This is a genomic window from Neobacillus sp. NPDC097160 (genome assembly GCF_044762155.1).
Classification (GTDB): Bacteria; Bacillota; Bacilli; order Bacillales; family Cytobacillaceae; genus Neobacillus.
In genome coordinates this window covers 1-115,343 of sequence record NZ_JBIWDU010000017.1, presented here as the reverse complement: position 1 = coordinate 115,343, position 115,343 = coordinate 1, and the positions used below count along the sequence as shown (strand labels likewise).

Here is a 115,343-nt window from a genome sequence, read left to right as displayed (position 1 = left end):
AAGCAGCGCATAACGGCTTTATTGACCAATTCGGCCGAAACCTAAGTACTATGGCAAAAGCAGGACTGATTGACCCTGTCATTGGACGTGATGAGGAAATTAAACGAGTAATTGAAATTCTGAACAGAAGAAACAAAAACAATCCTGTCTTAATTGGTGAACCAGGTGTCGGCAAAACAGCCATTGCTGAAGGACTTGCTGCGAAAATTGCTAGTGGGGATGTACCAGGTAAACTACGTAATAAAGAGGTATACTTGCTCGATGTCGCTTCCCTTGTTGCCAATACCGGCGTTCGCGGACAATTCGAGGAACGAATGAAGCACTTAATCTCAGAATTGCAGGACCGAAAAAATATTATTCTTTTTATCGATGAAATTCATTTGCTTGTTGGTGCAGGTTCTGCTGAAGGCTCTATGGATGCAGGAAACATTTTAAAACCTGCCCTCGCACGTGGTGAATTACAGGTTGTCGGTGCGACAACATTAAAGGAATACCGTCAAATAGAAAAGGATTCCGCGTTAGAACGCCGCTTTCAACCTGTACATGTCCTTGAACCGACATCAGAGGCAGCGATTGATATCTTAAAAGGAATTCAAAAGAAATATGAGGATTACCATGAGGTCACCTATTCGGAGGAAGCAATTAAAGCCTGTGTTCACTTATCACAGCGTTATATTCAAGACCGCTTCTTACCAGATAAAGCAATCGACTTGCTCGATGAGGCTGGTTCCAAATTAAATCTTTTTTCCGAGTATAAGAGTAATGAACAAATTGAGGCACGCCTAAAAGAAATTTTAGCTGATAAAGAAAAGGCTCTAAAAAATGAACAATATGAAAAGGCTGCGATTCTGAGGGATGAGGAAGCGCAACTTGAAGAGGTACTAAATAAAGATTTTAGTTCAGAAAGGCCTATTGTTACCGTCTCCCATATTCAAGAAATCATCGAAAAAAGAACGGGCATCCCAGTCGGAAAACTGCAGCAGGACGAACAGCTTAAAATGAAAGCATTAGAAGAAAACCTAAAATCTAAGGTCATTGGTCAGGAAAAAGCAGTGAAAAAAGTGGCAAAAGCGATCAGAAGAAGCCGTGCGGGGTTAAAATCTAAACATCGGCCAATCGGTTCCTTCCTCTTTGTTGGCCCAACTGGGGTTGGTAAAACGGAGCTAACCAAGACCCTTGCCGAAGAATTATTTGGTTCAAAAGATTCTATGATTCGTCTCGATATGAGCGAATATATGGAGAAACACAGTGTATCAAAACTGATTGGTTCACCTCCCGGCTATATTGGTCATGATGAGGCTGGGCAGCTAACAGAAAAAGTGCGCAGAAATCCTTATAGCATCATTTTATTGGATGAAATTGAAAAGGCACATCCAGACGTTCAGCATATGTTCCTGCAAATTCTCGAAGATGGCCGTCTCACTGACAGCCAAGGGAGAATTGTCAGCTTTAAGGACACTGTCATTATTATGACTAGCAATGCCGGTACCCGAAACAAAACAGTTCACGTTGGTTTTGGCACAAATGAAGTCATCGAGGAAGGAAGAATTCTTGACTCACTTGGCAGCTTCTTTAAACCGGAATTCCTAAATCGTTTTGATAATATTATTGAATTTAATCCGTTAGACCAAAAACATATATTGTCGATTGTCGATTTAATGCTGAGCGAATTACAAGAAACATTAAAAGAGCAAAGCATTGAATTAACTGTCACCAATGAGACAAAAGAAAAATTAGCTGTGCTCGGATATCACCCTGCTTTTGGAGCACGTCCACTCCGCAGAGTCATTCAGGAACAGCTGGAGGATAGGATTGCTGATTTTATTTTAGAGGAGCCAGATGCAAAAACATTAGCAGCCGTTGTTGAAAACGGGGAATTGAAGGTTGTGAATGATGGTGTAATTGTCTCATAATACAAAAGCGAAGCCTGTTTTTAAAACGGCTTCGCCTTATTTGTTGTTATAATTTTTGATCATCCACAGAATTTAACCAGTTCTCAATAACTCCAACTACCGACTCAACACAGCCATCTTCAAATGGTGAAATTAAATTGGCAGCCTCGACAAGTTTGGTGAATGACTTACTTCCGCCAAGCTTACAAAGCTTGACATAATCTGCCCATGCCTCTTCTTGGTTCTCTCTTGACCGCTTCCAGAATTGGAAGGCACAAATCTGCGCGAGAGTATAATCAATATAATAAAACGGTGAATTAAAAATATGACCTTGGCGCTGCCAGAAGCCGCCGTTTTCTAAATACTCATTGCCATCATAGTCTTTATGAGGCAAATATTTTTTCTCAATTTCGCGCCACTGCTGCTTACGCTCTTTTGGTGATGCCTCTGGATTTTCATATACCCAGTGTTGGAATTCATCAACTGAAACTCCATATGGCAAGAATAAAAGGGCATCGCTTAAGTGTGAAAATTTATATTTGTCCGTATCTTCCTTAAAGAACAAATCCATCCACGGCCATGTGAAAAATTCCATACTCATCGAGTGAATTTCACATGCCTCGTAGGTTGGCCAGTTATATTCCGGAATCTCGGAGTCACGGCTAGAATATACTTGGAAGGCATGGCCTGCCTCATGCGTCAGAACATCGATATCACCTGATGTTCCATTGAAATTAGAAAAAATAAATGGTGCTTTGTAATTCTCAATAAATGTACAGTATCCGCCTCCGGCTTTTCCCTTCTTCGCTACAAGATCCATTAGCTTGTTATCTTGCATAAAGCGGAAAAACGTTCCTGTTTCTTCCGAAAGATCCTCATACATTTTTTGGCCGTTTTCGATAATCCATTCCGGACTGCCCTTAGGTGCAGCATTTCCCGTCTGGAATTTGAACCCTTCATCATAATACTTTAGGTTGTCGAGCCCGATTCTTTTCTGTTGACGCGCTTTTAGTTTAGTTGCAATCGGAACAATAAAGTCCTTTACCTGTCCGCGGAAATTTGCCACCATTTCTGCGTTATAATCCGTTCTCATCATACGATAATATCCTAGCTCGACAAAGTTTTTATATCCCAGTTGTTTGGCAATCTCTGTTCTTACTTTAACTAGATCATCATAAATACGGTCAAGTTCCTCCTCATGCTCCGCTAGAAAGCCAAATTTGGCCTCATTTGCTCTTTTTCTCATGTCCCTGTCAGTCGATTCTGTGAACGGCTCTAATTGGGCAAGTGTTCGCTCTTCACCTTCAAAATCGATTATGGCTGAAGCTAGCAGCTTTGTATATTCCGTCGATAAGCGATTTTCCTTTTGCAGTAAAGGAACAATCACCGGCTTAAATGTTTTAAGCTGTCCCTCCGCAAGGGCGAATAGCTGCCTTCCCCACTTCTCTTCGAGCTGATTACGGAATTTTGAATCAACAAGTGCCTGATAGTACTTGGTCACCAACCCTTCAACCTCAGGCTGGATTTCATCCATAAAATCCTGTTCTTGTTTATAAAACTCATCGTTCGTATCAATGGAATGGCGGATATAACAAAGATTGAACATTGTACCAAGATCATTTCTCAGATGGTTAATCTCATTCATTGCCTTGCTTTGCACTTCAACAGATGGAGCACTTTTAAATTGTTCAAGCACTAAGTTAAATTTTGCGGTTACATCCGCTAAATTCGGACGTACGTATGTATAACTTTCAAAATTCATATAAAATCCCCCCATTTTAACTTTTCCAACTATATTATTTCGACACTATTCATTAATATTCCTTTTAAAAAAAAATACGACCAATGGCCGTATTAAAATTTACCTGCAGGCAATCCTAATTTTTTCAGAAGATCAATTGCTTCCGTTTTTTCAGTATCAGTAAGGCTCGACATAAGGCTATCGATTTGCTTCGCATGCTCAGGAAAAATGTCTTGAATAAACTTTTTCCCTTCATCCGTAATTTGTGCATATGTCACACGTCGATCTTTCGGGCAGGCAATTCTTCTCAACATTCCCTTTTGTTCAAGTTTGTCAACGACATAAGTAATGCTGCCACTAGCAAGCAAGATTTTTCCGCCTATTTGCTGCATTGGCTGATCACCTTTATGATAGAGGAGCTCTAACACAGCAAATTCTGTTGGATTTAAACCATTTGCTTGAATGACTTTATTTACATGTTCATTAATTGCTTTATAAGCTCTTGAAAGGACTATAAATAACTTTAAAGATTTAGCGACTGAATTATTTTCCATAAAAAACTCATCCTTTTAGGTTTTGATATGATGTGTCTAAGTTAGAGGCTGCACATCTTAAAATTATCTCGATTTCAAAATTATTATAAGAAACTTTTCATTTTCTGTCAATTTTCTCTTTAACAGCCTGAATATTACGGTAAACAAATGAAACATCTGCTATAATTATAACGCTTAATATTTATAGATTAAACTGGGGTACTTACATGAAAATTCGTAAAGGTAATTTTTATCTCTATTTTGTTGTAGTTATACTACCCGTAATTATTTTAGGCTCATACTATTTTTATGGTATTTTAAAAGAAAATGACATTGAAAGGAAAAAAGATGCTCTATGGGTTGCGTCGATCTATCAAAAGAATTGGGATCAATTCATAAGTGAAACGAAAACTAGCTTAGATATTCTTTCCCTTTCAGCTAAGGAAAACTTAGACTTTCCTAAGAAAATGGAACCATTACTTATGCAAGTAAACCAACACGATCCGCGGTACGGAGGGCTTTACTTGCTTGACGCAAAGGGAAACCTTTTAACGGGTTCTGCTCCATTACGGAATGAGGCAGATTTCCCCAAACTTTCTTTCATACAAGAGGTTATCAAAACAAAGGATACAATTATCTCTGATCATGAAGAAATCCTTAAAAATAACCAAAGAATTATTGGGCTTGCTACACCTGTTCTCGATGAAAATCGCGAATTAAAGGCCATTCTTATTGCAGATTTGCGTATTGACTATATGAGAAACTTGATGAAAGTCCTTACTCCTGATACCAAGCTATTTGTTGTAAATGGTGGGAAGAATGCCATTCTTGAGATGAATGTAACCACCAATGAAATGGGAGATGATACTCAATGGGTTACTTCACCAATGGATCGCGTTCCATGGAGTATAAAAGTAAAGATTGCAGAACGTAATAATAAAGAAATTAGTAAAGCATTGGGGCAAGTTTTGTTTATCATTCTTGTTATCACACATATCCTTTACTTACTTATTGAATATTTGTTATTAAGAAGGGATACGCATAAAGAAAGAAAACAAAATGAACTACAGAAGCTCGAATTGGTGGGGACGTTGGCGGCGAGTACAGCACATGAAATTCGAAACCCGTTGACCGGTGTAAAAGGATTACTGCAGCTTCTAAGTGAAAAGTATACAGACCCGGAGGATCGTTATTATTTCAATGTTATTAACTCCGAACTAAAACGTATTAATGAAATTGTCAGTGAGTTTTTAATCCTTGGAAAACCGACAGCACAAATGGCAGATAACATTAATATAGCAGGGACACTTCAAGAACTGAAACCGCTAATTATCTCAGAGGGAAATTCGCACAATGTAGAATGTACCTGGCAGCTTCCTCGTGAACCGGTCATCGTTAAATGTGTAAAAGACGAATTGAAACAAGTGATCTTAAATATCACAAAAAATGCCTTTGAATCATTCGATAAACCAGGAATTTTAGAAATTAAGCTGCATTCACATGAAGATACTTTTTGCAAGCTTGAAATCAGCGATAATGGTAAAGGGATACCGAAAGATGAGTTAGAAAAGATATTTCGACCTTTTTATACGTCAAAAGAATCTGGGACAGGTCTAGGTCTGGTTATTTGTAAGCGAATCATTAATTCATTTGGCGGCAGCATCGAAATAGATAGCAAAGAGAAGATTGGAACCACCGTTACCATCGTATTGCCAATAAGTAAATAAAACGAGACCATCACACTAGGTCTCGTTTTATTTTATTTTCACAATCGCTTCTTTTTGAATGATCCTTCTCCTAATATTAGTTAAAAGCTGAATCAATCTCACGTTTCTGTCTTCGGGCGCGATTTTTTTATGAAACACTGAGTATAGTGTAATGTCTCTTAGCTTAAGAAAAAGTGGCAAATGTTCCTGCCAATTCTCTGGCAAGCTATTGTATTCTTCATAACCCATTCTAAAGTGTGTAAGAAAATGCTGGCCAAACTCGGCCTTCTCATCCTCACTCGCACTATCAAACCCATAAAAGATTGAATAGTACAAGGGAATGGCTATATCGGATGCGAACCAATGGTAACTGCAATCATCAAAGTCAAACACATTAACAAACTCGCCATCATAAAAAAAGTTCCCCGAATGAATATCAGAATGGATTAGTCCAAAATTATCACGGTTTTGCGGAAGCTCCATTAATTCCTTCATTAACTCACCCGTATGTTGAATAATCTCCGGCTCATAAGGAAAATATTTTTCAACTTCAAGCAGTTCTTCCTCGTGCCAAAAGGGACGTAATTTCTTTCCATTTTTCGGTTGATAATCCTTCGTAACTGCATGTATTTTCCCGATTTCTTTACCCCAAGCCTGAAACAATTGGGCATTGAATTGCTCTGAGTTCAGTTTAACAGGTCCACCTTTTACCTTTGAATACAGGCAGGCGTAAAAAAAAGACCCGTCAGAAGCCATTGTACATTCAATTAATTGCCCACTTAAAGACTTGTAGACATTTGGACAATTCACATAGTTTTGATGTAAGTAATTCATCCAATCAAGCTCTGCTTCAATTTCAGCCTTATTTCGATGGGAACTATGTGTAATCCTTAAGACCATTGGCTTTCCACCATGGTAAACTTCGAAGACGTAATTCTCAAAATCCCCCAGTTTTTTAACGTTTCCCTCTAATTGGAAACATGACAAAAAGCCATTTAAGACCTTTTGGGTAAATAAAACTTCAACTGAATTTTCCATATATCCCCCTATAACCATCTATTTTCTCCCATTATAATTTAAATGTTTCGAAAATAGAAATAAATATTTCTTATTTTGTTCATTCAGTAGTAAGATAAGATAGAAAAATATTAAGTTAAAAAAGAAGGGATACAATGAATCAACAAGCAGTTTTACCTACGAAGGTTCCAAAAGCATCAGAATCCACTATGTTTAAAATTCTTTTTATCATCGGGCTTTGCCATTTATTGAATGATGCCATTCAAGCTGTTGTACCAGCTATGTTCCCCATTTTAGAAAAATCAATGGGTTTAAGCTTTACCCAGCTTGGAATCATTGCATTCTCATTAAATATGGTCTCATCTGTTATGCAGCCAGTAGTAGGGATGTTAACTGACAAAAAGCCAATGCCCTATGCCCTGCCAATTGGTCTCACATTTACATTATTCGGCATCCTTGGATTGGGGTTTGCACCTAGTTTTGCGATGATTGTTTTGTCTGTCCTTTTTATCGGCCTGGGTTCGGCAGTTTTTCATCCCGAAGGCTCACGGGTGGCTTATATGGCTGCAGGGAAGAGAAGGGGGCTTGCACAATCTATTTATCAAGTGGGGGGGAATACTGGTCAAGCGTTAGCCCCAGTCATTACCGCATTAATATTAGTTCCACTTGGACAAATTGGCGCATCCTGGTTTACACTTGTTGCTGCGCTTGCGGTCATTTTGCTCATTTATATTGCCAATTGGTATAATCAGAGATTAATAACTTTTCCTAATCCAGTAAAGAAAAAGAGCACTAATGTAAGTAAGAAGCAAGGTTTATCCAAAGAAGTAAAAAATACATTAGCCTTGATTCTGCTATTAATCTTTGCAAGAACTTGGTATTCTTCCGGTATCACCAATTTCTACACATTTTATGCGATTAAAGAATATTCCCTTACGATTAAAGAATCGCAAATCTTTTTATTCGCATTTTTAGTTTCTGGAGCCATTGGTACCTTCTTTGGCGGGCCGCTGTCAGACCGATTTGGAAAGAAAAACATTATCTCCTTTTCCATGTTATCGACTGTGCCTTTTTCTATTCTCATACCTTATGTATCGCCAACCGTGGCCTTTATCTTCCTTATTCTTACCGGATTTATTTTAATGACTAGTTTTTCCGTTACTGTCGTGTATGCACAAGAATTAGTCCCAGGGAAAATTGGCACGATGTCGGGTTTGACAGTTGGCCTTGCGTTTGGAATGGGGGCAATCGGTTCAGTCGGGCTGGGATCCATTGCAGACTGGATTGGCCTACAATCAATGATCACCTGGCTTGGGTTATTGCCTCTACTGGGTTTAATTGCTTTCCTCCTCCCATCAGATCAAAAGGTTTGGGAATGGAATCAAATAAAATAAGGATGGGCTCGCGCCCATCCTTATTTTATTTCCTTAATTTTTCGGTATAATTCCGCCTTCTCCTCACCTGTCAGCATTCTTTCTGCCATTGGGAATAACACGTTTTCTTCCTTGGAGAAATGCTCGGTCAAAATAAAATAGGCATTTTGAATTAATTCCGCTAATTTTTTCTTTTCATCTGTTGATGTCTGACCAGCTTCTGCCTTCGCTAGAAAGGCACCGATATTTGCTTTTGCTTGATCATGCTCATATTCCATCACCGCAATCGGTCCGGAAGTTGTCCCAATATAGACACCCATCATCGGAAAAAGGACACCCTCTTCTCCTTCTGAATGCGGATCTAACGCTGCCTTAAATTCTTTAACTTTTACTATTAATTCTCCAAAATTATGATCTGCATCTGTTTCTTGATCAATTTTCTGCGTTAATCCGTATAATCCTTCTAGTTGATCCAATAACGGCGGGTGTTCACTTTTTAATTGTTTAAGTCCTTCGCTTAATTCAGCTTGGGGCATTCCCCCAAAATCACTCATGCAGCCACTCATAATCCTTCACCTCTATCGTTTTCTTTTGTCTCAAGTATAAAAGTAACCATTTATTTATGTAGTGATTGATGTCACATTAATAAGCAAATGTAAAAGTGATGCGATGTTTTTGACATTTTTATGAAAACGCTTTAATTTTTTTGAAAAGTTTTACCAATTATCACACAAAAAATGTTGAAAGGCTCATATAATATAGTTAGAACTTATAAGGGAGGTCAAAAATAGATGAAAACCCCAAATTACCATGACTTTTATCAAAAGGCATTAATACCGATTGGATTAAATGACCGAATGTCCCTGCAGGAATCTGAAAGCTTCTACTCTGATTCACCTTCCACTCATTGGCTGATTGCCGTTGAAGGGGTACAGCTCCCACAGCCAAACATATACTATAATTGGAAAGTGAGTATATACCCTGCTGATGGTGAAGGTGATTTCAATTGGAGAAAGCCTTATTATTGTTCAGCAACTTTGAGGTTAATGGATGATGCAATAGCACTTGCTACTACATTAGTTGCATTAAGTAAAAAAGATGAACTTTCCTCAGCAGCCCTATTAGAGAAAATAAGCTAAACCCCTAAATATTTATCTTCTGCTTCACCTTCTTTTTACCCTTACTTGTGAAAAAACCTACATATAGTGATAAAAGCGTATGGCTTCTTGATTCTCAAAGTAGACATTTTGCTTTCTTATCCAAAAAAATGCTGCTTGCACAAATGGCAAACAGCACTTTTTAAATTTTAGGAATTAAGCAAGTCGGAACACAATCCCATGTCCGCCTTTAGGGTATTCCCATTTAATGTTCTGGTATGGGCAACCAATTCGGCAGCTGCCGCATTCATGACAGCCTTCGTAACCTACCTGCATGCGTGTCCCTTCCCACTTATAAACCTCAGCCGGGCAAAATACTGTACAAATTTTATCGGGACATTGAGTCATGCAAACATCATGGTCAAGGATGGTCAAATGGGATTTGGTATCACACTTAAATCTGAGGAGGTACTGTTTTTCCTCGATATTCTTCGTTGACATTATTTCACCGCCTTCCAAGCACGATAAATATCTTGCAATACTCGAAGCGTTCCTTTTTCAGCTGTTACACTCTTCATGATTTGTTTTTGCTTTTCACGTTTTGGCGTGCCATCAACTGTGAAGAATTTACTCATTGCCTTGTTCATCATTGGTACATACTCATTAAAGTATTGAGGATACTTTTCAAATGTATGTGCCGCATCTTTGTATTTCTCTAAGTCCTTGATGATAAAGCTATCATAAAGCTTCTCTCGGTAAATATTTAAGTTGGCCTCTGTAAAGCCTCCTCTGGCTTTTGCCTCAAGTATCGATTCTGCTGCTAATAGCCCTGAATGCATCGCCATGTTCGAACCTTCACGATGGATTGCATTAACAAGCTGTGCAGCATCCCCTACAACGATAACGCCATTACCAGCCACTCTTGGCACGGAACGGTAACCGCCTTCCGGTATAAGGTGGGCAAGATATTCTGCTGATTCCCCGCCAGCTATCAATGGTTTGACCATTGGATGATTTTTCAGGTAGTCTAGCAGTTCATATGGCTTTAATTTTGCTTTAATCATACTTGAGAGGGTTGTTCCTACCCCGATATTTAAGCTGTCTTTATTCGTATAAAGAAAAGCTGTCCCAAGGTTCCCCTTTGTGGAATCTCCGAAAATTTCGATTGTACAACCTTGGTTGTCCTCTAAGTTAAAGCGATCATTGATCTTTTCTTTTGGCAGATTAATAACTTCCATTACCGTTAAAGCTACTTCATCTGGACGAAATTCTTTATGAAAGCCTAATTGTTTAGAAAGCAGCGAGTTAACTCCGTCAGCAAGCACGACAACATCCGCATAGACCTCACCATCAGGACGGTCTGTACGAACACCAACAACCTTTCCGTTTTCAACAATACACTCTGTAACAACTGTTTCGTTTATTAGCAGGGCTCCTGCTTCGACAGCCTTATTCGCAAACCATTGGTCGAACTGGGCTCGTAATACCGTAAAATTATTATATGGTTCTACAGCCCATTCAAGACCTTTATAGCCGAAGGAAACGACAGATTCTTTATCCATCATCCAAAAGCGCTGCTCAATTACCGGTCTCTCCAGCGGTGCTTCTTTCCAAAACTCAGGAATCAGCTCTTCCATTTGCTTGCGGTACAAGACACCACCCATTACGTTCTTAGCCCCAGGGTATTCCCCTCTTTCAATAAGCAAAACATTAAGCCCATTCTTTGCACAAGTAAGGGCACAAGATGTGCCTGCAGGGCCTGCCCCAACAACGATCACGTCAAATTTTTCAGGCATAGCTTATTTCACCGCCTTTTTCGGTTCTTAGCTGCTTAAATTGCTCGATTAGTTTAGGGACGATTTCCATTGCGTCTCCGACAATTCCATATGTTGCAACATCAAAAATTGGCGCATTCGGGTCCTTGTTAATGGCGATGATGAACTCGGAATTTTTCATGCCGACTACATGCTGAATCGCTCCTGATATGCCAATGGCAAAATAGATTTTAGGTGTAACAGTTTCCCCGGTTTGACCAACTTGCTGCTCATGAGGGAGCCAGCCTGCTTCAACGACATCACGGGTACCGCCGACACTGGCACCAATTGTTTCGGCTAGTTCATGAATGAGCTGGAAATTTTGCAAGTCCCCTAATCCTTTACCTCCACAAACAATCACATGGGCATCGGCCAAATTGGCCTTTTTTGTTACGTCATTCACAATTTGCAGCACTTTTGTGCGCATATCTTCTTCTTTTAGATCTATTTTCTCTGCAAAGATTTTTCCAAGTCTGCCGCTGTCAGGCTCTAATGCTTTCATGACCTTTGGTCTGACTGTTGCCATTTGCGGGCGATGTTTCTTACAGAGGATTGTCGCCATGATATTGCCGCCAAATGCCGGCCTGCTGGCCTCTAGCAATCTATTATCTACATCAACATCGAGCATTGTTGTATCTGCGGTTAATCCAGTGCTTAAATCTGTCGCAACAGCACTTGCTAAGTCCTTCCCATTTGGTGTTGCGCCGTATAGAATGATTTCCGGCTTATATTTTTGAGCCAGCAGCATCACTCCCTGCATATAGGACTCTGTCCGGTAATGATTCAAGACAGGATGATCAATAACATACACTTCATCAGCACCATAAGAAATGACTTGTGCCGCTAATGATTTAATCCCGTTTCCTAATAAAAATCCTGCTAACGGAACTTGTAATTTATCAGCAAGCTTTCTACCGGCGCCAAGCAACTCCAGTGAAACGCCTTCGATTTTAGTATCATTTTGTTCGATGAATACCCAGACTCCACGATAATCGTCTAGATTCATGAAAACCCCTCCCTGCACAAAGATAATCTTTATTATTTAGACGACTGTAATGTTAACAGGTCCTTTTTCTCCATCAAGACTTCCATGAGTTTACTAACTTGCTCATCAGCAGACCCCTCAAGTCTTTTACCACCTTCAGGTCTAGGAGGTGTAAACATTTTACCAACAATTGTTGGCGAACCTTTTAATCCAAGCTGAGTACGTTCTACATTTTCAAGATCACTTACCGCCCAGATAATGGGTTCATATCTGGCTGCTTTAATCATGTTCGGCATTGGTGAATATTCGATATCATTAATTTCCTTTTCAACAGTTAACAAGCATGGCAATTCCGCCTGAATTAATTCATAACCGCTTGTTAACTTCCGTTTAATTAATACCGTTTTTTCCTTTTGATTAACTTCCGTTACTTCTATTACATTTGTAACAGGTGGAATATCCATTCTTCTTGCGATACCTGGTCCAACCTGCCCTGTATCTCCATCGATGGCATGTTTTCCACAGATCACCATATCTACAGGGAGATCCTTGCTGATTCTTTCTAGTGCTTTAGATAGGGCATAGCTAGTTGCAAGTGTGTCAGCACCCGCGAAGGCACGATCAGAAATTAAATAGCCTCTATCTGCACCTATTTCAATACTCTTTTTAATAACAGCAGTTGCTTGCGGTGGTCCCATTGATAGTACCGAAATCGTACCACCCGTTTTTTCCTTAATTTTAACGGCCTCTTGCACAGCATGGGCATCGTAAGGATTCAAAATGGCTGGAGCACTTCGGCGGTCGAGTGTGTTTGTTTTTGGATTAATTTTAATAATTTTTGTATCAGGTACTTGTTTGACACATACGACAATGTGCATGTAGGACTTTCCCTCCTCCATATAATCTAAGTTTGATGAAAGCGTTTGCTCTTTTTGGTTATATAAAATGCTTTTATTAACGATATATGAATCGCAACACAAGCATAGTACCAAACAATGATTGTTTTCATTTTTTTCTTACTTGCTTTAACTAAAACAATGAATCATTGGACATACATACAGACTAAGACGTTCTATGAAGCGGTTTCTACAAAACTATTGGAGTTGAAGTAATAACTAGTTGTGGTAAGATATGTAGTTAATCATGATGTGAGTTTTCAATAAAATTAGTACTAATATAACTATATGAAATATTGAGATATAAACAATGATAAAAATCACAGCTTATGTCAAAAAATGTAGATAATGATGATAGGATTTTGAGGATTAATTGTGGGCCCCCTCAAGGGGAAAGCGGATCGTTTAATTCAATAGAGAATGGTGTACGAAATACACAGGGAAGGCCTTCTTATCACTTTATTTTTAATTCAATAACGAATACATAAATCGAAGGCCTTCATTATAGCAACCTTAACAGGGCTATTCATCCTTTCTACGTGTCAGGTATTAAACCAGAACTTTGGGCCAAATCATAATCATTTGTTTAAAGGCAAATTTCACTTCTTCATTTGGCCTTGAAGTTTGCCCAATGGTCCTTTGGTACATATTAATTAATTCATCTAGTTCTTGGCTGTATTTAATCGTTTCATCACTCGTAAAACCCAGTCTATTAGCGCTATTGATCATTAGTTCTCGTTTGACCTTTATCTCTTCAATCATTTCAAATTGTTTATTACTATACTTGTACAATGTTATCCTCCTACCCGTTTCTACATACTGTAATCTGCCAAAAAAGTAGACTACTTGAAGAATTATGACAACTATTTTATTAAAAGTAAACACTTTCGCAAAAGTAGACAAAACATTCTATTTCTTTTGTTTTTCGACAAATTCCACAGGGTCATTCTTGTAATTACGACAAAATTAATTTAAGAAAAAAACTGGCTAGCAGAATCTGCCAGCCAGTTTTTTTCTTATCATTTCACTTCTTCTTTTTCATAAATTGGTACCCAGCCTTCGGTTGTAACAAAGATTCTTACGGCGACAACTTTTCGGTCATCTTCAAGAGTAAAGTAGTGTCTTGTATTTTCAGGAACTGATATCAAATCACCTGGATTTAAATGTACGTCGAAAAACTCTCCATCTTTACCTTGGATGACAAATACACCGTGGCCGCTCACAATAAATCGGACTTCATCATCTGTGTGATGGTGCTCATTTTTAAAGTTTGTAAGCAGAACGTCAAGATTCGGTGTATGATCGGATAAAGAGATGACATCTTGGGCTTGATAGCCTCGTCTAGCAGAAATATCGGTAATTTCTTCAGCAAAAGTAGTTAAAATTTCTGCCTTTTCCTCATCGCTCAAAAGATATTTTTCAACCAGCGACGCAGGTAGCTTACGAATATCCCAATTTTCATAAATAACCTCCTCTGCTGCAAGGAAGTTCGCTACTGCCTCTTGTTCGTGAATTTGCTCATCTTTGTTTTGGAATGTAATATAAGCCATTGTAAATCTCTCCTTATAAATTAAGTATTAAACTACGTTAAATAGTTGATATGGTTTATGTTCTAATAAACGTAGCTGGTAGCGGAATAGAAATTCTGAAGCTTCAAGAATTTTCTTTGCTTCAAAAGCGTTCCTTCCCCATACGGTAATCCCATGGTTTCTAATCAAAACAGCACCGGTATCTCCTAAAACATGTTCAGAGAATTTACTCGCAAGTGTCGGAATATGAGCAAAGTTGCGAATAATCGGGATTTTTAAGACAGCATCCTCTTCCCACTTATCAAAGGCTTTAATTAGTTCCTGCCCCTTAAATGTTACCTCACCATTGTCTCCATAAACTTCAGAGATGACGTTATTATCAATTGTATGGACATGGAGGCTGCAGCCTGCATTCGTCTTGCGGTAAATTTCAACATGAAGAAGTGTTTCGGCTGAAGGCTTTAAATAGGTTTCGCAGGCAGCATGGCCAAATTCGTCTACAAGTAAAAAGTCTTCGTCCGTTCGCTTTCGCTTATCCTTGCCACTAGCTGTTACTAGAAATTGAAGCGGTTGGTCACTCACTTTAATTGCAAGGTTTCCGCTTGTTCCCATAAACCAGTCGCGCTCTGCCAGCTCATCCTTAACATCTGCTAATTCAGTCCATCTTTCGGTTAACATGTTGGCTCACCCACCTCAATTCTTTTATTAATTTCTTCGATACAATCAAAGAAGGTATGAAAACCTTGATGGTTAATACCCCATTCCACACATTTTTCCTCAAGCAAATCCCTTGCCAGCACAAAGTCAGCATGCTTCGCGGCCTCAAGATCGGTTACAGAATCTCCAATTACTATTTTGAAGCTGTCTTCACCGTAGTTTAGTTGACGAATAATGCTCGGCTTACAGCAGCCGCAATCATTTTCACATAAAGCGTCACATTGATTGGGCCAAAGAATCTTGATGGTCTCACCCGAAAAATCTGATTCATTACAATAGATTCCTGCAAACGGTGCATACTCCGCTAATATCGGCTGAACAAAAAAGTCAATACCGCCACTAACAATATAGAGTGGAATCCCTTTTACACGTGCAAATTCAACAAACTCTTTGAACCCTGGTCGGATTTTGGCATTCTCAATTGCAAACGATGTAATTTCTTCCTTCAAATCACTTGGTAATAAAGAAAATAGTTTGCCTACTCCCTCATTGATAGAAATTTGGCGGGAAAGAATTTGATCCTTGAGCTGTATCCACTCTGGAGGGGCAAATTTTTTCATAATGGCGATGATATTATCACTTTCTGTCACGGTCCCATCAAAATCACAGAAAATCACTGGTTTAGTCATTTAGACGCTCACCTCGGCATTTCCCCAGAGCTGTAAGGCCTGTTTAAGTTCAGGGTACTGTTCCGCACCTTCCACCAGCAACTTCCCATTGAGATTCGTTTCAATCGCCTGTCTAAAGGCAATACCCCCGCCGCGTGCACCACCCGGATGTCCATGTACCCCGCCGCCGGCATTGATGACAGAATCAACGCCAAAATCACCAATTAATAATGGTACAAGACCAGGGTGTATTCCCGCTGATGGAACAGGAAAAGCTTTTTTATAAACATCTTCTATCGTTAGTTCTTCAGCTATGGAAAGGGCTGCATGTTTCTCTAGTGCTACTGTTCCATATGGTGATGGGAATAAGGACAAGTCTGCCCCGGCATAACGGAGAAGCTTACCAAGTAACAAAGAATGTGAAAAGCCGAATTCAGGTGATGAGGTTAATGCACCACTGACCGCAGGGTGGGCCATGAGCGGCAAGTCAATTTCTCCATCTTCCCTTAGCTCCTGCAATACATCTAACCCATACGAAAATACATTAAACAGCAGGAGGTCTGCCCCGAGTTCTGCTGCCTTTCTTGCTTTATCACGAAGCTTAGATGTCCGTCCAGTAAGGTTTACTGCGTATAATGTCCGGTGTCCAGTCTGTTCCTGTACCTCCTGCAAAACGGCTTTTCCAGCAGTAATTCTTTTTTCAAATGGTGTTAATTCATTTTCAAATAGAATTTCATCATCCTTCACAAGATCAACACCACCAAGAGCTTGCTCTTTTAGCTGTTCCGATAAGAAATGAATGTCTTTACCCAGCACTCCTTTAAAAATGCTCATTAACAGCGGCCGGTCGTAAACATTTAATTTGTTGCGAAGCCCTTCAATCCCATACCTTGGACCTGGGAACAAGCTCTTTAATTTATCATCAAACTGCAAATCTAGTATTTTTATTTTCCCATCCAAAGAAAGCTTTCCAAAAACCGTCGTTAAGATAGCCGGCAGGTCATTAGAAAAATTAACGGTTGGATAGGCAATCCTAATAAGTGATTGATCCTCATTTGCAGACGGTAACCCCTCGATGGAAACGACTCTGCCTTTATGCTTGCGCAATTGACTTTGCTCTAATTCAGGCAAGTTCGTCCATGATCCAACAGTTAATCCAAGTGCAATTTCCTCGGCTTTTTTTTCTGGATTCTTTTCATCATGTAGTAGATATGTCGCAATTAATTCAGACATTTCATTCATCTTCCTTTCAAAAAACATAAAAAACCTCTTCAAAAAAGAAGAGGTTAGCATAACAAACTAACATCTTCTCATCTTTCAACATAATGCTGCAAGAATTAGCACCGTGCTTAAAACACAAGTTTTAAGTCGGTTGCCGGGCTTCATCGGGCTTTTCCCTCCGCCTGCTCTTGATAAGAAAACGATTCGTATTTATTCACTTTTTAAGTTATTTAAGTTTTTTAACTTTATTTGAGATTATCCCAAGAAAAAAATAAAATGTCAACTTATTTTTTAAATATTTCTAAACAACTTATTCTTCTGACAGCTTCCGTTAACCGCTCCTCAGATGACAATAGACCTACTCGGACATAGCCCTCGCCAAACTCTCCAAAGCCATTCCCCGGTGCAACCATTATATGTGCTTGATCCAGAAGAATATTGGCAAATTCCTCAGATGTAATCCCATCCGGCACCTTTAACCAGGCAAAAAATGAACCCTTCGGTGCCGTGACATTCCATCCCAGCGACCGAAGACCATCGATTAATACATTTCGTCTCCGTTCATAAAGCTGGTTTAACTCTTTAACACAATCCTGCGGGCCGGTTAATGCTTCGGCCGCTGCCTCTTGTACCGCCCCAAATAAACTTACATACAGATGATCCTGAAGTAATTCAATAGCAGTAATGACACTTTCATTTCCTACGGCAAATCCGACACGCCAGCCTGCCATATTATAAGTTTTCGATAACGTATATATTTCAATCCCAACTTCTTTTGCTCCTTCAACCTGCAGGAAGCTCAATGGTTTTTCACCATCAAACCCGATTGCGCCATAGGCAAAATCATGAACGACACAAATATTGTTCACACTTGCCAGCTTTATTGTTTCCGCAAAAAATTCTGAAGTGGCCGTAGCTCCTGTCGGATTGTTTGGATAATTGAGGAACATTAATTTTGCCTTTGAAAGAATATCAGCAGAAAGTTCATTAAAATCCGGCAAAAAATGATTTTGCTCTCTTAATGGCATTGTTACCATTTCCGCGTTTGCCAGTGCGACTCCAGACAAATAATCAGGGTAACCCGGGTCGGGTACGAGAATGGTGTCACCTGGATTTAACAAGCACTGGGGTATTTCTACTAGTCCTGCTTTGCCGCCAAATAAAATGGCTACTTCTTTATCCGGATCAATTGTTACCCCGTATTCTTTAAAATAAAAATCCGCCGCAGCTTGTTTTAAATATCGATGTCCTTGAAACGGAGAATACTTGTGATTCAGAGGATTTGCAGCCGCTTCTTGAAGCTTAGCAACAATATGTGATGGGGTCGGCTGATCAGGGTTACCTTGACCTAAATTAATCACATCATGTCCCTCGGCAATATATTCCCCAACCTTCTTCACAAGCCCTGCAAAAAACTGTTTTGGCAGACTATTTAAAAGTTCTGATGATGGAAATTGCTTCATCTATTTCACCTGCTTTATTAGTTTTCAAAATTCATTTGAAATTCTAGTGATAAATGTTATAACTTTTATATCAGCTTGTAAAGATAAAATTCCGAAATTTCTTAAGAGGTGAAGATTTGTGAAATTAAAAATTACTTGTCTACAAATGGATATCTCCTTTGGTGACCCTTTAAAAAACTATCAATCTGCTGAAAGGTTAATTGAAAAAGCAATGAATGAGCACCCTGATATCATTGTCCTTCCAGAACTGTGGACAACAGGCTATGACTTAACACGACTTGATGAGATTGCCGACAAAGATGCCAAGCAAACGATTGAATTTCTCCAAAATGCGGCAAAGAAATTTCATGTTCATTTTGTAGGAGGCTCTGTGGCAAACCGTGAAGAAAACGGGGTAATGAACACACTGCTTATTGTTACAAAAGATGGCCAGCTTGCTCATCGCTATAGTAAACTACATCTTTTTAAACTAATGGATGAGCATCTCTATCTGCAAGCCGGTGCTGAAAAAGGATTATTTCAGATTGAAGATCAGTCGTTTGCAGGTGTTATTTGTTATGATATCCGTTTTCCTGAGTGGATTCGTGCACATACTTCAGAAGGAGCGGAAGCATTATTCGTTGTTGCCGAATGGCCTTTACTACGCTTGGAGCATTGGCGTGCTCTTTTAATCGCGAGGGCAATTGAAAATCAATGTTATGTGATTGCCTGCAACCGATCTGGTAGCGATCCGAATAATCAATTTGCCGGACATTCGATGGTAATTGATCCTTGGGGAGAAGTGATTGCAGAGGCTGGGGAAAAGGAAGAAATCTTATCCACCGAGATTGATGTGGCGCTAGTAAAGGAAATCCGTAAGAAGATTCCAGTTTTTGAAGATAGAAAACCACGGTTTTATAAATAATTTTCAAAATATATTGACACTATATTTATGAAACTGTTATTATTTTTACCATATTGAATAGCTTTACTCTTATCACGAGCTGGCTGAGGGATTTGGCCCTTTGAAGCCCAGCAACCGACCGGATCTCCATTTTTTTAAATGGGGCGCAGTTAACGCGTGGGGTTATTTTCCCAATATGGCACGGTGCTAATTCCAACAGAAGGATAATCTTTCTGAGAGATAAGAGGTGTGATAGACAATGTCTTCTAGCCTCTTTCAGATGAGAAAGAGGCTTTTTTAGTGCCTTATTGCACTTTTAAAGCCTCCATAACAAGGAGGAATTTATTATGAGTCAACTTAAGCAAACGTCATACGAGCCATTAACTGAACCTGCCGCCATCGAATTGGCATTAAGTCTACCTATTTTCACTGAAAATGCAGAACTATCCTGCAGGGAGATTGGTGATGGTAATTTAAATCTAGTTTTTCATATAGTCGATGTGAAGGGTGGAAAAGGCGTTATCATTAAACAAGCTCTTCCTTATGCCAAAGTCGTTGGCGAAAGCTGGCCGTTAACTTTAAAAAGGGCCAAAATTGAAGCAGATGCCTTAAAGACTTTTGGGCAGCTTGCACCAGATTACGTTCCCAAGGTTTATTTTACAGATGACGTGCTAGCCGTCACTGTAATGGAGGATCTTTCCCATCTTTTAATTGCTAGAACGGGATTTATTAACGGGGAAACATACCCGCTAATCTCTAAACATTTGGGCGAATATCTCGCCAAAACACTATTCTATACGTCAGATTATGGCTTAGGCCCCGCTGCAAAAAAAGCGCAGGTGCAAAAGTTTATCAATCCGGAGCTTTGCAAAATTACCGAGGATTTAATTTTTACTGATCCCTATTTTGATGCGGACACAAACGAATTTGAGGATAGCTTACGGACTGACGTCGAAGCTCTTTGGCAAGACGCGGAACTGAAGTTTCATGTAAATGTGTTGAAAAGAAGCTTTTTAACACAGGCAGAAGTTCTCCTCCACGGTGACCTGCATACCGGAAGCATTTTTGCAGGCAATTCAGATACAAAGGTCATTGATCCAGAGTTCGCTTTCTATGGCCCTGCCGGTTTTGATATTGGCCAAGTATTTGCGAATCTTCTCTTCGAGGTTATTGCGAACGATTCAAAACGTGATCACTTTATTCGTCATATTGAAACAGTATGGAGTGTCTTTAAAGACGAGTTTTCACGTCTCTGGAATACAGAAAATAAAGAGCTTTCTGCTAAAACTGATACATTCTTAGGCTATAATTTATCAAAGTTTTTTGAGGATTCCATTGGATTTGCCGGCTGCGAATTAATCAGAAGAACGATTGGACTCGCACATGTTGCAGATTTAGATAGTATTGAAGATGAACAAATTAGATTAGCAGCCAAACGGACGACATTAGAACTAGGGAAAATCCTAATTAAACAACGAAAAGAAATCACCGACGTCCCCTCTTTCATTGAAAAAGTCCATGGTGTATTGTAATCCCAATAAAAGCAATCCGGATCCATTCGGATTGCTTTTTTATTCAGGTTTAGACTACATAATGAAAAAACACTTCCGGAAAAGGACGAAAGTGTTTTTAAACCATTGGGTTATTGTTGTTATGATTAGTTGGCAAATAAATATAAAAAATCGTCCCCTTCCCTTCCTCACTTTCAATGTTGATCGTTCCTTTATGTTCATCGATGATTCTATAGCTTACCATCAACCCAAGTCCCGTTCCCCGGTCTTTTGTCGTGTAAAACGGTTCACCAAGCTTTTTTATCTTTTCTTCAGAAATCCCCATTCCTTCGTCCTTGATTTTTATCTGAATTTGCTGGTTTTCCATTTTCTTGATGGTAATCGTAATATTCCCTCCACCTGGCATTACCTCGATAGCATTCTTTATTAAATTAATAAAGACCTTTTTCAATTGATTGGGTTCACAAAATACAAGCGGAAGCCCGGCATCATATTCTGTTACAAATTGAACGTTATAAAGAACCGCCTGCGCTGTAAGCAGGTCAACCGTTTCCTTCATAATTTGAATTATATCCTTTTCCTGAAAGCTAATTGCCTGCGGTTTTGCAAGGATTAGAATTTCATTAATAATTGAATCAATTCGTTGTAATTCTGTGGTAATAATTTGATAATACATCGAATGCTCTTTTGTAATACTGCCTTCAAGTAATTGAATGAACCCTTTCAAAGCTGTCATAGGATTTCGTATTTCATGAGCAATTCCTGCCGCAAGTTCACCAATTACATTTAATGTATCAGATTTCCGCAGCTGTTCTTGCATGACTACTTTTTCTGTTACATCCTTAAATACTGTAAAATTTACGCCCCCGACAATATCCCCTTTGGAAGAGAATTCAAAATATCTCTTTTTACCATCCTCCATTTCAAAGATGATTGAGGATGCGGTTTTTCCTTTATGAAGAAGCTGATCAATATGCTTCAAAATTTCTTGTTTTTTCCCCTCCAGCGGGGTATTTGGTTCATATACCCGGTTTCCAATTAATTTTTTCTTTGGTAAACCAATCATTTTTTCAGCGGCAGCATTTACATCAACAATCCGATGTTCATGATCCCAGAGAATAAGTCCGTCTATGGAATCTTCAAAAATCTGTCTGTATTTTTGTTCGCTTTTCTGCAAATCCGTTCCCTTCGTCTGTTCTATATTTTTATCATAAGGTAAAGGATATTCCTGATTGAACTGCTTCTCCAACTTATAGCACCCCGCGAACTTCTTTAATCAAGCAATCATATAGAATCATATATTCTACATAATACGCTAAAATTCCTTTTCTGCCGACCTACAAATTTTTCATTTATCACGAAGATGAATCAAAGTCAAACAGCAAAAAAACGCAAAGCACCAAAAGTACTTTGCGTTTTCAATTTTTTTATAACATTGAATTTTCATGTTTAGCCATTAGGCGCTGCCACCTTTTTTCTACTTCTGCTTCAAACTCTTCTAAAATTGGTTTATTATCCTCTTTTAGCAGATGTTTAGTTTTGCCCATATATTTTAACCATTCGGAAAGCGGAATGCGTTTATTCTTATCTTCCGGATTATACGTAATCGTGGTAACTCCTTGCTCTACTTCATATAGCGGGAAGAAGCAAGAATCTACTGCAGCTTCGACAATTTTCGTACCGAAACGGTCATCAGATTTCCAGTTTAATGGACATGTGATAAGAATTTTACCGTAAACCGTTCCCACATTTTGTGCGTACCATTGTGCCTTTGCACCTTTTTTCACTAAGTCTTGCGGAAATGCCTCTGATCCCGTAAACACATAAGGAATATTGGTGGCAGCCATAATTTGCGCTGTATCTTTATGATGAAACGCTTTTCCTTGCTGCTTCTTCCCTACTCCAGATGTGCTAGTCATATGACCCATTGGGGTAGAATAAGACATTTGTGAGCCCGTATTCATATAGCCTTCATTATCATACTCAAGCATAATCAGCTTATGTCCACGAAGCGCTGTACCAATGGCCGACCCCATGCCAATATCCATACCACCATCACCAGTGATCATCACAAAGGTTGCATCGTCGGAAATGTTAATTTCACCACGGCTTTTTAATTCCATAAACGCTTCCAGCGTACCTGATAATGTCGCAGCTCCATTTTGGAACAAGTTGTGCATCATCGTCTGCTTATGTGAGGTGCTCGGATAGCCAGTGGTGGTTACATAAGCACAGCCTGTTTGGAATAGGGTAACAATATCCCCCTCAATTCCTTTAAAGAATAGCTCTATACCTGCAAAAATTCCACATCCTGGACATGCCCCGTGGCCAGACGCAATCCGTTTTGGTTTTCCCGTCAAAGCACGAAGCGGAGGTATTTTCACCTTTAATTTATTCGTTTCTTCATCCATTTTCACATCAATTAAACCTGATTTATATACATCACCATGCTGCGGTAAAATGACAGGTTTAAGGATTTTTTCCGGGTTGCCAGGAATATGTCCATAGTAATCAAACGGCTTTTCAGCATAACCCTTTTCCATTGTGTCGATTGCCGTATCAAAGAACTTCTCGGCATCAGTAGCATAGAAATCTTTACCGCCAAGACCAAATACCCGACTTAACACGATTGTTTTGTTATTCTTGTCATCTTGAAGTGCCGATTTTACTTCATGTGTTAAGTTTGGCCCATTTGCACCGTAGGAATCTGCACGTTCACCAACCAATAATGATTTCACATTTTTAAGGGCCTCGCGTATTTCCTTTGCAGGGAAAGGACGGATGATATTTGGACTAATGACACCCGCCTTTATTCCTTTTTCACGAAGCTGATCAACTACATCCTTCGCTGATTCTGCAGCTGAGTTTAATAGGAAGAGAGCCACATCAGCATCTTCCATTTTATATAAATCGAGCACAGGATATTCTCTTCCTGAAAGTTTCGCATATTCTGCAGAAACTTCTTTAAATACTTCACCAGCATTGTAGATTGCTTCTGATTGCTGGAAATGATTGTTGATGAAATCATCACCGCTCATATGTGCACCGATGGTTACTGGCTTGCTCAAATCCCTCACAAAGTTGTAATCTGTCGGACATTCACCAACAAATTGCTGCACCACTTTGCGGTCTTTGAAGTATTCAACTCTGCGTTTTTGGTGGGAAGTAAAGAATCCATCATAAGCAACAATTACTGGCAATCGAACTTTTGAGTGTTCAGCAATTTTTAACGCCATAATATTCATATCATAAACGGCTTGTGGTGTTTTTGCAGTTAAAATAACCCAGCCAGTATTCAATGCATAATAAAGGTCAGAGTGATCTCCACGAATATCAAGTGGTCCGCTGACTGCACGAGTAACTAAATTCATAACCATTGGAAATCTAGTTCCTGACTGTACTGGCATCTGTTCAAGCATATATAAGAATCCATTTGCACTTGTAGCATTGAACACACGTGCCCCTGTAGCAGCAGCGCCATAGCAAATACCAGCTGACCCGTGCTCACCGTCTGCAGGTATCAACTTAATATCATGTTCACCGCGTGTCTTCATTTGATCTAAAAATTGGGCTACTTCTGTTGACGGTGTAATTGGGAAATAACCCATAATATGATAATTTATTTGAGCAGCTGCAGTTGCAGCCATTTCATTTCCTGATTCAAAGGTTGAAATTTGTTCTGCTGTACCTTGTGTCGTTAATTTATCTTCTAACATTGCCATTAAAGAATCCCTCCTGCTACATAAGGAAAGTTTTGTTTTACACGGTTTTCGTCAGCATATCCAAGCATTTCACGAAGATCGCCAAGGGCATCAGTTGGACAGGTTTCCACACATTTTAAGCAGCCTTTACAATATTGATAGTCAATTCCTTTAAGGAACATTTGTTTTCTGCCGCGCTTATCTTCTCCCTCTTCCCAAACAAAACAAAAATCAGGACATACATTATCACAAGCTGCGCAGTGAATACATTTTTCTTGTTGGAACTCAGGAAGAAATCCTTGGCGTGAACCGCTTAAATCTTTAAAAATACTATTTGCTTGCGAAACCATGACACCGCCAATTTCCTGGGTCATGTAGCCAAGCTGTGGAAGTGGACGTGTGAAGGCCTTCCCTTCAGCACCTTCTGTCACTTCATACGTTTTAAATTGAACTTCATTGTATCCGCGGTCAAACGTACGGATATTTGGTTCAACAAGATGAGGAAATTTCTTTGTAAATGTCTTGCGAATCACATCTCTCATTGATTCCGGATCAAGAAAATCACAAATACGATATAAAGCACCGAGCATCGCTGTATTTACTTTTGTTTTTTCCTCAACCGCAATGGCAAGGGCATCCACAATGGCAAGTGTACCGTATTCTAACTGTAAATCCTTTTTAACATCATCAAAATCTCTTGTAGTATTAACTAAAACGATGCCATCAGCATTTAAACCGCTGACAACATTAACAGTTCGGTATAACGCTTCATGGAAAACACCCACGATATGTGGTTGTTCAATTGGACTATGATCCCTGATTTCTACATCTGGATCACAAAAACGAATGAAGCTTTTTACTGGAGAACCTTTCTTCTCAGATCCATATGATGAAAAATTGGATCCTCTTAAACCAAGACTTAATACACCAGCTTCCGCTAACATTTTTCCAGCTAAGTTAGCTCCTAAGCCTCCGATTGATTCAAGCCGAATTTCAAAAAATCCCAGTTCATTTTTTTTCGGTAAAATAGACATAATGCCCCTCCCCATTTTAGAAAAGCGGAAGCACCTAGATAAGAAGCTTCTGCTTGACAATTTCGTTCATAAATTTCACACGAAAAAGACATAAAAATGTAACTTCCCCAAAGTTATTGTAGGACACTTACATTTTTTTAGCTGTGACAAAAGTTAAACATATGCCGGTATTTTTTATAACACATTACTTTTTTGTAAAGTAACTGTTAATATAACTGACTTTTTCGGGTTATCCAATTATATAACAGAGTGATGATTGTTATGTAACAGGGTTCATTTTATTGAGAAATCTTGTAAGTCCAATTATGTTGCTTGCTCGACAAACAGTTTGTCCGCTATCTTTTTGGTCTAAAATAAGATATAATTATTCTTTGTTTTATAATTGAAAAGGAGCTACTTTATGAATGTCATTTGTTCAACTTTGAATGCAAAGTTTATCCATACAAACCTTGCGATTCGCTATTTAAAGGCCTATGCCGCTCCGGAATTTAACATACAAATTAAAGAGTACACAATTAAGGATCCAGTTATGAACATCGTTTCAGAGCTTTATCAGGCAAAACCAGCGGTGATTGGATTTAGTTGTTATATTTGGAACATCGAAGAAACCCTAAAAGTGGTGAATATGCTTAAAAAAGTTGATCCGTCGATCATTATTGTCTTAGGTGGACCTGAAGTAACCTATGATACGATGGTTTGGATGGAAGAACATCCCGATGTCGATTATATTGTCATCGGCGAGGGTGAATTAACCTTTAAGCAATTATTAACTGAAATCGAAACAGACAATAACTATCGAAATGTCCATGGAATTGCCTATAGGGATCCGGATGGCCATGTTATCATGACACCGCAAATGAATAAACTAGATCTTAAAGAGCTTCCATCACCATATCGCTTCCCCGAGGATATTCCGACTTTAGGCAAGCGCGTAACCTATATTGAAACAAGCAGGGGCTGCCCATTTAGCTGCCAGTTTTGCCTTTCTTCTATTGAAGTAGGGGTTCGTTATTTTGATAGGGAAAAAATCAAAGCCGATATCCGCTATTTAATGGAAAATGGGGCAAAAACCATTAAGTTCGTTGACCGCACCTTTAATATCAGCCGAAGCTATGCCATGGAAATGTTCCGCTTTCTAATTGATGAGCATCTTCCCGGCACCGTGTTTCAATTTGAAATTACTGCTGACATCATGCGTCCGGAGGTAATTGAATTTTTAAACCAAGAGGCTCCAAAAGGACTTTTTCGCTTTGAAATTGGCGTTCAGTCCACAAATGACTTTACAAATGAGCTCGTCATGCGGAAGCAAAATTTTGCAAAGCTGACCAGAACCGTAACAATGGTAAAAGAAGGCGGCAAGATTGACCAGCATCTCGACTTAATTGCTGGACTTCCGGAGGAGGATTATTCATCTTTTCGCAAAACCTTCAACGATGTATTTGAGATGAGACCGGAAGAATTGCAACTAGGATTTTTGAAAATGCTGCGGGGTACAGGGGTACGCCTGCGTGCTGCTGACCAACAATATGTATATATGGATCATTCCCCCTACGAAATCCTAAGTAATAATGTTCTTTCTTTCGACGATATTGTCAGAATCAAACAAGTTGAGGATGTACTAGAAAAGTATTGGAATGACCATAGAATGGATTACACTGTAGAATACTTGGTAACAAATGTCTTCCCTTCACCATTTGATTTCTTCCAGGAGTTTGGATCATATTGGGACGAGCGGGGATGGTCAAGAATTGGGCACCAGCTTGAAGATTTATTCCGTCGATTGTTCTCCTTTCTTGAACAAAAATCTGTCGAAAATCTTGATGTGATTGAAGGACTTATGAAGTATGATTACCTTAAAAATCATAAATACAAGCCTAGGAAACCTTGGTGGGAAACAGGTTTTGACAAGACTAAGCGAACACAATTGTATAAACAAATCATTGAGAACCCAGACCTATTAGGCCAAGAGTTCAACGAGCTAAAACTTGATGAAAAGGAATTATTTAAGCATACGATGCTAGAAGAGCTTTCCTTTGATTTATCAAAGTTTTTAATAACAGGAGAGATTAAAAGCCATCCAGCTTGCCTATTGGGCTACTTTGATCCATTAAATAATCGGACTCTCATTTTCCCTTTTACAGTAAAGAAATAAGCCGGACTTTCCGGCTTATTTTTTTTTACCTAATTTGTATTTCTTTAATCCCTCTTTCGTTTCATACAGCTTTGATCCATTCACATCACCGTACTCAATACTGAATTCTTCAGTCGGAATGCGAGGAGGCATTTTACGGCGGTCTTTCACTTAACTTCTTCCCTTTTTCCCTAATTTTGAATTGCGGTTGGCAAACCTAATGGCATTGTTATTATCAGTAAACTCCGCAGAAAATTCACTTTCTTGAACATTTTTGTGAGGTGTCTTCGTATATTTTTCCACTGCATCAAATTCAGCTTTTCGCTTTGCCATGACGTTTTCCTCCTAAAAAAATTATCCGTACTTCCATAGTTTTAAACAAATTGATTATAATCAAACATTCCTTTTTTTTCATAAATAAAATTTCCTTTCAAGAAGAAAATAAGGAAAAACAGGAGTGAGCAGAATGAAACAGTCAAAAAATAAAGAGGTTGCTGAGCAATTAACGATAAACGAAACAATGCCGCATCAAATAAATGCTCCAAGCTTTGAAGGTACCGGCATCAAAATGGAGGCGCCTTTTGTTAACAAACATGGTGTTACAATTGGTGACAGTATGTATGCTTCCGAAAATTCTCCTTTAGAGAATTGGTCAAAGAATACAGACCCTGAGGTAATGGCTGGTGACGAATGGGTCCATCCTACAAATGATATTGGCTGGAACACCACAGAAAATCGTGAGCTGCTTGAAAGTAAAAGAAAACCTCAAGCCGTCCCGTTTATGCATCCTACAAAAGATGTTGGTAAAGGGACAGATTAAAAAGAAAAGCGGAAGACTCTAATCTTGATTCAAATACCAGTTTGGCAAAACATTACCACTTATGAAAACGGTACAGAGATAAATAATACATTTACAGAGGTTTAGAATCTCTGTAAGAAAAAAGGAGTTGACCAAAATGGCAAATAGCAGCAATAAATTATTAGTACCTGGGATTGAGCAGTATTTAGATCAGGTAAAATACGAAATAGCTCAAGAATTCGGTGTTCAATTAGGTTCAGATACAGTTTCCAGAGCAAACGGGTCAGTAGGTGGCGAGATTACAAAAAGACTTGTACAACAAGCACAAGCCCAAATGTCTGGACAGTTTACCAAACAATAATTAAATAAATATGGAAAAAAGTCCGGTTTTTAGCCGGACTTTTACTCATTTTTATGATTTTTTTGATTCCAATGATTTTGCTGATTAGAATCATTCTCCTGCTGTTTCTGATTCCACTTGTTTTGTTGGTTACCATTCCCTTGTTGTTGACCTTGATTTTTGAATTGCCCTTGGTTTTGGTTCCCTTGATTTTGGTTCCCATGGTTTTGGTTCCCTTGATTCTGGTTCCCATGGTTTTGGTTCCCTTGATTCTGGTTCCCATGGTTTTGGTTCCCTTGGTTTTGGTTCCCTTGATTCTGGTTCCCATGGTTTTGGTTCCCTTGATTTTGGTTCCCTTGGTTTTGTTTCCATTGGTCTTCATCAGCTTTTTTCAATTGACCCGGAGGAATAGAATTCCCTTCCCAACCTTTCGTTCCACCTTCCGGTTTGCTTTCAGTTAATCCATTATTTTGAACATCATCACCCTGTTTTTTTTGTTGACCAGGCGAAACCGCCTTATTAGTTTCCGATGATATGGCTTTTTGTTCCTGTTTCTTCTCGATAGTATTCTGCTTTTCCTTTTGAGAGGACTGATTTTTATTTTCCTGGTATTTTCCTGTAGAAATCCCATGTTCACGTGCTTTTTCGCGTTCTTTTTCCGTGCCTATTAATACTATCAAATCTAATTTCTGATTATCTGCCGCTTCTTTAATACTATTCATTTTCTTTTGCAGTTCTTTTTCTGCTTTTTTCTCTGGCTTTTCAGTCCGCACTGTAGTTATAATGACATGTTCGTTATTTGTAAGTAAACCGGCTTTCTTCATTTCAACTAGAATGGACTTTGTCAATTCAGAGACATCTTTTTTCTTCCAATCATTTAGTTCTGACACGATTTTCTTTCCTTCTTTATTGAAACCAGTTAACTCTACAACCTGCATTTTTTTATTTACCCCAAACTCGATACTTGGATTCGCATCAATAGACATATAGGCATAAGCATTATTAGTTTGATTGAGTGGAATAAATGAGCTAAGAAAAAAGAATAGGACTGCTATAGCGGCCCAGACCGATTTATACTTAAAAATATTTTTTACAGAAGCCCACGGTTTTATGTAATTGACGCTTTCAATCGGGGAAAAGTGAATTTCTTCACCCATTGTATATGGGTGGTCTTGTCTTCTTGCCCGTAGAAACTCACCTTCGGGGGTTAAAAGCGTTAAATGAGCATCATCTATTTCCATTATTATTCCTTTTTTCATGGTTCTAGCACCCCCTTTATATAATCCTTCATATACACATAATCACTTGATAATATAAGTGCAATCGCTATAATATATTTTCGGTTCCGTTCAATCGTCTTTCTGCTGACTTTCACCATTTTTTCTAATTGCTTAATGGGAAGCCGCTTTTTTTCAAATAATAGTTCTTTTAATTCATGGTTTTCGACTAACATTTTCGCTATCAAAATAGCGCTTTTCCGAGCATCAGCATGCTTAGGAGAATTTTCAACCAAGTCGCTAAAGCTTAAATCAAAGGTTGTTAATAAATTCTGAAAATGAAGAATCTCATCCCTTCTTAATTGTTCGTCATTCTTTTTATGGTACTCATCAAGGGAAAGTTCATTTACAATAACCATTCCTGCTGATTCTTCTTCTTGACTGGCATTGGTTATATCAATACTGATATGTTGATTTTTAGTCTGTTTGCGAATATAGTCAATAACTCTTCTTTTAATGATTACTTCTGAAAAACTTAGTAGAGAGCTTCCACGCTCTGAAGAGTATTTTTCTATTGCTTCATTAAATGCGATTAGGCCAATGCTAAATTCATCATCAGTTTCATATATATACCGCCTGCATACAGAAGATACTGTTTTTGCAATAAACGGCTTATAAGCATCAATTAGTTCATCAATCAAGAAGCGATCACCATGTTGAATTAACAGGACAGTTTCTTCTAACGTTCTTTTTTTCTTGTTGGTCATAAACAATAAACCTAGCATTTGCTCACCTCTATTCGACCAATTATAACATATGACTGTTACTTTGGACTTTATCGGTTAAGCAATTTTTACAGCCGCATTTACTACAAAGGTACGTTTCCACTGAAATCATTTGTGGGGGTTTAAAAATATTTTTTACAAAAAAAAATGCTTCAACCCAGTAAATCCTGATTTGAAGCATTAAGATAATTATTTCGTGTGAAGTTTTGCAGCTAATAAATATTTAATAAAAAACCCAATTAACAGCCCCGGAATTAAAAACAACATTGGTAAAAAAACAGGACCTGGGTGGATTTGGAAAATCGTCACTTTTGGCGATACCATTAAACCAACTGTGACAAAGTACGCACAAAAAACAAAAGGCAAAAAGGAATATTTTTCATCTGCCGGCATGGCAGAGCGATAACCATCCCACATAGAAAACAAATAGACACATGGATAAAACATAAGCCATTGATAGTCTATGACCGCCTCAGCCTTTTCGATTTCGCCTAAGAAACTGTACATGATCGCCTGGTTAAAGCGGCTATTAACATTCATAACAAATTCTAAAACAACAAACAATACTCCTTTGATATAATGGCCCATTAACAATTGACTGAAACCAGGAAAAGCAATATTCCATAATACGGCTTCCAATTTGCTCATTTTTTTCATAGTACAATCCCGCTTCTTTTTGGCAATTTTAGAATAACAAACTTCTCAGTTAGCTTATCCATTCTAAGGTTAAAATAACGGGGAATCACAAAACATTCAAAACCTTAATCTTTCTAAAAAGTAATAAAAAAAAACAGCAGGATTATTCCCGCTGCAAATTTTCTATTCGTGTTGATCCATTGGATTGTACAGTTTGACATTTGGATTTTTTTCTTGGAACCATCTTAGAGCAAAGTCGTTTTCAAATAAAAATACCAAATGGTCATAACGATCTTTTACCAATAGGCTTCGGGAACTTGAAAGGTTTTCATCAACCGTATCGTTTTCAACCCACCTGGCAATTTTGGACCCCATACGTTCCATTAAAACCTCAGCATTATACTCATTTCTCATCCGATGCTCAAATACTTCAAACTGAAGCTGTCCAACAGCTCCTAATAAATACTCATCCATCCTAACTGTTTTAAAGAGCTGGATTGCTCCTTCTTGAACAAGCTGCTGAATACCTTTATAAAAGGATTTTTGCTTCATAACGTTCTTAGCTGAAACCTTAACATATAATTCTGGAGTAAACTGCGGCAATCTCTCATATTGGAAATCATCCTTGCCAGTTGTAATCGTATCGCCAATTTGGTATGTGCCTGTGTCATATAAACCAATAATATCGCCACTAACAGCTTCATCCACTGTATTTCGTTCTTCAGCCATGAAGGAAGTTGATTGGGAAAGCTTTAATTGCTTTCCTAAGCGCGGAATATTAACGGTCATCCCACGTTCAAACTTTCCGGAACATACTCGCACAAAGGCTATCCGGTCACGGTGTGCAGGATTCATATTGGCTTGAATTTTAAAAACAAATCCTGAAAACTGTTCTCCTAATGGATCAATTTCTCCAATCGAAGAATTACGCGCCTTCGGTGGGGGAGCAAATTTTAGATAGGACTCAAGAAATGTTTGGACACCAAAGTTTGTTAATGCACTTCCAAAGAATACAGGTGTCAAGGTGCCTGCTGCCACTTTTTCAGCTGAAAATGAATTGCCCGCTTCATTTAGCAACATGATTTCATCAAGTGTTTGGTCATACAGTCCTGACGATTTCAATGGATGGTCTCCTGCAATTTCCCCATCATCATTTAATGGGATAAACCGCTGATCATCACCTACACGAAATTGTTCAACTCGATTGTTAAAACGGTCATATATGCCGAGGAATTCTTTTCCCATTCCAATCGGCCAGTTCATCGGATACGATTCGATTCCGAGAACTTCTTCTAGTTCAGCCAGCAACTCAAGGGGCGCTTTCCCTTGGCGATCTAGCTTATTCATAAACGTAAAGATTGGAATACCACGCATACGGCATACTTTAAATAATTTTAGTGTTTGTTCCTCAATCCCTTTTGCCGAATCGACAATCATCACCGCACTGTCTACAGCCATTAAAGTTCTGTACGTATCTTCACTGAAATCCTGGTGTCCTGGTGTATCCAAAATATTGACGCGAATTCCATTATAATCAAATTGCATTACACTGGATGTGACTGAAATTCCACGTTGCTTTTCAATTTCCATCCAGTCACTTGTGGCAAATTTCCCTGTTTTTTTTGCTTTAACAGTACCGGCATCACGAATGGCTCCACCGAATAATAATAATTTTTCCGTTAGTGTTGTTTTTCCGGCATCCGGGTGGGAAATAATCGCAAATGTCCGGCGTGACAATACTTCATCTCTAAAATTGTTACCCATCTTGTCTTCCTCTCTTCTAACAATCAAAAAAATTTTTTTCCATAACTTCAATCTTATCTCGCAAACGTTCAGTTTGCAATATTTCAATTGGTTGACATTGATTTTTTCTTTAATCTCCTATGGTAAAATAATATAATAAGGGTGTACATAAATGAGATACCCTAGGAGGATATATGGAAATTAATAAAATTGATCAACAAACATTAGCATTGTTGCATAAAGCGTTCGAAATTGTCCTCGAGCAAAACAACGTCACCTATAATAAAATTGGCATTGCTGAAGATGGTGAGCAGCTATTATTTTTGTATGAAGGAAAAGACGAAAAAGTTCATGTTTTTAATTGGAGTAAAACATCAAGCATTGGGGTTAGCATTGGTGTCCTTGCACAAAGTGTCCTAATGCCGATTATCCCGCATCTTCGTTTATTATCATAGAATTCCAAAACACACTTTCCAAATTCCGGTAGTGTGTTTTTATATTCCTAATACACGTTTTCCTTTCCTTCCACTGATTCCCATATCCATTTTTCTGGGATTTCCCTTATAATAAGGAAGACTCTGTTAAAGGAGATGAAGCAAATGAATCAAAGTAAAAAAATAGTTTCAAAGTTTATTCCGCTATTCACAGCGCTATTATTAGTCATGGCAGGTTTAGTTTGGTATTTCCAAACTTCAAATAATGAGGTTACCATCCCATTCTCTTCTGTCGAGAAAACCATTCAAAGTCAAAATGGAGCAACAGTTACTCTTATAGAACGGGCGGACGGAAGCCTTTATATAAAAGCAGGAAAGTCAGAATTCGTTTCCCATGTACCACCAAATAGTCAAATGATTGATAAACTTGTGGAAAAATATAATATCGACTATTCATATTCTACTAGCAGCCGTTATGGAAAATGGATTATGGGCGGGATTATTCTACTCCTTGCGGGAGCCGCATTTGCCTTGCAAAAAACAAAAGGAGGCTTTGGCCTTCATAACTCAATGAAAAATAGCGTCGCAAAATCACGCCCCCTCCCTTCAATAAGCTTGGAAGATGTAGGTGGACTTGGTGAGGAAATGAAAGAAGAAATAATGCAAACTCTCTCTACCTTAAAAGAACCGGAGCGAGCTATTAAGTTAGGAATTAAACCACCTAAAGGGATTTTATTATACGGACCTCCGGGAACTGGTAAAACCTTATTAGCTCAAGCAATCGCTCGTGAATTAAATGCCGCTTTCTTCTCTGCGAGTGGCTCAGCTTTTAATGAATTGTTTGTAGGTGTTGGTGCCAGCCGTGTCCGTTCCTTGTTCCAAACGGCTAGAAAACAAGGTCCTGCCGTCATTTTCATCGATGAGGTTGATGCACTAGCCGGTAAACGAAAAGCACATGGCGGCGAGGAAGCAGAAAAAACATTAACGGAACTTCTTGTTCAGCTTGATGGCGGTCATTCCAATGATGGAATTTTGTTTATTGCTGCAACAAATAGAAAGGACATGCTTGACGAAGCCTTTCTAAGACCGGGAAGAATTGACTTCTCCTTTCAAATACCACTTCCAGATACAAAGGGAAGGAGAGAAATTATTAACATTCATACAAAAGGCAAGTCTTTTGCAAAGGATGTTTTTGCTTCGTTAGATGACTTGGCTGAGAGCACATCTGGTTTTTCAGGTGCAGAGCTGCAGTCCCTTTTTGAAACAGCGAGCAGACGTGCGGTTAGAAATGGCCAGGATATGGTTCAAAAGCAAGACCTTGATTATGCCCTTGACCGGACCATTTTAGGAAGCACCTCTCGTTCCCTAAAAGATCTTGACACAAAACGGAGGGTTGCCATTCATGAAGCCGGCCATGCGATTGTTGCCTCGTTAACGAAGCCTGGTTCGGTTAGAAAAGCTACCATCATCCCTCGCGGAGAGGCTCTAGGCTACGTAGCACCCATTCCAAAAGAGCTGCATTTGTCGACAACCTCTGACCTGCTTGACCGTGTTGCTATGGTGTTAGCCGGCGGAGTTGCCGAAAGAATGTTTCTTGGTGAACACAGCATCGGTGTTAGCGGAGACGTTGAGCAGGCGAAACAAATTATCGAACAAATGGTGGATACAGGAATGCTTCAAGACGGATTCACCCTCACATTTAACAAACAAGCGAAAGAGGCGAAAATGCAGGAACTGTTCGCAAAAGGCCTAGAAAAAGCAGAAACCTTAATTCAGGGCCATCAACATCAGTATCAGCAATTAGTAGCTGATTTATTAAAGAAAGAAACATTGGAAGGTTCAGAAGTGGAAAAGATTGTTTGGGGGTCATCAAACATCACTGAAAACCTGGTTCTTGCATAAACACAGCAAAAACCCGCGGGATAAACAAGCGGGTTTTTGTGATTATTAATTATATAACTGTCAACTCTTTTCAAATTACCATCTAAAGCAAGCTGCTCCAACAATTATTAGAAGGATAAACAACACTACAATTAGCGCGAAGCCGCCGCCAAATCCAACCCCTCCGTAACCACAGCCACAGCCACCATAGCCGTAGCCACCAAAACCACCATATCCAAACATTATATGTCCTCCTCTTTTATATTAATAGAATCCGCAACCCCAAGAAGCTCCGATAATGATTAACAAAATAAACAAAACGACTAGTAGGGCAAATCCGCCGCCATAGCCACCTGCTACACCAGACATTTACATTACCTCCTTTTTGAATTCCATATATCCTATTCACCTAGATAAAAATGTGCGATAGACACATATCCATATAAGTAAGTTTTGAAAAAAAAGAATAAGCCCATTCTTTAGCAAATGTGCTGCTTTGACCCATATGTATGTTTGTCCTGTATAATTGTCACTAATGGTAATAAAAGCAAGTCGTACCCTTTACATGCATTGTCCTTCTAAAGAAATGATTCACACTTATTTAGAAAAATAATTAGGGTCCGTCCATCAAACTAGTATACTGCAGACCCTAATTCCTTTATTATCAACATTTTGGTTCAATAATGGGCAGCTCCCGATTAACTAATTTGGGGGATAACGGCTGAATCGTACAAAAGCATTTCAAGTCTACAATCATGCAGTTATCAGTTTTTAACAGCGAATACACATCATCACATAATTCTACCGGGCAGCCATCCATGTCTACTGGCATAAGGAGTGATAGCGTTGCGCAACAATGTCTTGGGTCAAGATTTTCTAACCTAAATACTTGTGTTGTGAAAAATTCTCCATACCTCGTTACCCCAAAAGTTTCAAATGGACATTTCCCATTTGAAAGGATAAATGGGATTGTGTCAAAGCCAATTTTTTCAAAAATGAAACGAAATCCTTCAAATGAAAGTTTTTGCTGCTCCTCAAGAAGTTGTTCCATTTCTTCACAAATACACTCGCCACATCGACTCTTTTCCATCCACCTACCTCCTTCCATTTGCTGAATATCTATCCCCTATTTTAAATTATTCTATTCTAACCTGATGGTATAGGCTCCTCTCTCCATGAAAACAGGTATTTATCCAAAAGGGCATTTAACGGGGATAAACCAAGTAACCCCCATATAGGACAAATGTTATGATGTTTATTTCTTCCAACAAATTTTCGCATAAAAAAGACAGCCCCTAAAAAGGAACTGCCCAAAAAATTTATAAGAAAACCAAATAAATGATTAATGCTAATACGATACGATATATTGCAAAGGGTAAAAGCTTTATTTTATTTATCAGCTTTAAGAAAAAGCGAATGGACAGTAAGGCAAATATAAAGGCACTAATAAACCCTGCAATAAATATCGGCAGCGCATCCATCGTCATATATTCCCAGTTTTTCAATAGGGAAAGAAAGCTTGCCCCCGCCATAATCGGTACAGCCATGATAAAAGTAAAGTCAGCTGCAGCTCGATGGCTCATACCCATCAGTACCCCGCCCGATATAGTTGAACCAGACCGAGAGAACCCTGGCCAAAGTGAGAAGCATTGAAAAAGACCAACCACTAATGCTTGTCCATAAGAAATTTGATCCACTGTTTCTACTTTGGGATTCTTTGGCCCAATGACATCGGCAAGAATCATTAACACAGCGCCAATCACCAAGCCAATCAGAACGGTTGCTGTGGAAAATAAGTGGTCGTCAATATAATCATTAAAGAGAACCCCAAGGACACCAGCTGGAATTAACCCAACAATAACTTGTGTTAATTTAAGCCGGCCGCCATTGCCACCTTTATGCTTATTGAAGTGTCCTAAACTTAACAAATCGATAAAACGGTCTTTAAAGGTGACGACAACGGCGAGAATTGAACCAAGCTGAATGACCACTTTAAACGTGTTGGCTCCATGCTCAGTTAAAAACCTTTCAGATTTAAGCCACATATCATCAACTATTATCATATGTCCAGTTGAAGAAACCGGTGCGAACTCTGTTAACCCTTCTACTAATCCTAAAATAATTGCTTTAATCATCATAAGTAAATCCATGTAGTCATATCTCCTAACTTTATTTGCCGCAGATTATTTTTCCCAAACACAAAAAAATGTGACAAATTAATAATGCCACATTTACAACCATTAATAAAGCATTTCAACATCGAACTAGTCGATTATTCCCATCCTAATCGCCTTAACCGCGACTTCTGTTCTATTCTGTGCGTTAAGTCTCTTCATAATATTTGATATGTAATCTCGTACTGTAAATTCACTTAAATAAAGCTTTAACGCCGCCTCCGCAGTTGAAGCACCATCCGCTAAAAGCTTAATAATTTCCGTTTCCCTCGGTGATAAAGAAATCGAATCACCATCTTGAAAATTCTGCTTTTTAATATCTGCCTCAATAAACTTTGATAGCAATTCCCCAGAGCTTTGCCCAAATTTCATCAATGCCGGAAATAAGCTTGTATCCACTGTAAACTGTTTGCCTGGGCCTTGATCTAAAACAACACCTCCTATAATTTTCCCCTCCACCGGGACATAAATAGGAACAATAATTAGTGAAGTAAGTTCAAATTTTTTCACATACTTTTCTGGAAGGTCATGTTCTGCAAAAGGTATATAAATCGGCTGGAAATTTTTCATTTCATGCCCTTGCGATTTTAACTTCACAAGGCTTTCATTCAGCACTGGTATATTGGTAATCTTTTCTGCAATGGCTTTAATCTCTTCTGTGTTTAAATGATGACCAAACAAGCCAACCCCTATACTTTCCTTATTGGTAAACTTAAAAAGGGCGCACCGTTCAAAGGGGAGAAAATAGCCAAACCCAAAGCAGATATTCTCAACCGACTCCTTAAAATTCTGCGATCGGATAATCCACTCATTAAATAAGATTACAGCATCCTTCCAGATACTATAATTCTCTTTTTCCGATTGAAAAAGCATTACTTCACTAATTTTTGAAAATAAATAATGGACAGAAGGATGTAGTTTAGAAGAGTACGTAATCTTTGATTTTAAAACCTTATGGGCGGCGTTTTCTAACAAATTCAGATGAAAGATAAGTGCTTCCGGTTCGGGGCGCCGCTGAAAATGGGCAAACCAATCCTCCTGAATTTCATTTAACATCCGATATATATCACCATGACCTTGATTGACAGACCGCAAAAACCTTACTAAAAATTCACTTATAAATTCAAACACCGCAATCGATTTCTTATTCGTATTATTAAGAGATTGAAGCATGAGGCTCCATTCATGTAAAAGATCATCTTGATAATGGCTTAACATTTTAACAGCATCATGTAAAAGATTATCTAAATGGTGGTTTAATGACTTTGACATTTTGCACACACCTTCCCTGAAAATCTAGGCTGTTATTCTCTTGTATTATAACAGTTTACTTTCTATATGATAATTCAGCTAAACTTCTCAAAATTCCTGCTTATATTATTCCTTTTTAAATATTTTGTCGTCTCATGTTCTTCCTCATTTAGTTGTAGGAAAAACTTCCTACAAATGTAGGGATTTCTAAACTTACTAATTTATCATAAAATTGTGACGAATGGTGTAAGCATTTACAACTTTTTGAAAATGCTTCAGCTATTTAAAAAAATAAAAGGAGGAAGGAAAATGAATTTAGCAGCAGAAACCGTAATCATTGGAGGGCAAACAGTCAAGAAGAAGTTAGTTTTTGCACTTTTAGGCGGATTTGTATTTTTAGGATCACTTCTAGGGACTTTTGGACTAACAGGCATGGCCGCAGCAGTACCACTAGTGGGTGGATTCCAAGTCAGCTTTGATGAAATGACAGGTACAGGATTTAAACTTTACGGAAGCCTTGCTGATAGTGCGATGAAACAAAACAATCCAGTCGCTGTTAACGAAATTGAAAATGCTACAATTACTAATTTGACAATTAAAAAAGCTATTCCTTTTTTAGGGATTAATGCTGTCATCACTTCCAATAAACCAGTTACCATTACTGGACTTCAACAGAAAGCCACAATGGTACAGGGTGATGCTTCTTTTAATGAGCTAACAATGGCTGAAAAATATGTTGGGGATAGAGATCTTAGTGATCCTAAGGTACTAGCTGGAGCAGCGGCAGAACATTTTACTCAGACTGCAAATTCCATTACCATCAAGAACGGTGTCCTGGATACAGTGTATCTTTTCCAAAAAACAGTAACTCTTAATGGAATGAAAGTTTCATTTGAACCTATTAATGCTCCTAAATAACCTATACATCACAGGATTAACAGGTAAGGGATGATATAAATGAGCTCTATTAATTCAAAACGGAAAAGATTTAAGAATTGGAGAGCAAGGCGCCCTTTTTGGGGGGCGACCTTGTCTATTTTATCAGGAATCATCATATTAATTGTGCCTGCCCAGCTATATGAAATTGCGGCTGCACCAGGGAGTATGATTGTTGTTGGCCTTTTATTGGGGGGCCTTACATTATTAATGGGTGTCCTGGCATATTTCATGCCTAAGCTTTCTACTCTGCTTGGTATAGTGGGTATTTTTGCATCTGTTTTATCAATTATGGGGGCCTTAGGCGGTTTCCTGATCGGTACAATCCTTGGAATTGTTGGGGGTTCAATGTTGATTGCATGGAGCCCTAAAATAGCCGCTGTAGATTCCCAAGAAGTTTCAAATAAAAATCAATTTGCAGAAAAAGAAATAGCATCAAGCAAAGAAACATTACCTCAATAAAGTCCGAAGCCGTTTGGTAGAGTAGGGACGAATAAACAGTTATCAATCAGGCAATTATTATAGTTACAGAAAAACGGTGATAGATTTGAAGCAAAGAAGAAAACCTTATAGAGTTATTATTATATTAATTATTGCAATTAGTGGATTTTTTATTCCTACAATGAATAGTTTTGCGGTTGAATCTACAATAATAGGATTTATTATTGAAGCAAATCAATTAGAAGGTACCATCAATGGAGTAAATCTAACCAATAAAGAAACAATCAATTAGATTGTCCAATGCTCGAACTAAAATTTGAAAATGCTTCGGTTAAAGGATTAATGATTAAAAAGTTAGTTAAAACCCCAAATGGTATTATGACAAATATTATTACTTCCGGTGATACGGTTCTTTTCAAAAATTTGTCCCTATATGTTACAAATCCGGGGGAAATCGAAACCTACACACCTGCTAACGGTAATATTGGTTTAAAGAATGTTAAACTACTTGCACACGCTGTGACAAGTGATAGCTCGATTCTTCCAAAATATAATTTAAGTTTTGAAAATGGAGGAGAAAACGAATTAGAACCAAAGAGTGAGCAAGAGCTAATACAGATTAATGCATATCTTGAAAATTTACTGAAATCACATGCTAAGTAAAATCAAAAAAACCACAATCTTTAATTTTGATAAAAGATTGTGGTTTAGCTTTTATTAAGGTTACTTATGTTAATCAATGCTGTTATTGCCCCTTATTAACCAATTTTGGTTACTGAGTTTTTACTAGTTCTTTAAAACTGTTCTTTCCTCGGTCTACGAGGTTTAAATGAGCATTTCGTGCTTTCTTCACATATTCCTTACGAACCGCTAGCCAAGCATTTCTACGATCACGCGAATAGGCTACACTTGATTCTGCATTTTTTTCAAAATTATCTTCTAACTGATCAACGATATGGAAAATTGATCGTATTGGTGTAAGCGCCAATTTCTCTAATTGTCCAGAAACTTCTTTCAGTTGATTTTTAAGCTCATCACGGTCGTTTGAATGAATGTCTTCTGCTATTATTTCATCTTTACCGGCATTAATTTGATGCACCAATTCACTAACCATATCCTTATTTGTCTTTTTGGTCTGCTCATACAATTTCGCAATGGAATTTCTATATTGCTTGTTGAACTTGATGACTTCCTTTACTGCATTAATATAGGCATCCTCTCTGTTTTCCCGAAGCTGCTCTCTCCGTTCGCGTGATTGCTCATATTGGTCCCAAAACGTAGATACAAATGAACCTACGGCTATCGATTCCTCTGCTGTTGGTATCATTTTTTCATCAGCAGCTAAAACCGTTTCACTTTTCTTCTGAGCCATTGTCTTTCCTCCTCCTACTATTATTTACTTTCTCTATTGGATCCTTCTTTTGAAAAGAAGGAATATAGAGCTCAAGGAAACTGGAATACATCTTAAAAAATTGATCAAGGATTGATTGATATGTTTCTAGTTGATTGGCGTAGCCTTTTAAGTATGTAACACCAGCTTTTGTAATAGAATATCTTCTTTTTGCCGGCCCGCTTCCTGTTGTATCCCATTCTGATGAAACCAGTTCGTCCTTTTCCAACTGTCTTAGCATCCTGTATAAGTTCCCTTGATCAAGGGTCTTAAACCCGAATGTCTCAAGCTTTTGGCTAAGTTCATACCCATGTAGCGATACCCTGCTTAGAAGCAATAAAATAAATGGCAGCACAAAATTTTTTGATGGATTGACTGATTGATTATCTTGGTTTACCATATCTTCATCACCTCACCTACATGTATTTTACACCTATAGGTAATAATTTGCAATATGTAAAATAAATATATAGTAATTCAGTATTTAAATGTTTACAATTTAGTGAACTTGGTTATAAACTTAATAAAAATGGAAGGGTGGTGTAAAATGGAAAAAACTAAAATCAGCAAATTAGGAGTACCTTACCTGCATTTAGGAAAAGGGGAACCACTGATGCTAATCCATGGCTTAGGTGAAGTCAAAGAGGGATGGAAAAACCAATTTGAATTAGCCGATCAATATGAGTTGATTATTCCTGATTTACGCGGGCACGGGGAGTGTACAAAAACGGATAATATATCTATTCAAACCTTTGCCACTGATTTGATCGGTTTGTTAAAAGAGTTAAAAATTGAAAACGCTCACATTCTTGGACTGTCAATGGGCGGAGCCGTTGCACAGGAAATCTACCGTCAGGCTCCCGACCACTGTCGTTCACTCTTGTTAATTAGTACATTCCACTTTTTCCCGAAGAAGCTTAAGGATTTGTTATTTAAGAATCGAAAAGCAAAGTTTGAGGCTGTTTCAGAAGCAGGAAAACAAACAGAATTCCTCGCACATATGGCACTTTACTCCTGGAATAAAGATATGATGGAGGTATTTAGTCACTTTTTTCGTCCAAAACATCAAATTTTCCTTGAATCCTTGAAGATGTGTCTTGAAGTCAATAATCGAACCCTATTACCAACGATCAATGTTCCTACCCTTATTATTGGTGGTCAGTATGACTCTGTTTTACCCGTCTGGATTCAGGCATGCATGCACAAGCTGATTCCACACTCAGAATTTATTATTATGAGGAATACCGGTCATCTCGCCAAACTGGAAGCCAAGGACCGGTTTAACCAACTATTAAGAAGGTTCCTCAATCAGCAAAAAACTGCAGCATAAAATGTATGATTAACGGGAAGAAACGGGCCCTCACTCATCTATCTTCCCGTTAATAATGTATTCGTATTCCTTATAATTATACAAGTCCTTTTTGTTGTTCAATTGAACGTGTTAAAAGCCATTTGTCCCAAATTTCTGCAAACACGCCAGTTAATGCTAGTGATACATGGCCACCGTCATAAACTTCATAGGTCTTATCCTCACTAGAAACTAAGTCCATCACTGGAAGACTTTGTTGCTCTAACACTAGGGTATCACGGGAACAAGAGAAGACGAATAGCGGGCATGTAATATTCTTTAAATCTATTCTCTTACCGCCAATCACCAATTCGCCTTTAAGGAGTTTGTTATCTTTATAGAGATCATTAAACATCTGCTTGAATGCAGCCCCTGCAAACGATGCAGTGTCTTTTGTCCATTTGTCCATGCGTCGCCATTTTTCTACATATTCCTCGTCATGCGCACGAGTAATGAGATTGATTTTAGGACTTCCATAAACTGGTGATAGCATTCTAAACATCAAATAAAGAAATTCTGAAGGAATGGTTTCATGTGCATCAGCAAATTGATCAAAACTAAGATCCCCTTTTTGAAGACCTTCCAGCCACTTATCCGGTACGATCCCAATACTGAAATCAATAGGAACTGCAGCAAGCGTTAAATTCTTAATTGGCAGGTCTGTTATTGAAGCCACGATTGCTGCAACTGTTCCGCCCAAACAATATCCGGCAAGAGATATTTCTTTTGCTCCCGAATGTCTTAGTGCACGTTTAATACCCTTTTCCAAATAATCAAGAATATAATTGTCAAGTGTAATATTACTATCTTCAAGGCCAGGTGAGCCCCAATCCAAGAGATAGACATCATAACCACGTTCTGTAAGACCCCCGACAACGCTGTTCCCTTCACCAATATCAAGGATATACACCTTATTCAATAGAGAGTAGACTAGAAATATTGGAACTGCATGCTTTTTTACTTTCGCAGGGTGGTACCATAATGTTGTTTTATTTTTCTTCCAAACACATTCTCTAGGTGTAGGTATTATATCTAGCTTCGATTCAGTCATAATTTTATAAAGTTGATTCAAGCGTTTGGTTTCTTTTTCTATGTTCAAGCTTGAAAAAAGGTTCGCTCCTAAAACCTTAGTGCTCATGACCATCGCTCCCTTCCATGTTATTTAGGTGTGTTAGAACCAGTGAGCACTAATTCTTTATCTTGCACTTTTTTTGATTCTTTCTTCTGCTGTTCCTTCTCTTTTCCAATAAGATTTTTCAAGGCAGAAAGTTCAGCTTTAATATTATGAATTTCTGACATCTCCTGGGATACTTTTTGAAATTCATTCTTCATTTGCATGACAATAGTAACGACCTCTTCGAACATTCTTACGTTATCTTTCGAAATCGAGCTGACACTTTCTTGTAAATTCCAAATTTGTTCTTCTAAAATATCTATTTTTTCTTCCGCCTGAATGGATAGCTTTGCAGCATTAGCGACATCCTTCTTAGTTGGTATATTCATTAATGCCGCAATAAACTCTTGGTTTTTTCTTACCTGTTCCAAATAACGCGAATAGGTATTTAATCCTAAATTCGCTGTACGAACAAATTCTTTATTGTCTGTAAGATTGTATAACAGTCCATTTAATTGTTTTTCCCACATTCCACTTAACTGCCTGAATCCAAACAATGGATCAAATGATTGTTCATTTGACATGATGCAGCGCTCCTCGAATTTATGATTTTGTAAGTTCCTCGTTTTTTTCCAAGTATTTATTTAATGGGAACATTAACGTTTTAATTTGTCTTGCAAAAAGATTAACAAAGCCCTTCTGATTTTCATAAATTAAGTTCCCCGCTTGTTTAACCGTTTTTATATACTGCTGCCTGCCTTTTTTCCGAAGGATAATATATTGGTCAATCATCTCAAGATATTTATCCATAGACAGATTGCTTGCAATCTTTTGACACGGTGTGGCCAGAATTGTCAATGTCTTTTCTTGAATTTGATCAATCTGCTCATTTATCTCTTCATAAGACTTAAGCGGGAAAAAGTGCTGCAGACTGGTGGTGGACATTAAAAATTCCTCTCTAGCCGTTTTTTCCCATGCAGAAAATTCCTGGTAAAATTGTGCAGCTAGTTCAACCATATTTCCTTGATTCCGCTGAACACTTTCTGCAAAAAGATTTGCCTCTTTTAAGAAAACTTCATCTCGAAAATCGGCGCGCTTCTCCCATTCGTCCAGTTCACCAAACGCATGGCGCCAAAGAATATCTAAACTTGAAAGTTGTTCTTCATTTTCTTTTTCAGCGATTTTCTCAGCTTCTGATTTTGCCTCAAGCACTGGTTCTTCTACCTTATTTTCCACTGTTTCATTTGCCGGTGTTGCTTCAATTACCTGCTGTGCTTCAAGCTCTGGTACATTTTTGTGAGTGTTGGTTTCTTTCAAGTCTTTTTTTTCATTTTCCTTTTTCCCAGCCATCTTTCTCGCATCCTTTTAAAATTTTTTTTGCTATTCCAAGACCTCGTATTAAATAAATGGGTGATTTTCTATGAAGTAGTTCTGAAGATAATAGGACAAAAGTTTGTGTGCTTTCTGGAGGTGTGTTTCATACTTGAGCTTTTTCTTGCTCCTTGCGTAACATTCTTCTTAATAATTTTCCGACAGACGACTTAGGCAACTCATCAAGTATTTCAATTTCTTTTGGCACCTTATATGGCGCAAGATTTACCTTTGCAAACTCAATTAATTTTTCCGGTGTTACAGCTTCACCCGGTTTTACCTTAACAAATGCCTTTACTGTTTCTCCGCGGTATGTGTCAGGAACCCCAATAACAATGGCTTCCTCCACCGCTTCATGCTGATACAACACTTCTTCAATCTCGCGAGGGTAAACATTGTAGCCGCTGGCAATGATAATATCCTTCTTACGATCCAAGATAAAAAAGTATCCATCTTCATCCATTTTTGCGATATCACCGGTAAAAAGCCAGCCGTCTTTCAACACCATTTCTGTATCTCCAGGACGTTTCCAGTATCCTTTCATTACTTGCGGCCCTCGGAGGATCAACTCTCCAGCTGCTCCCACAGGCACATCTACAAAGCCTTCGGGGGTTTCTTCCACAATTCTTGCCTCCGTTCCCGGTAATGGAATCCCAACACTACCTAATTTACGCGGCAGAAATGGAGGGGTGGAAATCGCAGAAGGAGCTGTTTCTGAAAGTCCGTACCCGTCTGACAATCTAGTTCCTACTCTTTTTTCAAACGATTTAACCTGTTCAATAGGAAGCGGTGCGCCACCGCTGTTCAAATAATAAATATCGCCAATGCTGCTTTCTTCTAAATGCGGATGACTATTCAATGCGAATATCATTGTTGGTACCGCTGTCATTTGGAATGGTTTCTCCCGTTTAACTAGCTCTAACACTTCATTAACATCGAATCGAGGCAAAATGAGCTGGTTACAGCCAATTCTAATTGCCGAAAGTGCATTACAGGAGAGTCCATAAACATGAAACATTGGCAGGACACTAACAATTTTAAAGTTCTCCGGTTTCTCATCAACTGCATTATAGGTAAAATCGCATACCTGAATAATGTTGGCCAATAGATTATGATGGGTAAGCATAACCCCTTTGGATACTCCTGTTGTTCCGCCAGTGTATTGTAAAATTGCTACATCTTCATGGATGTCTATTGGAATTTCAGGAATGACATTATCATGGGTCAAAAAGTCTTCAAAATAGATATCTCCATCTGCAAGCGGAATTCTCTTTCCTCCAAACCCAACGACAATGAGCTTTTTCAGTGATGTTTTTGGCTGCACTTGTATTACTCTGGGATAAAGGGCTTCAAATACAACCATGTATTCTGCTCCGGAATCGTTCAGGACATATTCAATTTCTCTTTCCACATACATTGGATTCACTTGAACGGCAATACCACCCAATCGAAATGCAGCAAATAAACTTAAAATATAGTGCGGGCAGTTAGGGAGCATGATTGCGATCCGATCTCCCTTTTTCAGTCCTACTCGATATAATGAAGCAGAAAACCACTCAGATATCATTCTAGTTTCTTTATAGCTCCATGATTTTCCAAAAAATGATAATGCAGGCTTGTCATTATGAATATTTGCCGCCTGCTTTAAAAGGTCAAATAATGAATCGTACTCAATTGATACATCCTTACTAATTCTAGGATCATAAAACTTTAACCATGGCTTTTTTTGGTAAACCACATTTTTCCCCTCCTTATTTTCCCTTCCAATTCAATAAATAAAGTGAAACTAGAGTCGTTCACACTAGTAAACTTGGAAGAAGTTGTAACCACTTAAATTATTGTTTTAAAAAAGATTTTTGTAAATGCGCCAATTTCGACATACTTCATCAATTTTCATAATATTAAGTTTAAGAAGAGGAATATTACGTCAAGCAATAACAAAATACAACAAAATTCGATGAATTTTGACAAGTATCCCTGGTTTGTTCACAAAAGATTCGATTATTCCACTATCCTTTTAACAGGTAAATAGTTATAGCAAAAAAAGAATATTACTATAAATCAGTAGCTTACTGTGTTTACTATTTTGTATCAGTCCCAAAGAATTGTGACTGATTTTTAAAAGTTTGCAGCGAACTTACTTACCCTAATAAGCCTGGCGATAAATTTCAGCTAGTTCACTAATAAATGGCTGTTTTGGATTTGCAATCGTATCCTGATCGTCAAAGGCATGTTCAGCAAGTTCGTCTACTTTGCTCATAAATTCTTCTTTATTAACACCGTTTGCTTCGATACTCATCGGAATATCCACTTCCCCGGCAAGGGCAATAATTGCCGTAATTAAGCTGTCAATCCCTTCTTCAATTGAACTTGCAGGGAGTCCAAGCATTTTAGCAATTTCCGCATAGCGTACATCCGCAATAAAATGTTCGTATTTAGGATATGTCATGAATTTATTAGGTTTTGCCGCATTATAACGGATTACGTGCGGTAAAAGGATGGCATTTGCTCGTCCATGTGGGATAGCAAACTCTGCACCTAGTACATGGGCAAGGCTATGATTGATTCCTAAGAATGAGTTGGCAAAGGCCATTCCTGCAATAGTTGAAGCATTGTGCATTTTTTCGCGTGCCCGTTCATCGCTGCCGTCCCTGTAAGCCCTTGGTAAATACTCAAAGACAAGCTGGATGGCTTTTAATGCCAATCCGTCTGTATAATCATTAGCCAAAACCGAAACATACGCCTCAATCGCATGTGTCAGTACATCCATTCCAGTGTCTGCAGTAACATGTTTAGGAACAGTCATGACAAACTGCGGGTCAACAATCGCAACATCCGGTGTCAACTGAAAATCTGCCAGCGGGTATTTCATATTAGTCTTTTTATCTGTTATAACGGAAAAGGCAGTTACCTCCGAACCAGTTCCGGATGTGGTTGGAATCGCAACAAATTTTGCTTTTCCACGAAGCGCCGGAAATTTCACTACTCTCTTAGATGGATCAAAGAATTTTTGCGTTAAGCTATGGAAATCGGTATCAGGATGTTCGTAGAATAGCCACATTGCCTTTGCTGCGTCCATGACGGAACCACCGCCAAGGGCAATGATGCAATCCGGCTGGAACTTTCTCATTCTTTCTGCGCCCTTCATGACAGTTTCAATACTAGGTTCGGGTTCAATATCTGAAAAAGCTTCACACTGAATATGACTGCCATTCTTCTTAAGATAATAGAGAACTTTGTCGACATAGGCATTTTTTATTGAGCTTCCGCTTGTGACAATAAATGCTTTCGAGATGCCTGGAATCTGTGCTAGCATTTGGATGGAATTTTGCTCGAAGAAAATTTGTGATGGCACTTTAAACCATTGGGTCATCTTTCTCCTTTTTGCCACTTTTTTGATATTAATTAAATTTGCTGCACCGACATTCTGTGACACAGAGTTCCCTCCGTAAGTCCCACATCCAATTGTTAAGGACGGTAATGATGTGTTATAAATATCCCCGATTGCCCCATGGGTTGATGGTGTATTGACAATAATTCGGCCGGCTTTCATTCGTAGTGCGAATAGATCAACTAAATTTTGGTCAGCTGTATGAACCGCTGCCGAATGGCCAAGGCCGCCGTATTCAAGTGTTTCCTCAGCAATTTGCAAGCCTTCTGCAAAACTATTAACCTTATAGCAGGCTAAAAGCGGGCTTAGTTTTTCACAGGAGAGCGGATATTTCGGGCCTACTCCCTCTAGCTCAGCAATAAGGATTTTGGTATTTACAGGAACATTGACACCAGCCATTTTTGCAATCAAATGGGCCGGCAAACCAACAATCATAGGATTAAGTGCAGCGTGTTTAGGATCGATCGCAATCCGCTCAACCATTTGTCTTTCTTCTTCATTTAGGAAATAACAGTTGTTTGCAATTAATTCCTGCCTTACTTCGTCATAAATTTCTTTGTCGATTATAAGAGCCTGTTCCGAAGCGCAAATCATGCCGTTGTCAAATGTTTTTGATAAGATAAGGTCATTGACAGCTCGTTTGATATCGGCTGTCCTTTCTATATAGCAAGGAACATTTCCAGCTCCGACACCAAGTGCTGGTTTTCCTGAACTGTAGGCAGCTGTTACAAGGTTAGGCCCTCCTGTTGCAAGGATGAGGGAAATCTTCGGATGTTTCATCAATGTTTGAAATGCTTCATGGGAAGGTATTTCAATCCACTGGATGCAATTCTCGGGAGCACCGGCTTTGACAGCAGCTTTCCTTAGTAGCTCAGCTGCGATTGTGCAACATTTTTGAGCATAACGAGGAAAAGCAAAGATAATTGGATTTCTTGTTTTAAGTGAAATTAACGATTTAAAGATTACAGTTGAAGTTGGATTTGTAATTGGGATAATTCCAGCAATTACACCTACTGGCTCGGCCATCTCAACCATACCTTCATTCTCATTTTCACTTATTACTCCAACTGTTTTTATATCCCTAATGTTGTTATAGATACTCTCTGTCGCAAACATATTTTTGAAAACCTTATCCTCATAAACTCCTCTTTTTGTTTCATCTATTGCTAGTTTTGCTAAGTATTTATGATTTTCAAGTGCTGTTAGGGCCATCTGCTTGACAATTTCATCAACCATTTCCTGATTGAAACAGCGAAATTCTCCTAGTGCCTTTGCAGCGTTATTGGCTAATGTATCAATCATCGCCGGAACTAAATGCTTTTCTTGTACCATATTTTCTTTTACAGCCATACATAATCCCCTCCAGAATCAATCATCTTTCGCATGTTTATACGAATTAGGCTTCGTCCAGCAGTGACATATTTTTAAATTCACTCCTTTATTTCTATACTGGCTAAAATATACCATGTTGGTTCGGACAAAAATTGTCGAATTTTGCGTAGAAATGAATGAATACCCATTCATTATTTATTTATTCACAAAATGTTCAAAATTATAATGCACCGCTGTATAAGAAAAGCGCAAGCGCCCTGGTCAGCGGCGTATGGCCTCCTCGAAAAAGCTAATGGAGCGCTCCAACTTCCTATCTATTAAAAAAAGCGATAAACCTTTATTGAAAAGGTTTATCGCTTTTATAGGACTATCAACCAGTATTCCGTAACCCGGCAGAAATGCCGCTAATGGTTAGGAGGACTTCCGTTAAGAGTTCATCATTTGGCTCGTCCTGTTTTCGTAACTCTTGAATAAGGTTCACCTGTAAAAAGTTTAACGGATCCACGTATGGATTTCGTCTGTAAACTGAGTCTTTTATGTTTGGAGTGTGATCAAGCAATTCTTTATCGCCGGTAATTTTAAGAAGAATTGTTTTTGTTTTCTCATACTCTTCAAGAATATTGGCAAAGATCCTTTCGGCAATTGTTTTATCTTCAACAAGCAATAAATATTCTTTTGCCGTCGTAATATCTGCCTTCATCAATGCCATGTTTAGGTTATCAATGGTTGATTGAAAGAATGGCCACTTTTGATACATTTCCTGCAGCAGCTTAAGATTTTGCTCGCTTTTTGCTGCAAAGCTGTCTAAACCGGTACCGGCAGCATACCATGCAGGAAGAAGCTGGCGGCTTTGTGTCCAAGCAAACACCCATGGAATCGCCCTTAAGTCCTCAAATCTCCCTTTATTCTTGCGACTCATCGGTCTTGATCCGATATTCAAATCTCCTAGCTCTTTTAATGGCGTGGCTTCATTAAAGTAGGTAAGGAAATCAGGATCACCAAATACAAGTGATTGATATTTTGCTAAGGCAGCACTAGAGATATCCTCAATCGATTCCTCCCAAACTTGTTCACGTAAAGGCCCTTGTTCCTCATCTTTGGAAACATGTGCTGCCGCAAGAATCAAGGTAGAGGTCGCCTGTTCTAAACTTCGATAGGCAATATCCTCAAGCAGGTATCGTGAAGACAAAACTTCACCTTGTTCGGTAATTTTAACACCATCCCCGATTGTTTCCGCCGGTTGTGAAAGAATGCTTTTATTTAACGGACCGCCGCCGCGCCCTAATGATCCCCCGCGGCCATGGAAAAATTTAAGGCCTATCTGATACCTTTTGGCCATTTCATGAATTTCAATCTGCGCTTTATACAGCTTCCAGTTGGCCGTTAACGTCCCGCCATCTTTACTGCCATCTGAGTAACCAAGCATAATTTCCTGCTGGTTCCCCATGATTTGCAAATGATTACGGTAAACTGGCATGTTGAAAAGAGTTTCCATAATGGCTGGACCTGCTGTTAAATCATCGATTGTTTCCAGTAATGGTGCCACATGTAAATGACTTTCTAACATTCCATCTGCATGAAGTCGGTAAATTCCGGCTTCTTTTGCTAAAACAAGAACCTCTAACAAGTCGCTAGGTGATTTCGTCATGCTGACAAGATAAACAGAAATCGACCTTTTTCCAAATCCCTCATGTGCATCTTTAATCATTTGGAACACTTTAATCATTTCCTGTGTTTCCGTTGAATAATCTTCATTAAGTAAAAGAAGCGGGCGCGGATCAATGAGAATAGTTTGTAATATTTTTATCTTTTCCTCTTCAGAGAGGGCTGCATAATTTTCAGCAATGCGGACTTTGCGCAGGATTTCTGTCATTGCTGCCTCATGCTCACCGCTATGGTTACGGATATCCAGTGTGGCTAAATGGAAGCCAAACAGCTGGACTTGACGGATTAGTTTTTGAATAATTTTTAATTCGTGTGCCGTTGGGTGATGCTGTTTTAAGCTATTGTTAATCATGAACAAATCGGCTAATAATTCATCAGCTGATTGATAACCTAAGTCAGATTTGCCGACTTGCCGTATTCTTTCAATGATAAGGGCAAAGACACGACGGTATACTTCAGTTTTTATTGGCCATTTTTTTTCTTCTGTTAAAAATATTTCCTCTTTTTCCTTAAGGAATGACAGAAGCTCGTCACTGACCTCAACCCTTGTCGTGGAATGACTGTATCGTTTCATTAAATCAACTAAAACATTTTTATATTTTTTTAAGACAAGCCTTCGCTGTCTCTCTAATGTCTCCCAAGTTACATCATGGGTAACATTTGGATTTCCATCACGGTCACCGCCAATCCATGAACCGAAGCGAAGGAAGTTTGGAACCTCCCAAGAAGTATTTGGATAGTTTTTTTCAAGACACTCTGCTACCTCCTGATGAATTTCAGGTAACACCTCAAAAAGGGTTTGATCAAAATAGTACAATCCATTGCGCACTTCATCCAACACGGTCGGCTTATGTTCGCGCAGTTCATCCGTTTGCCACAAAATAGCAACCTCATTAAACAAGCTGTCTTCTAGCTTTTTTTGTTCTCTATTCGACAGTAATGGATGATCAAGCTGCTTTAATAAAACGGCAATTCGCTGCTGTATTTCAAGAATGGAACGTTTTGTCGCCTCAGTCGGATGAGCGGTGATGACTAATTCAAGAGACAATGTTTGTAGGACGTTTTGAATGACATCGTCTGTAATATCATTTTCTTTAAGTTTTAGAATGGCACTCTCAATGGAACCAGGTTGAACGATCGTGTCATCTTCAAGCTGATATTGTCTCCGCCTCCGAATTCGGTGGTTCTGCTCTGCTGCATTGATCAAATGGAAGTACATTGAAAACGCCCGTATGACTTGTTTCCGCATTGGCGAGCTTAAGCCGGCAATTTCTTCTTTTAAGGCAGTATATATCTCTTGGTCAAAGTGAGTCCTTAGTGTTTTGCACGTAAGTCTTATTTTTTCCACTTTTTCAAAAAGTTCCTCACCACCATGATTAACAAGGATCTCTCCTAGCATTTTACCAAGTAATTTTACATCGCGACGCAATGGAAGACTGCTGTCATTTAACTTCAAATCTGTTGCCATAATGATCACCTTCCCTTAATTCAAAAAATTCACTAAATTTTTTATATATAAATATAACATTCTTTATGGAACATGTTCAATATCTAATTTAAATTTACTTTATCACTTTAGACCAAAAATGGACAAATAAAAAACCATCCTGCTCCTATTTGAAGCAGGATGACATCGTTATTCCTTCCTATCGAAAACCAATACATACGTTTTCCGGTCATCATCACCGTTTGAAACGACAACAGAAATAATCGTTTTCTGATCGTCTTCCAACTGAATTATTTTACTGGTGCTGCCTTCTATTAATATTGTGGAGCTGTTATAACTCGCTGTTGGTTCAATGGTAATCGTCTTTGTATCATTCGAAACTGCCACATGGTAAGTATACTCACTAGCAGAAAAGGTACTGTCCCAAGTCCCACCAGAAACCGTTAGTGCGGAAAGTGTTGCCTTGCTCGTCTTTTGAACTTCACTGGAATTTTGCATCTGAGAGGCCGTTTGAACTGAATTCGTTCTAGTATTCTGTGCTGGAATAGCTGTATTAACTGCAGCCGGTTCAGCTCGTTCTACATGGATTGTATAGCTCTTTTTCATTCCGTTCTCCGCCGTAACGTTAATAAGGATGTCTGACTTACCGGTTGGAATTTTTACTAAAACCCCCTCCGCTTTCGCTAACACCCCATTCACTTCAACCGTTGCTTTTTGATCAACAGCACTTGGTAATACTGTTAGAGCAGACGTATCATTTTTAACCGGGACAGTATATTCTGTAATGGCAGAAGAAAATGCCGGTGATAGTTGTCCAGTTGAGAGTTTAATATTTTGCAGAAGATTATTAGCATTTTGCTTTCTTGTTATGGAAAGGGTGTAGGTATTTATTGAATGGCTGCTATCCTTAACAGAAATAAGAAATACGTTCTTACCAGTTTGAAGTGATAGTGGATTAGGGTTTGCATTTTTCACAGACGCACCATTTATCGTGATCAAAGAATCCGGATTACCACTTTCAACAAGCAGGTTAATAGATTGAACGTTATTTTCCACCGTTGCAGCATATTCATTTACATCTGCTAAAAAATCCTTATCTAACTTGATCCCTTCAATTTCTAATTTTGAAAGTAGGTTTGATGTTTCTTGCCCTACTGCGGTGGCAGTGCTTTCTGCATATGCAGTTGGTATGTACCACCCTGTTTGCATTCCGAGCATTGTGACAATAAGAATGGCGTTTAGTCCTTTTTTAGGTACCTTTGTGAACATAGCAAATACTCCTCATTTCTTTTTAGGCTAGTGGATTTGGGACTAAAAATACCATTCAATGCTTAAGATAAGCTTAATTTAAAGAGCTGCAACCTATAGTTTATTATGGTTTGCAGCTTGGTCTTTTTATTTTCTATTAAATTGCTCCAGTTTCGAAGAGATGGCAACAGCCACTTCTTCATCCCTTATTTGGATCGCCTTTTTAAAAAGTGAATTTGCTAACGACCCCATCGGCCCTGTTGCATTAATTTCGAGAAACCCTGTAACCCGTGTTTTATTTCTATTTAATGCTTTTGCTTCAAAATATCCTTCACCAATATACTTTTCGTTCTTCCTTTTTAATTCAAAGCATACCTTATTTGGCTCATTCCACTCCTTAATATCAATGACAAGAGTGACCTTTTTTTTCATGACGACAAGGTCGCTTTTAAATTCCCAACTGATTTGCCTGTCATTTATTTTTTCATGTTGAATATACCCTGGAACAAGTGGTGCCCAATTATTTTCGTCTCTGATAAAGTCCCAAATTACCTCAATCGGGATATCTAATTCTACATGTTGTAATTCACTTGGCATTGTTGTATCCCTCTTTCATTGTCAAAGTAAAAGACCTTCAAGGTGTGAAGGTCTTTTTTTAAATATATGATAAAAATTTGTTTATAGAATAAACATATCATCTTCATAATTTAAATTAACTATTGAAAAAAGTGACAGTGCATTTTAAGATATGTAGATAGGTTTTAATATTCAGAAAAATCAACAGGATAATTGGGGGTACACCGGGTTGAAACTCTTTCAGTATGTATTATTCTTTTTGGGGTTAACCTTTTTTGGCTTAGGTAATGCCATCGCCGTTAAGGTTAAATATGTTGGATTGCATCCTTGGGAAGTCCTAAATGTGGCACTCTATCAGCATTTTGGATTAACCATTGGTACATGGGGAGTGATTTGCGGGCTCTTCTTAATCATCATTTCCTTGTTTGTTGCCCGAAGCTATATAAGCATAGGAACCATCTTAAATGCCCTGTGTATTGGACCGATCATGGACTTTTTTCTTTGGGTAGATATTCTTCCAAAGGCTACCAATACATGGCTGGATTATCTTATTCTCCTTTCTGGGGTAGTGATTACTGGCATTGGCGGCGGAATGTATGTAGCAGCAGGAATTGGTGCCGGCCCGAGGGATGGTTTTATGCTTTCTATCTCTGATAAAACTAGGTTGTCGGTAAGCCAAGCGCGGATGATCGTTGAAAGTTTCGTCTTAGTGATTGGGTTCTTATTAGGGGGCCCTGTGTTTATCGCCACATTCCTTTATACCTTTATACAAAGTCCGGTTTTCCAACGCTCATTAAAACTATTTAAGGTGTTAGTGGAAACTATCAAAAAGAAAAAAAGCCCGGCTCCTGGAGGAATCGCCTTATGAGTCAAAAACCAAGCCCCTGTTTAAATGAGGGGCTCCTTAGATCACTTCCACTCTATCAGTGCAATATTCTTGATAATAATTTTGAACGTAGCTTGACAGATTCCCTTCGTAAATTAATTCTAGCGATGCCGACTCCTTAATATCATGTGGAGTTACAAGGGAAAGCGGCTTTTGCTTTTTTATTGGGATCCCTGACTCTTCAAGAAGAGCTGCAACAAAGTGGGAGCAAAAGAAGGCATTCTTTCGATCGATCTCCATGTTTAGCATCACTGCAATTAAACCAATCAGATTGTATCTGTAATCATCCTTATGCTCTTCCATTTCCTTAATTTTAGCGATGATCTTTTGAAATTGTTTTTCGGTGATGGTAACGCAATAAATGGCGCAATCGGCATTCCTAAAAAAACCACCCCGAATGTTCTCCTGTACAAACCCCGCCATGAAAGGATTCCTTGGATTTCTCCTGCCGAAACTATAAACCTTGTTAAAATGGTCATCTATCACAATAGAAGCATGGTTGTGGGGTTTCTTCGTATAAAGCTTGATTATTTTTGTAAAAATGGTGCCCGTGTCAGTTAAAAGGACATAGATCTTCCTGTTCATAACAAAAAACCTCCTGCGAAAATTCATTTTCAATTGGGAGGATAAAGTAAATTTCATACTTAAGCTGATTTCCTCTATAAAATAGTCTAAACGGCTGCCAATGGAAAGGAAACAATCTCAAGTTTTATATTCAGCTAAGACCTGAGGCTTAGATATTATTGCTTAATTTGATTGGTTAACTTAGAAACCCTATTTTCCCCTGATTAGAAATAAACTGTTAATCTAATTATAGTTGAGATTTAATAAGATTGGGAGTGTATCTAAGACAATATTTAGTATTTTTTTCCTAAAAAAAACAGGAGATGCCTAAGGCTCCCCTGTAATCAGACCACGTTTTTAGTTTTTAGTTATTTTTTACGGAATGCGAGAACAAGTGCAATAAGTGAGAGTAATGCAGCTGCACCTGATAAAATAAGTGGCAGTGAAACCGATGTTTCATTCTCTTTCTCAACCTCAGTTGGTTGAGCCTTATCCGTTTTTTCAGCATGTTCTGTCGTTGCTGTGTCATGATGATCGGTCGATGTCGCCGTCACAATATCGGTAATGGAATGCGGAGAATCAGAACCTTCATCACCTGTCCACTCGACAACACTTCCATCTTTGTAATATTGAAAAGCATCCCACGCTGCCTTTGTTGCCTTATCAGGGTTTTTTGCGACAAATACAAATTGTTGAAATTGGCCTGCTTGGATCCCATCACCAGTTGCTTCAAATGTGAAGGTTTTTACTTTTCCACTTGCATCTTTTTCACTAGAATAAGTCCACCCAGGAACAGGTTGATAGGACATAACCTCGACGCCTTCTGGTGCCTTTATTGTAACTTTAGTTGTGGCAACATCTTTTTCAACCGGAACCTTTAATGTATAGGTTTCCCATGCACCTGTTGCTGATGTTTTCGGAACAACTGTTACATGTGCGCTCGCGATACTTGAAAAGAAAAATAAACTGATTACTGCCGGAATAAATATTTTTGAAATCTTACCCATCATTTTTTTCATATAAATTCTCCTTGAATGTTTTTTTATTGGCTGCCAACCAAAACGTTAAAATCCGTATCGATACTTTCTAACGATTTCGTCAACACATGGACATGAACGTTCCAGTCGCCAACCATGATAAAATGCAAACCTTTTACTTCGTACTTGCCTTCAGCGACTTTTTTCAAATTGACCGTTTCTTTTCCCATATCCATGTCAAGCATGGTAAAGGTCAGGTGTAATTGTTCAATATCTTTGATTGGCTTCCCTTGACGGTCTTTTAACACAACCTCAAATAAATTTTCCCCAATGATATTGGGCGTCACTCTTAACGTAACCTGTTCACCCTGGTTCACTTTTTTTGTTTCCTTAAATGGCCCAGGTGATTGCATGGCAGTTGGCAAATTGGTTAAAACAACGGAAAGAATAAGGATTACTACTCCAATGGAAAGCTCGCCCCATAGTGAAGCGATCAGTCCTTTCTCCCTATGTCGTTTTCCTTTAATAAAATTTATTGCCGCAAGGATGAGCATGAACAGGAACAAAATTACTTTACAAACTAACACCTTTCCGTAGTTCGTTTGAACAAGAGAAGAAAGGTTTGGAATATATAATAGACTGCCAAACACACCCGTAAAGGTTAAAAGAATGACAAGGATGATCCCCCATTTAGAGAATCGTTTTATCATTTGTAGATATTCTTGCTTCGTTTCTTCGTTTTTACGCCAAGGTAACAGCGCTACAAATCCGATTAAACTTCCTATCCAAATCGATGCAGCCAGTAAATGGAGAAAGTCCATTGATATCGTTACTAATTGGTTGGTTTGGGCCGCGGCATGACTTGTTAGTGCCTTTGTCAGCAACAAAGTAATGCCTAAGCTGAAGCAGGCCCATAGGATGACCTTTTTAGTGCTTTCAGCCATTCCGATAAAAGAAGTTATGAGAGCAAGCGTTACCAGGATTGCTGCTTGGTAGATCCATGCTTGACCAAATGCCGTATTCGTTAAAACATTTTCAAATAATTGAAAGCTGAACACTTCACTCCAAGGGAGTCCAGATTCAATCGTTGTTTGCAATGGCAGGCTTAACAGAATGCTAATGAATATAAGTCCAAAACTTGCACTTAACAGTCTAAAGAACAACTTATTTACGGAACCATTTTGCCTATATCCTTTGGGCAAAATAACCATGTAAAAAAAGAGAAGCCCGACATAGCATGCGTTACTGATATATTGCAGCCAGCGGATGATGATAAGATCCGCTTTTGGGGTGTAGCCCTTTGTTTCTTTTTGAAAAACAGCTGAACCTTGATCTTCAGCACCAATTTGAAAGGGGATGACTCCTTCAACAGGATGACCGTCGCTTGAAACAACCTTCCATTTTATTCGATACGTACCATCCCGAAGGTTCTGTTTCAATCCGCTCCTTAGGATTGAAGGTTGTTTAGGATCAATACGTCCATTTTTCTTATCGACACGCTTCCCGTCCGAATCGAAAACTTTAATCGAATTAAAGGCCGGCTGGATGGTTTCATCAAATTGAATCATTATTGCTTTTGGCGCTTGTTCAAGAACCTCATTTTCTAAAGGCGTCGATTTTTTTATGTATGCGTGGGCAGAAAAAATAGACGGAAATAAAAATAGAAACAGGGAAACGATAACCATGAACATGCTGAATTTTATTTTCACTTTCAATCTACCACTCCCCTCAAGGATAAAATTGTTTATTTTTTACTCGAACAACATCCGGCACCGTTCATTCTTTTTGGAATTTCATCTATTGCCTCTTCAAAGCGCATCACAACTCCGCCAAATCCTTTTTGAAATTGTTCCGCTTGTTTTAAAGATTCAAATGTTAATACTTGTGGCTGACAACAATTCAAGTTGAAATCAGTGTCCATTAGGTAATAAGCCATTTTTGCACTAATGGTAGAATTCTGTAGGAAATCACGGCAAATAATTTGTGAAACATCCTTTTCGATGTCCTTGTACCTTAATAATCCACAATGCGGACAGCATAATTGCTCTACATTTAAATCATTGGTAATGATTTGAACGGGATGACGGCTATTTAATTCCTTTAAGCAGTAATTACAGGTATTTGCAGACGTCTTTGAAATTGGTGCTAAGGAAATGCCCCCTGAAGTTTTGATAATTACTCTTTCTACTAATAATGGTTTAATATCCCTATACACCGTCATTTCGGATACTTGTAAACGTCTGCTAATTTCAGCAATCGATAAAGCCCCCTCTTCTTTCAACCATTTTAACAACTGTTGCCTCCGCTCAATCGGTAACATTTTCATCCCCCCTTCATCATGAAAGCGGCTACCCATGGCTTTTAGTTTAATGGATGTAAACACTATTAACAATATAAATATATGAATAATTTGTGAATAATTGTTGAACTTTCACACTTTGAAACACAAAACTAACAACATTATTATCATGCCCCCTTACGAAGTTTATAGAATCAAAAAGGGCCACTATTTAGGAAATAGTGACCCTCATTGATTTTATAAAGCTAGACGGAGGAAGCCAGTCCCTGTTACACACCAGCAACCTTCGTGAATACGAATCATTCAAGGTTCGAATCCCTTTTTATTTTTGAACTTTATCCAATGCCCTTTGCGCTTCTTTTTGGGCTTCCTGTAATGCCTTTTCAGCGGAGATACCTTCTATTTCAACCTTATCCGCTGCCTTTACGAGGGCATCATAGATTTTTCCCCCGGTAGGATCGACAAATGGAGGTGTAGCCACTTGTGCCTGCTGAAGCGGCACTGCGATTTGCGGATTTTTTTCGGCGAACTCTTTATAAGCAGACACATCGACAGCAGATTTTCTTACCGGAATATACCCAGAGCTAATGGACCAATCAGCAGTATTTTCGGCATTTGTGAAAAACTTCAGCCATTTAAATGCAGCTTTTTTTTGTTTATCCGAAGCTAGTGCCGGAATCGCACCCATATGAGCGCCTGCGTGCGGTGCAGCTTGTTTTCCTTCCCAGCCAGGCTGTGGATATGCGGCAAGAATCGAAAAGTCCAAATCTCCTTGGTCACCACTTGAACCGGTATACCCTGCAGCACGTCCCTGCATTACATCATCAATCGTTTTATACCAATACTCCCAGCCCTGACCATCGTGATGAATTGCCATTGATTTATCTTCGTGAATTCCTTTTTCAAAAAATCCCCAAGCGTGCACCCATTCAGGAGAATCGATGACCACTTTTTTCCCATCCTCATTTAAATATTTCCCCCCATTGCTGAGAGCAGCATCAATCATATTGTCAGGACCCCACATCGGCTCCCATCCATACACTTCAGTATTGCTTCCATTTTTCTTTGTTAACTGTTTTGCAGCTTCCGAAAGCGATTCCCACGTTTTTAGCTGTTCGGGAGCGATTCCGGCTTTTTCAAACATATCCTTCCGGTAATAAAGCACTTGAGTTGTTCCGTAAAGCGGCAGGGCATACTGCTCCCCATTAATCGTTCCCTGCTGATAAAAGGCATCAATAAAATCTCCGGGATTAAAGTCCCCATCCTCTTTTATGTATGTTGTTAGAGGTGCAAGAGCCCCTTTTTTTGCAAATGCATTCATTGGGTCGTTCTTCAGAAGAACGGCGGCCGGTACTTTTTTAGCGGCGATTGCTGCCTGCAGCTTTTGAAGTGTTTCATCATAGGAGCCTTGGGCAACACCAATAACCTTTACTTCATTCTGACTTTTATTAAATTCTTTTATTCTATTTTCAACACCTTTTCCCAGCTTCCCGCCAAGACCATACCAAAACTCAATTTCCACCGGACCATTTGCAGATGACTTCGCAGAAGAACAGCCGGTAATCAATGATACTAGTAAAATAACAATTGCACTAATTGAAAAAAGCCTTTTAATAAACACGTATTTTCCTCCCTTATTATCCTTTTAATCCTTGGTCACTAATTCCAGAGATGATCCATTTCTGCACAAACACAAACAAAATTAATAACGGCAGCACGGCGAATGCACTAGCAGCCATAATGAGCGGCCATTGAATGCCATAGGCCCCTTCTTGAATAAAAAATTGTCGTAGCCCCGTTGTAATCAAATATTTACTTTCGCTCGTTGTAATTAACGTTGGCCAAAGATAACTATTATAATTCTGGACAAAGCTGATCAACGCAAACGTAATGAAGGAGGCTTTTGTTGTCGGAAAAATAATCTTCCAAATAATCGTCCAGTGCCTTGCACCATCGACCTTTGCGGCCTCGACTAATTCTCTTGGAACCTGCATGAACGCTTGTCTAAACAGAAATATCCCAAAAACACTTACAGCATTAGATAAAATCAAACCTGAATACGTATCTAACAAGTGAAAATCGGCTAAAATAACGTAGCTCGGTACATACGTCGCGGCAGTTGGCAGCATATATGTTATCAGAATGATGGAAAATAGCAGGTTTCTACCTTTAAATTTTAAATGTGTAAAAGCATAAGCGATAAGTGCCGAATTAATTACTTGAATGAAGACAATAGCGCTTGCCGTAAAAACACTGTTAAAAATATACTGGTCAAACGGAGCTATCGCCCATGCTTCTGAAAAATGATGCCACATAGGCTTTTCCGGCCACAATGTCGGTGGAAATTGCCAGATTTCATCCTTCGTCTTAAGCGCACTGATCACCATCCACAAGAACGGGAAAACCATCATTATGCTAATAAAGATCAAACAAACATGCTTCACCACAAATAAAGGTGTTTTTTTCAAAATTTGGTCCCCCTTTCTTATTGGTAATGAACCCAACGCTTTGATAACCTAAATTGAATGAACGAAAATGCCGCTGTAATGATTACTAACAGAATGGCCGTCGCAGTTGCTTTACCCATATTAAACTCTTCAAATGCTGTCTGATAGTAGAAATAAAGCAACGTCCTTGTACTTCCTGCCGGGCCTCCTTGAGTTAATACCTGAATTTGGTCATAGGCCTGAAGTGCATCGATCGAGGTAATCACAACCAAAAACAGCGTTGTTGGCGAGATAAATGGAATCGTAATATGTAAAAATTGACGCCATTTGCTTGCCCCGTCTAATGAAGCTGCTTCATATAGACTGATTGGTACTTTTTTCAAGGCATTCAAGTAAAAGATCATCGACCAGCCAACACCCTTCCAAATGCTGACAATGATTACCGCAGGCATTGCCCAGGTCGAGCTTGAGGTCCATTCAAGTGGTGGCAGCTGCAACAGGTTTAACACCCAATTTGCCAAACCGACTTTGGGCTCATAAATCCAAGACCATACAATGGAAACGGCAACGGTTGGTGTTACCCATGGTGAAAAAATCAATGTCCGATAAATTCCCATTCCCTTCCCATTTCCACTTACAAATAACGCAAGCAGGAGTCCCCCTACAACGCAGGGAATGACCACTCCCATGGAAAAAACAACCGTATTTAATAGGACAATGTAAAATGCCGGATCAGTTAAAAGATCGATATAATTACTAAAACCCACGTAACCATATTCAGGACTGACATAATCCCAATCGGTAAAACTAATAAGCAGTGACCTACCCATTGGATAAATCCAAAATATGATAAGCGGAATTATGGCTGGTAGAATAAAGAGTAAAGGAGTTAATGAAAGCTTACCTCTAGATCTCTTTAATTCTAGTAAACTTTTATTCGTCTTTAGTTTTGCAGCAGGTGCACTCACTATACCACCCCCCTCTTTTCATTTTATGAATACATACTTACTTTATGAATTCAAATTTTGAATGCATTTTTATCTTACCAGTGGTTTCCTTTTATGTAAACAAAAAAAGGTAAAAAAATTGTCATATTTTCTGTTTTCTTGCCAAAGGACAAATAAAAACTAAAAAACCGCTTGGGGTTCCCAAACGGTTACTTAATGATTACTATTGTGACCAGACCTCTTTCAAAACTTCTCTGAACAGTTTATCCAACATAGGCGTGATATCTTCTTTCGAAACCTTCAAGGTCTTAGTATATTCCTCCAACCGAGTTATTTCTTTTTCCAAAAATTCATTAATAGCATTAACCTTTGGTTCGAGGTTTAACTCATCTCCTCTAATTTTCCTCTCTAGCAAGGTAAGGATTTCTTGCTTAAGTTGTCCCTCTTCGAGGAGTTCTTCGACCAAAATTTGAAATTCAATTGGGGAAACGGTATTATGCCTTTCAATCCACATACAGGCTAAAATTGGACGCAGGACATAAAAGTATTTCTTAATTTTCACTTGATCCCGATGAAGGTAATCACGAAAGTTCCCCTTCGCCATATTTAAATAGTGATACAGTGCCGATTGCGGTAAAAATACTTTCTCTTGAATGTCCTTCATTTTGTCTACTAAGGAATAAGCTTGATAATAAACAATTCCAGAATGCAACCATTCCATTAGAGGGGGATTTGACTTCTTAAAAAGCCTTAAGGCTTTGCGCAATTCCCAGCCATTTATATCAAGGAGTTCATCAATCGGAAGCTCAATGACATCTCGTTTTTGCTCAATCGACAAATACCAATCTTTTTTATGGACATATATAAATCGAACATCATAATCACTGTCCCTTGAAGGAAAGCCCCACGCCCTGCTCCCGGACTCTACTGCATAACAAACTTTCACCTCGTATTGCTGTTCAATTCGTTTAATTTCTTCGAGAATTTTTTCTTTCACTTGAACCACTCCTTAAACAATCATCATACCTAAGTTCATACCCCAAAGACAATATGTATTGAGCTGCAGCTGAAACGGCCAAGAATCCCCAGTCCAATGGATTGGGGATTCTTTTAGTAAAAGTAGGTTCGATAGTAATAAAGTTACGAAATCTTCTTTAATTCCTCTGTGAGTTGAAGGAATAATTCCTTGTTCCCATCCTGTAATGTTTGGTCGATTTCCTTGCGGATTTTCTCCCGCTTAAATTCAAGCAGAACATTGTTTAGGAACATCTCAGCAACTGCAGCATCTGTATACTCTTCAGAATGTTGTGGTGAATTTAGTAATTTCTTTTCCATGGAAATCAACCCCTTAAGCTTTTTTCCATTATACAAGTAGTTTTCTAAAAATTCAAACACTTTATTTTATTTTTTTAAAAAATTTTTTGATTCTTTTTGGTGTCAGGCACCATATAAAGACACCGTCCACCCATGACGGACATACCCTTACAAACTTACTGTTAATGAATCTGGCTTTCGAATAGTGTGTTTCTTTGGTTGAATTTCGTGATTACCTTGAGTAGGAAGCCATTGGCAATGAGCAGGGCTGCACCAATTAAAAGGAGTATTAATGGACTCAGGAAAAACAGGCCGCTCGCTTGACTGATAATGAGGCCAACAACTGGTAATACCATAAGCCCGCCAAATTGCTGTGCTTCCTGAAAAGACTTTACCCTCGCTGAAACGAGCACATTCAGGATGATATTAAATATCACCAAAGCTGGAATCACCCACAACATTAAAATGAGCCATGTCGAATTTAAAAACAAAATTTCTTTAAAATATGGATAGGTAATAATATTAACAATAATGGCGTTAAGTAAAAATGCCGCAAAGGATATGAGCAAGGATGGAATGAAAGAAGCGATTACCTTTCCTATAAATAATTCGCTCACAGAGATTGGGGCGAACAATAAGGTTTCAAGTGTGTTTCTTTCCTTTTCCCCTGCAAAGCTATTGGAGGCTGTTACCATCGAATTAATAATTGCGACCATTAAGAAAAAGGGAATCATCATAAAGTTTAAAAAGAAATAAACAGATTGGTATCCCAATGTCGGGAGAGCTGCAAGAGTGTTTCGCATGTGGTCATTGGGAAAACTCTTAATGAAATCATTAATTGGTTTTTCTAGATCCTTCGAGGAATCGCCAATTAACTCAGTGTAGATACCAATATAGGCAAAGACTGACGGGAAAATAATACAAAGCAAAAAAGGCAGAATGATCATCGGAACCCAAATCTTTTTAGATGAAAAGGTTGCCTTCAGATCCTTCCTAGCAATGGCCGCTATGATTTGTTTATTCATGGTCCTCACCTCTAATTTTAAAGTAAAGGGCTTCTAGACTCCTGTTCGTAATTTCGCAGGAGTGGATCCAAGACTCTAGAAGAATCCCCTGCAGCAGCGGAGTAATCTTATTTTTAGAAGGTAAAGTGAATTCAAGCTGTGTTGGACTTTTCCTTATGTATTGGAATCCCGCGTATCTGCTAGTGTCAACCGGTTTTAGTCCTGTTTCGACCAAAAGCTTTATCTCTGCTAAATACCTCTCCTCCAGTTCGTTTCTAGTACCCTTATCAATAATCCGCCCTTCCTGTAAAAACAAGAAAGAATCACAAATAGTTTCAAGCTGGTGGAGGACATGGGAACAAATGACAATCGTTACCTTTTCTTCTTCATTTACCTTCTTTAATAAATGGATCACATCATTGATCCCTTCCGGGTCTAATCCATTTGTCGGTTCATCAAGGAATAAAAGCTGAGGTTTATGTAGGAGAGCCTTCGCTAAGGTAATTCTTTTTTTCATCCCTGTCGAATACGTGCCAACCAATTGATCCTTTTTATCCACCATGTCAAATTGCTCAAGCAAATGGGTGATACGCTTCGGATCGTAGGCATTATAAATCTTAGAAAAAAAGACAAGATTGTCCCATGCACTCATGTCATGGTAAAGGGCAGCACTCTCTGTCACAATCCCTGACCTTCGTCTAATTTCATCACCTTGCGTTTTAGGGTCATAATTCACAACCTTCATCGTGCCGCTTGTAGCATTAATGACCCCATTAAGCAAACGGATCATCGTTGTCTTCCCTGCTCCATTTGGCCCTAACAGACCATTAATACTCCCCTCCTCAATCGTAAAAGAAACATCCTTCAGAATCGAACGACCATTAAACAGTTTGCCCACTTGAAAAACCTCAATAATATTCAAACCATCACTCCCTTATAAACGGTGTCAGGCACCGTAAAAAGACATTTATCTCAATTTGTCCGCCTGCAGTGGACAGTGCGCCAAAAATTAACAATTTTATTTTATTTTAGCAGATTTGTATATGTATTTTGTACTAATTATTCAAAAAATTTAAATTCACTCCTTTTTCCTATAGCTTTTGCCTCTATATTTTTTGGTGTAAGCTTTGAAAATTGGGGAACATTAATTTTAACCATTTTAATGTTGAATTTGGAGGAGGATGTATGGAACAAGCCGTATTTACTGGCTACCAGCCGATCAATAATATAAATATTTATTATGAATTTTATCCACGCCAAACATCGGAAAAAACGTTTGTTTTATTGCATGGTTTTCTTTCTTCTACGTTCACCTTTCGTCATTTAATTTCGCTTTTGAAAAAAGAGTATCAAGTGTTATCAATTGATCTTCCTCCATTTGGAAAAAGTGCGAAATGTCACCAATATGTGTATTCCTATAAGAACCTCGCACAAACTGTCATCAAACTAACAGAATCTTTAGGGTTAAAAAATATGACCTTTATTGGTCATTCGATGGGTGGACAAATTGTACTCAATATCCTGCACATGATGCCAGAAATAGCAGACAAAGCCATCCTGCTATGCAGCTCAGCTTATTTGAAACGTTCCAAATTACCATTAATAATAACCAGTTACATTCCGTATTTCCATATGTTTGTAAAATACTGGTTTGCAAGAACTGGTGTGAAGAAAAATCTTCAGGATGCGCTTTACAATCACTCCATCATAAATGATGAAATGATTAACGGGTACCTTCAGCCCTTTTTACAAGATGAAATTTTCATTGCTCTGACAAGAATGATTCGTGACCGTGAGGGAGATCTTCCTACAGAAGCACTTAAACAAATCAAAACCCCCTGCTTATTAATTTGGGGGGATCACGATAAGTCAATTCCGCTGAAATTTGGAGAACAACTTAATAAAGATTTAACTAACTCTGAACTGATTGTTTTAAAAGAAACCGGCCATGCGCTCCCAGAAGAAAGACCATTTGAGGTATATGAATCAATCAAACGTTTTGTATAGTATAGGGGCGAATCTCCGTAAAATTGATTGCGTGGAACGCTGTAATGTTTTTTTTTGAAATTCCAAACGGCAGCCAATTAGAAATGGATTCGGCTGCCGCATAAAATTTATTTTTTTCTTGGGACAAGATAAATGTAGGAAAGGACAGCACCACCGCTGGCACATAAAATCACAATTCCCATTGGTATTGCAGTTTGCTCTCCCCCCATCCCAACAAGCGGTGCTACCAGTGCACCCATGGATAGCGATAAAACCCCTAAAAGAGCTGAGGCACTGCCTGCATTTTTCCCTTGATTTTGCATCGCAAGTGAAAATCCAGATGTATTCACCACACCAACACTTGAAACAACAAAAAATAGTGGCACCAAAATAAGAAATAAACTTGCATGAAAATACAACAAAGCCAGTACCACGATTCCTCCGATTAAGGATAAACCCAATCCAATAACAAAAAGCTTAGACTCGTGAACCCTTCCAGCCAGCCTGCCTGTTGTTTGACTGGTAATCATGATCCCAATACCATTGATGGCAAAAATCAGACTAAATATTTGCGGGGAACCCCCATATATATTTTGCACAACAAAAGGAGAGCCGGATATATAGGCAAACATGGCAGCAAATACAAGTCCCTGAGCAAGAGCGTAGCCGAAGAAGCTGCGATCCTTAATAAGATTTCGGAAGGTAATGAATGTATTTTTTATGCCTCCTGCTGATCTTCTTTCATTCTGAAGGGTCTCCGGTAAACCGAAGAATACGACAAAAAACATAACTAATCCCACTAAACTTAAGACCACAAACACGCCTTGCCAAGGAACCATCTTTAGGAGTTGTGCACCGAGTACAGGGGCCAAAATCGGGGCAACTCCATTAACTAGTGCAAGCAACGCGAAGAATTTTGTTAATTCTGGGCCGGAATATAAATCGCGGACGATTGCCCTTGAGATGACAATCCCCGCAGACCCTGCTAACCCCTGAACGAACCGTAATCCAATTAATGTCCAGATCGACGGACTGAAAACGCACAATAGTGAAACAACAAAATAGGTCATCAAACCAATAAGAAGCGGAAGGCGGCGGCCGCGAACATCACTGATTGGTCCGGCCAATAACTGCCCAGAAGATAAACCAAGCAAGAAAAAAGTTAGACTCAGCTGAACAAGTGACTGACTTGCATGAAAATCTTTTGCCAGCTCGGGAAGCGCCGGCAAATACATATCAATGGACAACGGGCCAAACCCTGCTAACGTACCCAACACAGCTGCCATCCATAGCCTTTTTGAGCGAGAGATTCCCTCACTATTAATAACGTTATTTAAAGGTTCTCCCATTTAGTGAATCAATTCCTTTCAAGTCTTTCTAAATAGCCGAACAGGATTGGGGTCCATTACATCTTCATCCCACCAAAAAATAATATTACATTTTTCAGAAAAATAAAACCATTAAGTGCTGCAGAAATAAAATAAGGTGTTTTTACGGTGCATGACACCGTAAAAACACCTTATTTAAACCATCCTTTTTCTTTTGATTGAGTAATGGCCTCGATGCGGTTTTTTACTTCAAGCTTATCTAAGATAACGGAAATATAATTACGGACAGTCCCTGTCTTTATGCTGAGCTCTTCGGCGATTTCCTTCGTGTTTTTTCCATCCGCAACTAGCTCAAGCACTTCTTTTTCCCTGTCGGTTAGTGGATTTTCTTCACCGTACACATCGTCCATTAATTCCGGTGCATAAATCCGTCTGCCACCCATCACATTTCGGATCGAACTCGCCAATTCTTCACTTGGGCTATCCTTTAACAGGTAGCCGCTCACACCAGCCTTTAACGCACGTTGAAAATAACCTGTTCTGGCGAAGGTCGTTAAAATAATAACTTTACAGCCAAGACCTTTAAGCTCTTCCGCCGCCTCAAGGCCGCTTTTTCCTGGCATTTCAATATCCATAATGCAGACATCAGGCTGAAATTTCTTAACTAGCGCAACAGCTTCTGCTCCATTTGAAGCCTTTCCGACCACTTCCATATCATCTTCCAAATTTAGCAGTGAACCAAAGGCACCTAAAAGCATTTGCTGGTCTTCAGCAATAACGATTCTAATCATTTTCGCTCCCCTTCTCCAATGGTTTGACATCATTCGGTACTCTAATAATTAAAGTTGTTCCACCCTTTGTCAATACCTCTAGACTGCCATTAATAAATTCCAGCCGTTCTTTCATGCCAATCAATCCATGACCCTCAGTTAACATATCCGGTGCAACCTTAAAAACACCGTCATCACGAATTGTCATAACCGTTTCCTTCCACAATTGCTCGACAGAAATGCAACAAGATTTAGCCTCACTGTGTTTCACCACATTGTTTACGGCCTCTTTCAAACACATACTTAAAATATTCTCAGTTAACAGCGAAACATTTGCCAAGGTGAAGTCTCCTTCACTTACAAAATTAATTTGAGCCGCCTTAATCATTTGTTTAACCCGGATAATTTCATCCTTCAAGCGAATTCCGCGCATCGAGGATACCATTTTTCTAACTTCACTTAACGCTGTTCGTGCGGTTTGCTGAACATCTTTCAACTCATTTCTGGCCTGCTCAGGATCCTTCACAATTAATTTCCGTGCTAAGTCTGACTTCAAACCAATCAATGAAAGCTTTTGTCCAAGTGTATCATGAAGGTCACGAGCAATTCTATTCCGTTCCTCTATTTTGACTAGCTCAGAAATCCTTTTGTTTGCGTCCTCAAGTTTCTCTTCCAACTGTCCCCGCTCCTTGCGATTATGAATGCTGAACGGAAGAAGGATGACACTGATCCAAATGATGATAACAAAGGGCAGCTGTGTTAAAAATAATTTTTCATGAATGACGATGTTATAGTTAATCGAAGCAGAAGTACTGATCAAATGAATAAAATACAGGGTAAAAAAGGGAATACGGTCTTTAATATTACCGATAAAATAGGCTAAGAAGAAGGCGAAATAAACATAGCTGTATAGACTGGACGCTGTGATCGATATTCCAATTAGGATTAAAGTCCAAAGATACACTGGCCAGCCCTTTGAAATAAATGCAATCCGGTAGAGAATAAAGAACACAAAGGTAAGTAAAATCCCGACAACTATTTCAATAGTGGATTGGGATTGAAAAATAAAATAGAAAGGTAATATGCAAAGAATGGTCCATATATATGGTGCAATACCATTATTCTTTTGGAATGTCATATACCTTTTAATCATGGGCGAAACCTCGTTTTCAATTGAAATACTTTACACTACTTTCTTATCTAAATGTACCTTCGTTTTTTTCAATTACAATCCCTATTTTACCTAAAATTCTTACATCTTACAAAACCTTTCGTCACAACGATTATAAAGATGTTAAATATAATTTTTTTAAAGAAAACCGATTACTACTATTGCTTGTTGATATATGTATTTTACATATATAGGGTATAAAAGGGTTGCTGTCACTATATATTTAATTAATCAGAATATTATAAATGTTTACACATCGCAAATATTGGCAACATATAATTAAAAAAACCCTGGGAGGAATTAAAATTGGGAGAACTTTTTAAATTGAGCTCCGGTATTCCTTATTTGCGATTTGGCGTTGGAGAACCATTAGTATTTATTCATGGTCTTGGAGAAATAAAAGAGGGCTGGTCAAACCAGTTTGAATTTGCTGATCAGTATGATTTAATCATTCCAGATTTACGGGGACATGGTGAGTACCAATCACCCGGTGAAATTTCAATTAAAAACTTTGCCTATGACGTCATTACGCTTTTAAAAGGGCTTGGAATTGAAAGCGCACACATTTGTGGCTTGTCGATGGGTGGAATGGTAGCACAAGAAATTTATCGCCAGGCCCCGGAAATATGCCGGTCATTGATGCTTGTAAGTACATTTCATTATGCTCCAAAACAACTTGGCAAACTATTTTTAAAACTTCGCCAGACACGTGCTGAAAATAAATCCCCTGATGCACTACGAGAAACGGCGGCAAAGGTTTGCCTCTATTCTTGGACAAAAGAAAACTTTGAAGATTTTTATCAATTTTATAAGCCAAATAGCGAATTCTATTTCAAGTCAATGGAAGCCTGTCTTAAAGTGAATAACCTTCGTTTACTTCCTATGATTAAAGTGCCAACTTTAATTATTGGCGGTCAATACGACTCTGTTATTCCTGTATGGGTTCAATTTTTGATGCATAAACAAATTCCTCATTCGGAGTTTGTCATCTTTAGGAATACAGGCCACATTGCAAAGCTTGAGGCTAAAGATGCCTTTAACAACGTACTCCGCAACTTTTTAAATAAGCACAAAATAGCAAGCTAAAGGGGAAGGATGCACCCTCCCCCCCTCATTGCCCATACTTATTATCTATTTACTTGTCCTGAACATTATTACATAATCACGTTATAGCGGATTTGAACGGCTAGAAGCCCATTGGTCCACAATTTTTGCGAACAAACCGGAAAGAGCTAAACTAACATGCCCAGCTTCCACCGAGATATAGGTTTTATCCTCACTTGAGACTAAATCCATAATTGGTTTACTCTGCTCTTCTAAAATCAAATTGTCTCTAGACCCAGAAACAACAAATAAATTTGCGGTAATATTTTTTAAGTCAGCTTTTTTATTTCCAACCATTAATTCGCCTTTAACCAGCTTGTTTTCTTTAAAAAGGTCATAGGCTAATTGTCTATAGGCCTCACCGGCAAATGGAACCTGATCAAGTGTCCATTTATTCATTCTGCGCCATTTATCCACGTACCGTTGGTCATGTGCGCGGCTTAGTAGCATCGTATAATTTGTAAAGTAAATCGGCGCTCCAATTGCCCTGAACATGCCATCCACTAATTGAGGCGATACAATCCCGTAAGTATCAATAAAACGTTCGATATTTATATCACCATTTCGCATGCCTTCTGCCCACTGATCCGGGCCGATAAATGGTTTGAAATCAATTGGAACCGTGGCAACAATCAAATTCTTTATCGGTTCTTCCGCAATCGCTGCGTAGATAGACGCAATCGTACCTCCTAAGCAATAACCAATAAGAGTGGTTTCTTCCGCACCAGAATGGCGAATCGCCCTCTTTACAGCGGTCTTCAAATATTTTTCAATATACGTATCGAGACCCATTTTTTTATCTTCATAGCCCGGTGAACCCCAATCTAATAAATACACCTCGTAGCCCATATTGGTAAGGCCCTCAATGACACTTGCTTTAGGGGCAATATCTAAGATATATGGTTTATTAAATAGGGAATACACGAAAAATAAGGGGATTCCGTATTTTTTCTGTTTTGCCGGATAATGCCATAAGGTCGATTTATTTTTCCGCCATACTTCATTTCTTGGTGTATGGCCAACTTTCGGCTCCGGTTCACTTAAAACCTTAAATAGGTGGGACCATCGCTTCATTTCTTTCTCAACATCCAGTTCTGGAATTAACCCCTTTAAAGGTGATTCTGTCGCCAAGGTGTTAACACTCCCTCCCATTAATTTCCTGAACCTGCTCCAGTTAATACCGGTTCCGCTGCCTTGTCTCCTTTAAGAAGATCTTTTATCGTCTCAAATTCCTGTTTAAAATCATTTAGTTTTAAAAGTTCAAATTTCATATCTTGAAGTTCTGCATGTAAGTCCTTTGTATCCGCCAGGTCTTTTTTTGTTTTCACTAACTCAGTTTTTAATTGCTTTGTTAGTTTGATAATTTCCTTGGATACTTCAATAACACTTTCAATTTCTTTACTTTGAGACTTTACAGAATCCTGCAGCTCCCAAATTTGCTCCTCAAGCGCTTCCATTTTTTCTTCTGCTTGAAGAGTTAAGTTGGCTACATTCGTCACATCATTTTTTGTTGGCAAATTTAACATACTTGCCAGTGCCTCTTGATTTTTTTTAAACGTTTCAAGAGAGCGTGAATGGAGTTCCGTCCCTAAATGAGACAATTTTACAAATTCTTTATTATTTGTCCAAAGATAGATAAAATCATTGATCTGTTTCTCCCACAATAAACCAAACTTATGAAGGGATTCATATGGATCATAAGGTTTATTACCTGACATCTACATTCACCTCGTTAGCCTTTTGTTATTTTTTTCAATATCCACCATATCAAATTCATGATTAAATAATGCTCTTAATTCCAGTAATTCCTTTTCAAGTGAATTAATTTTTTTATCACGTATTTCCCTTACTTCACTTTTTCAAAAAAGTGAACAATTCTTCCCACGATTCATGAACCATTTTAAGCTGGAGTTGATTCCCTTTCAGCATTTTGTTGATCAGATAAACAGTGTCATCCAGAAAATCTATCTTTTCTTCGCAATCTACGAGTCTGATAGAAAGGGCAGCTATTTCATCCTTATTCGCAAGCTCAAGAAGTTTTAACCACTTGGTTGTAAATCTTCTGTGAATCCTTACCCTTTTCAGATGTGTCTCCATCGCCCTTCCAAAAGCAATCGTAAAGGTTCGGGAATTGGTGTGGGCATGGATTCTTTTATTCAATTCTGCTTCAATTTTTTTGTATGTTAAAACTGAATCATGGAGTTTAGGATCCATTACTATTCCTCTTAACTAACCGGTTGGTATGTTTTACCTAAACATAATAAAATCGAGGATTTAAGTCAATCCCTTTATTGAGTTAAAGATGAATATTTATTGAACTCTAGCCAGATCTTTCGTAAATAGCTCTTTTTATTTTCAACGCAACCCTAGTATTTGGTTCTTCCAAAGTATCTATCATCATATAATCTACTATTATCTGAAAAAAAATCAGCGGGATTTAGTAGCAGAAGACATACAAAAACCAATAGAATTACCAATCCAGCCATATGCTAACATGCTGCAGCTTCAAGCCTGCCTGGCCCATGATACCTCAAGTGAAATTGACCAAATTACCGCTCCGACTTTAGTCATTCACGGAAATGAAGATAAATTAGTACCGTACCAAAATGGAGTTACATTAGCAGAAACCATTCCCGGAGCAGAATTTTTAACCATTCAGGGTCCCGGCCACATCTATGTAACGGAAGCAAATGATTTAGTGAATAAAAGAGTACTAGAGTTTTTAAAAAATAAATGAGTAATAGAAAATGCCCGATCAATAGTTAAATGATCGGGCTTCTTTATTTTTGAAATAAAATAAAAACTGAAAATCTTGGTTAACTAAAATTTCGACAAATAATTAGTATTCCTTAATAGAAAAATCAATCGTTTTATATGCGACGAAAAAGGTTGCCAATGAGTAAATGGCCTCATATAAACCGAATATGAAAATTGAACTTCCAAAAATGAATAAATTAAAAAACAGGACATATTGTCCAATCGAAAAAGGGGAACGTTTACTAAACAAGATAGCCAATACCTCTGTCCCATCCAAACATCCGCCATACCGAATCGTGATACCGACACCTAAACCTAAACTGAAACCGCCAAGGATAATCACTAAAATGGGGTTATGAGTAAGAACAGGAATCGGTTCAAGCAGGTATGTTCCTGCTGACAGAACAAGGATGGCGAAAAGGCTGAGCATGAGAAACCTTCTTCCTAGATAAGAATAAGCAATGATAAAAAAGGGTGTATTCAATAGTAAAAGAAACAAACCTACTTCCTCCCGGGTGATATATGAAAGAATAATGCTTATTCCAATGATGCCCCCGTCAATCACATAATTTTTCACTAAAAATAATTGCAATGAAATTGCGACAAGCGATGCACCAAAAAAAATAAAACAACTCCGCTTATAAAAAGACATATTTTCCGCCCTACTATTGTTTATGTAAAACCTAACCCTTGTCCAATTCATAAAACTCCCCTTTTACTTAAAATACAATCCCTAAGTATGATTAAATATATTCACACAACCCAGAAAAATACTCTACCGCACCACCCGAAACATAAAAAGATAAAAAAACCACTAGAAACAAAACCAAGTTTGTCACTAGCGGTAGGTTAACAATGGTGACAGGCACCCTTTACACTATGCCTGCGATGTTATTGGATGTTTAAATTCAGCTGGCAGTGTGATGTTTGTTTGGTTCTTGATAAAGAGGGGATTATTCGTTTGGTATGGCTGTTCAGTTAACATTACTTCTTTATCATCGGGATGAAAGTGGAATATCGTTTTATTAATATTTGCTCCGGCGATTTTGCTCAAAATACTATAAACATTTACATCCTCCATACAAACCACATCATAAAGGTGTAGAATATCGTCTTCTATTTGGAAGATGACTAGTGCCTTTTCCTGTTCAAGATAATAGAGGTCATGACTGAAAACCATCATACAATAAAACATCAAAAGCTCCTCACTGCTTGTCGTCCCAAAGGTCCTAGAGCCTGAGACCCTATCAGCTGCTAAGGAAAAGATGAAGGCTAAATCCTCAGAATTGCCGCCGTCTAATTTTTTTATTACGGGTGGATTTGGTGGGAACTTATGGCTGTAGTCCATGGCAAACTGCACTTCCTCCACCCTCTGAAAACCAAATTTCGGATAAAAATCCAATACTGATTGATTGGCAAACAAATAAATAAGGTCAACATGTTTGAAATCCTCTAAGACCCTATCCATCAGCAGTCTCGAAAGCCCTTTATTTCGATAATCAGGATGCGTCATCACCGTACCAATTTGAACGGCCTGTTTTAACTCACCATTGATCACCAAGTTTAAGAGGTTAACAGAAACATTTGCTACTACTTTACCATTGTCTATGTATGAATATGGTTGATATTTTTCAGTCCAATATCCGTGCTGATACCAGGTTTCAAACTCTATACCAAACGTGTTTAATGCAAGTTCATTAAAGCTGTTCCTTAATTGTTCATGATCTTTATAGTCTTTAATAAAGGTTAAATTCCCCATGTAAAACCATCCCCCTAAAAACACAACTTTATTCTAGTTCAGGTTAATTTTAATAAGGACGAGCCATTATTGACCCGCCCCCTCCTATTATTGTTTTAACATATTAAATACTTGCTCAACGTCTTTATCACCGCGGCCTGAGAGGTTCACAATTAACACATCATCCCCTGCCAAATCCTTTGCCAGCTTAATAGCATGTGCAACAGCATGGGAACTTTCCAATGCCGGGATGATCCCCTCCATTTTACTCAGCAATTGGAATGCCTCCAACGCCTCTTGGCCTGTGACTGTTACATACTCAGCCCTGCCGCTGGTTTTCAAATAGCTATGCTCTGGTCCCACACCAGGATAGTCCAGGCCGGCAGCGATTGAGTAGGTTGGCTTCGGTTCCCCTTTTTCATCTAGCAGCGTTAAACATTTAAAACCATGGATGACGGCGGGGACACCTTCAGTTAATGTTGGTGCTTCCGCTGGTTCAGCTCCGATTAAGCGGACATTAGGTTCATCAATATAATGGGCAAACGCTCCAATCGCATTACTGCCGCCGCCTGCACAGGCAATCACAGCTGTTGGTAGTTTCCCTTCTTTTTCTAGGATCTGACGCTTCGATTCTTCACTAATAATCGCCTGGAAATGTTTGACCATTGTAGGGTATGGATGCGGCCCCACCGCTGAACCTAGTAAATAAAAGGTATTATTATAGTTTTGCACCAGGTCGCCCAAGGCTTCATCGACGGCATCCTTTAAGCGGCCTTGGCCTTTTTCAACAGGAACGACTTTGGCTCCTAATAATTCCATGCGAAAAACGTTTAGTGCTTGACGCTCGGTGTCTAGTTTACCCATGTAAATTATACATTCCATCCCGAACATGGCGCATGCTGTAGCGGTCGCAACACCGTGCTGTCCGGCCCCCGTTTCCGCAATAATCCGCTTCACACCCATCCGTTTTGCTAATAAAATTTGTCCAATCGCATTATTAATTTTATGTGCACCTGTATGGTTTAAATCTTCACGTTTAAGATATATTTTTGCACCGCCAATTTGCTTAGTTAAATTTTCAGCAAATGTTAGCGGATTTTCCCGCCCAATATATTCTTTTAAATAATATTTATATTCTTCAATGAATTCCGGGTCATCCTTGTACTTTAAAAACTGTTCCTCAAGCTCATTCATCACTTGTTGCAAATCCTCTGGGATAAAACTACCGCCAAACTCTCCAAAATAACCTTTGCTCTCTACACTCACTTTTTCCATCCTCGACTCGTCTCCTTCTAAACTATCATTTTGGATCAGTTAACCGATAACAATTAACTGAATATTTCACGAATTATCTTATCATACCGTTCCCTTTCTGCCAACATTTCAGCAACGATCCAAGGCTAAAAAAATTGAGGCACCATATGATCTGTGCCTCAAGACAAAATATTATTTTCCGCTATTCATACCGAAGCGAATCAATTGGGTCAAGCTTGGCGGCTTTGTTGGCCGGAAGTAAGCCGAACAAAACCCCAATAACCATCGAAAATAAAACGCCGCCTAACACCACTTGCCATGAGATCAAGGACGGCCAGCCTGCAAAAAAGCTTACCACTGTGGCTGTTCCCCAGCCGAGAAAAATCCCCAGAATACCGCCAATTAAGGTCAATGTCATAGATTCTATGAGAAATTGCGTCAATACCTGGCCGCGGGTTGCTCCAAGTGCCATGCGGATACCAATTTCTCTTGTTCTTTCTGTTACCGATACAAGCATGATATTCATGACCCCAATACCACCAACAAATAAAGAGATTCCGGCAATGCTCCCGATAATCAAGGTCATGATTTTTGTAATCTGCCCGATTCCTTGGGCGATTTCTTCCATATTGATAACCTGATAGGATTTATCCGTATTATGCATATTATTGAGAAGCTTAGCAGCCTTTTTACCAGCGGCCTGAAGTTGTTCAGCAGAAGCTGCTTGAAGCGTAACCTGGGTAAAATCGCTGCTGCCGTAAAAATTTTTCCATGTTTGAAACGGAAGATAAACCTCCATTGAACCAAATGAAAGCAGACCTGACGGCTTTTCCAAAACTCCGATAATTTCGATTGGCTGGTTTGCAACCATCAAAACTTTACCGACAGGGCTTTCCTGTTTAAATAATTCTTCTTTCAATTTATCGCTAATGAGTCCAACACGTCTGCCGCCAAGAAAATCAGCAGAAGAGAAGCTTCTTCCTTTTGCAACCTTTAACTCATTCAATTGTAAGTAGGCCCGATTAATACCAGTTGACGAGACATCAGCAGTTTCTTTTTGAAACCTGGCTGCCGATAATTTCGTGCTTGAAGCAACAACTCTCTTAATTTCCGGTATTTGTTCGAGGGCACGTATATCCTCTTGCTTAAACGGAGCCTGCATAAAAACATTAGGGTTAGCTCGCATTTCCTCATCAGAAGGCTGATAAAACATTTCAATCGTATTCCCCGGTCCGGTAATTTGTGATTTCAACATCGCTTCTCCACCCTGTCCGATGGCCACAACGATAATGACTGCACCGACCCCAATGATAATCCCAAGCATCGTCAGAATACTGCGCATCTTATGTGCTTTAAGGGAGCTTAATGCCATGGCGAGGTTTTCCATAAAACTCATAACGATCGCCCCCTATCCATTACAGAAGGGGACTGAATCATTCCATCCCTAACCATAATCGTCCTGTTTGCATATTCCGCCACTTCAGACTCGTGGGTAACAACGATAACCGTTACCCCCTCCATATTTAGTTCTCTAAATTGTTCCATGATATCCTTGCTAGTTTTCGTATCAAGTGCTCCTGTCGGTTCATCCGCTAAAATAAGCTTAGGCCTATTCACAATGGATCTTGCAATGGCTACCCGCTGCTTTTGTCCTCCAGATAAGGCATTAGGAAGGTGGTCCATCCGATCTGACAGTCCTACTTTTACTAATGCCTCTTCAGCTCGAGCCTGGCGCTCTTTTTTGGATATACCAGCATAGATCATTGGAAGTTCAACATTCTTTAATGCAGATAAGCGCGGCAGCAGATGGAATTGCTGGAAGACAAACCCGATGGATTGATTTCTAACCCGCGCTAATTCCTTGTCATTATAGTGCGAGACATTTTCTCCTCCAAGGTAGTACTCTCCTTCGGAAGGCTTATCTAAACAGCCGATGATGTTCATCAAGGTCGATTTCCCTGAGCCTGATGGTCCCATAATAGCAACAAACTCGCCTTGCACAATCTCAAGGCTAATTCCATTTAATACATGCACACTTTCTTTTCCAAGTAAAAACGATTTAGTGATGGAATCGAGCTGGATCATTTGACTGTCACTTCCAACCCGTTCTTAAGATTATCGGGTCCAATAACAATAACTTGGTCGCCCTTTGATACACCTTCAAGGACTTCAATCTTTTCACCAGATGTAATCCCCGTTTTCACTTTCTGCTTTTGGGCTTTTCCATCCCTTACAATAAACACATAAGGCTTGTCACCATCATCATGCACCGCATCGATTGGCAGCACCATAGCAGTCCTTTTCTCTGTTTCAATTTCCATAATCACCTGGAAACCCGGTTTTAAGCTATTCGTGTCACCTGAAATTTTTACAGTGACGGGATACTGGACAGCCTGGCTCCCATTTTGCATAGCCGCTTGGCTTTGCTGTGGGAGAATAGCAATTTTTGTGATTTCACCTTGCCACTCTTGACCCGGAACTGCGTCAGACTTTAAAATAACCTGCTGCCCACTGCTAACTTTTAATGTGTCATATTCAGATAAAAGTCCGGCTGCTGTCATTCCTTCCAGCTTACCAATATGTATAAAAGGTTCAGCCATGGTTCCTTCCATTGAAGAGGTTTCCGGTTTCTTCGCAGATAACACCACACCGTCTATTGTACTCTTAATCTCTAATTCAGCTTGCCGCTTGCTGATCATATCCTTTTGGAGTGAAGTTTGCTTCAAATCCAAATTAGCTAATTTTTTTTCCATTTCAAGCTGTTCTTGTTCGGGAGCAAGCTGTTTCTTTGCTTCCTCTTTACCAACTTGGTCTGCCAAAGTCTTTTCCTTGTCCTTTAACTGTTTTATTTTCTTATCCATTTGGTTAATCTTCAAATTAGCCGATTCAATCGCCAATTTGTTTTGTTCAATTTCTAAGTCAAGTTGTGGATTTTGAAGCTTTGCCACAACCGTTCCCTTCTTGACCGTCTGTCCTTCTTCCACAAGCAGTTCCTTCAGCTCTCCCTTGTCAGGGGCGGCATATACCATTTGTTCCTCTTGAAGTTTTACTGTACCTGGGATCATCAATAGCGAAGATATTTCCTCCTGTTTGATTACAGCTGTTTTGACGGTAGGTCCTTTTGCAAAAACTTGCCGGTAAACACTGACGGAAATCATGATGATGACTAGACTAATTACACCAATTGCAATCCACGTTTTCTTTTTCATTATAGTTTCGGCGCTCCTTGTAAGAGCGTTCCAATCAATCCAAAGCCAATTTGAAGTAAGAAGATGGCAATCGCAATCGTCCAAGCCAATCCTTTAGAAAATTGCGCTGTTCTATGAAGTCCCAAAGCGGTTAATATCACGCCCCATATCCCAAATACTTCAATTGAACCAAAGACACCTGCTTTTTCTGAATTTAACAAACCTGCTAAACTGGTAATATAGATTTCCGGATTTCCACCAATTCCAAATCTAATCGCCATGTTTAAAAGGAGCCCGATTGCTCCGATCATCATGATATAGGTATTCATTGAAAATAACTGTTTAAAAGTAACCTCTGCATTAGCTATTTTAGCAATAATTAATTGGATGACACTGCTAATAAGCACACCGAATATGGGTATAAATAATCCCATCACCGCCATCATTACCTTTGTGAATCCTAAAATAAGATCTACTTGATTTTCTGGAACCCCTGTACCAATTAATGTGTCCGTATCCATAGAAAGTGCCATTAGCGTCGTTCCAACTGTATAAAGAATAGTAATAATGATCAGGGGCACCCAAATTTTCGGATTTCCCTTAATCCTTTCAAACTGCAGCCCAGGACTCGCAAACATCCCTACTAAACTCGGACTCTCTTTCTTCACATTCATCTCTTTTTCCAATTCCATTTTCAACACCCCTATTTCCACATATGTAAAATATTCCTATTAAGTATACGATAAATCGGAGTAAAAGTTTCAGTATTTTGGAAAAAGGTTTCTTGCTCAAAACATGAACTAGGGTTCACATTTTCTTTGACAAAATATATGGTTTTATGTAATAATTGAACTATAGTTCATATTTAAACAAGTCAATATAGTAGATGACTAATTTTCTATAAAACCATTATTACGACTGGGGGTGTAGGTCTTAACGATGTTAAGGCCAACCATTTGGACATAGTTAACCTGATCATCATTGCCATCTTCATTGCATTAACTGCGTTTTTTGTAGCGGTAGAATTTGCGATTGTAAAAGTAAGAGGCACACGTATCGATCAACTGATTAAAGAAGGAAAAAGTGGGGCAAAGGCTGCCAAACATGTGGTAACGCACTTGGATGAATATTTATCAGCCTGTCAGCTCGGAATCACTGTTACTGCTCTTGGTTTAGGCTGGTTAGGAGAGCCCACTGTTTCAAAAATACTACAGCCAGTATTTCATCTATTTCATTTAAACAGTTCCCTCACACATATTTTATCGGTCATAATTGCCTTCGCGCTCGTAACATTTATAAATGTGGTTGTCGGAGAATTAGCTCCCAAATCCTTTGCCATCCAAAAGGCGGAAACGATTATGCTCATTTTTGCTAAACCGATGATTTGGTTTTACAACTTGTTTTATCCCTTCATCTGGGTGCTTAATGCTTCATCGAGAAAGTTAACAGGGTTATTCGGGTTGAAACCGGCCTCTGAAAACGAGATGGCCCATTCCGAAGAAGAATTGAGGATCATTCTTTCGGAAAGTTATCAACGCGGTGAAATTAATAAATCAGAATTAACCTATGTAAATAACGTTTTTGATTTTAATAATCGAATTGCTAAAGAAATAATGGTGCCTAGGACTGAAATAGTAGGTGTCTCTATCGATGATCAGCCTAAAGATATCCTTTCACTAATTAAAGAACAAAAATATACACGCTATCCCGTTATGAACGGTGATAAGGATAACATTGTTGGTATTGTGAATATCAAAGATATTTTAACCACAAAAATATCACATGATATAGTAAGTGAGAAGCCGATAACGCCTTTCATCAAACCGGTCATTAGCGTAATTGAAACCATCCCTATTCAAAATTTGCTGCTGAAATTGCAAAAAGAAAGAACCCAAATGGCCATCCTTTTAGATGAGTTCGGTGGTACTTCTGGTCTCGTTACAGTTGAAGATATCCTTGAAGAAATTGTAGGGGAAATCCGGGATGAATTCGATGCGGATGAAGTTTCTGAGGTACGTAAAATCAAGGACTTTCATTATATTGTCAGCGGGAAGGTTCTCATTGAAACCGTCAATGACCTTTTGGGAACATCGATTTCAAATAAAGATTTAGACACCATTGGCGGTTGGTTCCTTTCTAAAAAATTTGATGCTAAAATTGATGAAAACATTGAAATTGACGGTTTTTCATTTAGAATAAAGGAAATGGAAGAACATCATATTTTATTTATGGAGATACAGAAACTGGCTGAGCTGGAGTACGCGCCTCCTGAAAAATCTGTTTCTTAACCATTAAGCAAATATTAAAACGGGCTGAATCTGGAATTCAGCCCATTTTCTATATTTACCATATGATTTAACTGTTTTGTAAACCCTTAATTATTATTTTAAGGTACGATATTCCCGGCAGCTTTGTAAATTTGGTACCATTCTTCTCTCGTTAAAGTAATTTCGGCACCTTTACATGCGTCTTTCAATCGCTCAACATTGGTTGTACCAAGTACTACCTGGATATTAGCCGGATGACGTGTAATCCAAGCAGTAGCGATGGCAGTATTCGTTACACCATACTTTCCGGCAATAGTATCTATTACCTCATTCAACTTTGGAAAACGTTCTAAATCACCTAAAAACGACCCTTCAAAGAAGCCGTGCTGGTATGGTGACCATGCTTGCATCGTAATATCTTGCAGACGACAATATTCCAAAATACTGCTATCGCGGTTAATCGCTTGGTCATTCTTCATATTCAATGCAATACCGGAGTCAATCATAGGTGTATGCGCAATACTAAATTGGAGTTGATTTACAACCAATTTATACGGAATATATTTTTGTAAAAGTTCAATCTGTGCTGGATTATGGTTTGATACACCAAAATACTTTACCTTGCCGTTAGTATGAAGCTCCTCAAATGCCTCAGCCACCTCAGCAGGATCCATTAATGGATCGGGACGGTGAAGTAGCAAAATATCGAGATAGTCGGTTTTTAATCGCTTTAAAATCCCATTTACCGACTCAATGATATGCTCTTTCGAAAAATCAAAATACCCTTCCGGCGAAATAATACCGCATTTGCTTTGCAGAATCATTTTTTCACGGATGCTCGGATTCATTTGAATGGCATCTGAAAAAATCTCCTCACACTTACCCTTTCCATAGATATCAGCATGGTCAAAGAAATTAATCCCCTCATCCATTGCTGTCCGGATTAACTTTTCAGCTTCCGGCAAAGAAAGCTGTGTTAACCGCATGTTGCCCATAATCATGTTTGAAACGTTTAATTCGGTGTTGGCGATGTTTATGTATTTCATTCAGAACCCTCCTTGTATAATCATCATTATCATTATACTCTTGAAGTGTAAACAATAAAAATACAACGCTTACTCGAAAAGCGCTGCATTTGTTTAACCATTTTTATTATTTTCGTTCTAAATCTAGAAGTTGTGTCTTCATCTCTAAACCACCCCGATAACCGGTCAGCGAGCCATTTTTCCCGACCACCCTGTGGCATGGTACGGTAATTAACACAGGATTAGCTCCTATCGCCGCTCCTACTGCACGTACTGCGGCTGGCTTATTGATATGGTTTGCGATGTCGGAATAGGACTTCGTCTCTCCAAACGGAATCTCACAAAGTGCGTTCCAGACAGCAACTTGGAACTCTGTCCCATGGTAATCAAACGGAACAGTGAAATTCTTTCGTTTTCCACTGAAATACTCTTTTAGTTCTTCTGCATAGATGTTTAGCTTCTCATTGTTTTCCACTAGGTGGCTTCCTGGAAACCGTTTTGCTGCCCAATCAGACAGTTCCTCAAACGGCTTGTTCTGCGCCCCCACGTAACAAAGCCCCTTCTCTGTCGCAGCAATATATAAATTCCAATTTTCATTATTGAACAGTGACCAATAAATGAGTGTCTTTTTATTTTGTGCTTTCATTTTGTCCCCTCCGATTCATGTAATTGACGAAAATGGGCGGGTGTTGCTCCCGTCATCTTTTTAAATAATGTAATAAAATAGGGCGTATTAGAGATGCCAACCTTCATTGCTATATCTGAAACCGTTCGGTCCGATTGAAGTAAATATTTTTTAGCTGTATTTATTCTGGCTTGCTGGATATATTCAACAGGCGTGATGCCGGTAATCTTTTTAAATGTCCGGTGCAAATGATACGGACTTCCATGACCTATTTCAGCTAATTTTTCAAGCGTAAGTTTTTCAGCGTAATTTTTATCAATGTATTCTATCATGATTGCAACCCATTCGTTATCCGGTAAGCGCTCGTTCGTGGGTTTACACCGTTTACATGGACGGTAATTGGCAGATATGGCTTCTTCAGCATTTTGAAAGATGCGCACATTTTCCTTTTTAGGAACGCGAGATTTGCATGACGGCTTACAGAAAATTCCTGTGGTTCTAACCGCATAGAAAAATTGATTATTGTACGACGCATCGTTGCCGATAATAGCCTGCCATTTTTCATCGGTCATGATTTCATTACTAGAATCCCCTTTTTTCATTTAAACCACCTCTAGTTACTATTATAGCTCCGAATCAAACAGAAGGTAGGTTTTCATGGATAAAAAAGCAAGATATTGAAATTCAATTGCTATTTCGCATCATGGAAGATAATCCCTAATCCATACCTTTCCCCAGAAGTAATCGTACTGACCCCGTGACGAAGTGTATTTTTGTAATATCCTTTTTTCCCCTGGGAAGGCCGATAGTTTGTAGGAAAAATAATCGCACCACCTTGTTCAACTGTTAGGACATGTCCCCTGCTTTGAGCCCGTGGTATTTGCTCTACGAGGAGAAATTCCCCACCGGTATAATCTTGCTCTCGCTGATTGAGGATAATGACAACTTGAAATGGAAAAAATACGTCACCATAAAGATCCTGATGCAGACAATTGTATCCGCCTTTTTCATATTTTAATATCAAAGGTGTTGGTCTAATTTGCTCCTTTTCTTCACAAATCTTTAAAAAATCAGCATGTGACTTCGGATATTGTTCCGTTTTTCTCAAATATCCCAACCAGCGATTAGCGGTCTTGGCCAACTCTGGATAAAACGATTCTCGTAACCCTTGAATTAAATCAGGCAATGGATAGGAAAAATATTTGTACTCCCCGCTGCCAAAGCGGTATCTCGCCATATTAATCGTTGTTCTGTACGACTGTTCATCATTATAAAGCTCCATAATTGATTCACATTCTGCTTTTGTTAAAATTGGGCCCAGCTTCGCAAAACCTTGGTCATCTAATTCCTGTTGAATGGCTTCCCAATCTAAGCTTTGTACACGGGATTGGATATCTTGAACCATGGTGATCCCCTCCAGTTTTTTGATATTATCAATATAACCTGATTTCATTGGAAAATAAGCTAATAAAGAATATAGCCGCAAGATAACGAAATTAATTTTTGTGATAATAATAGTAGAAATAGACCTGGAGGAAATGAAATGAAAGAAGTTCAACAAGAGTGGCGGGAGATCAAAGAGAACATCGTCATCAACCTGCCAACAGATTTTAAAATAAATGCTAATCTTGGCTATTTAGAACGCAATAAAAATGAGTGTATGTTTGAGGTTGAGAATGAAATGATCACGAGGGTGATTGCCCTTGGTGGAACGCGAACCCTAGTAAGGATACACGTAAATGAACATAATCAAATGACCGTATCATTTTTAAAAAATTCAAGACCTCAAAAACGCGCGGAGCTTGAAGAGGTGGCCAAATACGTTCGAGAATGGTTTGATCTTAATCGCGATTTAACCCCATTTTACGAAATGGCAAAAGCAGACCCGCTGCTGAAAAAGCCTGTCCAGGAATTTTACGGATTACGCGTAATCGGCGTGCCTGATTTATTTGAGGCACTTTGCTGGGGTGTTTTAGGGCAGCAAATTAATCTAGCCTTTGCCTACACCTTAAAAAGACAGTTTGTTGAAAAGTTTGGTAACTCTATTGAATGGAATGGGAGAAACTATTGGATTTTTCCAACCTATGAGAAAATAGCCAAATTAACCCCTGCAGATTTAGCTGATATTAAAATGACCGTGAAAAAGAGTGAATATATCATTGGCATTGCTCAATTAATGGCTAGCGGGGAATTATCAAAAGACAAATTATTGAAAATGGATAATCTAATTGAAGCCGAAAAAAGTTTAATTAATATACGCGGGATTGGTCCGTGGACAGCAAATTACGTATTAATGCGCTGTTTACGATTTACCTCGGCTTTTCCGATAGCTGATGTCGGCTTGCACAATGCTATCAAGCATCTAACCGATTCGAAGAACAAGCCAACCAAAGAAGAGCTTTTAATGCTTTCATCAAGGTGGGAGAATTGGCAAGCCTATGCCACGTTTTATTTATGGCGAGTCCTTTACTAACAGAAATGGTGATAAGATGAACCACGACTATCAATTGCTATACAACCAATTATTTGAACACTACGGCCCACAAGGCTGGTGGCCAGCAGAGACTCCGTTTGAAATGATGATGGGTGCAATCCTCGTTCAAAATACGAGCTGGCATAATGTTGATAAAGCATTATTTAATTTAAGGCCCTTTTTGGAGCCGGAAGCGATTGAAAAATTAACGCTCGATCAACTTGCTCAGCTCATTAAGCCAAGCGGCTTTTTCAATATCAAGGCAAAGCGGATCAAGTCCTATATGGACTGGTTTAAAACCTATGATTATGATATTGATTTGATAAAAAAAAGAGACAGGTACCAACTGCGAGCTGAACTTTTAAACATTAAAGGCATCGGCCCTGAAACAGCTGATGTTATTTTGCTTTACGCATTTAATACTCCGATTTTTATCGTTGATGCTTATGCAAAGCGCATTTTTTACCGTTTAGGATATGAAATGCCCGCTTCCTATGATGCCTTTAGAAAACTTGTAGAAAAAAAATTACCAAGAGATTTGAAACTTTATAATGAATATCACGCGTTGCTTGTTGAACATGCGAAGCAACACTGTAAAGCAACTCCGATTTGTGAGGGATGCCCGTTATTGCGAGTGTGTAATCGAAGGCTTTAATATACAACAAAACCTTCCGACAAAGTACAACGGAAGGTTATTTCGCATATACAGTGATTCATGGAAGACAATCTGGAATGCCCTTTGATAAGAAATTTTACGGGAAGTTATTATTTACTCGTAAAAAAGGGACACCCCCGTTTTGGAATGGGACCCTCACTCATTTCTATTAACCTATCCTTTAGCGTCTGGCACCCTAATGAAAAAGGTGCTTCCCTTTCCAGGCTCACTAGCTACTTTTATCGTCCCTTTATGGGTTTCCACTATCCATTTCGCAATCGAAAGCCCCAAGCCATGACCACCTATTTGCCGGGAACGAGATTTGTCCAATCGGTAAAAACGTTCAAAAATACGAGTGAAATCCTCTTTTTTGATTCCAATCCCCGTATCTTGGACCGCCATGCAAAGATCTGGCCCCTCTTTTGAAAGAAAAACCTTCACTTTCCCACCGTTTGGTGTATATTTAATAGCATTGTCTAAAAGAATGTATAATAGCTGAGATAATCTTTCGGGGTCACCAATGGCCATAAGTGATGTCGGTGCATCCAAGCTGGTCGTTATCTGCTTTTCATCCGCAAGCGGACTGACAGACTCCAAAGCTTTATCTGCCAGCGGCCTAAAATCAAACGTTTCCACTCTAAGGTGAATGGTATTGGAGTCGGAACGGGCCAATGTTAATAATTCACTGACTAAATGGGTCATCCGCTTTACTTCCTGCCTCATATTCGTAAGCATCCTGGCAGCAAAGTCCTCCTTCTTGGGCTCAATTGTCATTTCCATTGCATCAATGGAAGATAACAGAACACTTAAAGGTGTCCTTAATTCATGGGAGGCGTCTGCTACAAATTCCCGCTGTCTTCTAAATGCACCGCTGATGGGGATCATGGCCCGTTTTGACATTTTTTGACTAATAAATACAGCAACAACAAAAAACACAAGACCTAACACAGCAAGGATCACAAGGACCAGTTTAAATAATTGATAAGCGAACGAAATATCTTTACCAATATAGAGCTGCCCAATGAATTGACCTTTATAGTAAATCGGCTGGCTGGCAATCATTAGGCGGATATCCTGAACGGGTTCGGAATGGAGAAATCTCCCCTGTTTCCCTCTACCATTGGGATTGCCTTCGACGTGTAGCGTTTCATTCAGAATTTGATTATCCTTTATCATCCTAATGTTTAACAGGGTTGTTAAAGCCGGCCGCAAACGGCGGTCCGCCTCGTTGCCCAGAATAATTTCTCCATTCGAATAAATGACGTAATAAAAGGCTTGATTCACCCCGGCAAACACAATTTCTTGACTTTGCACACCGCTGAGGTCTCTCTTATCATTATCTAGTAAAAAATTCTCAAAATAGCGTGTTTCTTGAGCCGCAAGCGATTGCAGTTCACGTTCTTGATTTTTAAGAATTGTAACATATAAAACCACATAGACAATAACAATGAAAAGGAGGAGAAACAGAATGAGCAGTCCACTGTAAATACGAGCCAATCGTCCTTGGGTATCACTAAACACATCTTTACCACGCAGCGTAGTTAAGTTGCGTACAAATGAAAGAATGCTAGTGTTCAAGCCTATACCCCACCCCTCTAATGCTTTGAAGCAAATCTTGTTTTCCGAATCGTTCCAACTTCTTTCTGATTAATTTCACAGTTGCATCAATCGTTTTGGGAGCCACATCGGAATCATAACCCCAAATACGATCAAGAATCACCTCACGCGACAGTACTTGCCCCTTATTTTGTACCATTAAATCCAATAGCTGAAATTCCCGAGGACTTAGTTGAAGTTCCATGCTTCTAAACCGAACCATATGGCTCATTCGATTCAATACCAACTCCTGAATCTGAATCTCCTCTTCTATAATAGGGGCATAATTGCGGCGGGAAAGTGCCCGTAATCGGGCCAAAAGCTCATCGATTTCAAACGGTTTGACAAGGTAATCATCCGCTCCTGAATCCAGCCCTTCAATCCGGTCCTGAACAGTATCTTTGGCCGTCAACATTAGAATTGGACCGGAATACCCTTGTTTTCGCAAGCGGCGGCAGACCTCCACACCGTTCCCATTCGGCATCATCCAGTCAAGAACTAACACATCGAAGTGAGAGCTTATAGCGTAATAGTAGGCATCTTCCCCCTCCAGTACCCACTCCACCTTATATTTTCCTTTCTTTTTTAGCATATATTCAATTAGTTCGCCCAGTCTTACATAATCTTCGGCTAACAAGATATTCATGGTCGTGTACCCCTTTAAATTTGAGTTTGATAGATATGCAGATGATTTCCGTACCGGAAACACCCCCAACCACTCAAATCCTACCATCTTACTCTTAATGTAAACTTAAGATATTTTTTACGATAAAGTATCCTGGTTAATACTGAAAAAGAAGCACCTAACCTGATCTGCCGGTGCTTCCTTTCTATCATGAATCTATCCTTAAACAAGGACCTCTTTTTCACTTTTTAGCTTCTCTAACTCCCTATTTAAGTCCTCTTCATTCACATAGTTGCGGTAGTATACATCATGCTGTACCGAAGCATTGGCAAACTGACCGCCAGCTTGTACCTCAGCCTCCATTAATAAAATTCGTTCTTCCGCCCGAGCAACACCTCTTACGATATTGTCTGTTTGGAAGGAATTGGTCGCTTTCTGAATCTGTTTAATAGACTGAGCCACATTCGCCCGTGATGCTAAAAGTAATTTCTTATGCTGTAATTCATTGTATATTTCTTGGAGCTCGTCCAATTTTTCTTTGAGAATTTGCGTTTGTCCTTTAATCGCTTCGTTTTGCTGTTTGTAGAGGCTCAGTTGCTTTTCGTGAATCATTTTTTCTTGATGAATCCAGTCATTGGTCTGGATGTATCAAAAGGAGAAAGTCAGGTTCAAGCATTTTTAGATAAAGGCAAACCTTATCGTAAGAGTTTTAAAGTTTCTCATACGCTTGAAGGTCTTAGTTCACTTGTAGAATTTCTGGAGATAGTAAAGAAAGAATCAGGACAGAAACCACCAATCATCCTAGAAGCAACAGGACATTATCATTCTTCAGTTGTTCAATATTTAGAAGACCGTGGATATTTATTGATAATCATTAATCCATTAATATCTTATAAGGCTAAAAGTTCAAGTCTTCGGAAAGTAAAAACAGATGCGGTCGATGCGTACCATCTCTGCGAGATATTTTATAAAGAGGATCTAGAGCCTTATAAAAAGCGAGGTGTTCAACTTTTAAACCTTCGGAATCTTACAAGACAGCACGAAAATATTACGGGGGTATTGATCCAAACAAAGCTTCAATCTCAAGCAATCCTAGAACAGGTCTTCCCCGAATATAGAGGGGTATTTGGTGACCTATATTCAATGGTATCACTCTTAACTCTTTCAGAGTTTCCCTCATCTGAAGATATATTAGAGGCAAGAGTAGAAACAATAACCGATAAAATCGCTGAATTATGTAAAAGTCGATCATATAGATGGGCTACTGAAAAAGCTATTCAACTCAAGGCTGCAGCAAATCGAAATCCATTTGAAAAGACTGTCTATCAGAGTCATATTTTAAGTCTTGGTATGTATATAGAAATCATTCTTCAATACAAAGACAAAAAGTTCCTATCCCAATCGAAGAGAAAAAGCCGTCGTTTGGAAATGTCGCTATGGTGAAAGAGATTGATAAAAAGAAAAGAAATAAACAGTTAAGGAAAAACGAACAACAATTGGGTAATTATTAAAAAAGGAAAAAAAGGGAACAAGGTCATTTTAAAACCTTATTCCTTTTTTTATTCCTATGGGCAAAAATTTATTTATAAATATTTAACATTGATTCTATTTAATTACATCTACGTCAAGCCAGTGGGTCAGGCACCGCTTTAAAAGAATTGCGGTAAGTATTTCCTATGGGCTTCCAGCATTTCATCGACAATTTGTATTGCTAATGTATCTGACGCTACCAATGGATTAATCGTTAATGCAAAAATGGCAAGATTACGGTCTCCAGTTACTGCTGCTTCTGAGGCAACCCGTTCAAATGATTTGATTTGTTGTACCAGCCCGCGCACAGGTACCGGTAAGTCGCCCATTGCGATTGGTTTTGGACCATCCTTTGTAATGATACAGCTAATTTCAACAGCTGCATCGTCAGGAATGATGGCAATCGCCCCATTATTTCTCGTATTAACTGCTTGAATATCTCCTTTGTTATTATTAATACTTGAAATCAGCCGTACAGCTGCGTCAGAATAATGAGCACCGCCTCGTTTTTCTAATTGCGGCGGTTTCATATCCAGGTTAGGATCCTTGTATAATTTAAAAAGTTCCTTTTCAAGTTTACGAACAGCCTCAGCTCGTGTTCCTTCGGTTTCAGCTTCTTGTTTAACTTGTTCAAACACTTCCCTCGATTTGTAATAATAGTTATGATAATTACAAGGAATGGCATTTAAGGCTTTCAGGAATTCAGGTTCCCAATCAAAACCTTGAATATTTTTTCCGAGACTGCTATCTTCAATGTCTGTTGCCATTTCAATTACTCTATCTTTTACACTGACACCATCTAAATAGATATCTAAATCCATACACCATATGATTTAGTCCGGCGAAATCAATTCGGACTCTGGAATGATCCACCTCTAATAAATCCGCGACGGCCCTATCCATACCAATTGGAACAATACATAGTCCAACGACTTTATCAATATTTGAGTATCTTAATACTGCCTCTGTCACCATACCGGCGGGACTTGTAAAGTTAATCAGCCATGCATCCGGGCCAGCTCCTCCATATCTTTACATATATCCAAAATAACCGGTATCGTCCGTAATCCTTTAAATAACCCGCCATGCCCATTCGTTTCCTGGCCTAATACACCATATTTTAGTGGAATCCGCTCATCTTTTGCCCGTGCATCCAGCAGGCCGACGCGTAATTGGGTTGTAACAAAATCAGCATCTTTTAACGCCGCTCTACGGTCCAATGTTAAATGAACAACTACTGGCAACCCTGCCTTTTAAATCATCCGTTTTGTAAGATTACCAACAATAGTTAAATTCTCTTGTCCTTCTTCGATATCGGCCAGCCAAATTTCCGATACAGGTAATTCATCATAACATTTAATAAAACCTTCAATTAATTCCGGAGTATAACTGGAACCGCCGCCAATTGTTGCAATCTTGAGGCCCTTTTTCACTTGAAATCCCTCCTGCGTGTAGTTAAAATTATAATTTCAATAGTTGCCATTATTTGCCGAATCTTTTATACATTTCTATCATTTCTTTCACCAATTCGGTAATTGTTTCGGTGCTCATTAATTGGTCTTCAGCATGCATAAAGAGCAAGGAAAATTCAGTTTTGTCTCCGGCAGCTTCTTTTTGAATTAAGGAAGCATGTACTTTATGTCCTTCAACAAAGTATTGTTTGGACTCATCCAATTTTTCTTCTGCCAGGGCAAAATCCCCATCCTTTGCTGCATAAAGGGCTTCCATTACTAAACTTTTTGCTGTTCCAACATTGCTGATTATTTGAAAAGCGATCATTTCTAAACTTTCATTAACCATTTTCATTACACATCCCTCTGTCAGCAGCGGCGTAACTGCTGAATTTTTTACATAAGAATTGTAAAGGGAATATTAACTCTTAAGTTAATACTCCTCACAAACGAATTTTCAAAGCCTGATTATTTAGTATCAATTAGTTTTAAGGCTGCTTCTAAAACTTTTTCACCGTTCATCAGTCCATAATCTTGCATGTTAATGGAGTCAACCGGAATGTTTTTTCCTTGAAGTTTCTTTTCAAATTGAGCTTTCATATAACGGACTTGCGGGCCAAGCAATAATACATCGATGTCCTTCTTTCCCAAAATACCATCAACTTCTAAAGCAGAAACTGCAAAAATATCCGCTTCAATTGTTTTGGCTTCGGCTGCTTTTTGCATTCTTGAAACTAACAGACTAGTACTCATTCCTGCTGTACATACTAACATAATTGTTTTCATGCTATTCCCCTCCAACGGATTATTTACTATGAATCGCTTAATAATAGGTTATGCTTTTTCCATTAGCAAACAGAAAGTGTGAAGGTTGACCAAGGCTTAAAGGTAATCCAATAAAAAGACGGAATCCTTTTTAAGATGCCCGATGACATTCCGATTTCCTTCGTTTTCCATATCCTTTAAAGCGATTTGGGTTTCCCCTTTGTATTAGCCAAAATCATCATTGCAAATTAAAATATCGCCTTTTTTAATTGATTCAGTATGATGCACCGGAAAACTTTCATCTTTATATTTAATCCGTGTCATAGTGGAACGAATCATATATTCCGAGCGATCCCCTCTATAGGGGTCGAAATAACGGTCAAAGTACTGATATAATAGAGATTTAAAAAAGCCATGTGTAAGATATGTGTAATATGTTCTGAATGAATAAGTAGTTGGAAAGTTTTCCTTTCTACATTCTAGATTCTTCACCTGCTCCCATAATCAACATGGCTCGAGTGGACAGATTGAATGTTTTCGAGCTGTTCGTTCTCGGAAACATATCCACAGTATTTTTTGCACAATCGGTAAGTGGAAACATATCAACCATTTACTACTTTTCCGGTGGAAGCCATCCTTCTTCGTAGGGTATTGAATTTAGGAAGGTCTTTCCGTTTCCAATAACTAAATAAGGCTCATCATCACGGATTACAAAAGCTTGAACTTTCTCTTCATCCGCTAGCTTAATATCAACCGCTTCTTGGATTCGTATGTCGCAACAATGTAAATTTGCGTATAGAGAACTTTCCCGCAGCCCCATATTCTGTAAGAATAGCTTCTGCATCAAGTACCACCATCGAATAGTCACAATTGTAAAAGAGCTTTATTGCATTTATATGGTGTTCTTGCCCTTTGTTGTCCACCGACACAATGTGGTCATTACAGCCGATTGTAATCTGATAACATCCAGTGGAGAAGTCTTTAAAAAGGCTCAACGCAAGCCTATAACGCATTTGCTTAGCTTCTTTATCCAAATACTGTCCTTTTGCGACATTACGGTTCTGCTTTAAGAATTCCAAATTAGATAACCGCTTGTACAATTGGAAACATCATTATCCACACACTGCTCGGTCAACATGTTATTTTTTCCGAAACGTTATTTAATGAATATGGCAGTTTAGCTTCAAAGGTACCTTGCCCATTCGCTCTGTCCATAGAACTTTTTGATGCTGAGATGTTGTTTGATCCATTTGAAAGACAATTCAATGGCCCAGCGAGATTTGTTCATTTCTGAGATTTCCTCGGCACTCAAATCAAAACCTTGCCGCCGCCTGAGATATCCAAAACCGAAGTTTCTGGAAATCCCTCTTCAGATAGACGGGGCCATCAAGGACTTGAACGTCGGACCAAAAGATTATGAGTCTTCTGCCCTAACCGACTGAGCTAATGGCCCCAATATTGTCTTAATACTAAAATATTGAAGTAATGTAAATAGACCCATAGTAACTCACGAAAAAATCAAACCGAAATGGTGCTGCTGCCTCATAATAAAAATCTAACCAAGAGAAGTAGCTCACATTATTTTTTAACAAAGGCTTGCCCAGCACTAAAGTTTTTAGTACTGGACAAGATATGTGTCTTAAAAGCTTTTATTGAAAAAAGTTTGGATAATTAACGCCGGGTGAAACTGGAAAATTTCTATGCGCTCTCAGTTCGGAGACTGTCATAAAGCCAAAACCTCTACTTCGAAGTTCATGTACAATTTCAGGAAGAGCTTGCATTGTGTTAGTTTGGCCGGGTTGATCATGTGATACGTAGATTTGACCGTCTGTTAATCTATTATTACCAGTTTGAGTGAGTATTCTATTAACTAAAAAGGAAGCTGAATTGTGAATGTTCCAGTCATCCGTTGCTAAACCTCGCAAATTAGACAAGCCAAATTCACCAGCTACCATTAAAGAATTAGATGAATGGCTAGCATACGGTATACGGATCCATTGCGGATTTTTTCCGGTAAATTCACGGATTAAATCCTGATTTCTCTTAAAGTCTGCCCTCATCACATCGATGTTAGCATTATTGTCCCAACGTTCATGCTGCCACGCGTGATTGCCAATTTCATGACCTCCGGCAATCATTCTATCGACTGCCCTTCTAGAATCTGGGTTCGTTCTCGCCTTTTCAAGATTAATTCCGCTTGCAAAAAAAGTAACCTTGATGCCAAGTTGATCTATAACATCCAACAGAGCGTTTGTATTTGAGCTGAATGTATCGTCATAAGTTAATGCAACAAATTGGGTAGGCTCCGGATATGGCACAATTGCGGTAGTCGCCGGGAAAGTACGGGTAAGTACACCCGAGCCAGCTTCGTGTGTTACTTGCATAGCGGCATTGTTGGTGCCGGTCGGGTAATAGATTCTGAACCAGTTTGCCGGTACGCCGCTTAGGGTCCAGCCGCGTCTTGGTGTCAATGTTATGGTTGCTGTGTATTCAGTATCAGCTTGAAAAGTAGAATGATTGGGATTCCATACTACAGTTCCGGAATACTGACTTGAAGTGGTGATAGATGTTACAGGCGTATTTCCGGTCCTCGGAGGTATGATGTCCATAATATTACGAGAGTTGATTGTAACGGGAGAAAAGACGCCGTCGCCTTCAAGATAAATCTTCTTGATTCTTACAGATTCACCATAAGCAGGTAATCCGCCAACTCCTCTTAATCTTTCAAGATCCCAGTTGCCGGCAGAAGTACCAGGACCACCATCACTACTGGTTCCTTTCATCATTCTTATTATATTGGTATGACTATTGCTGCCCCATCCAGCATCTTGATCAATAATGAAGCGTAATATGCCGCGAAACCAGCCGGAAGGAGCTTCTTCCAATTCCATAACCACACTGTCATAACCTCTCATGTCAACGGTATTTTCAAATACAAATCTAAATGCTATGTTTCTACTTTCAACACCGTTATAAATATGAATTAAACCATCTTCATAAGCCCATGTAGAATCGCCGCCGGGTGTATGAACAGTTATATCACCAAGTTCAGCTGCCCACTGTCCATTCTCGAACAATACCGGAAGTGTAGGTCTTTCCTTAAAGGAGACTATGAAACACGCTCCGATTTGTGTATTGCCTTTCGTGTCTACAAAGATTGTGTAATCACCAGCTTCAGTTCTTATGGGATATACTCCCTCCGCATTATTGCGAATCATGAAGTCTTGGGTAGTTATACCGCCGCTATCGGTTATTGTAATCCATAATCTGTTTGAATTGCCCGTTAGTTGGTCGACCGTTGCGGTGACAGTAACACCATCTACTGTAATAGCCGGCGGTGGCGAGGAAGCAGAGGTTGGAACAACAAAGAGCGTCACAACCATGATGATGCTCAATAGTAGGGTTAAAACTTTTTTACCGATTTTCATATTTTCCTCCTAAAATATAATGTTGTTTTCTCTTTTATTATGGAGTTGAGGTTCTCCATTTCAAGTTCGCTATGATATATCCAACCTCTGGGACATGGGGTGCATCTTCCCCCCTTGCCACAGGTAAAACCTAATTTAGATATCCGAAAGCCATTAACTGTTTATATCCAGGTCTTACAATAGGTAATATGATATGCCACAACGTTTGGAATCTACTACAACCATCGATAGCAGAAGCTTTTTCAAAGCTTTTTGAAAAAGAAGTAAAATAACTTTGCATCAGCCTTATCACTTCTTTGTCTGGAGGATAGAACTGTCTTGGTAAAACCTATACAACATAGTTTTTCATGTAGCTCCCATTATTTCACGATAATGGAAAAGTAGAGTCCTCTTCCATAATCCGTGGCCTTAATTGCATTCTTGGTCGCGGCAACAGCGATCTGTTCACTGTCTCCGGTAACGCTGAATATTATTTCCATGCCCTTCATTTCCAAAAAAGTGAAGTCTACCCCGTCAAAGGTATTCCCGTCCAATAGTTCCTTTATCTTATCCGCCATCAGCGGGGTCTTAACCGCAATATTCATAGTTATTTACTCCTTACTTTAATAACTTTTGTCCCAGCGAATCCATCAAACCCAGAACGTCCTTCCGAATTGCCGAATGTAGTCAAACACATAAACAAGAAGGGTATAGCTGAAAGCAAGTATATTGATGCCGCCTTAATCACGGAGCGCATAGCTAGCATGAGCTTACCTACGTAGAAATTCTTATCCGTTTTGACATTGACGACGCGCATACCGAATACCAGTTTACCTATAGTCACCCCAAAAAACACCAGCATTAAAGCCTCGTAGACTACCCCTATGCATAATGTGATTAGAAAACACTCTTGATAGAGCTTCATACGTTCCACGACTAGCGTATCTGAAGCGGTTAACCCCCTGACCGCCTCCTGAGTCTGTAAGTAGTGTTTCCAATCGGGTATGCCAAATATGGCAAACACAATTTGGCACAAGAGCATAATGACAATAAAATCAATTACCAGCGCGAAAAATCTGTTTCGATAGAAGTTTTTGGGGCGGCTGTGTTTGAAAGACTCTACTGCCTTGTTGCCATCATCCTTTTTTTTCATAGCACTGTCTCCTCAAAATCCCCTGCCCTTAAAGTGCAGGGGATTCTTCCATTTCTTTTATAGTAAATTAAGCTTCTCCCGCCTCACGTTTCAGGTTGATTTTATCCCATGCGCGGATGAAAGGCAGATAGATAATGAACGATGCGGAAAAACAAATGACTTGAGCCAGCACAGCCATTAACCTGCTACCTATATCACCTGAGGCGGCAAGGAAACCGCTAATAAAGATGGGTGTCGTCCATGGCACGATCTTATCCATTATAGGGAACAGCCCGATTGATGTGCCTCCATACATGATGGTGACGATCACGAGCGGAGAGATTATGAACGGTATCATAAGCATAGGGTTCAAAACGATAGGAAGACCGAACGTGACCGGCTCGTTAATATTAAATATACCAGGTCCTATGGAAATCTTACCGACATCTTTGAGTAGCCTTGACTTAGCAAATAACAACATATAGATAACCACAGGCAATGTAGCGCCCGAACCGCCGAGCCATACGTTGTTTTCATAGAATGGCCATGTGATGATGGAAGTCGTTCCGACATGGGTAACGCTGATCCAAAGTGGCTCGAAGAAAGGGAATATTATTATTGCGGAACCATGCAGACCGAATGTCCACAACAAATGCTCGATAAAGGATCCAAACATCATGAACGGATACGAAAGACCGAAATTGGTCAGCCAGGAGAACAGACCTTCATTCAGCCAATGAGATATAGTTTGATAACTGGTATACGACATCGGTACGGCAATGATAAGCCACGAGATACCAAGGATAGCCAGACCCGGAAGCAGTGCTGAGAACTGTCTTGAAACGGCTGTTGGTACGGTGTCTGGCAGCTTGATGATCCAGTTTTTTTGGACGAACAGACGATAGATTTCAGCAGTAAGTATAGCGAAAGCCATAGCAACAAAAAGATTTTCAGAACCCGTGCCGTCGCTTTGGGTAACAACAAAGAATGATGCTATGGCGAGAATGCCCGCGGGGATACCGTCTACTGAGGTGCCATCATTCTTTTTGTAGCTGCCAGCCAACGAGCTTGCGACGCCAAACGCGGCGATTACTGCCATGATGCCGAACGTTGCGTCTATCAAGATGTCGATTTTACCGCCCCAGCTCCAACCGGCAGACTCCATAAGGGCTATCCAAGCAGGAACAGGGAAGTCTATAACTATCATAGCGAAAGCGCCTAAAATCAACAGCGGCATTATCATGACAATGCCGTCACGCAGAGCCAGCAAATGCCTTTGACCTCCAATTCTTGCCGCGACGGGCACAAAGTTTTCTTCCATAAAGGTCGTGAGTTTCGATTGTTTCTTTGTTTCCATAGCTACTTACCTCCTATGATTACGATATTTCTTAAAGCAGAAAAACCATAGTTTATATTGAATTTTTTATTGACAAGAATGCTTGTCGACATACCTAAATTGCAAATCAGAGAAACGGTAAGCATGTTATCCCCCTTCTTGACCTAACCGCTGTGTCAAGCCGCAAGACAGAATCCAACAGCTAAAATTCAGGATAGAAAGCAGAGGGCAATCATAAAAAGATTGCCCTTTGACTTGTTAATCGTTAATTATTAAAGAGCAGTTTTTTTGAAATTAATTAAATCATTTCCACTCTTTTAATAGGTCCTCTATATCCGCTGTCAACTTTTCTTTAGCCTGCGCTGATATTTTATCCTTATGGGCCTCATTGTTCATATGCTTGAGGAAATCATTTAGACTTTTTACAGCCTGGTCACGTTGGCCCTTCTCCTCATGGTGAATGGCCTGTTGCAGGTTATTTCTAAGTTGATCGGTTAATGGTGCAACAATTTCATTAGCTGAGATATTTTTCTCCAGTTTCTCCTGGATTGTATTGAGACTTACCGGCTCAGCGTATACTTCGAACGAAGCAATATTAAAGCTGGTAGAAGCAGGTGTTGCTCCTAAACCAATCACACCATTGCCTGTGCCTCCAGGACCTATCTGCGGACCTGCTGGGCGTTTTCCGGACATTGTCAGCTTAATATATCGCTTTGTTACAGAATCAAACTGTAAATCACTTACAGAGGAACCGTTAGGATTTGTTCCATTGTAGATTGGCTCCCAGTTTACGCCATCATCAGAACCTTCAATGACCATGTTCCGTGCATAGTTGGCATAATCCCATCTGATAATCGTTCTATCAAACGTCGTCGGCTCGCCAAAATCAACTTGGAACCATTGCGGGTCGGCGCCTGTGGTAGCATTTGTTGAACTCTGCCACTTTGTATACATAGTGCTGTCTAATGCTCTATCTGCTGTATTTGAACCTTGTGTTGTTGATACTTTTGCTGTCTTTCCAAAGGCTAAATTAGCAGAAGTCGGTAATGGTTTATTCTTCGATGTTAAGTTATTATAGCTGTTTACCTCAACTACAGGAGCAGCATTACCCAAATCAGATAATTTGTATGTCGCCGAGAGGGTTCTCTTCTCCCCAGGCAGCAACATAAAATAGTTATCTTCCATTCTTACCGGGGCAACCAGGTCACCATTAGCACCTTTCTTGATTTTGGCGAATACGGCATAGGCAATTGCATTGCCTTTGTTTTTAACCGTATAAGTAATGGTTTGCTCTTGACCATTATTAACTGTTGTTGGTTTTCCTTCAATTTGGAACTCAACCTGACCAAGTTGCTGCAAATGGGTGAAGTCTGCAAATTGATCCTGTGGTGTATAGTTCCAACCGTGATTCTGGTACCTGACTAAGTCTTTTTTCGTCGTTTGTGCATAGGAGTTAATACTTACAAGATTATCTTTGGCGTCTCTTAATTCTAGTCTTATAAAATAAGTAGGCGATACTTGAAGGTCACCTTCAGTAATTTTGTCAATTACTGTAATCCCATTTGCCTTATCAATTTTGCCATTGAAATTGATTGTTTGATAACCAACCTGTTTTGGTTGGCCGCCTTTAGATGCTCCTGCGCCATCCGCAGTCACGGCAAGGTTTTTAAACTCTTTGTCGTACGCTTTCTTGCTATCGATATTGTACACTTGAACCTTCGCTTTCAAACCGGAGTAATCCTTATTCGTGCTGTTAAGAACTTTAACTTCCTTGGACTTATAATCAAACATGATATGAAGTGGCTCATTTCCTTTCTTCGCTCCGAAATATGAGCCATTCGGGTTAAGATAATAGTCAAACAGGTTCCAGAACATGCCTGGCCATGCATTGTTAAGCATCCACTGGACCCATCCGGTTGCCTTCGTATATTTGTTGGCATTTAGCGCTTCAAATACTGCACGCTGTGAGTCATATTGCTGAACCTGAGCTTTAATGTTATATTCTTCAAGATTATGAGATTCACCGTAGTGGTTATCCATCGCTAAGTTAAATTTCGATAGCTCCCTAAAACTTCCCCTAGCATTGTGGAAATTCCACTGTTGGAAATTATCACCACCAACATTATATGGCCATAATGCACTTTCTGGCAGAATCTTCTTCATCGTCTCAACAACCGGTATACTAGGACCTGGACCAGCTTCCGAAGTAAATCCGAAGGCACCGCCTTGATCCATATCCTCAAACCACATGGCAGGAGGTGCATAATCATAGGAAGCATCCATATGCATTCCACTAACAGTTCCGGTCAGCTCAGCAACCTTTGCAGAGCCGCTGGAGATGATGGCTCCATATTGATCCCAGTGCAAACGATTTTCGATGTCTAGAAATGACTGCTCTACTTCTTTCCCGCGAACAAGTGTCCCGCCCGCTGGCATCTCATCTTTATAAGATGGAGGATTGTCACTGCCGTTCATCCATGCGATCATACTTGAATGGACTCTTAATTCGCGTAGCTGGGAAATCAACGAATCATTTGCAATTTCCAGATCCTTATCACTATATGCTGCTGGTTGCTGCCATTTACTGCAGCAAGTCCATCCACCCATATACATGAGACCGTTTTCATCTAACAGATCAATTAACCGGTCATCAAAGAAAATACCTTCATCCCTGATCGCGTTTAAACCCATATCTTTTAGATATTGGACAACCGCAATATTTGTATCCATATCACGGCGTAAATACAAGTCAGTTGGAGAATATCCTCCTGCTTTAATAAGGACAGGCTTGTGATTCACATAGAATTGCACCATGTCTTTAAGTGGCGGGTTGATCTTTGTCGATGGCGAGACATTCATCTCGGTAGTAATTTCACGGATACCAAATCTTTGTGAGATACGGTCGCTAACCTTATTATCGTTTGTGGTAAACTTGAATTCCACCGTGTGTAGCAATGGTTCACCCATACCAATTGGCCACCATAGTTTAGGGTCTTTGATTTTTAACCCTTTATATTTTTCTGCTGTAAAAGCAATTTCCTGATCCTTTGCACCTGCGCTCAAGGTTACAGGCTGGGATAGAGTGGTTACAACTGCACCATTAGGGTCTTTAATAGTTGCATCTACTGTTCCTGAAACTGGACTATTGGAATAATTCGTCAAGTCTACATAGGCATTTAAACTTGCGCTTGAAAGGTCTGGATCAACTTTAGAGATAACAAATGGGTTGCGGGTCGTTACAGCACTTGAGGTAGTGATAAATACATCACGCCATAAGCCCATATTGTTATCAGACGGCCTTGGAACCCAATCTACCCAATACACTGAAAAGTCTTTACCAAAGTTGGATTTCGTGACCTCCACTGCGATTGTGTTTTTTGTTTTACCGTCAGCAGTGACATAATTGGATATATCCAATTCATAGGTTCTGAATGAGCCGATAATATCCGATTTATTTGCAATCTTTGTTCCATTAATCCAAATGTCGGCTTGATAACCAATCCCTTGGAAGTTAACAAATATTTTCTTTCCCTGCTCGGCTGATGGTAAGGTAAATTCTGTACGGTACCACCATGGAACATTATATCTGGATTCATCCGTACGGGAGATACGATCGTGAATAAACGGATCTTCAATATCACCTGCTTCAATCAGTGCCCCCATGACAGTGTTAGGAACAGTGGTATTAAACCAACCATCTGTTTTAAATCCCTGTTTAGAAATAATCGCTCCATTATCGGTAGATACAGCTGAAGATTGGATTTGCCAATTTTTATGCAATTGATAAACGTTGTCATATTTTATCGCTTGCTTTAATGAATAGTCTTCACTAGAAATAGGTGAACTAGCATTGGTGTTACTGGAATTGTTTGTTTTGGCTTTGGTGGGTGAGCCTGTTGCAACTAAACCGTAAGTAGAGATCAAAAGAGCCATCGAAATATTAAGTATTTTTTTGAATGACCTGCTTAAATGCAATCTTCCTACCTCCCTCATTCTTTTCCTTAACTACTTGACAATTACTCGTTTGACATAGAAAATGAAAAAAGTTTCTCACCCCCTTTAATAGCCATTCTTTAGGTTTTTATATACCTTCTCTCTCTTATGAAAGCCTTTGGCAATTACTGTCTCATCAATCGTTTCTTTCGTTACCGCTATCGGTTCAAGCAAAATAGTCGGAACGTTGATTTGCCCATTATTTTCTGTAGCATTTGTCGTGACTTTTTCACCTTTTGCCATTTTTACCGCAACTTTTGCTGCTGTTTCCGCCATATCCTGGATTGATGTATACACAGTCATTAATTGCGTTCCTTCAACAATCCTTTGGCAGCCCTCAAGTTCAGCATCTAAACCGCTCACCGGAATTTTACCAGCCATGTTCTGTTCTGCTAATGCTTCAATAGCCGCTCCAGCGGTAGCATCGTTCGCCGCTATAATCGCATCAATTTGGTTCTTATTTGCTCTTAATGCATTTTCCGTATTTGCAAAGGCATCTGCCGGATTCCAATTTTTTGTCCACTGTTCGTACACAATCTCAATATCCCCCTTTTCAATCAGCGGCTGCAATACGTTCATTTGTCCTTGTTTATATAAGTGGGAGGAATAGTCTGTTTCCGCACCTTCGATTAGTACATATTTTCCTTTTGGTACATGGTCCACAACCGTTTTAGCTTGAAGTTCACCGATTAGGATACTGTCGAATGAAATATATAAATCAATATCGGCATTCTTGATCAAGCGATCATAAGCGATCACCTTGATGCCAGCAGCATGCGCCTTTCCTACAATCGCGGAAGCTGCATCGGCATTATGCGGAACAACAATCAACACGTCTACGCCTTTACTAATTAGAGTTTCAGCTTGGGCAATCTGCTTTGCATCATCTCGTTCAGCTGCTTCAACGAGTACTTCAACACCAAGCTCCTTCCCTTTCGCAACCAAATAATCACGATCACGCTGCCACCGTTCTTCCCGTAAAGTGTCCATTGAAAATCCTATTGTTATTTTCTTTTTTTGTTTTATGTCGTTTTGTCTATTTCCATTTTTCTCCCTAGCTATTTCATTGATCTTATTAGTAGGAGCGTTAGTACACGCTGTAAAAAAAATCATAAAAATCAAGGACAAACAAATGATCCTGCTGGGTCTCCACAGTTCTCTCATTTTCTATATACTCGCCTTTTTTCGAATTTTTCAAATTTATTATATCAATTTTAAAGCGCTTTCAATTATGGTTTTCTTGTACATTCTTGTTATCTATAGGACTTTTTGGTGATTTAAAACCAATTTTTTCCTATATTCAATAGGTGAAATACCATGGCCTTTTTTAAATACTCTGCTGAAATAGCTTGGATCATTAAAGCCAACGTCAAAAGTAATTTCTTTTAAGCTTTTGGCAGGGTCGATCATTAATTGCTTTGCCTTGTTTATTCGGCATTCAGTTAAAAAATCGATAAAGTTTGTGCCGCTTTGTTCCTTAAATAACTTGCTAACATAGTAAGGGCTTAATTTTACATGCGTGGCTACAGTATCTAAAGTAATATCCCTATGGGAATTTTCTACAATAAATTGTTTAATTGTTTGAAATATATTGGGAGAGATTTCATTTTTTATCGAAGTAAATGATTTGAGTATTTTTTCAAATACATTTTGGCTTTCAGTTTTCAATTGCTGATAATTGGCTGCTTGAAGTGAGAAAAAAGGGGTTTCAATATCAATACCAATCTCATTTAAGAATCTCGATATTAATACTACAATTCGGAGCAGCCTTTGATGTGTCTCAGAAATGCTTTTTCCAGTTGCCTCACAATGTTCAACGAATGACAATACTAGCCTAAGAACGACTTCCTCGTTTCCTTGGCGCAATTGATCAAGGATGCTTTTTTCTGTTTCAAGCGCCCGGCGGTTGCCTTCATGAAACTCTTGAAGCAACTTTTGAACCTTTATTTCCTCCTGATGTCTGATGTTTCTTTCGTTTTTTTCCCTCTGAATACGTGTTGTTACAATTTGAACCGTTTCAATAATTGTGTCTATTCGACTTGGTTTTAGCAAATAATCTTTTACTCCCAAACGTAACGCCTCTCTTGCATATTCAAATGTTTCGTATGCGGAGACAATAATATATTGAATGGCCGAATTCTTCCTGCTAATTTCCTTAATTGCTGCCAATCCGTCCATCCCCGGCATTTGAATATCCATCAAAATAAGATCGGGCTTCAGCTTTTCAGCTAATTGAATAGATAGCAGGCCATTTTCCGCCTCTCCCACAATATGAATATTTTCAATGCACTGCTCGATTATTTGTTTAAGTGCCATTCTTTCAATACGTTCATCATCCACAATGAGAATATTAATCATCCTATTCTCCTCTCTGTTTTGGCAACCGTAAAATAATGCGTGTCCCATGATTCACACTACTCTTAATTTCAATAATGTCCTGAATACCATAAAATAACTGTAAGCGGCGGATGACGTTATGAATTCCAATGCCTGTGGAATTCCCTTTATATTCATTTTTGGGGTATCCTTTTATTATGGATTGGACGGTATCATACGGAATACCTGGTCCACTGTCTTCAATTTCAATTGTGTTATGTATTCCCTTATCACGAATTCGAATGGCAATATTTCCGCCTTCTGGAAATGGTTCAATTGCATGGATTAAAGCATTCTCAACAAACGGCTGCAGTGTGAGGCTTGGCAGAAGAAAAGAAAGACATTCCTCATCAGCATGGATTGAATATTGAACCCTCTCCTCAAAACGCGCTTTTTGGATTGTAAGATAATCTTCCAAACCTTTTAGCTCATTTTGTATCGTTGTTGAAATATCCATGCTTTTTAAATTGTAACGAAGCAAATCTGAAACCGAAACAATTAAGTTACTCGTTTCCTTAGCATTTTCCAAATAAGCCTTCTTCGCTAATGTATTTAAAGTATTAAATAAAAAATGGGGGTTAATTTGGCTTTGTAAGGTTTTCAGCTCGCTTTCTTTTAAAAGCAGTTTATGTTCATGCAATTCACGTTCCACCTTAGCCTTTATTTGCATTTCCGCTATCAGTTTTTTGAGGTTAATCCTCATCTGATTAAAGGTGCTGCCAAGAAAGTTCATTTCGTCATTTGTTTGGATCTCGATATTTCGGTCAAAATTGCCACTGGATATCTCCCTTGCAGCATCGGTTAACGTTACAATAGGGCGGGTAATATCGTTTGAAAACTTAAAAAAAATCAATAAAATAGTGAACGATGTAGACGCTAATGTCAAAAAGCTTAACATAATAGATTCTTTGCTTTGCTGCATCGTTTCCTTATAGAAATTGACATATGTTTTTAATTCTCCATTAATCAGTAAGAGCGCAGTTTCAGAAATATACGCTGATGTCTTCGCAGCCTCATTAAAATGAATGGAGGACTCCGTAACGTTCTTCTTTTGAAAAAACGATTCTGCAAGTCTCATGGATTCTAACTGGCTTTTAATCATGTTGTCATAATTCATAAGAGAAATGAAATTGTTTTGATTATTTAACCTATTGAGTTTTCCTTGGTTTTTTTTCATTTTTTCACCAAAGGCCAAATACTCATTTTTGTGCTTTTCTGCAGAGTTAATAAAATACTGGTTCAATGCGTTAATAGAGTCCTGACTTAATTGTGAGGCCTCCTTTATTAACAAATACCTCTGTAAAATTTCATTATAATTTTCAATAGTCTTTTGATTGGAATAAATCATTAATAACCATACAAGCGATATCATGACCCATATAACAGCAAACAAAAAAATAATCTTATTTCTTATTGTTTTCATGCTATTTCACCTATTTTCAAGCAATTGAACGTTTGTATAATAATTTGTCTCCAGAGGGAGCTCAATACCGTTTAGCCATCTGTACATAAGCCTTGTGCTTTGAGAACCGATTTCTTCGGGATGCTGCATTATAGCGGCTGACACCACTCTATTATTAATGAATTCTGAGATTTCCGGGTTCTGATCAAAGGTATAAATCGAGTAATCCTGTAGTTTGCCTCTCCCTTTGATAGCTTGGACAATTCCACTTGTCGCTTCTTCATTCAATCCGAGCAGAACTCTGCATGCAGGAAATCTGTTGAGCAGCTCCGTCGTTTCGTCCAAACCTTTCTTGTTCGCAGCAGAATCCTTAGGGGCTTCTAAAATTTCTATGTTATGAAACCTAACAAGAGCAGTTTCAACCCCTTGCTTCCTCAATGACAAATAGCTGGTTGACGGCCCCCCGTAAACAATACCTACCTTCCCTCTGCCTTCTAACTTTGAAGCTATATGTTCTCCCAGAATTAGCCCTTCTTGAAAGTGATTAGGGCCAACGTAGGTTTTACGTAAACTATCCGGTGCATCGGTAAAAACCGTTATGACCGGAATCCCTTTTTGCAATGCTTTATTCACAATTTCGATAAATTCAGGGTCCTCCTTTCCTTGCACAATAATTCCATCTACTCGTGAAGAAATGGCCCTGTCGATATTTTTTAAATATCCAAAAATGTCTGCTTGAAAGGTTTCCTGAAACTCTATCGCCACTTTATTCTTGTTTGCCTCTTCTTGGGCTCCTTCTTGCACCTTATTCCAAAATGGGCTACCGGAATCCCCTGTAATAAATTCGATTCGATAAATACCTTTATTATCAAATTGGGAATAGGAAGAGATCCTAGGCTGCCCTAGAACGACTTTAAACGTAAAAAAGGTAAGTACTAATAAAGTTAATCCCCCTCCAAAATATAGGAATGTAACAATAGGCGTTGGCTTTTTTATAATTCTTCCCCCCTCAAAATTGTCTTACTGTATCTTTGATTTATTTCTCCTCAAAGTCATATAAACCCTCCTGTTATTCAAAATATTTTGATTTTTACAAAGAGAGTCTATCTGAAAGAGAGTTAGGAGTAAGAAGCAGTCGTCAACAATAGAATCCCAAAGGATGTAAACTTAGCGATTTACTTAGAATATGATATGTCTAAAACCGCCAGTATTGGCCCAGGGAAAATTCATTATCCATTAATGGAGGGAACCATATGACTACCTTAATTATTTATGCCCACTCAAATAAGGATAGCCTTAATCATGCGATTTTAGAGAACGTCATGAAAGGGTTAAAGGAAGCCAAACGGAAATTTGAATTAATTGATTTATACGCGGAGAAATTTGATCCTGTTTTAGTCATCGATAAGCAGCATAAACCAAGTGATTTAATCCATGATCCATATACTGAAAAGTATCGAAAAAAAATTGAGCAGGCTGACCAGTTAATTTTCATTTACCCGATTTGGTGGTATGGTGTACCAGCCATTTTAAAAGGCTTTTTTGATCGCGTGTTTGTTTCTGGATTTGCGTATCAACACAAAGGAAAATTTCCGAAAGGCTTATTGAAGAATAAATCGGCATGGGTTATTTACACCATCGATGCTCCCTCTTTATTTATTCGATTGTTTAGAAAAAATGTCGAATGGATTGTAGTAAGAGATTACATTTTAAAATTCTGCGGCATTAAAAATATCAAAAGAACTCGATTAACGTTTGTTAAACATTCTACCTATAAATCTCGGCAGAAATGGCTTCAAAAAATCTATCAGCTCGCAAAAGTGATTTGAACATATGGGATTGCACGTCTAAAATAAGTAAAGTTAAAAAGGAGCACAAAATTTGTGCTCCTTTCTTAGTAAAATTGTGACTAATTGTTTTGATCTTTTTACTCTCATTAAATAAATGCATATTCATATTGCTATATGAATATGAATACATAGTGAGTTTTTGAAAGAGGGTGGGTATCATGATGGATCGGGTAAATGCGGAAATCAACCGAATCACCGATCAGCTCATTAAGGACCAATCAGCTGACGGGTCCTGGCAATATCCCTTCGAGACCGGAATCGCAACAGACTGCAGTATGATTATACTATTACGGACATTGGAGATAAATGATGAGGAGTTCATAAAAGAATTGGTGAAACGTATCGCAGGAAAACAGCAGGAAGATGGGTCGTGGAAGCTGTATCATGACGAAGAAAAAGGAAATCTGACAGCCACAGTGGAAGCTTATTATGCCCTTCTTTATTCTGGTTACCGCGATCGAAAAGACCAGGAAATCCAGGCTGCAAGAAGGTTTATTATGGCCAATGGAGGGGCTACGGAAGTCCATATGTTTTTGAAAATCATGTTGGCCATAACAGGACAATGTGAGTGGCCGCACTTCCCTATTAATATTGAAGTGATGCTTTTACCAGACTCCTTTCCCATCAATCTTTTTGACCTCTCCGTGTACGGAAGAGCGAACATTATCCCTTTTTTGATTCTCGCCAATACGAATTTTCGTAAGAGAACGCCTCGATCGCCCAATCTCTCCGATTTATTTCAAAAAAAAGATATTCGTTTTTTTACAGAGGATCAGGCAGAAGAGGCCCGCTCAGTGATCAATCTGATTAAACAAGGGATTCAGAGTCTGAAATTCCATGGAAACCTTCGCGAATTGACATTATCTCGTGCAGAAAAATATATGCTGGACCGAATCGAACTGGACGGCACCTATTTAAATTATTTCAGCACTACTTCTCTCATGATTTTTGCCTTACTGGCGAGGGGGTATCAAAATACACATCCGGTGATTACTCGTGCCGTACAAGGATTAAAAGCGATGACCTGCCGCATTGAAGGAGAACTTCACTGCCAATATACGACGGCTACGGTATGGAACACGACGTTAATTAGTTATGCACTGCAAGAATCCGGTGTCCTCTATTCGGCGGATACCGTCCAGAAGGCAAACCAATATATCCTCTCCCGTCAACATATCAAATACGGGGATTGGGTCATTCATGAACCGAACATGTTGCCTGGAGGCTGGGGCTTTGCGGACATGAATACAATCCATCCTGATATTGACGACACAACGGCAGCACTAAGAGCGATTCGAACTTTGGCTATCGAACAGGTAGAGTGTCGGCAGGCATGGGATCGCGGAATCAACTGGCTCATTTCCATACAAAACAATGACGGTGGCTGGGCAGCATTCGAAAAGAACGTGAACAAGAAAATATTGAACCTGTTACCGATTGAGGGCGGAAAAGATTTGTTGATTGATCCGTCAACGGTTGATTTAACAGGAAGGACATTAGAGTTTTTTGGGAACTATACCCATTTGGATTTTCACCATCCCATGGTGAAACGTGGGATTCGTTGGCTGTTAAAGAATCAAAATTCGGATGGTTCTTGGGTGGGGCGCTGGGGCGTCTATATTTATGGCACATGGGCGGCTGTGACGGGATTGGTTGCGGTTGGGGTTTCCCCTAATCATCGATCCATTCAGAAGGCTGTAAACTGGTTAAAAGCCATTCAAAATCAAGACGGAGGTTGGGGAGAATCCTGTAAGAGTGATATCGATAATTGTTATGTGCCGCTCCGCGAAAGTACCCGCACTCATACAGCATGGGCCCTTGACACACTTATCTCGGCCGCGGCAGATGTCACACCTGAAATTGAACACGGTGCAGCTTTTTTAGTGGACGGAAAAGAAAAAGATTGGACAAAGACCTATCCAAAAGGAAGGGGAATGGCGGGATCCTTTTATCTTAATTATCATTGTTATGAATACGTTTTTCCATTACTGGCCCTGGCGCATTATAAAAATTTAGCTGAAGGGAATTAAAAACAGGGTGAGTTGGCAGCTAGGGTTGCTAGAAAGAGTGATAAAACATATAGGCTGGCATATTTATATATCCTGTCCCATACAATGAACAAAAATACATTCATACAAATTCTAGGTTAAATACAAATTCTTTCTAACAAGCAGGAGGCAAAAGATGCTTGAAACTTTACTCCAATTTTTCGACCTTCATACAGTCATTTGGTTGTTCCCTATCATCTTTATTTTCCATGACCTAGAGGAGATCATAACCATTGAATCTTCCATGAGTAAATACAAATATAGTTCTCAAAAACCTCCCTTCGTCGAACTAACATTAAAAATGAGGCGAAAACTAGGTTCGACCGCTGCCCAACTTTCTGTTTCGGCTACATGGATTTTGCTAATTATCTCATTCACCACATTGATGACTGCCCATTTCTCCTTGAACGGACGGGGCTTTCTCTTATATACAGCAATTCTCAATTTGTTTATTCTGCAGGCGACCATGCATATTGTTCAGTCTATCTTTTTTAAAGGCTATACACCTGGTATCATAACGGCGCTGTTCCTCCTCATCCCTTACTGTCTTATTGCCTATTACAGTTTATTCGAACGCGGCCTGATAGACGGGCATTTAATTTTCGCAAGTATTCCCGTCAGCCTATTAATGATCCCGATTTTTCTTGTTGGCAATCTCTTAGGCCGTTATTTTATTCACTAACTGGGCCTCACTCTTTTATTTACTTTGTCAGCATTTCATTCTCGAATAAAATGGCTGCTTTTCCTCATTTAACCAAAAAGGTAGTTGCTGGAGGCGAGTAAATTGCATGTTGTCTTAACGGGAGGAACCGGGTTTATTGGTCAAGCCTTAACACACCTGTTGACTCAAAAAGGCCATCGGGTAACCATATTAACACGACGTCTTCCTGATAATAATAGAACAGATGAGTTCGTTAATTATGTTGAGTGGCTTTCTGAAGATAATCAGCCTGAAAACGAACTTGAGGATGTGGATGCAATGGTCAATTTAGCCGGGGAATCAATCAATAGCGGGCGATGGACCAAAAGTAAAAAGGAGGCTATCTTGAATAGCCGTCTCACAGCCACAAAAGAGGTAATTCGAATTCTAGGACATCTTAATCCCAAGCCAAAAGTTCTTGTTAACGCCTCAGGTTTAAGCTACTACGGGATGTCAGACTTCAAGACGTTTAATGAGACCTCACAAAGTAATGCAAATGATTTTTTAGCAAAAGTTGTAAGGCTGTGGGAGAATGAAGGGGCTGCGGCCAAAGAATTGGGCATTCGAACGGTCTTCGCACGCTTCGGGATAATTCTTGGTCAAAAGGGTGCCTTACCGCTAATGGTACTGCCGTATAAATTTGGTATTGGGGGGACAATCGGCAATGGAATGCAATGGATTTCCTGGGTTCACATTCAAGATGTGGTTGAGATGCTTTACTTCGCCATAATTAAACCCGAAATAGATGGACCGTTGAATGTGACCTCGCCTAATCCCATTCGCATGTCATCATTCGGAAGGGCAATTTCAGACGTCCTTCACCGTCCACATTGGCTCCGTGTGCCTGAGGTTTTTTTAAACGTGGCCCTTGGTGAAATGAGTCAGGTTGTATTAAAAGGGCAGCGAGTACTTCCTCAAAAAGCACTTCACCACAATTACTCCTTTCATTTTACAGATGTAAAAAGTGCACTTTCTGATATTCTAGGTTAACGATTGCTCTATGTACTTACATAAGGCATAGACAACGATATGACGATACTTGATTTCTTTGTTTTTCAACTTTTCAAATAGCAAATTCTCGAACGTATAACGGTCAAGCGGAATTAAAAACCGTTCAGTCTCTAAATTACGGATCGTGCTTGGAGCAGTACGAACGCCTTTCACGTTTTAACCACTGGTATTATCGAAATTGCGGAATGCTGTAAGGGAATTTAAAAGCTTTGATGCCTTAACCTTGTTGGTGGATAATGCAGCAGCTAACCAATAATGACTAAACCGCATTATTTTCGCATTCCCTGTGCCATTTCCTGCAGTTTCTTTTCTATTCATTTCAGATGATATGAGCATGAGTAGAACTTTTTCTAAATCGGTCATTTTGGCCAAATATCTTTCATTTTTAAATAACGATTGATAAACTTTGAAAAAGTGTGATTGTTTCAATTTTCCACCACAAATTTCACTTTTTTATGATAAGCCCTTCTCTGGTTTCTTATCAAACTTTAATTTTTTGTCTGAACCTTTATTTCCTGACACTGCATCCAACGTTCGAGCATTTCTTTTCTAAAAAGAATACGGCGGCCTAACTTTTTTTTTATGTTTTTATACTTTCTCAGTTCTTTTAGAAGATAAGCCGGGATTGATACCGTCCTAAGGGAACTTTTAGTTTTAGGGATGTTTAGTTTACTACAACAATATAGCCATTAATTAAGGGAGGCGGATGAAAGAGCAGCAAAAAAACTTGAAAACAAGAAAAAGCCCTTGATAAACAAGGGCTTTTGTCTTTTCTGTATTAATGACCTGTGAGGGGTTCGAACCCCCGACCTCAACCCTGTCAATTTTGTTTCCTTTGTTTAATCTAATCAACTTAAATTAAATAAGTATGGAAAACACTGATTTATTGAATTTTTTTGATGAGGTAAAATCAAAACCGTTAAATAAAATTAACTCAGAAAAAATAATTATGTTAGCAAATATGTTAGCAAAAGCTAGCAGGTGGTCTGCTAAAAAGTAATATTAATGTTCCCGCAATCCAAGTGTGAGGAGTTGATAGTGTATACAATTAAAAGAATCTATAAGAGTAGCACTTGCCTGTATAAAAAGAACCCAATTTTGAGTTGGGTTTAATGCTACTCCTCAGTTTCAAGTGCGATTAGATTTCCTTCTTAAACTAAACTGCCCCGTTAGTGGAACAAGAAAAAGGGTTACCGCAGTAATCCTCGATGTTCAACTAAAGCACCCGATAGTTGAAGTAGATTAATGATTAGTCCCTTTATAAGGGTTTCTCCTGAACAGGAAAAATAATATAGAACCTATTATTGTGTTAATATAAACGAACACCAAGAAAGAAGTTCCAGGGGATAATTGACCATTAATTACTACGATTAAAGTCCCATATAAAAATCCTAATAAAGCGAATAACAAACAACCTAATGCAATGTTTTTATTATAAGTGATTTTTAAATAAAGCCATTCTCCTAATAAACATCCTGGTATTATTAACACGGAGCCAAAAATTATTATACTCGGTAACTCTTTAATAAAAATCATAAAACCTGAATAAAAATGTTGAACAGATTGTATATTGTACGAATTTAAAATACAGTTAGTAATGAAAAAATAAATAATAACTGTTGAGTATGGTCCTATACAACTTCGGAAAAACCTCATAGTATCCCTCTATTCAATTTTGATACTTAACTAATTCTATCTAACTAACTCTGAATCCTTGTTCCACTATCCTGCCCCATTAGCATTCCTGTAGATGGTTTAATTTGAACTTTGAAAAAAACAGAGCCCCTCAGTAAGATATGAGTATAGACACCACTCTAACTCAAAATCTTAGGAGGAACCCTTACTATGAAGTTTAAAATGCAAGACAAGCAAAATAAACTAATAGAAAGAATTTCCGATAAACACCTCGTTGTTGGTGTGGACATTGCTCAACAATTTCACGTCGCTCGAGCAGTGAATTTCCGTGGAATC

At 38.9% G+C, this 115,343-nt stretch carries 111 protein-coding genes, 1 tRNA gene, 4 pseudogenes and 2 riboswitches (1 of these 118 running past the window's edge); of the genes and pseudogenes, 28 read left to right on the top strand and 88 right to left on the bottom strand.

Features of this window, described 5'->3' with window-relative positions:
* A protein-coding gene (locus ACIQXV_RS22345) for an ATP-dependent Clp protease ATP-binding subunit (protein ID WP_402962225.1) crosses the window boundary here: on the top strand, nucleotides 1–1,913 show its 3' portion. It extends 250 nt beyond the left edge of the window; 1,913 of the gene's 2,163 nt are visible here — the last part of the coding sequence; its start codon lies beyond the left edge, outside the window; it ends in the stop codon at nucleotides 1,911–1,913.
* 46 nt (nucleotides 1,914–1,959) lie between these two features.
* Here the strand turns inward: ACIQXV_RS22345 and ACIQXV_RS22340 are convergent, their stop codons facing one another.
* Both ACIQXV_RS22340 and ACIQXV_RS22335 read right to left on the bottom strand, forming a co-directional pair.
* Nucleotides 1,960–3,654 (bottom strand): M3 family oligoendopeptidase, encoded by a 1,695-nt coding sequence (locus ACIQXV_RS22340; RefSeq protein ID WP_402962223.1) that lies wholly within the window; start codon nucleotides 3,652–3,654, stop codon nucleotides 1,960–1,962.
* Between the two features lie 92 nt (nucleotides 3,655–3,746).
* A complete protein-coding gene (locus ACIQXV_RS22335; protein ID WP_402962221.1) occupies nucleotides 3,747–4,187 on the bottom strand; it encodes a MarR family winged helix-turn-helix transcriptional regulator in 441 nt (146 codons plus the stop codon).
* Nucleotides 4,188–4,393: 206 nt separating this feature from the next.
* On the opposite strand from ACIQXV_RS22335, the gene ACIQXV_RS22330 reads away from it, so the two are divergent.
* On the top strand, nucleotides 4,394–5,893 hold the full coding sequence (locus ACIQXV_RS22330; protein ID WP_402962219.1) for an ATP-binding protein: 1,500 nt from the start codon (nucleotides 4,394–4,396) through the stop codon (nucleotides 5,891–5,893).
* 27 nt (nucleotides 5,894–5,920) lie between these two features.
* On the opposite strand, the gene ACIQXV_RS22325 is transcribed toward ACIQXV_RS22330, so the two are convergent.
* Nucleotides 5,921–6,910, bottom strand: coding sequence for a phosphotransferase enzyme family protein (locus tag ACIQXV_RS22325; RefSeq protein ID WP_402962217.1), 990 nt, complete (start codon nucleotides 6,908–6,910; stop codon nucleotides 5,921–5,923).
* 134 nt (nucleotides 6,911–7,044) lie between these two features.
* Between ACIQXV_RS22325 and ACIQXV_RS22320 the strand changes: the two genes are divergently transcribed.
* Nucleotides 7,045–8,283: an MFS transporter gene (locus tag ACIQXV_RS22320; RefSeq protein ID WP_402962215.1), complete on the top strand. Its 1,239-nt coding sequence runs from the start codon at nucleotides 7,045–7,047 to the stop codon at nucleotides 8,281–8,283.
* Between the two features lie 20 nt (nucleotides 8,284–8,303).
* Here the strand turns inward: ACIQXV_RS22320 and ACIQXV_RS22315 are convergent, their stop codons facing one another.
* Nucleotides 8,304–8,828, bottom strand: coding sequence for a hemerythrin domain-containing protein (locus ACIQXV_RS22315; RefSeq protein ID WP_402962213.1), 525 nt, complete (start codon nucleotides 8,826–8,828; stop codon nucleotides 8,304–8,306).
* 225 nt (nucleotides 8,829–9,053) lie between these two features.
* Here ACIQXV_RS22315 and ACIQXV_RS22310 point away from each other — a divergent pair, with 225 nt between their 5' ends.
* Nucleotides 9,054–9,401, top strand: coding sequence for a hypothetical protein (locus tag ACIQXV_RS22310; protein WP_402962211.1), 348 nt, complete (start codon nucleotides 9,054–9,056; stop codon nucleotides 9,399–9,401).
* 174 nt (nucleotides 9,402–9,575) lie between these two features.
* On the opposite strand, the gene ACIQXV_RS22305 is transcribed toward ACIQXV_RS22310, so the two are convergent.
* The 10 genes from ACIQXV_RS22305 to ACIQXV_RS22260 all read right to left on the bottom strand — a co-directional run bounded on the left by ACIQXV_RS22305 (nucleotide 9,576) and on the right by ACIQXV_RS22260 (nucleotide 18,592).
* Nucleotides 9,576–9,860 carry a ferredoxin family protein gene (locus ACIQXV_RS22305; protein WP_007086187.1) on the bottom strand — a complete coding sequence of 95 codons (285 nt, stop codon included), beginning with the start codon at nucleotides 9,858–9,860 and terminating at the stop codon, nucleotides 9,576–9,578.
* Nucleotides 9,860–11,155, bottom strand: a complete 1,296-nt coding sequence (locus ACIQXV_RS22300; RefSeq protein ID WP_402962208.1) for an FAD-dependent oxidoreductase — start codon at nucleotides 11,153–11,155, stop codon at nucleotides 9,860–9,862. Before ACIQXV_RS22300 ends, ACIQXV_RS22305 begins: the two co-directional genes overlap by 1 nt.
* Nucleotides 11,148–12,179 carry an electron transfer flavoprotein subunit alpha/FixB family protein gene (locus ACIQXV_RS22295; protein ID WP_402962206.1) on the bottom strand — a complete coding sequence of 344 codons (1,032 nt, stop codon included), beginning with the start codon at nucleotides 12,177–12,179 and terminating at the stop codon, nucleotides 11,148–11,150. Before ACIQXV_RS22295 ends, ACIQXV_RS22300 begins: the two co-directional genes overlap by 8 nt.
* 32 nt (nucleotides 12,180–12,211) lie before the next feature.
* The gene (locus ACIQXV_RS22290) at nucleotides 12,212–13,036 is read right to left on the bottom strand and encodes an electron transfer flavoprotein subunit beta/FixA family protein (RefSeq protein WP_402962204.1); all 825 of its coding nucleotides are present in this window, start codon (nucleotides 13,034–13,036) and stop codon (nucleotides 12,212–12,214) included.
* A 567-nt stretch (nucleotides 13,037–13,603) separates the two neighbouring features.
* Nucleotides 13,604–13,846 (bottom strand): Spo0E family sporulation regulatory protein-aspartic acid phosphatase, encoded by a 243-nt coding sequence (locus ACIQXV_RS22285; RefSeq protein ID WP_402962202.1) that lies wholly within the window; start codon nucleotides 13,844–13,846, stop codon nucleotides 13,604–13,606.
* A gap of 227 nt (nucleotides 13,847–14,073) precedes the next feature.
* Nucleotides 14,074–14,604 (bottom strand): 1,2-dihydroxy-3-keto-5-methylthiopentene dioxygenase, encoded by a 531-nt coding sequence (locus tag ACIQXV_RS22280; RefSeq protein ID WP_402962200.1) that lies wholly within the window; start codon nucleotides 14,602–14,604, stop codon nucleotides 14,074–14,076.
* 27 nt (nucleotides 14,605–14,631) lie between these two features.
* Nucleotides 14,632–15,261 (bottom strand): methylthioribulose 1-phosphate dehydratase, encoded by a 630-nt coding sequence (locus ACIQXV_RS22275; protein WP_402962198.1) that lies wholly within the window; start codon nucleotides 15,259–15,261, stop codon nucleotides 14,632–14,634.
* Entirely contained in the window at nucleotides 15,255–15,929 is a 675-nt protein-coding gene (locus ACIQXV_RS22270; RefSeq protein WP_402962196.1) for a 2-hydroxy-3-keto-5-methylthiopentenyl-1-phosphate phosphatase, read from the bottom strand. The genes ACIQXV_RS22275 and ACIQXV_RS22270 overlap by 7 nt, the downstream gene beginning before the upstream one ends.
* Complete coding sequence (locus ACIQXV_RS22265; protein ID WP_402962302.1) at nucleotides 15,930–17,141, bottom strand: 2,3-diketo-5-methylthiopentyl-1-phosphate enolase; 1,212 nt, start codon at nucleotides 17,139–17,141, stop codon at nucleotides 15,930–15,932.
* Nucleotides 17,142–17,215: 74 nt separating this feature from the next.
* A riboswitch (SAM riboswitch) is annotated at nucleotides 17,216–17,327 on the bottom strand.
* 86 nt (nucleotides 17,328–17,413) lie between these two features.
* Nucleotides 17,414–18,592 carry a pyridoxal phosphate-dependent aminotransferase gene (locus ACIQXV_RS22260; RefSeq protein WP_402962194.1) on the bottom strand — a complete coding sequence of 393 codons (1,179 nt, stop codon included), beginning with the start codon at nucleotides 18,590–18,592 and terminating at the stop codon, nucleotides 17,414–17,416.
* A gap of 118 nt (nucleotides 18,593–18,710) precedes the next feature.
* Between ACIQXV_RS22260 and ACIQXV_RS22255 the strand changes: the two genes are divergently transcribed.
* Entirely contained in the window at nucleotides 18,711–19,496 is a 786-nt protein-coding gene (locus tag ACIQXV_RS22255; RefSeq protein WP_402962192.1) for a carbon-nitrogen family hydrolase, read from the top strand.
* 66 nt (nucleotides 19,497–19,562) lie between these two features.
* Nucleotides 19,563–19,722: riboswitch (SAM riboswitch) on the top strand.
* A 100-nt stretch (nucleotides 19,723–19,822) separates the two neighbouring features.
* Nucleotides 19,823–21,007 (top strand): S-methyl-5-thioribose kinase, encoded by a 1,185-nt coding sequence (gene mtnK / locus ACIQXV_RS22250; RefSeq protein ID WP_402962190.1) that lies wholly within the window; start codon nucleotides 19,823–19,825, stop codon nucleotides 21,005–21,007.
* Between the two features lie 97 nt (nucleotides 21,008–21,104).
* On the opposite strand, the gene ACIQXV_RS22245 is transcribed toward mtnK, so the two are convergent.
* The 3 genes from ACIQXV_RS22245 to ACIQXV_RS22235 all read right to left on the bottom strand — a co-directional run bounded on the left by ACIQXV_RS22245 (nucleotide 21,105) and on the right by ACIQXV_RS22235 (nucleotide 25,721).
* Nucleotides 21,105–22,235, bottom strand: coding sequence for a PAS domain-containing sensor histidine kinase (locus ACIQXV_RS22245; protein ID WP_402962188.1), 1,131 nt, complete (start codon nucleotides 22,233–22,235; stop codon nucleotides 21,105–21,107).
* A gap of 178 nt (nucleotides 22,236–22,413) precedes the next feature.
* Complete coding sequence (locus ACIQXV_RS22240) at nucleotides 22,414–24,708, bottom strand: thiamine pyrophosphate-dependent enzyme (RefSeq protein WP_402962186.1); 2,295 nt, start codon at nucleotides 24,706–24,708, stop codon at nucleotides 22,414–22,416.
* The gene (locus tag ACIQXV_RS22235; protein ID WP_402962184.1) at nucleotides 24,708–25,721 is read right to left on the bottom strand and encodes a 2-oxoacid:acceptor oxidoreductase family protein; all 1,014 of its coding nucleotides are present in this window, start codon (nucleotides 25,719–25,721) and stop codon (nucleotides 24,708–24,710) included. Before ACIQXV_RS22235 ends, ACIQXV_RS22240 begins: the two co-directional genes overlap by 1 nt.
* A 400-nt stretch (nucleotides 25,722–26,121) precedes the next feature.
* Between ACIQXV_RS22235 and ACIQXV_RS22230 the strand changes: the two genes are divergently transcribed.
* Complete coding sequence (locus ACIQXV_RS22230; RefSeq protein ID WP_402962182.1) at nucleotides 26,122–27,873, top strand: B12-binding domain-containing radical SAM protein; 1,752 nt, start codon at nucleotides 26,122–26,124, stop codon at nucleotides 27,871–27,873.
* 15 nt (nucleotides 27,874–27,888) lie between these two features.
* On the opposite strand, the gene ACIQXV_RS22225 is transcribed toward ACIQXV_RS22230, so the two are convergent.
* The gene (locus ACIQXV_RS22225) at nucleotides 27,889–28,023 is read right to left on the bottom strand and encodes a hypothetical protein (protein WP_402962180.1); all 135 of its coding nucleotides are present in this window, start codon (nucleotides 28,021–28,023) and stop codon (nucleotides 27,889–27,891) included.
* A complete protein-coding gene (locus tag ACIQXV_RS22220) occupies nucleotides 28,024–28,185 on the bottom strand; it encodes a hypothetical protein (protein WP_007086172.1) in 162 nt (53 codons plus the stop codon).
* Nucleotides 28,186–28,318: 133 nt separating this feature from the next.
* On the opposite strand from ACIQXV_RS22220, the gene ACIQXV_RS22215 reads away from it, so the two are divergent.
* The gene (locus ACIQXV_RS22215; RefSeq protein ID WP_402962178.1) at nucleotides 28,319–28,672 is read left to right on the top strand and encodes a DUF3905 domain-containing protein; all 354 of its coding nucleotides are present in this window, start codon (nucleotides 28,319–28,321) and stop codon (nucleotides 28,670–28,672) included.
* A 136-nt stretch (nucleotides 28,673–28,808) separates the two neighbouring features.
* Entirely contained in the window at nucleotides 28,809–29,012 is a 204-nt protein-coding gene (locus tag ACIQXV_RS22210) for an alpha/beta-type small acid-soluble spore protein (protein ID WP_402962177.1), read from the top strand.
* Nucleotides 29,013–29,053: 41 nt separating this feature from the next.
* Here ACIQXV_RS22210 and ACIQXV_RS22205 read toward each other — a convergent pair whose 3' ends face one another.
* The 4 genes from ACIQXV_RS22205 to ACIQXV_RS22190 form a co-directional block, all read right to left on the bottom strand.
* The gene (locus ACIQXV_RS22205) at nucleotides 29,054–30,250 is read right to left on the bottom strand and encodes an anti-sigma factor domain-containing protein (protein WP_402962175.1); all 1,197 of its coding nucleotides are present in this window, start codon (nucleotides 30,248–30,250) and stop codon (nucleotides 29,054–29,056) included.
* Complete coding sequence (sigI, locus tag ACIQXV_RS22200) at nucleotides 30,247–30,993, bottom strand: RNA polymerase sigma factor SigI (protein ID WP_402962174.1); 747 nt, start codon at nucleotides 30,991–30,993, stop codon at nucleotides 30,247–30,249. The genes ACIQXV_RS22205 and sigI overlap by 4 nt, the downstream gene beginning before the upstream one ends.
* Before the next feature lie 189 nt (nucleotides 30,994–31,182).
* Nucleotides 31,183–31,650, bottom strand: a complete 468-nt coding sequence (locus tag ACIQXV_RS22195) for a hypothetical protein (RefSeq protein ID WP_402962172.1) — start codon at nucleotides 31,648–31,650, stop codon at nucleotides 31,183–31,185.
* 162 nt (nucleotides 31,651–31,812) lie between these two features.
* Complete coding sequence (locus ACIQXV_RS22190; protein WP_402962170.1) at nucleotides 31,813–33,393, bottom strand: peptide chain release factor 3; 1,581 nt, start codon at nucleotides 33,391–33,393, stop codon at nucleotides 31,813–31,815.
* Nucleotides 33,394–33,566: 173 nt separating this feature from the next.
* Between ACIQXV_RS22190 and ACIQXV_RS22185 the strand changes: the two genes are divergently transcribed.
* On the top strand, nucleotides 33,567–33,827 hold the full coding sequence (locus ACIQXV_RS22185; RefSeq protein ID WP_402962169.1) for a hypothetical protein: 261 nt from the start codon (nucleotides 33,567–33,569) through the stop codon (nucleotides 33,825–33,827).
* A gap of 144 nt (nucleotides 33,828–33,971) precedes the next feature.
* Nucleotides 33,972–35,708, top strand: a complete 1,737-nt coding sequence (locus ACIQXV_RS22180) for an AAA family ATPase (RefSeq protein ID WP_402962167.1) — start codon at nucleotides 33,972–33,974, stop codon at nucleotides 35,706–35,708.
* Between the two features lie 75 nt (nucleotides 35,709–35,783).
* Here the strand turns inward: ACIQXV_RS22180 and ACIQXV_RS22175 are convergent, their stop codons facing one another.
* The 5 genes from ACIQXV_RS22175 to ACIQXV_RS22155 form a co-directional block, all read right to left on the bottom strand.
* Entirely contained in the window at nucleotides 35,784–35,930 is a 147-nt protein-coding gene (locus tag ACIQXV_RS22175; RefSeq protein WP_402962165.1) for a YjcZ family sporulation protein, read from the bottom strand.
* Nucleotides 35,931–35,951: 21 nt separating this feature from the next.
* Nucleotides 35,952–36,056, bottom strand: a complete 105-nt coding sequence (locus ACIQXV_RS22170) for a YjcZ family sporulation protein (protein WP_402962164.1) — start codon at nucleotides 36,054–36,056, stop codon at nucleotides 35,952–35,954.
* A gap of 295 nt (nucleotides 36,057–36,351) precedes the next feature.
* On the bottom strand, nucleotides 36,352–36,777 hold the full coding sequence (locus ACIQXV_RS22165) for a CotY/CotZ family spore coat protein (RefSeq protein WP_402962162.1): 426 nt from the start codon (nucleotides 36,775–36,777) through the stop codon (nucleotides 36,352–36,354).
* A 229-nt stretch (nucleotides 36,778–37,006) separates the two neighbouring features.
* Nucleotides 37,007–37,837 carry an undecaprenyl-diphosphate phosphatase gene (locus ACIQXV_RS22160; RefSeq protein ID WP_402962160.1) on the bottom strand — a complete coding sequence of 277 codons (831 nt, stop codon included), beginning with the start codon at nucleotides 37,835–37,837 and terminating at the stop codon, nucleotides 37,007–37,009.
* A 114-nt stretch (nucleotides 37,838–37,951) separates the two neighbouring features.
* Nucleotides 37,952–39,133, bottom strand: coding sequence for a response regulator transcription factor (locus ACIQXV_RS22155; protein WP_402962158.1), 1,182 nt, complete (start codon nucleotides 39,131–39,133; stop codon nucleotides 37,952–37,954).
* A 288-nt stretch (nucleotides 39,134–39,421) separates the two neighbouring features.
* On the opposite strand from ACIQXV_RS22155, the gene ACIQXV_RS22150 reads away from it, so the two are divergent.
* The 4 genes from ACIQXV_RS22150 (at nucleotide 39,422) to ACIQXV_RS22135 (ending at nucleotide 41,152) form a co-directional block, all read left to right on the top strand.
* Nucleotides 39,422–40,030, top strand: a complete 609-nt coding sequence (locus ACIQXV_RS22150; protein ID WP_402962157.1) for a DUF6230 family protein — start codon at nucleotides 39,422–39,424, stop codon at nucleotides 40,028–40,030.
* 39 nt (nucleotides 40,031–40,069) lie between these two features.
* The gene (locus ACIQXV_RS22145; protein ID WP_402962155.1) at nucleotides 40,070–40,510 is read left to right on the top strand and encodes a DUF6114 domain-containing protein; all 441 of its coding nucleotides are present in this window, start codon (nucleotides 40,070–40,072) and stop codon (nucleotides 40,508–40,510) included.
* An 85-nt stretch (nucleotides 40,511–40,595) separates the two neighbouring features.
* Nucleotides 40,596–40,781, top strand: a complete 186-nt coding sequence (locus ACIQXV_RS22140; RefSeq protein ID WP_402962153.1) for a hypothetical protein — start codon at nucleotides 40,596–40,598, stop codon at nucleotides 40,779–40,781.
* 8 nt (nucleotides 40,782–40,789) lie between these two features.
* A complete protein-coding gene (locus ACIQXV_RS22135; protein WP_402962152.1) occupies nucleotides 40,790–41,152 on the top strand; it encodes a hypothetical protein in 363 nt (120 codons plus the stop codon).
* A 109-nt stretch (nucleotides 41,153–41,261) separates the two neighbouring features.
* On the opposite strand, the gene ACIQXV_RS22130 is transcribed toward ACIQXV_RS22135, so the two are convergent.
* Together ACIQXV_RS22130 and phaQ are read right to left on the bottom strand one after the other, a co-directional pair.
* Complete coding sequence (locus ACIQXV_RS22130; protein WP_402962150.1) at nucleotides 41,262–41,861, bottom strand: hypothetical protein; 600 nt, start codon at nucleotides 41,859–41,861, stop codon at nucleotides 41,262–41,264.
* On the bottom strand, nucleotides 41,842–42,279 hold the full coding sequence (phaQ, locus tag ACIQXV_RS22125; protein WP_402962149.1) for a poly-beta-hydroxybutyrate-responsive repressor: 438 nt from the start codon (nucleotides 42,277–42,279) through the stop codon (nucleotides 41,842–41,844). Before phaQ ends, ACIQXV_RS22130 begins: the two co-directional genes overlap by 20 nt.
* A 147-nt stretch (nucleotides 42,280–42,426) precedes the next feature.
* On the opposite strand from phaQ, the gene ACIQXV_RS22120 reads away from it, so the two are divergent.
* Nucleotides 42,427–43,209 (top strand): alpha/beta fold hydrolase, encoded by a 783-nt coding sequence (locus ACIQXV_RS22120; protein ID WP_402962147.1) that lies wholly within the window; start codon nucleotides 42,427–42,429, stop codon nucleotides 43,207–43,209.
* A 76-nt stretch (nucleotides 43,210–43,285) separates the two neighbouring features.
* On the opposite strand, the gene ACIQXV_RS22115 is transcribed toward ACIQXV_RS22120, so the two are convergent.
* From ACIQXV_RS22115 to ACIQXV_RS22080, 8 genes are all read right to left on the bottom strand, one after another.
* Nucleotides 43,286–44,365 (bottom strand): alpha/beta fold hydrolase, encoded by a 1,080-nt coding sequence (locus tag ACIQXV_RS22115; RefSeq protein WP_402962146.1) that lies wholly within the window; start codon nucleotides 44,363–44,365, stop codon nucleotides 43,286–43,288.
* Nucleotides 44,366–44,385: 20 nt separating this feature from the next.
* Nucleotides 44,386–44,925: a polyhydroxyalkanoate biosynthesis repressor PhaR gene (locus ACIQXV_RS22110; RefSeq protein WP_402962144.1), complete on the bottom strand. Its 540-nt coding sequence runs from the start codon at nucleotides 44,923–44,925 to the stop codon at nucleotides 44,386–44,388.
* Between the two features lie 19 nt (nucleotides 44,926–44,944).
* Complete coding sequence (locus ACIQXV_RS22105) at nucleotides 44,945–45,691, bottom strand: hypothetical protein (protein ID WP_402962142.1); 747 nt, start codon at nucleotides 45,689–45,691, stop codon at nucleotides 44,945–44,947.
* Nucleotides 45,692–45,818: 127 nt separating this feature from the next.
* Nucleotides 45,819–47,450 (bottom strand): long-chain-fatty-acid--CoA ligase, encoded by a 1,632-nt coding sequence (locus ACIQXV_RS22100; protein WP_402962140.1) that lies wholly within the window; start codon nucleotides 47,448–47,450, stop codon nucleotides 45,819–45,821.
* Nucleotides 47,451–47,858: 408 nt separating this feature from the next.
* Complete coding sequence (gene adhE, locus ACIQXV_RS22095; RefSeq protein ID WP_402962138.1) at nucleotides 47,859–50,453, bottom strand: bifunctional acetaldehyde-CoA/alcohol dehydrogenase; 2,595 nt, start codon at nucleotides 50,451–50,453, stop codon at nucleotides 47,859–47,861.
* Between the two features lie 352 nt (nucleotides 50,454–50,805).
* Nucleotides 50,806–53,568, bottom strand: a complete 2,763-nt coding sequence (ppc, locus tag ACIQXV_RS22090; protein ID WP_402962137.1) for a phosphoenolpyruvate carboxylase — start codon at nucleotides 53,566–53,568, stop codon at nucleotides 50,806–50,808.
* Between the two features lie 168 nt (nucleotides 53,569–53,736).
* Complete coding sequence (locus ACIQXV_RS22085; RefSeq protein ID WP_402962135.1) at nucleotides 53,737–54,816, bottom strand: cadherin-like beta sandwich domain-containing protein; 1,080 nt, start codon at nucleotides 54,814–54,816, stop codon at nucleotides 53,737–53,739.
* Nucleotides 54,817–54,942: 126 nt separating this feature from the next.
* On the bottom strand, nucleotides 54,943–55,392 hold the full coding sequence (locus tag ACIQXV_RS22080) for an SRPBCC family protein (RefSeq protein WP_402962133.1): 450 nt from the start codon (nucleotides 55,390–55,392) through the stop codon (nucleotides 54,943–54,945).
* A 208-nt stretch (nucleotides 55,393–55,600) separates the two neighbouring features.
* Here ACIQXV_RS22080 and ACIQXV_RS22075 point away from each other — a divergent pair, with 208 nt between their 5' ends.
* The gene (locus ACIQXV_RS22075; protein ID WP_402962132.1) at nucleotides 55,601–56,239 is read left to right on the top strand and encodes a YczE/YyaS/YitT family protein; all 639 of its coding nucleotides are present in this window, start codon (nucleotides 55,601–55,603) and stop codon (nucleotides 56,237–56,239) included.
* A 36-nt stretch (nucleotides 56,240–56,275) separates the two neighbouring features.
* On the opposite strand, the gene ACIQXV_RS22070 is transcribed toward ACIQXV_RS22075, so the two are convergent.
* The 11 genes from ACIQXV_RS22070 to ACIQXV_RS22020 all read right to left on the bottom strand — a co-directional run bounded on the left by ACIQXV_RS22070 (nucleotide 56,276) and on the right by ACIQXV_RS22020 (nucleotide 66,731).
* On the bottom strand, nucleotides 56,276–56,842 hold the full coding sequence (locus ACIQXV_RS22070) for a hypothetical protein (RefSeq protein WP_402962130.1): 567 nt from the start codon (nucleotides 56,840–56,842) through the stop codon (nucleotides 56,276–56,278).
* 347 nt (nucleotides 56,843–57,189) lie between these two features.
* Complete coding sequence (locus ACIQXV_RS22065) at nucleotides 57,190–57,840, bottom strand: YcnI family copper-binding membrane protein (protein ID WP_402962129.1); 651 nt, start codon at nucleotides 57,838–57,840, stop codon at nucleotides 57,190–57,192.
* A 23-nt stretch (nucleotides 57,841–57,863) separates the two neighbouring features.
* Nucleotides 57,864–59,507: a copper resistance CopC/CopD family protein gene (locus ACIQXV_RS22060; RefSeq protein WP_402962300.1), complete on the bottom strand. Its 1,644-nt coding sequence runs from the start codon at nucleotides 59,505–59,507 to the stop codon at nucleotides 57,864–57,866.
* 35 nt (nucleotides 59,508–59,542) lie between these two features.
* Nucleotides 59,543–60,118 (bottom strand): DeoR family transcriptional regulator, encoded by a 576-nt coding sequence (locus ACIQXV_RS22055; RefSeq protein ID WP_402962127.1) that lies wholly within the window; start codon nucleotides 60,116–60,118, stop codon nucleotides 59,543–59,545.
* A gap of 301 nt (nucleotides 60,119–60,419) precedes the next feature.
* Nucleotides 60,420–61,718: an ABC transporter substrate-binding protein gene (locus ACIQXV_RS22050; RefSeq protein ID WP_402962125.1), complete on the bottom strand. Its 1,299-nt coding sequence runs from the start codon at nucleotides 61,716–61,718 to the stop codon at nucleotides 60,420–60,422.
* Nucleotides 61,719–61,734: 16 nt separating this feature from the next.
* Nucleotides 61,735–62,565 (bottom strand): carbohydrate ABC transporter permease, encoded by an 831-nt coding sequence (locus ACIQXV_RS22045; RefSeq protein ID WP_402962124.1) that lies wholly within the window; start codon nucleotides 62,563–62,565, stop codon nucleotides 61,735–61,737.
* Nucleotides 62,566–62,582: 17 nt separating this feature from the next.
* On the bottom strand, nucleotides 62,583–63,419 hold the full coding sequence (locus tag ACIQXV_RS22040) for a carbohydrate ABC transporter permease (protein ID WP_402962298.1): 837 nt from the start codon (nucleotides 63,417–63,419) through the stop codon (nucleotides 62,583–62,585).
* Between the two features lie 295 nt (nucleotides 63,420–63,714).
* Nucleotides 63,715–64,488, bottom strand: coding sequence for a nucleotidyltransferase domain-containing protein (locus ACIQXV_RS22035; protein WP_402962122.1), 774 nt, complete (start codon nucleotides 64,486–64,488; stop codon nucleotides 63,715–63,717).
* Nucleotides 64,489–64,631: 143 nt separating this feature from the next.
* A complete protein-coding gene (locus tag ACIQXV_RS22030) occupies nucleotides 64,632–64,826 on the bottom strand; it encodes an IDEAL domain-containing protein (protein WP_402962120.1) in 195 nt (64 codons plus the stop codon).
* A 161-nt stretch (nucleotides 64,827–64,987) separates the two neighbouring features.
* A complete protein-coding gene (locus ACIQXV_RS22025; RefSeq protein WP_402962119.1) occupies nucleotides 64,988–65,830 on the bottom strand; it encodes an ABC transporter permease subunit in 843 nt (280 codons plus the stop codon).
* Nucleotides 65,823–66,731, bottom strand: coding sequence for an ABC transporter ATP-binding protein (locus ACIQXV_RS22020; RefSeq protein ID WP_402962117.1), 909 nt, complete (start codon nucleotides 66,729–66,731; stop codon nucleotides 65,823–65,825). Before ACIQXV_RS22020 ends, ACIQXV_RS22025 begins: the two co-directional genes overlap by 8 nt.
* 263 nt (nucleotides 66,732–66,994) lie before the next feature.
* Between ACIQXV_RS22020 and ACIQXV_RS22015 the strand changes: the two genes are divergently transcribed.
* Nucleotides 66,995–67,816, top strand: coding sequence for an alpha/beta fold hydrolase (locus ACIQXV_RS22015; protein ID WP_402962115.1), 822 nt, complete (start codon nucleotides 66,995–66,997; stop codon nucleotides 67,814–67,816).
* A gap of 107 nt (nucleotides 67,817–67,923) precedes the next feature.
* On the opposite strand, the gene ACIQXV_RS22010 is transcribed toward ACIQXV_RS22015, so the two are convergent.
* The 3 genes from ACIQXV_RS22010 to ACIQXV_RS22000 form a co-directional block, all read right to left on the bottom strand.
* On the bottom strand, nucleotides 67,924–69,144 hold the full coding sequence (locus ACIQXV_RS22010; protein ID WP_402962114.1) for a multidrug effflux MFS transporter: 1,221 nt from the start codon (nucleotides 69,142–69,144) through the stop codon (nucleotides 67,924–67,926).
* A gap of 170 nt (nucleotides 69,145–69,314) precedes the next feature.
* Entirely contained in the window at nucleotides 69,315–69,914 is a 600-nt protein-coding gene (locus tag ACIQXV_RS22005) for a response regulator (RefSeq protein ID WP_402962112.1), read from the bottom strand.
* Nucleotides 69,907–71,046, bottom strand: coding sequence for a sensor histidine kinase (locus ACIQXV_RS22000; protein WP_402962110.1), 1,140 nt, complete (start codon nucleotides 71,044–71,046; stop codon nucleotides 69,907–69,909). Before ACIQXV_RS22000 ends, ACIQXV_RS22005 begins: the two co-directional genes overlap by 8 nt.
* Nucleotides 71,047–71,370: 324 nt before the next feature.
* Here ACIQXV_RS22000 and ACIQXV_RS21995 point away from each other — a divergent pair, with 324 nt between their 5' ends.
* A complete protein-coding gene (locus ACIQXV_RS21995) occupies nucleotides 71,371–72,150 on the top strand; it encodes an alpha/beta fold hydrolase (RefSeq protein ID WP_402962109.1) in 780 nt (259 codons plus the stop codon).
* 81 nt (nucleotides 72,151–72,231) lie between these two features.
* On the opposite strand, the gene ACIQXV_RS21990 is transcribed toward ACIQXV_RS21995, so the two are convergent.
* The 3 genes from ACIQXV_RS21990 to ACIQXV_RS21980 all read right to left on the bottom strand — a co-directional run bounded on the left by ACIQXV_RS21990 (nucleotide 72,232) and on the right by ACIQXV_RS21980 (nucleotide 74,382).
* Entirely contained in the window at nucleotides 72,232–73,299 is a 1,068-nt protein-coding gene (locus ACIQXV_RS21990) for an alpha/beta fold hydrolase (protein ID WP_402962107.1), read from the bottom strand.
* A gap of 20 nt (nucleotides 73,300–73,319) precedes the next feature.
* Nucleotides 73,320–73,886, bottom strand: coding sequence for a polyhydroxyalkanoate biosynthesis repressor PhaR (locus tag ACIQXV_RS21985; protein ID WP_402962105.1), 567 nt, complete (start codon nucleotides 73,884–73,886; stop codon nucleotides 73,320–73,322).
* A gap of 133 nt (nucleotides 73,887–74,019) precedes the next feature.
* Nucleotides 74,020–74,382, bottom strand: coding sequence for a hypothetical protein (locus ACIQXV_RS21980; RefSeq protein WP_402962104.1), 363 nt, complete (start codon nucleotides 74,380–74,382; stop codon nucleotides 74,020–74,022).
* A 280-nt stretch (nucleotides 74,383–74,662) separates the two neighbouring features.
* On the opposite strand from ACIQXV_RS21980, the gene ACIQXV_RS21975 reads away from it, so the two are divergent.
* Nucleotides 74,663–74,905 (top strand): alpha/beta fold hydrolase, encoded by a 243-nt coding sequence (locus tag ACIQXV_RS21975; protein ID WP_402962102.1) that lies wholly within the window; start codon nucleotides 74,663–74,665, stop codon nucleotides 74,903–74,905.
* 102 nt (nucleotides 74,906–75,007) lie between these two features.
* Here the strand turns inward: ACIQXV_RS21975 and ACIQXV_RS21970 are convergent, their stop codons facing one another.
* The 7 genes from ACIQXV_RS21970 to yknW all read right to left on the bottom strand — a co-directional run bounded on the left by ACIQXV_RS21970 (nucleotide 75,008) and on the right by yknW (nucleotide 81,797).
* A complete protein-coding gene (locus ACIQXV_RS21970; protein ID WP_402962100.1) occupies nucleotides 75,008–75,577 on the bottom strand; it encodes a YitT family protein in 570 nt (189 codons plus the stop codon).
* Nucleotides 75,578–75,802: 225 nt separating this feature from the next.
* The gene (locus ACIQXV_RS21965) at nucleotides 75,803–76,684 is read right to left on the bottom strand and encodes a GNAT family N-acetyltransferase (RefSeq protein WP_402962099.1); all 882 of its coding nucleotides are present in this window, start codon (nucleotides 76,682–76,684) and stop codon (nucleotides 75,803–75,805) included.
* Nucleotides 76,685–76,771: 87 nt separating this feature from the next.
* The gene (gene trpB / locus ACIQXV_RS21960) at nucleotides 76,772–77,938 is read right to left on the bottom strand and encodes a tryptophan synthase subunit beta (protein ID WP_402962097.1); all 1,167 of its coding nucleotides are present in this window, start codon (nucleotides 77,936–77,938) and stop codon (nucleotides 76,772–76,774) included.
* Nucleotides 77,939–78,119: 181 nt separating this feature from the next.
* Nucleotides 78,120–79,313: an ABC transporter permease gene (locus ACIQXV_RS21955; RefSeq protein WP_402962095.1), complete on the bottom strand. Its 1,194-nt coding sequence runs from the start codon at nucleotides 79,311–79,313 to the stop codon at nucleotides 78,120–78,122.
* On the bottom strand, nucleotides 79,310–80,002 hold the full coding sequence (locus ACIQXV_RS21950; RefSeq protein ID WP_402962093.1) for an ABC transporter ATP-binding protein: 693 nt from the start codon (nucleotides 80,000–80,002) through the stop codon (nucleotides 79,310–79,312). The genes ACIQXV_RS21955 and ACIQXV_RS21950 overlap by 4 nt, the downstream gene beginning before the upstream one ends.
* On the bottom strand, nucleotides 79,999–81,126 hold the full coding sequence (locus ACIQXV_RS21945) for an efflux RND transporter periplasmic adaptor subunit (protein WP_402962092.1): 1,128 nt from the start codon (nucleotides 81,124–81,126) through the stop codon (nucleotides 79,999–80,001). The genes ACIQXV_RS21950 and ACIQXV_RS21945 overlap by 4 nt, the downstream gene beginning before the upstream one ends.
* On the bottom strand, nucleotides 81,126–81,797 hold the full coding sequence (yknW, locus tag ACIQXV_RS21940) for a YknW family membrane protein (protein WP_402962090.1): 672 nt from the start codon (nucleotides 81,795–81,797) through the stop codon (nucleotides 81,126–81,128). The genes ACIQXV_RS21945 and yknW overlap by 1 nt, the downstream gene beginning before the upstream one ends.
* 264 nt (nucleotides 81,798–82,061) lie before the next feature.
* Between yknW and ACIQXV_RS21935 the strand changes: the two genes are divergently transcribed.
* The gene (locus ACIQXV_RS21935) at nucleotides 82,062–83,393 is read left to right on the top strand and encodes a hemolysin family protein (protein ID WP_402962088.1); all 1,332 of its coding nucleotides are present in this window, start codon (nucleotides 82,062–82,064) and stop codon (nucleotides 83,391–83,393) included.
* A gap of 98 nt (nucleotides 83,394–83,491) precedes the next feature.
* On the opposite strand, the gene ACIQXV_RS21930 is transcribed toward ACIQXV_RS21935, so the two are convergent.
* The 4 genes from ACIQXV_RS21930 to ACIQXV_RS21915 form a co-directional block, all read right to left on the bottom strand.
* Nucleotides 83,492–84,418 (bottom strand): aldo/keto reductase, encoded by a 927-nt coding sequence (locus ACIQXV_RS21930; RefSeq protein WP_402962087.1) that lies wholly within the window; start codon nucleotides 84,416–84,418, stop codon nucleotides 83,492–83,494.
* Between the two features lie 106 nt (nucleotides 84,419–84,524).
* Entirely contained in the window at nucleotides 84,525–85,043 is a 519-nt protein-coding gene (locus ACIQXV_RS21925) for a methylated-DNA--[protein]-cysteine S-methyltransferase (RefSeq protein WP_402962085.1), read from the bottom strand.
* The gene (locus ACIQXV_RS21920) at nucleotides 85,040–85,624 is read right to left on the bottom strand and encodes a bifunctional transcriptional activator/DNA repair enzyme AdaA (RefSeq protein ID WP_402962083.1); all 585 of its coding nucleotides are present in this window, start codon (nucleotides 85,622–85,624) and stop codon (nucleotides 85,040–85,042) included. The genes ACIQXV_RS21925 and ACIQXV_RS21920 overlap by 4 nt, the downstream gene beginning before the upstream one ends.
* Nucleotides 85,625–85,713: 89 nt before the next feature.
* Nucleotides 85,714–86,427 (bottom strand): 2OG-Fe(II) oxygenase, encoded by a 714-nt coding sequence (locus ACIQXV_RS21915; protein ID WP_402962082.1) that lies wholly within the window; start codon nucleotides 86,425–86,427, stop codon nucleotides 85,714–85,716.
* A gap of 138 nt (nucleotides 86,428–86,565) precedes the next feature.
* Between ACIQXV_RS21915 and ACIQXV_RS21910 the strand changes: the two genes are divergently transcribed.
* Together ACIQXV_RS21910 and ACIQXV_RS21905 are read left to right on the top strand one after the other, a co-directional pair.
* The gene (locus ACIQXV_RS21910) at nucleotides 86,566–87,495 is read left to right on the top strand and encodes a DNA-3-methyladenine glycosylase family protein (RefSeq protein WP_402962080.1); all 930 of its coding nucleotides are present in this window, start codon (nucleotides 86,566–86,568) and stop codon (nucleotides 87,493–87,495) included.
* Between the two features lie 16 nt (nucleotides 87,496–87,511).
* The gene (locus ACIQXV_RS21905; protein ID WP_402962296.1) at nucleotides 87,512–88,150 is read left to right on the top strand and encodes an endonuclease III domain-containing protein; all 639 of its coding nucleotides are present in this window, start codon (nucleotides 87,512–87,514) and stop codon (nucleotides 88,148–88,150) included.
* A 174-nt stretch (nucleotides 88,151–88,324) separates the two neighbouring features.
* Here ACIQXV_RS21905 and ACIQXV_RS21900 read toward each other — a convergent pair whose 3' ends face one another.
* The 3 genes from ACIQXV_RS21900 to ACIQXV_RS21890 form a co-directional block, all read right to left on the bottom strand.
* On the bottom strand, nucleotides 88,325–89,728 hold the full coding sequence (locus ACIQXV_RS21900) for a sensor histidine kinase (protein WP_402962078.1): 1,404 nt from the start codon (nucleotides 89,726–89,728) through the stop codon (nucleotides 88,325–88,327).
* On the bottom strand, nucleotides 89,718–90,392 hold the full coding sequence (locus ACIQXV_RS21895; protein ID WP_402962077.1) for a response regulator transcription factor: 675 nt from the start codon (nucleotides 90,390–90,392) through the stop codon (nucleotides 89,718–89,720). The genes ACIQXV_RS21900 and ACIQXV_RS21895 overlap by 11 nt, the downstream gene beginning before the upstream one ends.
* Before the next feature lie 201 nt (nucleotides 90,393–90,593).
* Nucleotides 90,594–90,983 (bottom strand): PspA/IM30 family protein, encoded by a 390-nt coding sequence (locus tag ACIQXV_RS21890; protein ID WP_402962075.1) that lies wholly within the window; start codon nucleotides 90,981–90,983, stop codon nucleotides 90,594–90,596.
* Between the two features lie 9 nt (nucleotides 90,984–90,992).
* Between ACIQXV_RS21890 and ACIQXV_RS21885 the strand changes: the two are divergent.
* Nucleotides 90,993–91,754: pseudogene (locus tag ACIQXV_RS21885) on the top strand (IS110 family transposase); the annotation flags it as partial.
* A 266-nt stretch (nucleotides 91,755–92,020) separates the two neighbouring features.
* On the opposite strand, the pseudogene ACIQXV_RS21880 reads toward ACIQXV_RS21885, so the two are convergent.
* The 17 genes and pseudogenes from ACIQXV_RS21880 to ACIQXV_RS21800 form a co-directional block, all read right to left on the bottom strand.
* A pseudogene (locus ACIQXV_RS21880) lies at nucleotides 92,021–93,334 on the bottom strand (6-phospho-beta-glucosidase).
* Between the two features lie 49 nt (nucleotides 93,335–93,383).
* Entirely contained in the window at nucleotides 93,384–93,707 is a 324-nt protein-coding gene (locus ACIQXV_RS21875; RefSeq protein ID WP_342342308.1) for a PTS sugar transporter subunit IIA, read from the bottom strand.
* A gap of 113 nt (nucleotides 93,708–93,820) precedes the next feature.
* Complete coding sequence (locus tag ACIQXV_RS21870) at nucleotides 93,821–94,138, bottom strand: PTS sugar transporter subunit IIB (protein WP_402962073.1); 318 nt, start codon at nucleotides 94,136–94,138, stop codon at nucleotides 93,821–93,823.
* Between the two features lie 62 nt (nucleotides 94,139–94,200).
* Nucleotides 94,201–94,480, bottom strand: a pseudogene (locus ACIQXV_RS21865) (phospho-sugar glycosidase domain-containing protein); the annotation flags it as partial.
* Between the two features lie 250 nt (nucleotides 94,481–94,730).
* Nucleotides 94,731–94,961 (bottom strand): hypothetical protein, encoded by a 231-nt coding sequence (locus ACIQXV_RS21860; RefSeq protein ID WP_402962072.1) that lies wholly within the window; start codon nucleotides 94,959–94,961, stop codon nucleotides 94,731–94,733.
* A 357-nt stretch (nucleotides 94,962–95,318) separates the two neighbouring features.
* Nucleotides 95,319–95,480, bottom strand: a pseudogene (locus ACIQXV_RS21855) (transposase); the annotation flags it as partial.
* A 16-nt stretch (nucleotides 95,481–95,496) separates the two neighbouring features.
* Nucleotides 95,497–95,570: transfer RNA gene (locus tag ACIQXV_RS21850), tRNA-Ile, on the bottom strand.
* Between the two features lie 196 nt (nucleotides 95,571–95,766).
* Complete coding sequence (locus ACIQXV_RS21845) at nucleotides 95,767–97,545, bottom strand: polysaccharide deacetylase family protein (protein ID WP_402962070.1); 1,779 nt, start codon at nucleotides 97,543–97,545, stop codon at nucleotides 95,767–95,769.
* A 130-nt stretch (nucleotides 97,546–97,675) separates the two neighbouring features.
* Nucleotides 97,676–97,825 carry an ABC transporter permease subunit gene (locus ACIQXV_RS21840; protein WP_402962068.1) on the bottom strand — a complete coding sequence of 50 codons (150 nt, stop codon included), beginning with the start codon at nucleotides 97,823–97,825 and terminating at the stop codon, nucleotides 97,676–97,678.
* Nucleotides 97,826–97,904: 79 nt separating this feature from the next.
* The gene (locus ACIQXV_RS21835; RefSeq protein WP_118924121.1) at nucleotides 97,905–98,129 is read right to left on the bottom strand and encodes a hypothetical protein; all 225 of its coding nucleotides are present in this window, start codon (nucleotides 98,127–98,129) and stop codon (nucleotides 97,905–97,907) included.
* 2 nt (nucleotides 98,130–98,131) lie between these two features.
* A complete protein-coding gene (locus ACIQXV_RS21830; RefSeq protein WP_402962066.1) occupies nucleotides 98,132–98,677 on the bottom strand; it encodes an RDD family protein in 546 nt (181 codons plus the stop codon).
* 67 nt (nucleotides 98,678–98,744) lie between these two features.
* Nucleotides 98,745–100,013 carry a PTS sugar transporter subunit IIC gene (locus tag ACIQXV_RS21825; RefSeq protein WP_402962064.1) on the bottom strand — a complete coding sequence of 423 codons (1,269 nt, stop codon included), beginning with the start codon at nucleotides 100,011–100,013 and terminating at the stop codon, nucleotides 98,745–98,747.
* Nucleotides 100,014–100,295: 282 nt separating this feature from the next.
* Nucleotides 100,296–103,967: an FIMAH domain-containing protein gene (locus ACIQXV_RS21820; RefSeq protein ID WP_402962063.1), complete on the bottom strand. Its 3,672-nt coding sequence runs from the start codon at nucleotides 103,965–103,967 to the stop codon at nucleotides 100,296–100,298.
* 84 nt (nucleotides 103,968–104,051) lie between these two features.
* Nucleotides 104,052–105,149, bottom strand: coding sequence for a sugar ABC transporter substrate-binding protein (locus ACIQXV_RS21815; protein ID WP_402962061.1), 1,098 nt, complete (start codon nucleotides 105,147–105,149; stop codon nucleotides 104,052–104,054).
* Between the two features lie 93 nt (nucleotides 105,150–105,242).
* Nucleotides 105,243–106,343: a response regulator transcription factor gene (locus tag ACIQXV_RS21810; protein ID WP_402962059.1), complete on the bottom strand. Its 1,101-nt coding sequence runs from the start codon at nucleotides 106,341–106,343 to the stop codon at nucleotides 105,243–105,245.
* 1 nt (nucleotide 106,344) lies between these two features.
* The gene (locus ACIQXV_RS21805) at nucleotides 106,345–107,784 is read right to left on the bottom strand and encodes a sensor histidine kinase (RefSeq protein WP_402962058.1); all 1,440 of its coding nucleotides are present in this window, start codon (nucleotides 107,782–107,784) and stop codon (nucleotides 106,345–106,347) included.
* 6 nt (nucleotides 107,785–107,790) lie between these two features.
* A complete protein-coding gene (locus tag ACIQXV_RS21800; protein WP_402962294.1) occupies nucleotides 107,791–108,603 on the bottom strand; it encodes a sugar ABC transporter substrate-binding protein in 813 nt (270 codons plus the stop codon).
* A 413-nt stretch (nucleotides 108,604–109,016) separates the two neighbouring features.
* On the opposite strand from ACIQXV_RS21800, the gene ACIQXV_RS21795 reads away from it, so the two are divergent.
* The 4 genes from ACIQXV_RS21795 (at nucleotide 109,017) to ACIQXV_RS21780 (ending at nucleotide 113,351) form a co-directional block, all read left to right on the top strand.
* Complete coding sequence (locus ACIQXV_RS21795; RefSeq protein WP_402962056.1) at nucleotides 109,017–109,592, top strand: NAD(P)H-dependent oxidoreductase; 576 nt, start codon at nucleotides 109,017–109,019, stop codon at nucleotides 109,590–109,592.
* Between the two features lie 179 nt (nucleotides 109,593–109,771).
* Nucleotides 109,772–111,643: a squalene--hopene cyclase gene (gene shc / locus ACIQXV_RS21790; RefSeq protein WP_402962054.1), complete on the top strand. Its 1,872-nt coding sequence runs from the start codon at nucleotides 109,772–109,774 to the stop codon at nucleotides 111,641–111,643.
* A 154-nt stretch (nucleotides 111,644–111,797) separates the two neighbouring features.
* The gene (locus ACIQXV_RS21785; RefSeq protein ID WP_402962053.1) at nucleotides 111,798–112,343 is read left to right on the top strand and encodes an HXXEE domain-containing protein; all 546 of its coding nucleotides are present in this window, start codon (nucleotides 111,798–111,800) and stop codon (nucleotides 112,341–112,343) included.
* Nucleotides 112,344–112,445: 102 nt separating this feature from the next.
* Nucleotides 112,446–113,351, top strand: a complete 906-nt coding sequence (locus ACIQXV_RS21780; RefSeq protein ID WP_402962051.1) for a TIGR01777 family oxidoreductase — start codon at nucleotides 112,446–112,448, stop codon at nucleotides 113,349–113,351.
* Here ACIQXV_RS21780 and ACIQXV_RS21775 read toward each other — a convergent pair.
* Together ACIQXV_RS21775 and ACIQXV_RS21770 are read right to left on the bottom strand one after the other, a co-directional pair.
* Nucleotides 113,343–113,525 carry a hypothetical protein gene (locus ACIQXV_RS21775; RefSeq protein ID WP_402962049.1) on the bottom strand — a complete coding sequence of 61 codons (183 nt, stop codon included), beginning with the start codon at nucleotides 113,523–113,525 and terminating at the stop codon, nucleotides 113,343–113,345. The genes ACIQXV_RS21780 and ACIQXV_RS21775 overlap by 9 nt on opposite strands.
* Before the next feature lie 3 nt (nucleotides 113,526–113,528).
* Nucleotides 113,529–113,801 (bottom strand): hypothetical protein, encoded by a 273-nt coding sequence (locus ACIQXV_RS21770; protein WP_402962048.1) that lies wholly within the window; start codon nucleotides 113,799–113,801, stop codon nucleotides 113,529–113,531.
* Nucleotides 113,802–115,343: the final 1,542 nt, after the last annotated feature.

Coding starts and splice junctions, on each gene's coding strand:
- ACIQXV_RS22185 (WP_402962169.1), top strand. CDS start 33,567: ATGGAAATTAATAAAATTGATCAACAAACATTAGCATTGTTGCATAAA.
- ACIQXV_RS21970 (WP_402962100.1), bottom strand. CDS start 75,577: ATGTCTTTTTATAAGCGGAGTTGTTTTATTTTTTTTGGTGCATCGCTT.
- ACIQXV_RS21815 (WP_402962061.1), bottom strand. CDS start 105,149: ATGAGAGAACTGTGGAGACCCAGCAGGATCATTTGTTTGTCCTTGATT.
- ACIQXV_RS22220 (WP_007086172.1), bottom strand. CDS start 28,185: ATGGCAAAGCGAAAAGCTGAATTTGATGCAGTGGAAAAATATACGAAG.
- trpB (WP_402962097.1), bottom strand. CDS start 77,938: ATGGAAAAAGTGAGTGTAGAGAGCAAAGGTTATTTTGGAGAGTTTGGC.
- ACIQXV_RS22175 (WP_402962165.1), bottom strand. CDS start 35,930: ATGTTTGGATATGGTGGTTTTGGTGGCTACGGCTATGGTGGCTGTGGC.
- ACIQXV_RS22215 (WP_402962178.1), top strand. CDS start 28,319: ATGAAACAGTCAAAAAATAAAGAGGTTGCTGAGCAATTAACGATAAAC.
- ACIQXV_RS21825 (WP_402962064.1), bottom strand. CDS start 100,013: ATGGAAACAAAGAAACAATCGAAACTCACGACCTTTATGGAAGAAAAC.
- ACIQXV_RS22230 (WP_402962182.1), top strand. CDS start 26,122: ATGAATGTCATTTGTTCAACTTTGAATGCAAAGTTTATCCATACAAAC.
- ACIQXV_RS22265 (WP_402962302.1), bottom strand. CDS start 17,141: ATGTCTGAATTAATTGCGACATATCTACTACATGATGAAAAGAATCCA.
- shc (WP_402962054.1), top strand. CDS start 109,772: ATGATGGATCGGGTAAATGCGGAAATCAACCGAATCACCGATCAGCTC.
- adhE (WP_402962138.1), bottom strand. CDS start 50,453: ATGGCTGTAAAAGAAAATATGGTACAAGAAAAGCATTTAGTTCCGGCG.
- ACIQXV_RS22310 (WP_402962211.1), top strand. CDS start 9,054: ATGAAAACCCCAAATTACCATGACTTTTATCAAAAGGCATTAATACCG.
- ACIQXV_RS22335 (WP_402962221.1), bottom strand. CDS start 4,187: ATGGAAAATAATTCAGTCGCTAAATCTTTAAAGTTATTTATAGTCCTT.
- ACIQXV_RS21965 (WP_402962099.1), bottom strand. CDS start 76,684: ATGGGGAATTTAACCTTTATTAAAGACTATAAAGATCATGAACAATTA.
- ACIQXV_RS22170 (WP_402962164.1), bottom strand. CDS start 36,056: ATGTCTGGTGTAGCAGGTGGCTATGGCGGCGGATTTGCCCTACTAGTC.
- phaQ (WP_402962149.1), bottom strand. CDS start 42,279: ATGGTAAACCAAGATAATCAATCAGTCAATCCATCAAAAAATTTTGTG.
- ACIQXV_RS22325 (WP_402962217.1), bottom strand. CDS start 6,910: ATGGAAAATTCAGTTGAAGTTTTATTTACCCAAAAGGTCTTAAATGGC.
- ACIQXV_RS21910 (WP_402962080.1), top strand. CDS start 86,566: ATGAAAGAAGTTCAACAAGAGTGGCGGGAGATCAAAGAGAACATCGTC.
- ACIQXV_RS22195 (WP_402962172.1), bottom strand. CDS start 31,650: ATGAAAAAAATGAGCAAATTGGAAGCCGTATTATGGAATATTGCTTTT.
- ACIQXV_RS21950 (WP_402962093.1), bottom strand. CDS start 80,002: ATGATCCAGCTCGATTCCATCACTAAATCGTTTTTACTTGGAAAAGAA.
- ACIQXV_RS22025 (WP_402962119.1), bottom strand. CDS start 65,830: ATGAATAAACAAATCATAGCGGCCATTGCTAGGAAGGATCTGAAGGCA.
- ACIQXV_RS22030 (WP_402962120.1), bottom strand. CDS start 64,826: ATGGAAAAGAAATTACTAAATTCACCACAACATTCTGAAGAGTATACA.
- ACIQXV_RS21915 (WP_402962082.1), bottom strand. CDS start 86,427: ATGGTTCAAGATATCCAATCCCGTGTACAAAGCTTAGATTGGGAAGCC.
- ACIQXV_RS22005 (WP_402962112.1), bottom strand. CDS start 69,914: ATGATTAGAATCGTTATTGCTGAAGACCAGCAAATGCTTTTAGGTGCC.
- ACIQXV_RS21985 (WP_402962105.1), bottom strand. CDS start 73,886: ATGTCAGGTAATAAACCTTATGATCCATATGAATCCCTTCATAAGTTT.
- ACIQXV_RS21840 (WP_402962068.1), bottom strand. CDS start 97,825: ATGCAAAGTTATTTTACTTCTTTTTCAAAAAGCTTTGAAAAAGCTTCT.
- ACIQXV_RS22120 (WP_402962147.1), top strand. CDS start 42,427: ATGGAAAAAACTAAAATCAGCAAATTAGGAGTACCTTACCTGCATTTA.
- ACIQXV_RS21830 (WP_402962066.1), bottom strand. CDS start 98,677: ATGAAAAAAAAGGATGATGGCAACAAGGCAGTAGAGTCTTTCAAACAC.
- ACIQXV_RS22070 (WP_402962130.1), bottom strand. CDS start 56,842: ATGAACAGGAAGATCTATGTCCTTTTAACTGACACGGGCACCATTTTT.
- ACIQXV_RS22205 (WP_402962175.1), bottom strand. CDS start 30,250: ATGAAAAAAGGAATAATAATGGAAATAGATGATGCTCATTTAACGCTT.
- ACIQXV_RS22260 (WP_402962194.1), bottom strand. CDS start 18,592: ATGAAGCAATTTCCATCATCAGAACTTTTAAATAGTCTGCCAAAACAG.
- ACIQXV_RS21925 (WP_402962085.1), bottom strand. CDS start 85,043: ATGAAAGCACAAAATAAAAAGACACTCATTTATTGGTCACTGTTCAAT.
- ACIQXV_RS22065 (WP_402962129.1), bottom strand. CDS start 57,840: ATGAAAAAAATGATGGGTAAGATTTCAAAAATATTTATTCCGGCAGTA.
- ACIQXV_RS22055 (WP_402962127.1), bottom strand. CDS start 60,118: ATGTTACCGATTGAGCGGAGGCAACAGTTGTTAAAATGGTTGAAAGAA.
- ACIQXV_RS22000 (WP_402962110.1), bottom strand. CDS start 71,046: ATGATTAAAAGGTATATGACATTCCAAAAGAATAATGGTATTGCACCA.
- ACIQXV_RS22270 (WP_402962196.1), bottom strand. CDS start 15,929: ATGACTAAACCAGTGATTTTCTGTGATTTTGATGGGACCGTGACAGAA.
- ACIQXV_RS22115 (WP_402962146.1), bottom strand. CDS start 44,365: ATGAGCACTAAGGTTTTAGGAGCGAACCTTTTTTCAAGCTTGAACATA.
- ACIQXV_RS22150 (WP_402962157.1), top strand. CDS start 39,422: ATGAATTTAGCAGCAGAAACCGTAATCATTGGAGGGCAAACAGTCAAG.
- ACIQXV_RS21930 (WP_402962087.1), bottom strand. CDS start 84,418: ATGAAATACATAAACATCGCCAACACCGAATTAAACGTTTCAAACATG.
- ACIQXV_RS22305 (WP_007086187.1), bottom strand. CDS start 9,860: ATGTCAACGAAGAATATCGAGGAAAAACAGTACCTCCTCAGATTTAAG.
- ACIQXV_RS21975 (WP_402962102.1), top strand. CDS start 74,663: ATGCTGCAGCTTCAAGCCTGCCTGGCCCATGATACCTCAAGTGAAATT.
- ACIQXV_RS21835 (WP_118924121.1), bottom strand. CDS start 98,129: ATGAATATTGCGGTTAAGACCCCGCTGATGGCGGATAAGATAAAGGAA.
- ACIQXV_RS22165 (WP_402962162.1), bottom strand. CDS start 36,777: ATGGAAAAGAGTCGATGTGGCGAGTGTATTTGTGAAGAAATGGAACAA.
- ACIQXV_RS22155 (WP_402962158.1), bottom strand. CDS start 39,133: ATGTCAAAGTCATTAAACCACCATTTAGATAATCTTTTACATGATGCT.
- ACIQXV_RS21860 (WP_402962072.1), bottom strand. CDS start 94,961: ATGCAGAAGCTATTCTTACAGAATATGGGGCTGCGGGAAAGTTCTCTA.
- ACIQXV_RS21875 (WP_342342308.1), bottom strand. CDS start 93,707: ATGAAAATGGTTAATGAAAGTTTAGAAATGATCGCTTTTCAAATAATC.
- ACIQXV_RS22180 (WP_402962167.1), top strand. CDS start 33,972: ATGAATCAAAGTAAAAAAATAGTTTCAAAGTTTATTCCGCTATTCACA.
- ACIQXV_RS21980 (WP_402962104.1), bottom strand. CDS start 74,382: ATGGATCCTAAACTCCATGATTCAGTTTTAACATACAAAAAAATTGAA.
- mtnK (WP_402962190.1), top strand. CDS start 19,823: ATGAGTCAACTTAAGCAAACGTCATACGAGCCATTAACTGAACCTGCC.
- ACIQXV_RS21895 (WP_402962077.1), bottom strand. CDS start 90,392: ATGAATATCTTGTTAGCCGAAGATTATGTAAGACTGGGCGAACTAATT.
- ACIQXV_RS22280 (WP_402962200.1), bottom strand. CDS start 14,604: ATGGCTTATATTACATTCCAAAACAAAGATGAGCAAATTCACGAACAA.
- ppc (WP_402962137.1), bottom strand. CDS start 53,568: ATGGCAACAGATTTGAAGTTAAATGACAGCAGTCTTCCATTGCGTCGC.
- ACIQXV_RS22300 (WP_402962208.1), bottom strand. CDS start 11,155: ATGCCTGAAAAATTTGACGTGATCGTTGTTGGGGCAGGCCCTGCAGGC.
- ACIQXV_RS22160 (WP_402962160.1), bottom strand. CDS start 37,837: ATGGATTTACTTATGATGATTAAAGCAATTATTTTAGGATTAGTAGAA.
- ACIQXV_RS21955 (WP_402962095.1), bottom strand. CDS start 79,313: ATGAGTTTTATGGAAAACCTCGCCATGGCATTAAGCTCCCTTAAAGCA.
- ACIQXV_RS21795 (WP_402962056.1), top strand. CDS start 109,017: ATGACTACCTTAATTATTTATGCCCACTCAAATAAGGATAGCCTTAAT.
- ACIQXV_RS21785 (WP_402962053.1), top strand. CDS start 111,798: ATGCTTGAAACTTTACTCCAATTTTTCGACCTTCATACAGTCATTTGG.
- ACIQXV_RS22210 (WP_402962177.1), top strand. CDS start 28,809: ATGGCAAATAGCAGCAATAAATTATTAGTACCTGGGATTGAGCAGTAT.
- ACIQXV_RS22235 (WP_402962184.1), bottom strand. CDS start 25,721: ATGTCTATTTTACCGAAAAAAAATGAACTGGGATTTTTTGAAATTCGG.
- ACIQXV_RS22105 (WP_402962142.1), bottom strand. CDS start 45,691: ATGGCTGGGAAAAAGGAAAATGAAAAAAAAGACTTGAAAGAAACCAAC.
- yknW (WP_402962090.1), bottom strand. CDS start 81,797: ATGGAATTGGAAAAAGAGATGAATGTGAAGAAAGAGAGTCCGAGTTTA.
- ACIQXV_RS22340 (WP_402962223.1), bottom strand. CDS start 3,654: ATGAATTTTGAAAGTTATACATACGTACGTCCGAATTTAGCGGATGTA.
- ACIQXV_RS22015 (WP_402962115.1), top strand. CDS start 66,995: ATGGAACAAGCCGTATTTACTGGCTACCAGCCGATCAATAATATAAAT.
- ACIQXV_RS22085 (WP_402962135.1), bottom strand. CDS start 54,816: ATGTTCACAAAGGTACCTAAAAAAGGACTAAACGCCATTCTTATTGTC.
- ACIQXV_RS21845 (WP_402962070.1), bottom strand. CDS start 97,545: ATGAAAATCGGTAAAAAAGTTTTAACCCTACTATTGAGCATCATCATG.
- ACIQXV_RS22320 (WP_402962215.1), top strand. CDS start 7,045: ATGAATCAACAAGCAGTTTTACCTACGAAGGTTCCAAAAGCATCAGAA.
- ACIQXV_RS22290 (WP_402962204.1), bottom strand. CDS start 13,036: ATGCACATTGTCGTATGTGTCAAACAAGTACCTGATACAAAAATTATT.
- ACIQXV_RS22080 (WP_402962133.1), bottom strand. CDS start 55,392: ATGCCAAGTGAATTACAACATGTAGAATTAGATATCCCGATTGAGGTA.
- ACIQXV_RS22275 (WP_402962198.1), bottom strand. CDS start 15,261: ATGTTAACCGAAAGATGGACTGAATTAGCAGATGTTAAGGATGAGCTG.
- ACIQXV_RS22010 (WP_402962114.1), bottom strand. CDS start 69,144: ATGGGAGAACCTTTAAATAACGTTATTAATAGTGAGGGAATCTCTCGC.
- ACIQXV_RS22295 (WP_402962206.1), bottom strand. CDS start 12,179: ATGAATCTAGACGATTATCGTGGAGTCTGGGTATTCATCGAACAAAAT.
- ACIQXV_RS21810 (WP_402962059.1), bottom strand. CDS start 106,343: ATGATTAATATTCTCATTGTGGATGATGAACGTATTGAAAGAATGGCA.
- ACIQXV_RS21890 (WP_402962075.1), bottom strand. CDS start 90,983: ATGATTCACGAAAAGCAACTGAGCCTCTACAAACAGCAAAACGAAGCG.
- ACIQXV_RS21870 (WP_402962073.1), bottom strand. CDS start 94,138: ATGAAAACAATTATGTTAGTATGTACAGCAGGAATGAGTACTAGTCTG.
- ACIQXV_RS22130 (WP_402962150.1), bottom strand. CDS start 41,861: ATGGCTCAGAAGAAAAGTGAAACGGTTTTAGCTGCTGATGAAAAAATG.
- ACIQXV_RS21905 (WP_402962296.1), top strand. CDS start 87,512: ATGAACCACGACTATCAATTGCTATACAACCAATTATTTGAACACTAC.
- ACIQXV_RS22240 (WP_402962186.1), bottom strand. CDS start 24,708: ATGGCAATGTTAGAAGATAAATTAACGACACAAGGTACAGCAGAACAA.
- ACIQXV_RS22190 (WP_402962170.1), bottom strand. CDS start 33,393: ATGGGTAACAATTTTAGAGATGAAGTATTGTCACGCCGGACATTTGCG.
- ACIQXV_RS22145 (WP_402962155.1), top strand. CDS start 40,070: ATGAGCTCTATTAATTCAAAACGGAAAAGATTTAAGAATTGGAGAGCA.
- ACIQXV_RS21945 (WP_402962092.1), bottom strand. CDS start 81,126: ATGAAAAAGAAAACGTGGATTGCAATTGGTGTAATTAGTCTAGTCATC.
- sigI (WP_402962174.1), bottom strand. CDS start 30,993: ATGCTAGGTTTATTGTTTATGACCAACAAGAAAAAAAGAACGTTAGAA.
- ACIQXV_RS21920 (WP_402962083.1), bottom strand. CDS start 85,624: ATGAAAAAAGGGGATTCTAGTAATGAAATCATGACCGATGAAAAATGG.
- ACIQXV_RS22315 (WP_402962213.1), bottom strand. CDS start 8,828: ATGAGTGGCTGCATGAGTGATTTTGGGGGAATGCCCCAAGCTGAATTA.
- ACIQXV_RS22110 (WP_402962144.1), bottom strand. CDS start 44,925: ATGTCAAATGAACAATCATTTGATCCATTGTTTGGATTCAGGCAGTTA.
- ACIQXV_RS22135 (WP_402962152.1), top strand. CDS start 40,790: ATGCTCGAACTAAAATTTGAAAATGCTTCGGTTAAAGGATTAATGATT.
- ACIQXV_RS21805 (WP_402962058.1), bottom strand. CDS start 107,784: ATGAAAACAATAAGAAATAAGATTATTTTTTTGTTTGCTGTTATATGG.
- ACIQXV_RS22330 (WP_402962219.1), top strand. CDS start 4,394: ATGAAAATTCGTAAAGGTAATTTTTATCTCTATTTTGTTGTAGTTATA.